The sequence below is a fragment of the Actinomadura sp. GTD37 genome (assembly GCF_041951365.1).
Lineage (GTDB): Bacteria > Actinomycetota > Actinomycetes > Streptosporangiales > Streptosporangiaceae > Spirillospora.
In genome coordinates this window covers 226,569-341,911 of record NZ_JBGNUS010000005.1, presented here as the reverse complement: position 1 = coordinate 341,911, position 115,343 = coordinate 226,569, and the positions used below count along the sequence as shown (strand labels likewise).

At 73.0% G+C, this 115,343-nt stretch carries 100 protein-coding genes and 2 pseudogenes (2 of these 102 cut by a window edge); 68 read left to right on the top strand and 34 right to left on the bottom strand.

The features are described from left to right. Together ACA511_RS26130 and ACA511_RS26125 are read right to left on the bottom strand one after the other, a co-directional pair. A protein-coding gene (locus ACA511_RS26130) for a BtrH N-terminal domain-containing protein (RefSeq protein WP_375027244.1) crosses the window boundary here: on the bottom strand, nt 1–461 show its start. It extends 571 nt beyond the left edge of the window; only the first 461 of its 1,032 coding nucleotides appear in the window; its start codon is at nt 459–461; its stop codon lies off the left edge, out of view. Then, nucleotides 458–1,096, bottom strand: coding sequence for a hypothetical protein (locus ACA511_RS26125; protein WP_375027243.1), 639 nt, complete (start codon nt 1,094–1,096; stop codon nt 458–460). The genes ACA511_RS26130 and ACA511_RS26125 overlap by 4 nt, the downstream gene beginning before the upstream one ends. Before the next feature lie 151 nt (nt 1,097–1,247). Here ACA511_RS26125 and ACA511_RS26120 point away from each other — a divergent pair, with 151 nt between their 5' ends. The 10 genes from ACA511_RS26120 to ACA511_RS26075 all read left to right on the top strand — a co-directional run bounded on the left by ACA511_RS26120 (nt 1,248) and on the right by ACA511_RS26075 (nt 15,963). After that, complete coding sequence (locus tag ACA511_RS26120) at nt 1,248–2,153, top strand: thioesterase domain-containing protein (RefSeq protein ID WP_375027242.1); 906 nt, start codon at nt 1,248–1,250, stop codon at nt 2,151–2,153. Further along, nucleotides 2,146–2,514: an acyl carrier protein gene (locus ACA511_RS26115; RefSeq protein WP_375027241.1), complete on the top strand. Its 369-nt coding sequence runs from the start codon at nt 2,146–2,148 to the stop codon at nt 2,512–2,514. Before ACA511_RS26120 ends, ACA511_RS26115 begins: the two co-directional genes overlap by 8 nt. A 25-nt stretch (nt 2,515–2,539) precedes the next feature. Beyond that, on the top strand, nt 2,540–3,337 hold the full coding sequence (locus ACA511_RS26110) for a sulfotransferase family protein (RefSeq protein ID WP_375027240.1): 798 nt from the start codon (nt 2,540–2,542) through the stop codon (nt 3,335–3,337). A gap of 137 nt (nt 3,338–3,474) precedes the next feature. Further along, nucleotides 3,475–6,918, top strand: a complete 3,444-nt coding sequence (locus ACA511_RS26105; RefSeq protein ID WP_375027239.1) for an amino acid adenylation domain-containing protein — start codon at nt 3,475–3,477, stop codon at nt 6,916–6,918. After that, nucleotides 6,905–8,059, top strand: a complete 1,155-nt coding sequence (locus ACA511_RS26100; protein ID WP_375027238.1) for an acyl-CoA dehydrogenase family protein — start codon at nt 6,905–6,907, stop codon at nt 8,057–8,059. Before ACA511_RS26105 ends, ACA511_RS26100 begins: the two co-directional genes overlap by 14 nt. A gap of 10 nt (nt 8,060–8,069) precedes the next feature. Then, entirely contained in the window at nt 8,070–9,125 is a 1,056-nt protein-coding gene (locus tag ACA511_RS26095; protein WP_375027237.1) for an acyl-CoA dehydrogenase family protein, read from the top strand. A 26-nt stretch (nt 9,126–9,151) separates the two neighbouring features. Next, nucleotides 9,152–12,241 (top strand): amino acid adenylation domain-containing protein, encoded by a 3,090-nt coding sequence (locus ACA511_RS26090; protein WP_375027236.1) that lies wholly within the window; start codon nt 9,152–9,154, stop codon nt 12,239–12,241. 47 nt (nt 12,242–12,288) lie between these two features. Beyond that, entirely contained in the window at nt 12,289–13,272 is a 984-nt protein-coding gene (locus ACA511_RS26085) for an aldo/keto reductase (protein ID WP_375027235.1), read from the top strand. A gap of 55 nt (nt 13,273–13,327) precedes the next feature. Continuing rightward, nucleotides 13,328–14,575, top strand: a complete 1,248-nt coding sequence (locus tag ACA511_RS26080) for a cytochrome P450 (protein ID WP_375027234.1) — start codon at nt 13,328–13,330, stop codon at nt 14,573–14,575. Between the two features lie 347 nt (nt 14,576–14,922). Next, entirely contained in the window at nt 14,923–15,963 is a 1,041-nt protein-coding gene (locus tag ACA511_RS26075; protein WP_375027233.1) for a zinc-dependent alcohol dehydrogenase family protein, read from the top strand. Nucleotides 15,964–16,501: 538 nt separating this feature from the next. Here ACA511_RS26075 and ACA511_RS26070 read toward each other — a convergent pair. After that, nucleotides 16,502–17,023, bottom strand: a complete 522-nt coding sequence (locus tag ACA511_RS26070; protein ID WP_375027232.1) for an HPP family protein — start codon at nt 17,021–17,023, stop codon at nt 16,502–16,504. A gap of 433 nt (nt 17,024–17,456) precedes the next feature. Here ACA511_RS26070 and ACA511_RS26065 point away from each other — a divergent pair, with 433 nt between their 5' ends. The 3 genes and pseudogenes from ACA511_RS26065 to ACA511_RS26055 all read left to right on the top strand — a co-directional run. Next, a complete protein-coding gene (locus ACA511_RS26065) occupies nt 17,457–17,933 on the top strand; it encodes a hypothetical protein (protein ID WP_375027231.1) in 477 nt (158 codons plus the stop codon). A 62-nt stretch (nt 17,934–17,995) separates the two neighbouring features. Beyond that, nucleotides 17,996–19,714, top strand: a complete 1,719-nt coding sequence (locus ACA511_RS26060; protein WP_375027230.1) for a GAF domain-containing sensor histidine kinase — start codon at nt 17,996–17,998, stop codon at nt 19,712–19,714. Between the two features lie 249 nt (nt 19,715–19,963). Next, nucleotides 19,964–20,242, top strand: a pseudogene (locus tag ACA511_RS26055) (hypothetical protein); the annotation flags it as partial. Between the two features lie 212 nt (nt 20,243–20,454). Here the strand turns inward: ACA511_RS26055 and ACA511_RS26050 are convergent. Next, nucleotides 20,455–21,900 (bottom strand): AAA family ATPase, encoded by a 1,446-nt coding sequence (locus ACA511_RS26050; protein WP_375027229.1) that lies wholly within the window; start codon nt 21,898–21,900, stop codon nt 20,455–20,457. A 131-nt stretch (nt 21,901–22,031) separates the two neighbouring features. Next, nucleotides 22,032–22,472, bottom strand: coding sequence for a universal stress protein (locus tag ACA511_RS26045; RefSeq protein ID WP_375027228.1), 441 nt, complete (start codon nt 22,470–22,472; stop codon nt 22,032–22,034). A gap of 233 nt (nt 22,473–22,705) precedes the next feature. Between ACA511_RS26045 and ACA511_RS26040 the strand changes: the two genes are divergently transcribed. From ACA511_RS26040 to ACA511_RS26000, 9 genes are all read left to right on the top strand, one after another. After that, the gene (locus ACA511_RS26040) at nt 22,706–22,873 is read left to right on the top strand and encodes a universal stress protein (RefSeq protein WP_375027227.1); all 168 of its coding nucleotides are present in this window, start codon (nt 22,706–22,708) and stop codon (nt 22,871–22,873) included. A gap of 105 nt (nt 22,874–22,978) precedes the next feature. Further along, nucleotides 22,979–23,989 carry a polyphosphate kinase 2 gene (gene ppk2, locus ACA511_RS26035; RefSeq protein ID WP_375027226.1) on the top strand — a complete coding sequence of 337 codons (1,011 nt, stop codon included), beginning with the start codon at nt 22,979–22,981 and terminating at the stop codon, nt 23,987–23,989. Between the two features lie 1,144 nt (nt 23,990–25,133). Further along, the gene (locus ACA511_RS26030; protein WP_375027225.1) at nt 25,134–27,446 is read left to right on the top strand and encodes a hypothetical protein; all 2,313 of its coding nucleotides are present in this window, start codon (nt 25,134–25,136) and stop codon (nt 27,444–27,446) included. Next, nucleotides 27,431–36,841 (top strand): DUF6603 domain-containing protein, encoded by a 9,411-nt coding sequence (locus ACA511_RS26025; RefSeq protein WP_375027224.1) that lies wholly within the window; start codon nt 27,431–27,433, stop codon nt 36,839–36,841. The genes ACA511_RS26030 and ACA511_RS26025 overlap by 16 nt, the downstream gene beginning before the upstream one ends. Then, nucleotides 36,838–38,055 (top strand): hypothetical protein, encoded by a 1,218-nt coding sequence (locus ACA511_RS26020; RefSeq protein WP_375027223.1) that lies wholly within the window; start codon nt 36,838–36,840, stop codon nt 38,053–38,055. Before ACA511_RS26025 ends, ACA511_RS26020 begins: the two co-directional genes overlap by 4 nt. Next, nucleotides 38,052–38,816: a hypothetical protein gene (locus tag ACA511_RS26015; RefSeq protein ID WP_375027222.1), complete on the top strand. Its 765-nt coding sequence runs from the start codon at nt 38,052–38,054 to the stop codon at nt 38,814–38,816. The genes ACA511_RS26020 and ACA511_RS26015 overlap by 4 nt, the downstream gene beginning before the upstream one ends. Continuing rightward, nucleotides 38,813–44,089 (top strand): RICIN domain-containing protein, encoded by a 5,277-nt coding sequence (locus ACA511_RS26010; RefSeq protein ID WP_375027221.1) that lies wholly within the window; start codon nt 38,813–38,815, stop codon nt 44,087–44,089. Before ACA511_RS26015 ends, ACA511_RS26010 begins: the two co-directional genes overlap by 4 nt. Further along, nucleotides 44,086–44,736, top strand: coding sequence for a hypothetical protein (locus ACA511_RS26005; RefSeq protein WP_375027220.1), 651 nt, complete (start codon nt 44,086–44,088; stop codon nt 44,734–44,736). The genes ACA511_RS26010 and ACA511_RS26005 overlap by 4 nt, the downstream gene beginning before the upstream one ends. Continuing rightward, the gene (locus ACA511_RS26000) at nt 44,733–45,620 is read left to right on the top strand and encodes a RimK family alpha-L-glutamate ligase (protein ID WP_375027219.1); all 888 of its coding nucleotides are present in this window, start codon (nt 44,733–44,735) and stop codon (nt 45,618–45,620) included. Before ACA511_RS26005 ends, ACA511_RS26000 begins: the two co-directional genes overlap by 4 nt. Before the next feature lie 281 nt (nt 45,621–45,901). On the opposite strand, the gene ACA511_RS25995 is transcribed toward ACA511_RS26000, so the two are convergent. The 3 genes from ACA511_RS25995 to ACA511_RS25985 form a co-directional block, all read right to left on the bottom strand. Further along, nucleotides 45,902–46,684 carry a CbtA family protein gene (locus tag ACA511_RS25995; RefSeq protein WP_375027218.1) on the bottom strand — a complete coding sequence of 261 codons (783 nt, stop codon included), beginning with the start codon at nt 46,682–46,684 and terminating at the stop codon, nt 45,902–45,904. Nucleotides 46,685–46,705: 21 nt separating this feature from the next. Next, a complete protein-coding gene (locus ACA511_RS25990; RefSeq protein WP_375027217.1) occupies nt 46,706–46,924 on the bottom strand; it encodes a CbtB domain-containing protein in 219 nt (72 codons plus the stop codon). A 375-nt stretch (nt 46,925–47,299) separates the two neighbouring features. Beyond that, nucleotides 47,300–47,488, bottom strand: coding sequence for a hypothetical protein (locus tag ACA511_RS25985; RefSeq protein ID WP_375027216.1), 189 nt, complete (start codon nt 47,486–47,488; stop codon nt 47,300–47,302). Between the two features lie 395 nt (nt 47,489–47,883). On the opposite strand from ACA511_RS25985, the gene ACA511_RS25980 reads away from it, so the two are divergent. The 8 genes from ACA511_RS25980 (at nt 47,884) to ACA511_RS25945 (ending at nt 52,894) form a co-directional block, all read left to right on the top strand. Continuing rightward, nucleotides 47,884–49,044: a YcaO-like family protein gene (locus ACA511_RS25980; RefSeq protein WP_375027215.1), complete on the top strand. Its 1,161-nt coding sequence runs from the start codon at nt 47,884–47,886 to the stop codon at nt 49,042–49,044. Between the two features lie 71 nt (nt 49,045–49,115). Beyond that, nucleotides 49,116–49,706 carry a TfuA-like protein gene (locus ACA511_RS25975; RefSeq protein WP_375027214.1) on the top strand — a complete coding sequence of 197 codons (591 nt, stop codon included), beginning with the start codon at nt 49,116–49,118 and terminating at the stop codon, nt 49,704–49,706. A 434-nt stretch (nt 49,707–50,140) separates the two neighbouring features. Next, nucleotides 50,141–50,530, top strand: a complete 390-nt coding sequence (locus ACA511_RS25970; protein ID WP_375027213.1) for a hypothetical protein — start codon at nt 50,141–50,143, stop codon at nt 50,528–50,530. Between the two features lie 143 nt (nt 50,531–50,673). After that, a complete protein-coding gene (locus ACA511_RS25965) occupies nt 50,674–50,988 on the top strand; it encodes a hypothetical protein (RefSeq protein WP_375027212.1) in 315 nt (104 codons plus the stop codon). A gap of 148 nt (nt 50,989–51,136) precedes the next feature. Beyond that, nucleotides 51,137–51,556 carry a hypothetical protein gene (locus ACA511_RS25960; RefSeq protein ID WP_375027211.1) on the top strand — a complete coding sequence of 140 codons (420 nt, stop codon included), beginning with the start codon at nt 51,137–51,139 and terminating at the stop codon, nt 51,554–51,556. Continuing rightward, nucleotides 51,556–51,864 carry an SH3-like domain-containing protein gene (locus tag ACA511_RS25955; protein WP_375027210.1) on the top strand — a complete coding sequence of 103 codons (309 nt, stop codon included), beginning with the start codon at nt 51,556–51,558 and terminating at the stop codon, nt 51,862–51,864. The genes ACA511_RS25960 and ACA511_RS25955 overlap by 1 nt, the downstream gene beginning before the upstream one ends. Continuing rightward, nucleotides 51,861–52,559, top strand: coding sequence for a thiocyanate hydrolase subunit gamma (gene scnC / locus ACA511_RS25950; protein ID WP_375027209.1), 699 nt, complete (start codon nt 51,861–51,863; stop codon nt 52,557–52,559). Before ACA511_RS25955 ends, scnC begins: the two co-directional genes overlap by 4 nt. After that, nucleotides 52,556–52,894, top strand: a complete 339-nt coding sequence (locus ACA511_RS25945; RefSeq protein WP_375027208.1) for a ScnB — start codon at nt 52,556–52,558, stop codon at nt 52,892–52,894. The genes scnC and ACA511_RS25945 overlap by 4 nt, the downstream gene beginning before the upstream one ends. A gap of 106 nt (nt 52,895–53,000) precedes the next feature. Here the strand turns inward: ACA511_RS25945 and ACA511_RS25940 are convergent, their stop codons facing one another. Next, nucleotides 53,001–53,891 carry a YoaK family protein gene (locus tag ACA511_RS25940; RefSeq protein WP_375027207.1) on the bottom strand — a complete coding sequence of 297 codons (891 nt, stop codon included), beginning with the start codon at nt 53,889–53,891 and terminating at the stop codon, nt 53,001–53,003. A gap of 654 nt (nt 53,892–54,545) precedes the next feature. Here ACA511_RS25940 and ACA511_RS25935 point away from each other — a divergent pair. The 4 genes and pseudogenes from ACA511_RS25935 (at nt 54,546) to ACA511_RS25920 (ending at nt 59,768) form a co-directional block, all read left to right on the top strand. Further along, nucleotides 54,546–56,687 (top strand): ATPase, encoded by a 2,142-nt coding sequence (locus ACA511_RS25935; protein WP_375027206.1) that lies wholly within the window; start codon nt 54,546–54,548, stop codon nt 56,685–56,687. 44 nt (nt 56,688–56,731) lie between these two features. Further along, nucleotides 56,732–58,090, top strand: coding sequence for an FAD-dependent oxidoreductase (locus ACA511_RS25930; RefSeq protein WP_375027205.1), 1,359 nt, complete (start codon nt 56,732–56,734; stop codon nt 58,088–58,090). Nucleotides 58,091–58,199: 109 nt separating this feature from the next. Further along, a pseudogene (locus ACA511_RS25925) lies at nt 58,200–59,015 on the top strand (helix-turn-helix domain-containing protein); the annotation flags it as partial. Between the two features lie 51 nt (nt 59,016–59,066). Beyond that, on the top strand, nt 59,067–59,768 hold the full coding sequence (locus tag ACA511_RS25920) for a PP2C family protein-serine/threonine phosphatase (RefSeq protein ID WP_375027494.1): 702 nt from the start codon (nt 59,067–59,069) through the stop codon (nt 59,766–59,768). An 8-nt stretch (nt 59,769–59,776) separates the two neighbouring features. On the opposite strand, the gene ACA511_RS25915 is transcribed toward ACA511_RS25920, so the two are convergent. Then, nucleotides 59,777–60,568: an SAM-dependent methyltransferase gene (locus tag ACA511_RS25915; protein WP_375027204.1), complete on the bottom strand. Its 792-nt coding sequence runs from the start codon at nt 60,566–60,568 to the stop codon at nt 59,777–59,779. Nucleotides 60,569–60,890: 322 nt separating this feature from the next. Here ACA511_RS25915 and ACA511_RS25910 point away from each other — a divergent pair, with 322 nt between their 5' ends. After that, complete coding sequence (locus ACA511_RS25910; RefSeq protein ID WP_375027203.1) at nt 60,891–61,724, top strand: tyrosine-protein phosphatase; 834 nt, start codon at nt 60,891–60,893, stop codon at nt 61,722–61,724. Between the two features lie 176 nt (nt 61,725–61,900). Further along, complete coding sequence (locus ACA511_RS25905; RefSeq protein WP_375027202.1) at nt 61,901–63,220, top strand: serine/threonine-protein kinase; 1,320 nt, start codon at nt 61,901–61,903, stop codon at nt 63,218–63,220. A 62-nt stretch (nt 63,221–63,282) separates the two neighbouring features. On the opposite strand, the gene ACA511_RS25900 is transcribed toward ACA511_RS25905, so the two are convergent. Next, a complete protein-coding gene (locus tag ACA511_RS25900) occupies nt 63,283–64,731 on the bottom strand; it encodes an aldehyde dehydrogenase (protein WP_375027201.1) in 1,449 nt (482 codons plus the stop codon). A 172-nt stretch (nt 64,732–64,903) separates the two neighbouring features. Between ACA511_RS25900 and ACA511_RS25895 the strand changes: the two genes are divergently transcribed. The 6 genes from ACA511_RS25895 (at nt 64,904) to ACA511_RS25870 (ending at nt 71,126) form a co-directional block, all read left to right on the top strand. Continuing rightward, complete coding sequence (locus tag ACA511_RS25895; RefSeq protein WP_375027200.1) at nt 64,904–66,193, top strand: aromatic ring-hydroxylating dioxygenase subunit alpha; 1,290 nt, start codon at nt 64,904–64,906, stop codon at nt 66,191–66,193. Further along, the gene (locus tag ACA511_RS25890) at nt 66,190–66,525 is read left to right on the top strand and encodes a hypothetical protein (RefSeq protein ID WP_375027199.1); all 336 of its coding nucleotides are present in this window, start codon (nt 66,190–66,192) and stop codon (nt 66,523–66,525) included. The genes ACA511_RS25895 and ACA511_RS25890 overlap by 4 nt, the downstream gene beginning before the upstream one ends. Beyond that, a complete protein-coding gene (locus ACA511_RS25885) occupies nt 66,522–67,367 on the top strand; it encodes a TauD/TfdA dioxygenase family protein (protein WP_375027198.1) in 846 nt (281 codons plus the stop codon). The genes ACA511_RS25890 and ACA511_RS25885 overlap by 4 nt, the downstream gene beginning before the upstream one ends. A gap of 81 nt (nt 67,368–67,448) precedes the next feature. Next, on the top strand, nt 67,449–68,618 hold the full coding sequence (locus ACA511_RS25880; RefSeq protein ID WP_375027197.1) for a spirocyclase AveC family protein: 1,170 nt from the start codon (nt 67,449–67,451) through the stop codon (nt 68,616–68,618). A 1-nt stretch (nt 68,619) separates the two neighbouring features. Next, on the top strand, nt 68,620–69,441 hold the full coding sequence (locus ACA511_RS25875; RefSeq protein ID WP_375027196.1) for a CbbQ/NirQ/NorQ/GpvN family protein: 822 nt from the start codon (nt 68,620–68,622) through the stop codon (nt 69,439–69,441). After that, nucleotides 69,438–71,126: a nitric oxide reductase activation protein NorD gene (locus ACA511_RS25870; RefSeq protein WP_375027195.1), complete on the top strand. Its 1,689-nt coding sequence runs from the start codon at nt 69,438–69,440 to the stop codon at nt 71,124–71,126. Before ACA511_RS25875 ends, ACA511_RS25870 begins: the two co-directional genes overlap by 4 nt. Nucleotides 71,127–71,150: 24 nt before the next feature. Here ACA511_RS25870 and ACA511_RS25865 read toward each other — a convergent pair whose 3' ends face one another. Further along, nucleotides 71,151–71,798 (bottom strand): TetR/AcrR family transcriptional regulator, encoded by a 648-nt coding sequence (locus ACA511_RS25865; protein WP_375027194.1) that lies wholly within the window; start codon nt 71,796–71,798, stop codon nt 71,151–71,153. Between the two features lie 290 nt (nt 71,799–72,088). Between ACA511_RS25865 and ACA511_RS25860 the strand changes: the two genes are divergently transcribed. From ACA511_RS25860 to ACA511_RS25835, 6 genes are read left to right on the top strand one after another with little or no spacing between them, the layout of a single operon-like run. Then, nucleotides 72,089–72,823, top strand: a complete 735-nt coding sequence (locus tag ACA511_RS25860) for an SDR family NAD(P)-dependent oxidoreductase (RefSeq protein WP_375027193.1) — start codon at nt 72,089–72,091, stop codon at nt 72,821–72,823. 20 nt (nt 72,824–72,843) lie between these two features. Further along, nucleotides 72,844–73,440 carry a carboxymuconolactone decarboxylase family protein gene (locus tag ACA511_RS25855; RefSeq protein ID WP_375027192.1) on the top strand — a complete coding sequence of 199 codons (597 nt, stop codon included), beginning with the start codon at nt 72,844–72,846 and terminating at the stop codon, nt 73,438–73,440. A 24-nt stretch (nt 73,441–73,464) separates the two neighbouring features. Continuing rightward, nucleotides 73,465–74,724, top strand: coding sequence for an aromatic ring-hydroxylating dioxygenase subunit alpha (locus ACA511_RS25850; protein WP_375027191.1), 1,260 nt, complete (start codon nt 73,465–73,467; stop codon nt 74,722–74,724). Next, nucleotides 74,721–75,053 (top strand): hypothetical protein, encoded by a 333-nt coding sequence (locus ACA511_RS25845; RefSeq protein WP_375027190.1) that lies wholly within the window; start codon nt 74,721–74,723, stop codon nt 75,051–75,053. The genes ACA511_RS25850 and ACA511_RS25845 overlap by 4 nt, the downstream gene beginning before the upstream one ends. Beyond that, nucleotides 75,050–76,363 (top strand): amidohydrolase family protein, encoded by a 1,314-nt coding sequence (locus ACA511_RS25840; RefSeq protein WP_375027189.1) that lies wholly within the window; start codon nt 75,050–75,052, stop codon nt 76,361–76,363. The genes ACA511_RS25845 and ACA511_RS25840 overlap by 4 nt, the downstream gene beginning before the upstream one ends. A gap of 15 nt (nt 76,364–76,378) precedes the next feature. Then, on the top strand, nt 76,379–76,708 hold the full coding sequence (locus ACA511_RS25835) for a hypothetical protein (protein WP_375027188.1): 330 nt from the start codon (nt 76,379–76,381) through the stop codon (nt 76,706–76,708). 51 nt (nt 76,709–76,759) lie between these two features. Here the strand turns inward: ACA511_RS25835 and ACA511_RS25830 are convergent, their stop codons facing one another. The 4 genes from ACA511_RS25830 to ACA511_RS25815 form a co-directional block, all read right to left on the bottom strand. Further along, entirely contained in the window at nt 76,760–77,650 is an 891-nt protein-coding gene (locus ACA511_RS25830) for a hypothetical protein (protein ID WP_375027187.1), read from the bottom strand. 312 nt (nt 77,651–77,962) lie between these two features. Further along, nucleotides 77,963–78,583: a dihydrofolate reductase family protein gene (locus tag ACA511_RS25825; protein ID WP_375027186.1), complete on the bottom strand. Its 621-nt coding sequence runs from the start codon at nt 78,581–78,583 to the stop codon at nt 77,963–77,965. A gap of 6 nt (nt 78,584–78,589) precedes the next feature. Continuing rightward, nucleotides 78,590–79,090: an SRPBCC family protein gene (locus ACA511_RS25820; RefSeq protein ID WP_375027185.1), complete on the bottom strand. Its 501-nt coding sequence runs from the start codon at nt 79,088–79,090 to the stop codon at nt 78,590–78,592. A gap of 3 nt (nt 79,091–79,093) precedes the next feature. Next, nucleotides 79,094–79,435 (bottom strand): ArsR/SmtB family transcription factor, encoded by a 342-nt coding sequence (locus ACA511_RS25815; RefSeq protein WP_375027184.1) that lies wholly within the window; start codon nt 79,433–79,435, stop codon nt 79,094–79,096. Nucleotides 79,436–79,522: 87 nt separating this feature from the next. On the opposite strand from ACA511_RS25815, the gene ACA511_RS25810 reads away from it, so the two are divergent. The 3 genes from ACA511_RS25810 to ACA511_RS25800 are packed head-to-tail and all read left to right on the top strand — an operon-like array spanning nt 79,523 to nt 81,382. Continuing rightward, nucleotides 79,523–79,831, top strand: a complete 309-nt coding sequence (locus ACA511_RS25810) for an ArsR/SmtB family transcription factor (RefSeq protein WP_375027183.1) — start codon at nt 79,523–79,525, stop codon at nt 79,829–79,831. Then, nucleotides 79,828–80,967 (top strand): ACR3 family arsenite efflux transporter, encoded by a 1,140-nt coding sequence (gene arsB, locus ACA511_RS25805; protein WP_375027182.1) that lies wholly within the window; start codon nt 79,828–79,830, stop codon nt 80,965–80,967. The genes ACA511_RS25810 and arsB overlap by 4 nt, the downstream gene beginning before the upstream one ends. Continuing rightward, a complete protein-coding gene (locus ACA511_RS25800; RefSeq protein ID WP_375027181.1) occupies nt 80,960–81,382 on the top strand; it encodes an arsenate reductase ArsC in 423 nt (140 codons plus the stop codon). The genes arsB and ACA511_RS25800 overlap by 8 nt, the downstream gene beginning before the upstream one ends. Before the next feature lie 156 nt (nt 81,383–81,538). Here ACA511_RS25800 and ACA511_RS25795 read toward each other — a convergent pair whose 3' ends face one another. From ACA511_RS25795 to ACA511_RS25780, 4 genes are all read right to left on the bottom strand, one after another. Continuing rightward, the gene (locus tag ACA511_RS25795) at nt 81,539–81,958 is read right to left on the bottom strand and encodes a hypothetical protein (protein ID WP_375027503.1); all 420 of its coding nucleotides are present in this window, start codon (nt 81,956–81,958) and stop codon (nt 81,539–81,541) included. Further along, nucleotides 81,856–82,425, bottom strand: coding sequence for an amidase family protein (locus ACA511_RS25790; RefSeq protein ID WP_375027180.1), 570 nt, complete (start codon nt 82,423–82,425; stop codon nt 81,856–81,858). Before ACA511_RS25790 ends, ACA511_RS25795 begins: the two co-directional genes overlap by 103 nt. A 336-nt stretch (nt 82,426–82,761) precedes the next feature. Continuing rightward, a complete protein-coding gene (locus tag ACA511_RS25785; protein ID WP_375027179.1) occupies nt 82,762–83,223 on the bottom strand; it encodes a DUF6069 family protein in 462 nt (153 codons plus the stop codon). Then, nucleotides 83,220–84,224 carry an RNA polymerase subunit sigma-70 gene (locus ACA511_RS25780; RefSeq protein ID WP_375027178.1) on the bottom strand — a complete coding sequence of 335 codons (1,005 nt, stop codon included), beginning with the start codon at nt 84,222–84,224 and terminating at the stop codon, nt 83,220–83,222. The genes ACA511_RS25785 and ACA511_RS25780 overlap by 4 nt, the downstream gene beginning before the upstream one ends. A gap of 51 nt (nt 84,225–84,275) precedes the next feature. Here ACA511_RS25780 and ACA511_RS25775 point away from each other — a divergent pair, with 51 nt between their 5' ends. After that, nucleotides 84,276–84,443 (top strand): hypothetical protein, encoded by a 168-nt coding sequence (locus ACA511_RS25775; protein WP_375027177.1) that lies wholly within the window; start codon nt 84,276–84,278, stop codon nt 84,441–84,443. Here the strand turns inward: ACA511_RS25775 and ACA511_RS25770 are convergent. Further along, nucleotides 84,428–84,853 (bottom strand): hypothetical protein, encoded by a 426-nt coding sequence (locus ACA511_RS25770; RefSeq protein ID WP_375027176.1) that lies wholly within the window; start codon nt 84,851–84,853, stop codon nt 84,428–84,430. The two genes, ACA511_RS25775 and ACA511_RS25770, sit on opposite strands and share 16 nt — an antisense overlap. A 524-nt stretch (nt 84,854–85,377) precedes the next feature. On the opposite strand from ACA511_RS25770, the gene ACA511_RS25765 reads away from it, so the two are divergent. The 5 genes from ACA511_RS25765 (at nt 85,378) to ACA511_RS25745 (ending at nt 91,625) form a co-directional block, all read left to right on the top strand. Then, nucleotides 85,378–86,223: a hypothetical protein gene (locus ACA511_RS25765; protein ID WP_375027175.1), complete on the top strand. Its 846-nt coding sequence runs from the start codon at nt 85,378–85,380 to the stop codon at nt 86,221–86,223. 112 nt (nt 86,224–86,335) lie between these two features. Further along, on the top strand, nt 86,336–87,328 hold the full coding sequence (locus ACA511_RS25760) for a glycoside hydrolase family 43 protein (RefSeq protein WP_375027174.1): 993 nt from the start codon (nt 86,336–86,338) through the stop codon (nt 87,326–87,328). 72 nt (nt 87,329–87,400) lie between these two features. Beyond that, the gene (gene msrA, locus ACA511_RS25755; protein ID WP_375027173.1) at nt 87,401–87,910 is read left to right on the top strand and encodes a peptide-methionine (S)-S-oxide reductase MsrA; all 510 of its coding nucleotides are present in this window, start codon (nt 87,401–87,403) and stop codon (nt 87,908–87,910) included. 87 nt (nt 87,911–87,997) lie between these two features. Continuing rightward, nucleotides 87,998–90,427, top strand: a complete 2,430-nt coding sequence (locus ACA511_RS25750; protein ID WP_375027172.1) for an Imm49 family immunity protein — start codon at nt 87,998–88,000, stop codon at nt 90,425–90,427. Nucleotides 90,428–90,575: 148 nt separating this feature from the next. Further along, complete coding sequence (locus ACA511_RS25745) at nt 90,576–91,625, top strand: LLM class flavin-dependent oxidoreductase (RefSeq protein WP_375027171.1); 1,050 nt, start codon at nt 90,576–90,578, stop codon at nt 91,623–91,625. Nucleotides 91,626–91,712: 87 nt separating this feature from the next. Here ACA511_RS25745 and ACA511_RS25740 read toward each other — a convergent pair whose 3' ends face one another. Next, the gene (locus ACA511_RS25740) at nt 91,713–92,513 is read right to left on the bottom strand and encodes an SAM-dependent methyltransferase (RefSeq protein ID WP_375027170.1); all 801 of its coding nucleotides are present in this window, start codon (nt 92,511–92,513) and stop codon (nt 91,713–91,715) included. Nucleotides 92,514–92,643: 130 nt separating this feature from the next. Here ACA511_RS25740 and ACA511_RS25735 point away from each other — a divergent pair, with 130 nt between their 5' ends. Next, nucleotides 92,644–95,175, top strand: a complete 2,532-nt coding sequence (locus tag ACA511_RS25735; RefSeq protein WP_375027169.1) for a molybdopterin-dependent oxidoreductase — start codon at nt 92,644–92,646, stop codon at nt 95,173–95,175. Beyond that, on the top strand, nt 95,172–96,101 hold the full coding sequence (locus ACA511_RS25730) for an FAD binding domain-containing protein (protein ID WP_375027168.1): 930 nt from the start codon (nt 95,172–95,174) through the stop codon (nt 96,099–96,101). The genes ACA511_RS25735 and ACA511_RS25730 overlap by 4 nt, the downstream gene beginning before the upstream one ends. 8 nt (nt 96,102–96,109) lie before the next feature. On the opposite strand, the gene ACA511_RS25725 is transcribed toward ACA511_RS25730, so the two are convergent. Both ACA511_RS25725 and ACA511_RS25720 read right to left on the bottom strand, forming a co-directional pair. Continuing rightward, entirely contained in the window at nt 96,110–96,862 is a 753-nt protein-coding gene (locus ACA511_RS25725; RefSeq protein ID WP_375027167.1) for a DUF4386 domain-containing protein, read from the bottom strand. Nucleotides 96,863–96,960: 98 nt separating this feature from the next. After that, nucleotides 96,961–97,164, bottom strand: coding sequence for a hypothetical protein (locus ACA511_RS25720; protein WP_375027166.1), 204 nt, complete (start codon nt 97,162–97,164; stop codon nt 96,961–96,963). A 111-nt stretch (nt 97,165–97,275) separates the two neighbouring features. Here ACA511_RS25720 and ACA511_RS25715 point away from each other — a divergent pair, with 111 nt between their 5' ends. Continuing rightward, on the top strand, nt 97,276–97,464 hold the full coding sequence (locus ACA511_RS25715; protein ID WP_375027165.1) for a hypothetical protein: 189 nt from the start codon (nt 97,276–97,278) through the stop codon (nt 97,462–97,464). Nucleotides 97,465–97,524: 60 nt separating this feature from the next. On the opposite strand, the gene ACA511_RS25710 is transcribed toward ACA511_RS25715, so the two are convergent. Next, on the bottom strand, nt 97,525–98,280 hold the full coding sequence (locus ACA511_RS25710; protein ID WP_375027164.1) for an SDR family NAD(P)-dependent oxidoreductase: 756 nt from the start codon (nt 98,278–98,280) through the stop codon (nt 97,525–97,527). Between the two features lie 343 nt (nt 98,281–98,623). Between ACA511_RS25710 and ACA511_RS25705 the strand changes: the two genes are divergently transcribed. After that, nucleotides 98,624–99,196 carry a glycoside hydrolase family 25 protein gene (locus ACA511_RS25705; RefSeq protein ID WP_375027163.1) on the top strand — a complete coding sequence of 191 codons (573 nt, stop codon included), beginning with the start codon at nt 98,624–98,626 and terminating at the stop codon, nt 99,194–99,196. 350 nt (nt 99,197–99,546) lie between these two features. Here ACA511_RS25705 and ACA511_RS25700 read toward each other — a convergent pair whose 3' ends face one another. Then, nucleotides 99,547–100,530, bottom strand: a complete 984-nt coding sequence (locus ACA511_RS25700; protein WP_375027162.1) for an ArsR/SmtB family transcription factor — start codon at nt 100,528–100,530, stop codon at nt 99,547–99,549. A gap of 198 nt (nt 100,531–100,728) precedes the next feature. On the opposite strand from ACA511_RS25700, the gene ACA511_RS25695 reads away from it, so the two are divergent. Continuing rightward, entirely contained in the window at nt 100,729–101,715 is a 987-nt protein-coding gene (locus ACA511_RS25695; protein ID WP_375027161.1) for an alpha/beta hydrolase, read from the top strand. A gap of 46 nt (nt 101,716–101,761) precedes the next feature. On the opposite strand, the gene ACA511_RS25690 is transcribed toward ACA511_RS25695, so the two are convergent. Then, the gene (locus ACA511_RS25690) at nt 101,762–102,628 is read right to left on the bottom strand and encodes an SDR family NAD(P)-dependent oxidoreductase (protein WP_375027160.1); all 867 of its coding nucleotides are present in this window, start codon (nt 102,626–102,628) and stop codon (nt 101,762–101,764) included. A gap of 97 nt (nt 102,629–102,725) precedes the next feature. After that, nucleotides 102,726–103,397: a PaaI family thioesterase gene (locus ACA511_RS25685; RefSeq protein ID WP_375027159.1), complete on the bottom strand. Its 672-nt coding sequence runs from the start codon at nt 103,395–103,397 to the stop codon at nt 102,726–102,728. Nucleotides 103,398–103,510: 113 nt separating this feature from the next. Here ACA511_RS25685 and ACA511_RS25680 point away from each other — a divergent pair, with 113 nt between their 5' ends. Then, complete coding sequence (locus ACA511_RS25680; protein WP_375027158.1) at nt 103,511–104,200, top strand: hypothetical protein; 690 nt, start codon at nt 103,511–103,513, stop codon at nt 104,198–104,200. A gap of 22 nt (nt 104,201–104,222) precedes the next feature. On the opposite strand, the gene ACA511_RS25675 is transcribed toward ACA511_RS25680, so the two are convergent. The 6 genes from ACA511_RS25675 to ACA511_RS25650 all read right to left on the bottom strand — a co-directional run bounded on the left by ACA511_RS25675 (nt 104,223) and on the right by ACA511_RS25650 (nt 108,944). After that, nucleotides 104,223–104,492, bottom strand: coding sequence for a metal-sensitive transcriptional regulator (locus ACA511_RS25675; RefSeq protein ID WP_375027157.1), 270 nt, complete (start codon nt 104,490–104,492; stop codon nt 104,223–104,225). Between the two features lie 84 nt (nt 104,493–104,576). Further along, complete coding sequence (locus ACA511_RS25670; protein ID WP_375027156.1) at nt 104,577–104,915, bottom strand: hypothetical protein; 339 nt, start codon at nt 104,913–104,915, stop codon at nt 104,577–104,579. A 40-nt stretch (nt 104,916–104,955) separates the two neighbouring features. Further along, on the bottom strand, nt 104,956–105,771 hold the full coding sequence (locus tag ACA511_RS25665; RefSeq protein WP_375027155.1) for an SAM-dependent methyltransferase: 816 nt from the start codon (nt 105,769–105,771) through the stop codon (nt 104,956–104,958). Nucleotides 105,772–106,099: 328 nt separating this feature from the next. Then, on the bottom strand, nt 106,100–106,891 hold the full coding sequence (locus ACA511_RS25660; protein ID WP_375027154.1) for a citryl-CoA lyase: 792 nt from the start codon (nt 106,889–106,891) through the stop codon (nt 106,100–106,102). A 22-nt stretch (nt 106,892–106,913) separates the two neighbouring features. After that, entirely contained in the window at nt 106,914–108,110 is a 1,197-nt protein-coding gene (locus ACA511_RS25655) for a CaiB/BaiF CoA transferase family protein (protein ID WP_375027153.1), read from the bottom strand. 30 nt (nt 108,111–108,140) lie between these two features. Beyond that, complete coding sequence (locus ACA511_RS25650) at nt 108,141–108,944, bottom strand: IclR family transcriptional regulator (protein WP_375027152.1); 804 nt, start codon at nt 108,942–108,944, stop codon at nt 108,141–108,143. Nucleotides 108,945–109,331: 387 nt separating this feature from the next. Here ACA511_RS25650 and ACA511_RS25645 point away from each other — a divergent pair, with 387 nt between their 5' ends. The 5 genes from ACA511_RS25645 to ACA511_RS25625 form a co-directional block, all read left to right on the top strand. Continuing rightward, a complete protein-coding gene (locus ACA511_RS25645; RefSeq protein WP_375027151.1) occupies nt 109,332–110,813 on the top strand; it encodes an aldehyde dehydrogenase family protein in 1,482 nt (493 codons plus the stop codon). Continuing rightward, a complete protein-coding gene (locus ACA511_RS25640) occupies nt 110,810–111,811 on the top strand; it encodes a zinc-binding dehydrogenase (RefSeq protein WP_375027150.1) in 1,002 nt (333 codons plus the stop codon). Before ACA511_RS25645 ends, ACA511_RS25640 begins: the two co-directional genes overlap by 4 nt. Next, nucleotides 111,808–113,631, top strand: a complete 1,824-nt coding sequence (locus ACA511_RS25635) for a thiamine pyrophosphate-binding protein (protein ID WP_375027149.1) — start codon at nt 111,808–111,810, stop codon at nt 113,629–113,631. Before ACA511_RS25640 ends, ACA511_RS25635 begins: the two co-directional genes overlap by 4 nt. Before the next feature lie 66 nt (nt 113,632–113,697). After that, nucleotides 113,698–114,855, top strand: coding sequence for an ABC transporter substrate-binding protein (locus tag ACA511_RS25630; RefSeq protein WP_375027148.1), 1,158 nt, complete (start codon nt 113,698–113,700; stop codon nt 114,853–114,855). Nucleotides 114,856–114,961: 106 nt separating this feature from the next. Further along, nucleotides 114,962–115,343, top strand: the start of a protein-coding gene (locus tag ACA511_RS25625; RefSeq protein WP_375027147.1) for a branched-chain amino acid ABC transporter permease. The gene runs 488 nt beyond the window's last position; 382 of the gene's 870 nt are visible here — the first part of the coding sequence; its start codon is at nt 114,962–114,964; the stop codon falls past the right edge of the window.

Genomic DNA, 115,343 nt, shown 5'->3' with positions numbered 1-115,343 from the left:
CGGCGCAGCGCGCCGATGCTCAGCGGGCCGCTGAACTCGGGGGGCTGGGCGTCGGAGACGGTGACGGTCCCGGCGGCGCGGTCGATGCGGTGCACGACCAGCAGGTGCTCGGAATGGACGTCGTTGTAGGCGGGCCGGAAGGGGAGGTGGAAGTTGTCGACGGCGATGAGGGGCGGCCGCCCGGCGGCCAGTTCCTCCTCCAGGCCGGTGAAGGGGTCGGGACCGGTCGCGGTGTGCCAGGCGGAGCGGGCGGGATGGTGGGGCATGACGCTGCGGACGACGTCGCCGGGATATCGGCAGGGCCAGTAGAACTCCTCCGGCCGGAAGTCGCCCGGGACGTGGAGGAACTCCCAGCTCAGCCCCAGGCAGGCGAGCGGGTCCTCGCCCTGGCGAAGCAGCAGGGCGGCGAGGGTGCTCTGGAGGCAGCTGAGCGTGTCGCGGTACCAGGGCGGAGCGGTCACGGGCGCTCACCGGCGTCCCGCCGGTCCAGCGTGGCGGCGAAGATGTGCACGGCGGTGTTGACGGGAAGCCGCGCGGCGGTCAGCTCGCCCCGGCCGATGACGGGTACCCGCTGGCACCAGATCTTCGCCGACACGTCCTTCTGGACGTGGTACGGGTAATGCATGGTGGCGGTGGCGAACGCCTCGTACTCGCCGAAGACCGCCGGCGCGTGCCAGAAGTCCGAGACGCGCAGCGGCGCGAACTCCACGGCCCCGCAGGTGAAGTGCAGGGCGATCTCGTCCTCGACCCGCCGCTCGGCGGCGGCCAGCAGGTACAGCCAGTCGTAGCGGCCCGGCGGGACGGCGACGAACTGGCCCGCGCAGCGGACGTTGTCGGGGCGTCCCGCGGCGACGGGCGGAAAGTCGAACGGAACGCCCGCCACGGCCACGGACCGTCCGGCGGGCAGTTCCCCGGCGGGCAGCGAGTTCCGCCAGATGTTGAACGCGCCGCTCTCGGTATCGGCGGGATGCGTGATCCCGATGTTGTCGCGATGCCCGCTGAGGTCGAGTGGTCGGAACCGCGGCGCCCAGGGATGTCCCGCCGTCTCCGCGGCCCCGTCCGCCTCGCCGTTCAGCAGACCGGCTTCGGTAGTCATGGGCCGAGTCTCACGGAGGCGATCGCCCTTTTTGGCGTCGGGTCTTACCCTGACGCCCTCCGGAGGGCCCGCTGCCAGGGCGCTGTGGCGGATCTGTAGGGGAAAGTACGATCTGTTGGCGGCGGTGGCGCGCGCTGTTGTCTCTGTTGCGATGAACGAGAAGCGTTTGCAGGCGCTGCCGGAGAACAAACGGGTGCTTTTCGAGGCCCTGCGGGCCCGGCGGGAACAGGCCGCGGACGGCCGCCGTGCGGCGGACGCCGGGGTGGAACTGCTGCGCGGCGGCGAGGGCCCCGCGATGGCGCTCGTGCATCCCGTCGGCGGTGAGCTGTTCTGCTACGGGGAGCTGACCCGCAGGCTGCCCCCGGGGTACCCGGTGTACGGGCTGGGCGCCGACGAGATGCTGCGCGGCGCCGACCCGCCGGAACTGGTGGCGCTGGCGCGGCACTACCTGGACCGGCTGGAGCGGGCCTCGGTCCGTCCGGCGCTGGTCGCGGGCTGGTCGTTCGGCGGGATCGTCGCCTACGAGATGGCGCGGTCGCTGGCGGCGGACGGGCGGCCGTGCCCGGTCGCGGTGATCGACGCGATGCCGTCGCTGGCCGACCGGCTCGTGCCGGACGGGCGGTTCGGCACGGGCGCGCTGCGGCCGTTCGTGGCCGACCTGCTGCGCTCGGCCGGCGTGCCGGACCGGCTGGACCTCGCCGACGAGGTGTGGGATCTGCCGGCGCCGGACGCGACGCGGGTGCTGCATGAGCGCCTGGCCGCCGTGAACGGGACCGCCGGGATGTCCCTGGACGATCTGCGGGCGCGCCTGCGCGTGCACGCCAACGCCTCGGTGGCGCTGCGGCGGCACCATCCGGCGCGGCACGGGCCGCGGCTGCGGCTGGTGTGGGCGAGCGAGACGGCCGCGGACCTGTCGGCGTGGTGGCGGGACGTGGCGCCGCCCGTGCGGGGGACGCGGATCGCGGGCGATCACTACAGCCTGCTGCGGCCACCGGCCGTCGAGGAGATCGCGCGCTTCTTGCACGAGGCTTTCCAGGAGGGCGGGACGGGTGATTGACGACACCGGCACGGACGCGGGCGCAGACGCGGCCGAAGACGAGGGCGCGGGCACGGCCGAGGGGCATGGCGGAAGCGCGGCGGAGGCGCGAGAGCCGGCGCGGCCGCCGGACGGCCATGAGGAGAAGGTGATCGCGGAGGTGTGGTCGGAGTTCCTGGGGATCCCCGATCCGCCCGCCAACGTGAGCTTCTTCGAGCTGGGCGGCTACTCGCTGACCCTGATGCGGGTGGGCGGGCGGCTCCAGCACAGGTTCGGGCTGGTCATCCCGATGCCGGAGCTGTTCGAGAGCACCACGATCGCCGCGCAGGCGGCGCTGGTCGAGGGGCTCTACGACGACGCGCTCACCGAACTCACCGATTAGACCGGACGACCGGAGGGGCACGCCGATGGCGACGACCGACCTGTCCGGCGGACCGACCGACCTGTCCGGCGGACCGCGCATCCTGGCGTTGTGGAGCGCGCCGCGGTCGAGATCGACCGCGTTCCTGCGGATGATGGACGAGCGCGGCGACCGCGCGGTGCTGCACGAGCCCTTCTCCCAGCTCGCCGACTTCGGGGTGTCCCGGGTCGGGGCGGTGGGCGGGGCGGGCGTCGTGGAGGTGCGCTCGGAGTCCGCGCTGATCACCGCGATCCGCTCGGCGGCCGACGCGCGGCCGGTGTTCTTCAAGGACACCACCGACTTCCGCTACCCGGGCCTGCTCGCGGACGAGGCGTTCCTGCGGGACGCGGCCCACACGTTCCTGATCAGGAGCCCCGGCGAGGTCATCGCCTCGCACTACGCGCTGAACCGGGACCTGCGGCGCGACGACGTCGGGATCGCGCGGCTGAGCGAGATCCATGACGCGGTCGCCGCGGCGGGCGGCCGGCCCCCGGTCGTGGTCGACTCCGATGACCTGGTCGCCGATCCGGAGGCGACCGTCCGCGCCTACTGCGCGGCGGTGGGGATCCGGTTCATCGCCGAGGCGCTGTCGTGGCGCGCCAAGACCCTGCCGGAGTGGGGGACCACGCTGCGCTGGCACGAGAAGACGGCCCGCACCACGGGATTCGCCGCGCCGCCGCCGCGCCCCGGCGCGCTCGACGAAATCGCGGCCAGCCCGCTGCTGACCGGCTATCTGGAGTTTCACCGCCCCTACTACGAGAAGCTGCGCCGGAACAGAGTCAGGGTCGGTCCGGGATTGCCCTGACATTCCTTTCTTTCGCCCCATGGATATTCTGCGGACAACGGTAGGCAGAAAGGCGTTCGAAGGCGCCAGAAATTAAAGCCGACTCGGGACGGGTTGAAATTCGTCCCGGGCTGGAATTGGTGAAGGGACCCGCAGGGATGAGCGAGCTGGCACGGCGGCTCCGCCGCCTTCCATTGGAAAGGCGCGCGAAATTCCTCGAACTGCTCAGGAGCCGGGACGGGGGAGCGCCGGACCGGCCGGCGCCGCGCCCGCGCGACCAGGCGCCTCCCCTGTCGTACGCGCAGAACACGCTGTGGTTCCTGGACCGGCTGTCGCCCGGTGTCCGCGCCTACAACCTGGTCATCGCGTTCTGGCTGGAGGGCGACCTGGACGTGCCCGCGCTGGAGCGGGCGCTCGGGGCGGTCGTCGCGCGGCACGAGTCGCTGCGGACCTCGCTGCGCGACACGCCGGACGGCCCCCGCCAGATCATCGACCCGGACGTGCCGGTGGAGCTGCCGGTCACGCCGGTGCCGGGCGCCGGTCCGGGCGAGCGCCACGACCGGGCCCGCGAGCTGGCCGAGGCGGCGGTGCGGACGCCGTTCGACCTCGGCGACGGGCCGCTGTGGAGGATCGGGCTCTACCAGACCGAACCCGGCGCCTACCTGTTCGCGTTCGTCGTCCACCACGTCGTGTTCGACGGGACGTCCGCGGAGGTGTTCACCGGGGAGCTGCTGGAGGCGTACCTGGCGATGGTGGAAGGGCGGCCCGCCGCGCTTCCCGAGCTGCCGCTCCAGTACGCCGACTTCGCGATCTGGCAGCAGGAGACCGTGCGCGGGCGGCGGCTGGAGGAGCTGGAGCGGTTCTGGCGCGAGCGGCTGCGGGACGCGCCGGTGCTGGAGCTGCCCCCGGATCTTCCCCGTCCCGCCGAGTTCACCTACCGCGGCACCGAGGCGTCCGGCCCGATCCCCGGCGACACGATCGCACGGGTGCACGCGTTCGCGCGGGAGATGGGCGTCACGCCCTACCCGGTGTACCTGGCGGTGTTCGCCGAAGTGGTGCGCCGCTACACCGGGCAGGACGACCTGGTCGTCGGCTGCTCGACGAGCATCCGCGACCGCCTCGAACTCCAGGGCCTGGTCGGGTTCTTCGTCAACATGCTCGCGCTGCGCGTGGACACCGGCGGTGCGCCGAGCTTCCGCGAGCTGGTGCGGCGTGCCGACGCGGTGCTGCGGGACTCGCTCGCCCACATCGACATGCCGTTCGAGCGGGTGGTCCAGACGGTCGCGCCGGTCCGGGACCCGGCACGGTCGCCGCTGGTGCAGATCGCGTTCCTGATGCCGCAGGAGCCCTGGGAGGTGACGGTGCCGGGCCTGTCGATCGACCTGGAGGAGCCCGCGCCGGGCACGTCCAAGTTCGACATGACCTGGCAGATCCGGGAGTCGGGTGACGACTCGGCGCTGGCGGTGGAGTACTGCACCGACCTGTACGAGCCCGCCACCGTCGATGCGCTGATCGGACACTACCGGCGGCTGCTGCCGGCCCTGCTCGACGAGCCCGACCGGGCCGCGTGCGACCTGGACATGCTGTCGCCGGAGGAACGCGCGGAGCTGCTGCTCCTGGGCAGCGGTCCGGCGCGGCCGTCCTCGTCCGCGACGGTGCACGGCCGGTTCGCCGAACGCGCGGCCCGCACGCCGGATGCGGTCGCGGTGGTGTCGGGCGGCGACACCGTCCGGTACGGGGAGCTGGACGCCGCCGCGAACCGGCTGGCGTGGGCGCTGCGGGAGCGCGGCGCCGGCGCCGGGACGCCCGTGGTGCTGAGCCTGCCCCGGGGCGCCGGGAACGTGACGGCGGTGCTCGCCGTCCTGAAGGCCGGGGCGTGCTTCGTCCCGCTCGATCCGGGATCGCCGCCGGACCGCGTCGCCGGGCTGCTGGCGGACGCCGCGCCGAGCGTGGTCGTGGCGCACTCCTCGACCGCGGGGAACCTGCCGCCGGATGCCCCGGTGGTCCTGCTGGACGAGATCGGCGACGAGCTCGCCGCCCGGCCCGCGCATCCCCCGGACGCGGCGGCGGGGCCGGACGACCTGGCGTACATCCTCTACACCTCCGGGAGCACCGGGACGCCCAAGGGCGTGCTGATCGAGCACCACAGCGTGATCGGCTTCGCCGACACGGTCGGCGAGCTGTTCGGGATGACCGGGGACGACCGGGTGCTGGGGTACGCGGCGCACACCTTCGACGTGTCGATCTTCGAGATGTTCGGGGCGCTGCTGCACGGGGCCCGGCTGCACATCGCCTCCGACGCCGACCGGCTCGACGTCGACCGGCTCCAGGCGCTGCTGGAGACGGCGCGGATCAGCGTGATGGACATGCCGCCGGCGGTGATGGCGCTGCTGGACCCGTCCCGGCTGGAGACGCTGCGGATCGCGTTCGTCGGCGGAGAGGCGTTCCCCGGCGACCTGGTCAACCGGTGGAACAAGGTGTGCCGGTTCTACAACGGATACGGGCCGACCGAGTGCACGGTCACCATGGTGGTGCACCGGTGCGAGGGCACATGGGACGCGTCGCCGCCGATCGGCCTGCCGATCGCCGGGCACGTCGCGCACGTCCTGGACGGGAGCCTGCGGCCGGTGCCCTGCGGGGTGCCGGGCGAGCTGGTCATCGGCGGCACGGGCCTGGCCCGCGGCTACCTCGGCGACCCGGTCCTGACCCGGGAGAAGTTCGTCCCGGACCCCTTCGGGACCGCGCCCGGCGGGCGGCTGTACCGGACCGGGGACCTGGTGAGGCGGCGCCGCGACGGCGCGCTCGTGTTCCTGGGACGGCTGGACCGGCAGGTCAAGGTCCGCGGAGTACGGATCGAGCCCGGCGAGATCGAGGCCGTCCTGGCCGCGCACCCGCTGGTGCGGCAGGTGCAGGTGGAGGCGTGGACGGATCCGCACGGCCAGGACCACCTGGTCGCCTACGTCGCCGCCGGCGCCGCGGCCGGCACGGGCGCGGACGCGGACCTGGATCCGGCGTCCCGGGTCGGCGCGCAGGAGTTGCGGAACCTGGTGGCGGCGAAGATGCCCGCGACGATGGTCCCGCAGCACGTGGTGGTGGTGCCGGAGTTCCCGCTGACCTCCAGCGGCAAGATCGACACCGCGGCGCTCCGGGAGCAGGGCGTCTCGCGGAGGCCCGACCCGGAGGCGATGACGCCGCCCCGCACGGAGGTGGAGCGGATCCTTGCGGAGGAGCTGTTCATGCCGATCCTGCGGGCCGAGGCCGTGGACGTGACCGGGAACTTCTTCGGGATCGGCGGCAGCAGCCTCCAGGCCGCGCAGGTCATCTCGGGGATCCGGCGGCGCTTCACCATCGAGATCTCCACCGCGGACTTCTTCCGCGACCCGACCATCGAGGGCCTGGCCGTCCTGGTCGAGCGGCGCCGCGCGGCGGCGCTCGACGACACCGGCCTGCTCGACCTGATCGAGGGGCTGTCCGACGAGGACGTCGCCCGCATCACCGGAGACGAGCAGGCCGCGCGGCCTGTCGACCACAACGGTCATGCCGATCATCTCGGTCATGGCCTGGAGAGTGCGAAGGGGAGGCCGGCCGATGGACTTCGGTGAGGCCGGCCGCGAGGCGGAACTGCGGGCCGAGGTCCGCGCCGCACTGGCCGAGCCCGAGGTGCGCGGAGAGCTGGAGCGGCTGCGGGAGAGCGGCGAGCGCGAACCCGACGTTCGCCCCCTGTACCGGATGCTGGGGCGCCGGGGGCTGCTGGCGGTGAGCTGGCCGCGGGAGTTCGGCGGTCGCGGCGCCGCGCACACCGAGGCGGCGGCGGTGATCGAGGAACTGGTCCACGGCGGCGTCCCCGACATGATGCACGTCCTCAGCATCCAGATCGTCGGCCTCTTCCTGCTCCAGGCGGGCTCGGCGGAGCAGAAGGCCGCCCATCTCCCGGCGCTCGCCGCGGGGGAGCGGTTCGCGACCGTCCTGTACACCGAGCCCGAGGTCGGCTCCGACCTGGCCGCGCTGCGCACCGCCGCCGTCTCCGACGGCGACGGCCACCTGCTGTCGGGCACCAAGACCTACGGCCTCAAAAGCGCGATGAGCGACCTGGCACTGTGCGCGGCCCGAACCGGCGCGGGCGCCTCCAAGTACGACGGGATCAGCCTGTTCCTCATCGACCTGTCCGCCGAAGGCGTCACCCGCTCCCACATCGACGGGATCGCCGACGACCGGTTCGACCGGGTGGTCCTGGACGGGGCGCGGGCCGGCGCCGGCGCGCTGCTGGGGGCGGAAGGGGAGGGCTGGGCGCTGCTGACCCGGTGCCTGGCCAACGAGCGGACCGGCCTGGACTACTCGCTGAAGGCGGCCCGCTGGTACGAGGCGGCCATCGGCGGTCTCGGCGCCGCGGACACCGGCGGGGAGCTGCTGGAGGAGGTCGGGCGCCTGGGCGCGGCCGTCGACGCCGGGCGGCTCATGGCGTGGGAGGTCATCAGCCGCCTGGACCGCGGGGAGGCCGACCCGATCGCCGCCGCGATGGCCAAGTACCACACCAGCGAGACCGCACAGGAGGTCGCGGTCTGGGCGGCGGCGGTCCACGGCCTCGGCTACGGCGCCGGTCGGGACGCGCTGCCGCCCGGACGGGCGGACCTGCTGGAGGCGGCCTACCGGGAGGCGCCCGGCCTCACCCTGTCCGCGGGGACGTCCCAGATCATGCTCGAACTGGTCGCCGGCTCGGCGTTCGAGCCGGCCGCGGAAAGCTGAGGAACCGGCGATGCGACTGATCCCCGACCCCCTGGTGGGCAGGCTCCGCCGGATGGCGCGCGACCGCCTCGGCCCCCTGGCGCGCACCGGCGCCGTCACGGACGGCGCGCTGATCGGCGCGCTGCGGGCGATGGACGCGTTCTCGTTCGAGGCCCCGGTCGAGGCGGACGGTCTCGACCTCGGCGTGACCGCCGGGATCGTCGTCGGCGCCGAACTCGGCCGGCTCGCCCTGCAGGACGTGTACGGCCCGGCCGCCCTGGTCGGCGACGTCCTTCGCGCGGAGGGCCGTCCGGCGGGCGCGGCCGGGCCGTTCGTGCTCGGCGGCATGGACCATGCCGCGCGGGCGGTGCGGCGGCACGGCGCGGCGTGGGAGATGACGGGCCGCGTCGTCCTGCCCCGGGACGGCGACGAGTCGGCGCGCTGCTGCCTCGCGGCCGACACCGGCGGCGGGACGTCCCTGGTCCTGCTGTCCCCCGACGCGTGGCGCAAGCGCGCCACCCCCTTGCCCGGCGGGTGCCAGAGCCTGGACCTGCACGGCCTCGTCATCGGAGCCGAGGAGGTCCTCGGCGGGCTGGACGACGGCGTGCTCGCCCGCGCTCGCGTCCGGCAGGCCGCGTACCTGCTCGGCCTCGCCGGCGGGGCCTGCGAGCATGCCGCCGCGTATGCGCGCGAGCGGCGGCAGTTCGGCCGCACGCTCATGGAGTTCCAATCGATCGCCTTCACGCTCGCGCAGGCCGAGATAGCCCTGCACGCGGTCCGGCTGTCGCTGGACCGCGCGGCGTGGCTGGCCGACTCCGGCGGTGCCGAAGGCACGGCGGGGGAGCCGGCGACGGCGGCGGTGGGAACGCTCGCGCAGGCGGCCGAGACCGCGCTGCGCGTCGTCCGGCAGGCCGTCCAGATCCACGGCGCCCGCGGGATGACACGGGAGGCCCCCGTGCACAGGTTCTACGAGCTCGCCCGGACGGAGGCGACCCGGTTCGGGTCACCGTCCCCCCTGTGGCGGGAGGCGGGCGCACGCCGCCTGCGCGCCCGGCCGACGACCGGTCCGGCGGCCCTCCGCGGCTGAGTCCGACGATTGCGAGAGTGAGTGTCTTGGCTGAACGGCTGCGCGGAACCCCGCCCGGCGACGTCCTCGGCGGGCCGGTGCCCTATCCGGACGACATGACGATCCTCGGCCTGTTCGAGGCGCGCGCGGCCGAACGACCGGACGCCCCGGCGCTGGTGTTCGGCGACCGGGTCCTCACCTACGGGGTCCTCGACCGCCGTGCCAACGCGCTGGCCGCGCGGCTGGCGGACGCGGGGATCGGGCGGGGCGACTTCTCCTGCCTGGCGGTGGACGGCGGGCTGGAGCTCCCGCTGGGCATGATCGCCGCGATGAAGGTCGCGGCGCCCTTCGTCCCGATCGACCACACCGGGCCAGGCGAGCGCACCGAGCGGATGCTGGACGCCCTGGACGCCAAGCTCGTGCTGCGGTCGCCGGGCGGTGTCCCGCTGCCGGGCGGACGTCCCGAGATGACGGTGGACGCGACCGCGGCGGAGGAGCGGGAGGCCCCGCCGTCCTCGCCCCCGGCGGGCCTGGAGGACCTGGCGTACGGGTTCTACACCTCCGGTTCCACCGGGATCCCCAAGTGCGCCCTCAACGTCCACCGGGGACTGCTGAACCGGTTCCTGTACATGAGCCGCCGGTTCGACGACGGGTCGGGGAAGGTGGTGCTCCAGAACAGCCACCACCTGTTCGACTCCTCCCTGTGGCAGCTCCTGTGGCCGCTGACGGCGGGGAACGTCGTCGTGATCCCGGACCGGTCCGGGGTACTGGACCTCACCGCGACGATCGAGGTCATCCACCGGCACGGCGTCACGATGACCGACTTCGTCCCGTCGATCTTCAACACGCTGGTGGAGATGCTGCGCGCCCGGCCCGACCTGGTGCCCCGCCTCGCGTCGCTGCGGCGGCTGCTGATCGGCGGCGAGGAGATGACGCCCGGGACGGTGCACGCCTTCCGGGCCCTGCTGCCGCGCGTCGCGGTCGTCAACACGTTCGGGCCGACGGAGGCGTCGATCGGATCGGTGTTCCACGAGGTGACGGCCGCGGACGGCGACGACATCCCCATCGGCCTGCCCATCGACAACACCTACGCCGTCATCGTCGACGAGGAGATGCGGCCGGTCGAGCCGGGAGGGACGGGCGAGATCTGCATCGGCGGCGACTGCGTCGGCCTCGGCTACGTCGACGACCCCGCCAAGACCGCCGCCGCGTTCGTCCGGAACCCGTTCCCCCAGATCCCCGGCGACCGGCTCTACCGGACCGGGGACCGCGGCCACCGCCGGGCCGACGGCCTGCTGATGTTCGCGGGCCGCCTCGACCACCAGGTGAAGATCGCCGGGGTGCGGATCGAGCTGCCGGAGGTGGAGGCCGCGCTGCTGCGCCATCCCGACGTCCGCGACGCCAAGGCCATCGTCCACCAGGCGTCCGGCGCCCGGCTGCTGGTGGCGTTCGTGGTCCGCAGGTCCGGCGAGACCGGCGCCGGAGACCTCGGCGAGCACGCCCGCGCGGCGCTCCCCGCGGCGATGGTGCCGCGGCGGATCATCGTCCTGCCCGACCTGCCGCTGACGCCCAACGGGAAGGCGGACCGCAGGCAACTCGCCCGCATCGCCGCCGCGCAGGCCGGCGCCGCCGACGGGGACCCGCCGGTCGCCGGGGCCGCCGCGTCGGCCGCGCCCGCCGCGGACGACGACGTCCCGGCCGCCGTCGCCGCGATCTGGCGCGACCTGCTGCCGTTCGGCGCGGCCGGCGCCGCCGGCGACTTCTTCGACCTCGGCGGGGACTCCCTCATCGCGCACCGGCTGACCGCCGCGTTCGCGGACCGGTTCGGCGTCGACGTCCCGGTCCGGGACGTGTTCGCCTACCCGGCGTTCGACCAGCACGTCGCGCTCGTCCAGGGGGACGGCCCCGCCGAGCACGACGCGGCCGACCCCGGGCTCGTCATGGCCGACACGGTCCTGCCCGCCGACATCACCGCGAGCGGCGCCGCCCCGCCCGCCGCCCCGCCCGCCGCGATGGACGACGTGCTGCTGACCGGCGCCACCGGGTTCGTCGGCGCGCAGCTTCTGCGCGACCTGCTCACCCGCACCTCGGCGACCGTGCACTGCCTGGTCCGCGGCGACGACGGACGCTCCGCCCGCGACCGGATCATCGCCAACCTCCGCTACTACCGGCTCTGGGACGACGCGTTCGCCGGCCGCGTCCGCGTCCTCGCCGGCGATCTCCGCCGTCCCCGCTTCGGCCTCGGCGACGCGGGCTTCGCGAGGCTGGCCGCGCGCGTCGACACCATCCTGCACAACGCCGCCATGATCAACCTCGCCCGGGACTACCGCGCCCATCGCGACGCCAACGTGTCCGGGACCGTGGAGGTGCTGCGGCTCGCCACCACCACGCGCCTCAAGCACGTCCACTTCATGTCCACGATCGGGGTCCTGCCCGCCGGAGTCGACGACGAGGGCGCCGCCGCGCTCGAAACCCCCGTCGACCCGGCCGGCCCCCGCCCCGGCGACGGGTACGGCCTGTCCAAATGGGTGGGCGAGCGGCTCCTGGAACAGGCCGCCGACCGCGGCGTCCCCACCACCGTCTACCGGCTGGGCGAGGTCCTGCCGCATTCCGGCACCGGAGTGCCGAGCCGCCGCGGCCTGTCCGACCTCATCATCAAGGCGTGCCTGCACACCGGGTCCTGGTTCCGCAGCCCCGTCGCGATGGACTGCACCCCCGTCGACTACGTCGGCGCGTTCGTGGTCGAGGCGGCGGCCGGCGGCGGAGGCGGATGCTTCCACGTCGTCCAGCCCGCCGCCCAGTGCCTGGACGACCTCCTGGCCGCCTTCACCGCGCGGTTCGGCCTCGCCGAGGTCGCCTACCCGGAGTTCTGGGAGGCGGTGAGCCGGGCGGCGGAGAATCGGCCCGACGACCGCGACCTCGCCGGCGTCCTCGCGCTGCTCCCGCGCCCGGACGGCGACGGCGACCGCATCAGCGCGTCGCTCACCGCCCTGTTCTGGGGCGAGGCCACCGCGGTGTCCCGCACCCGCGCCGAACGCCTGATCACCGAGGCGGGCCTGCCGTGGACCCCCATCGCGCCCGCCCTGTTCGACCGGTACGCGACCTACTACCACTCGGTGGACGAGGCGGTCGGCTGACCCCGCCTGGTCTTCCCGAACCCGGCCAACACCACGATGGGACGGACATGAAATATCGGCGTTTCGGACGACTCGGCTGGTCCGTCAGCGAGGTCGGCTACGGAATGTGGGGCATCGCCGGCGGCGAAGGCGGCTGGACGGGCGCCGACGACGACACCGGCGCCCCGGCCCTCGACGAGGCCGCCCGCCTCGGCTGCAACTTCTTCGACACCGCCTGGATCTACGGCCGCGGCCACAGCGAGGAGATGCTCGCCCGCCTGCTGGCGGACCGTCCCGGCGACCGCCTCTACACCGCCACGAAGATCCCGCCGAAGGACCGCGCGTTCCCCTCCACCCGCGCGTCGCGGCTGGAGGACGTGTTCCCTCCCGACCACATCTACGACTACACCCGCAAGAGCCTCGACGGCCTCGGCGTCGACACCATCGACCTCCTCCAGTTCCACGTCTGGGAGGACTCCTGGGCGCAGGACCGCCGCTGGCAGGACTCCGTCCGCCGGCTCAAGGAGGAGGGCCTGATCACCGGCGTCGGCATCAGCGTCAACCGCTGGGAACCCTGGAACGTGCTCAAGACCCTCGACACCGGCCTCATCGACGCCGTCCAGGTCATCTACAACATCTTCGACCAGGCCCCCGAGGACGAGCTGTTCGGCGCGTGCCAGGACCGCGACATCGCCGTGATCGCCCGCGTCCCCTTCGACGAGGGAACCCTCACCGGCGCCCTCGCCCACGACACCCGCTGGCCCTGCGGCGACTGGCGCAACTCCTACTTCGTCCCGGAGAACCTGCACGCCAGCGTCGAACGCGCCGAACGCCTCAAGACCGTCGTCCCCGAGGGCATGACCCTGCCCGAACTCGCGCTCCGCTTCATCCTGCGCCACCCCGCCGTCAGCACCGTCATCCCCGGCATGCGCCGCCTCCACCACGTCCGCGCCAACCTCGGCGTCAGCGACGGCAGGCCCCTGCGCGAAGGGATCATGAACGAGCTCCGGCTCCACCGATGGGACCGCGAGCCGACCTCGTGGTCGCAGTGACCCGGTCCACCGTCCCGCCCCGGACCAGGGGCCCGGCCCAGAGAAGCTCCGTGCCATGCAGATGACCGTCCCCGCGGCGTCCGCCGTCCCGCTCGCCGACGTCGACCTCTACCCCGCCAGCTTCTACCGGCTCGGCGACCCCCACGCCGCGTGGCGGACCCTGCGCGCCCAGGCCCCGACCTGGCGGCAGCACGCCCCGGACGGCACCGAGTTCTGGTCCGTCACCCGCTACCACGACGTGGTCGCCGTCCTCAAGGACACCCGCAGGTTCAGCTCCGAGTACAGCACCATGCTCAGCGCCCTGGCCGGCGACACCGCCAAGGGCAAGGCCATCCACCTCACCGACCCGCCCCGCCACGGCGTCCTGCGCACCGCCACCGTCCAGGCCCTGTCGACCCGCGTGATGCGCGACCGCGAACCCCGCGTCCGCGCCCGTATCGCCGCCATGGTCGACGCCGCCATCGGCGAGTCGGCGGGGGAGGGCGCCACGGACTTCGCCGCGCTCGCCATGGCCGTGCCCATGGCCGCGACCGGCGAGGTCCTCGGCGTCCCGCCCGAATGCTGGGCCGACGTCGCCCGCTGGACCATGGCGTCCATGGCCCCCGAGGACCCCGCCTACCGCGGCGACGACCCCCAGGCGACCCTCATGGACGCCCACATCTCCCTGTTCGCCCTGTTCGCCGACCTCATCCAGCAGCGCCGCGACCGCCCGACCGGCGACGTCGTCTCCCTGCTCGCCGCGCTGGAACTCGACGGCCGCGCCGCGACCGACGAGGAGGTCCTGGTCAACTGCTACGCGTTCATCATGGGCGCGATCCCCACCGTCCCGCAGGTCGCCTCCCACCTCGCCCTCGCCGCAGCGCACGACCCGGACCTGTGGCGCCGCCTGGCCACCGACCCGCAGGTCAGGAGCACCGCCCTGGAGGAGGCCCTCCGCTGGTCCAGCCCCATCAACCACCTCCTGCGCCGCACCACCGAACCGGTCCTCCTCGGCGGCGAGACCGTCCCCGAGGGCGCCCTCGTCGCCGCCTGGATCGGTTCGGCCAACCACGACGAGGACGTGTTCCCCAGTCCCCACACCTTCATCGCCGATCGCCGTCCGAACCCCCACATCGCCTTCGGCGCCGGCCCCCACCGCTGTATCGGCAACCCGCCCGCCCGCGCCGGCCTGTCGATCCTCCTGGACGAGCTCACCCGCAAGGTCGCCGCCATCGAACCCGTCGGCGACGCCGCCCACCTGGAGTCCAACTTCCTCAACGGCATCACCCGCCTCCCCCTCCGGCTCCACCCGCGAGCCGGGTGACCCGAGCAGGACGTGTCCAGTTGAACCGGACAGTCCGGTACTTCTCGCGCAGGGCCTCACTCGTCGCCGGAGACGACCGGGCTGGGACGTCCCCGGTCTGGTCGGGCTACCGGTGCTCATCGCCGCCGTCGCGCTGCTGTTCGCCGCGCGTTACCCGTGCGGCATCTTCGACTTCGTCATGGGCATGAACCGCTGAGTGCTGCGGGTGGCCGGCGACGTCTTCCTGATGACCGACCGGTATCCGCAGTTCCGGCTCGACAGGGGCGGCGCGGAGCCGGCGTCCGAGCCGGTCGGCACCGGGGCGGCCGGGCAGGGACCACAGCCGAAGCGATGGAAGGGGGCGCGTCATGCGAGCGGTGGTGTACCACGGTCCGGGAAACAAGGCGTGGGAAGAGGTGCCCAAGCCACAGGTCGTCGAGGACGGCGACGCGGTGGTGCGGGTCGACGCGGTGACGATCTGCGGGACGGATCTGCACATCCTCAAGGGCGACGTCCCGGCCGTGACCGACGGGCGGATCCTCGGGCACGAGGCGGTCGGAACGGTGGAGGCCGTCGGCCCGGCCGTGCGGACGGTCGAGCCCGGCGACAAGGTGCTGGTCTCGTGCATCACCGCGTGCGGGACGTGCCGGTTCTGCCGCGAGGCCCGCTACGGGCAGTGCCTGGGCGGTGGCGGGTGGATCCTCGGCCACAAGATCGACGGGACGCAGGCCGAGTACGTGCGGGTGCCGTTCGCCGACACGTCCGTGTACCCGGTGCCCGACGGGGTGGCGGCGGAGGACGTGCTGATGCTGGCCGACATCCTGCCGACCGGCTACGAGGTCGGCGTGCTCAACGGCGCCGTCCGTCCGGGCGACACGGTCGCGGTGGTGGGCGCCGGCCCGATCGGGCTGTCGGCGATCATGGGCGCGCGGCTGTTCAGCCCCAGCCGGATCATCGCGATCGACCTCGCGGACGGCCGCCTGGAGGCGGCGAAGAGGTTCGGTGCCGACACCGTCGTCAACAACTCCCGGCAGGACCCGCTCGCGGCCGTCCGCGACCTCACCGGCGGACTCGGGGCGGACGCGACCATCGAGGCCGTCGGCGTCCCCGAAACCTTCGAGGCGGCGGTCGCGCTCGCCCGGCCGGGCGGCCACATCTCCAACGTCGGCGTGCACGGCACTCCCGCCGCCCTGCACCTGGAAGAGCAGTGGATCCGCGACATCACCATCACCACGGGCCTGGTCGACACCTTCTCCACGCCGACTCTGCTCCGCCTGGTCGCCGGCGGTCAGCTCGACGCCGGCCGCTTCATCACCCACCACTTCCCGATGGGGGAATTCCTCCGGGCCTATGACGTCTTCGCCGATGCCGCCGAGACCGGTGCGCTGAAGGTCGTCCTGACTCGCTGACTCCTCCCGACCGCGAGGCCGCAGTCCGTCCCGAGGGAGGGCTGCGGCCTTCGCCGTCCGCACAGGTGCCCCCGAACCGGCCAGTACGCGGATCCGGGAGTGCGGGCCGGTGACCGCCGTCCCTCGCACTGCGGGACCTTCGGCCGCTGAAGAGGGGTGGTGTCGCGTTCGGGCCCCGTATCCGACGGACGCGCCGGGGAAGATCGTGATCGGTGTCGAGGGCCTGGACGACGAGCGGACATTCCTCGAATGGGCGTTCAGGAGGCCGCCTCGCGGGGCGCCGGGGTCCTCGCCTCGCACGCGGTGACTGAGCACCTCTTGGCTGCGTGAGACGACCGTGGAAGAGGAGCGGTCGTAGGGCGGGGCGGGATCCACCGGTCCATGGTGTCTCCTCACGCTGAGGTCCAGATCCCCCCTGCGCGGTGTTTGCGATGCGCCGAACCTCTGCACCATGCCCCGTGCGCGGTGGCGATCGTCCCGCAGCACCGGCCCGCCGGCTGACAGCGCGGTCTGCGCCCCCGGCTGCGGCGGTGTCCGCTCAGTCGGGCTCGATGCCGCCGGCGCCCGGGTGGGCCGGCGGGGTGCTCGGAAGCACTGGTTCGATCCGGTAGAGGGACGGCATGCCTCCGCCGGCCGGAGCGATGTCGCGCTCCGCACCGGCGAGTGCGCCGATCAGGTCCCGTGCGGTGATCAGGCCGACCAGGGCGCCATGGTCGTTGGTCACCGGTACGAAGTCCTCGCCGGATTCGACCATGGCGCGTGCCGCCTCGCGGACGGTGGCCGACGGCCGGACCGTCACGGGCGGCCGGGACGGCAGGAGGGTCGTCACGGGCCGGCGGGCATGCTGCGGGACGGCGGCGTTCCACATCGAGGTCAGGGTCTGCGCGTCGACGACGCCCAGGAAGCCGCCCTCGTCATCGGTCACGGGCAGATGGTGCACTTCGGCCTTGCACATCAGCTCCCAGGCCATCAGCACGGACTCGCTCGCGGCGACGGTGAGCAGGTCCCGGGTCATCAGCTCGGCGGCGGGGCGCTGTTCCAGCGGCGGTTGCTCGGTCATGTTCCCCTCCTGGTTCGCTTTCGTCGGGGCCTGCACGTCCGGTGTCCGTGCCTGGGAATGTTCACGGCCGCGCCTCCTTCTACTGCAAGCCTGCGCTTCCCGTCCGAGCGCACCCAGGGCCGAAGGTCCTGCTCATCGGTGGACCCATGCCTCTGAAAAAGGCGTCCCCAACCGTCAAGGGTCGGAACCAGGGAGGTGAGCTCGATGGACGGACGGGCCGTTCCGGTGGGGTTGGACGCCCCCTCCGGCCGCCGGACGGGCGCTGCGCCGGGCGGCTGCCGAGGCGTCCTTGCGCGGGGTGCATCTGGCGGCCTCCACGGTCCTGCGTGTTCCCGCGCACGCAGATCGTCCCCCAGATCCCTGCTCGGCGCGCGAGGTGCCGGGGCCCGGTCGCGGTCGTGTATGGGCGCGACCCGAACATCAAGGAGTGGTCATGATCCGAGTGCTGGTGGCGTACGCCTCCGAGCGCGGAGGAACCGCCGAGATCGCCGACTGGGTGGGCGCCGCGCTGCGCCTGGCGGGTGTGGAGGCCGAGCAGACGGTGACGCCGTCGCCGTCGGGGAGCCGGACGTCCAGTACCGCCACGTCGGGGCGGGCGGCGGGGATGCGTGCAGGTCTGGGCTATTGCAGACCTTCGTCCATGCAGGTCACCCGGTTTTCCGCGCAGAGCGCGCAGGATAGAGGGACGGCCCTGGCCGGGTCGGCGTCGCTGCTGGTCTCCGGCGTTGACGCGCCCGCCGATTGGCTGTGTGCAGGGCAGGCGCTGGAAGTGCCCGAGCTGCGGACGTTCATCGAGGCCCGCTTTTGCAGCGGCGCTCACCCGCAAACGCTGTTGCGCCCGGGCGTCCCCGAAGGGGCGGAGCTGGGGACGGTCCGCCGCCCGGCCGCGGAGGTGGTCGAGGAGAGGTGACCGGTGGGCGGGGGCATCGTCCGAGGTATGACATTACGGGTGTTGCCGGGAATACTGCTTGCATGGCAGACGACCCCCGGGCCGGTGAGGATCGGGCGAGGCTCGTTCTCCCGCAGTTGCAACTCGACGACCTGCTGTCGGAGCTCCAGGCGCGGTTGGAGGCGGCGCGGGCGACCCGTGACCGGGTGCACGCGCTGCTGGAGGCCGTGGTCTCGATCGGCAGCGAGCTGGATCTGGAATCGGTGCTGCGGCGGATCATCGAGGCGGCGACCACTCTGGTCGACGCCCGGTACGGCGCTCTGGGCGTGATCGCGGAGGAGGGCGAGCGGCTCGTCCAGTTCATCACCGTGGGGGTCGGCGACGACGAGATCGAGGCGATCGGGCACTGGCCGCACGGGCACGGCGTCCTGGGCCTGCTGATCCGCGAACCGCGCGGGATCCGGATCGCGGAGCTGGGCGGGCATCCGGCCTCGTCCGGCTTCCCGGCGGACCATCCGCCGATGCGGACGTTCCTGGGGGTGCCGATCCGGGTCCGGAACGAGGTGTTCGGCAACCTCTACCTGACCGAGAAGGCCGGCGGCGGAGAGTTCGAGGACGATGACGAGGTCGTCGTGACCGCGCTGGCGACGGCGGCGGGCGTGGCGATCGAGAACGCCCGGCTGTACGAGGAGACGCGGCGCCGGGAGCGGTGGCTGGAGGCGTCCACGGAGATCTCCACGGCGCTGCTGTCGGGCACCGATCCGCACGAGGTGACCGAGCTGGTCGCGCAGCGCGCGCGGGAGATCACTGACGCCGGGCTGGCGACGGTGGCGCTGCTGGACGAGGGCGGCGCGGAGTTCGTGGTGGCGGCCGCGCACGGGGACGGCGCCGAACTGCTTGCCGGGCTGGGCGTGCCCCGCGACCATCCGGTGGCCGGGAAGGTGTTCCACGAGGGGGTCGCGCAGCGGCTGGCGGACGGGAGCGAGGCCGCCCGCCAGGCCGAGGTGCCGCCCCGGGTGCCGGTCGGGCCGCTGCTGGTGGTGCCGCTGGGGCTCGGCTCCTCGGCGCAGGGCGTGCTGTCGGTGATCAATGCGCCGGGCGGGCCGGTCTTCTCGGAGGCGTCGCAGCGGCTGCTGGAGGCGTTCGCGGGGCAGGCGGCGGTCGCGTTGGAGCTGGCCCGCCGGCGCCGCGACACCGAGCGGCTGGCGCTGCTGGAGGACCGCGACCGGATCGCCAAGGACCTGCACGACACCGTCATCCAGCGGCTGTTCGCCACGGCGATGACGCTGATGGCCGCGATCAAGATCACCCAGAAGCGGGAGGTCGCGGTCCGGATCCAGCGGGCGGTGGACGACCTGGACGACACCATGCGCCAGATCCGGTCGACGATCTTCGCGTTGCAGGCGTCGGTGGACGCCGAATCGCTGCGCAGCCGGGTGCACGCCCTGGTGGACGCCGCCGCCGAGCACCTGGGATTCGCCCCGTCGGTGCGGCTGGACGGGCTGCTGGACACCGCGGTCGACGACGACACCGGCGAACACCTGCAGGCCGTGGTCCGCGAGGCCCTGTCCAACGTGGCCCGCCACGCCCGCGCGTCCCAGGTCACCGTGGCCATCGACGTCGGCGACGAACTGCTCCTGCGGGTCGAGGACGACGGCGTCGGCATCCCTGAGGACGGCCGCCGCAGCGGTCTGCGCAACATGGGCGAACGGGCCGAGGGACTGGGCGGCTCGTTCACCACCCGACCTCGTCCAGAGGGCGGCACGATCCTCACCTGGCAGGTCCCGCTCAAGGAGGTCTGAGCAGCGCCACGCATCCGGGCAGCCTCTTGTTCCATCCGGCTAGATCCACACCACGGTGACACGGGCCCGCCAGCTACGACGCCGACGGTGACACCTGCAGAGGCCGGCGCCCGCGCCTTCAGGCCCCCAATACCGCCGAACGCAGGGACCTTGGTCCCGTTGATCGTGCGCCGAACGGATCTAAAGCACCGGCCGCAGGCGGCGTTGAATCAGAGATGAAGCAACCGGCGACGCGATGGAAGGTGAGAGGCGATGGCCGACTGGCTGTTCATGATCGGCCTCGCGGGGATCGGCGCCGCCCTCATCCTCGGCATCGGCATGCGGATCGCCGCCGTCGCCGGCACCGCGCTGCTGGTACTGATGTGGACGGCCGTCCTTCCCCCGGAGAACAACGTCTTCATGGACGACCACCTCGTCTACGCGATCCTGATCGTCGGGCTGGCCCTGGTCAGCGCCGGCGACACCCTGGGCCTCGGCCGCTGGTGGACGAACACCGCCCTGGCCAAGCGCTTCCCCATCCTCAAGTAGCCAACGGCAATCGCCAAGGACGCCCGCCCTGCGGCGGGCGTCCTTCTGCGCGTCAGCGGTTGTGTCAACGCGCCGGCACAAGGCCGAGCATTTGCGACATCGCGCGCTGAGAGTCCCCTACGCGCCGAGCGGCCAACGTCAGGCGCGGCGGTATCCGGGTGTCCAGCCCTCGCTCGGCCGGGAAGAGGAGCGGGGGCCGGTCCCCGCGGCGGTCAGCCGTGCGGCTGGACGATGCGCAGTGCCTGCTCGACGGCGTGGTCGAGTGTGCTGCCCGTGTCGACCGGGGCCGATTCGGGCCAGGGTGCGGCGTGTGCGTGCATGGCGTCGGCGATGGCGGCGTCGGCGTCGGAGGCGCCCCGTGTACGGAGGCGGATCCGCTCGGCGGCGACGGCCTGGGGGACCTCGCAGCGCAGGGACGACAGGGCCGCGTGTTCGCGCTCGGCGACCAGGGCCGGGAGGTCCCGCTGCTCCTTGGAGGTCCACGAGGCGTCCAGGATGACCGTCTCGCCGAGCCGGAGCAGTATGGCGGCGCGATCGGCGAGCTCCTGGTAGGTGCGGTGGTTCCATTCGGGGCCGTACAGGCCGGTGCCGTAGGGGGCGGCGGCGGAGTCGAGGGGGGCGAGCCCGGCGAGTTCCTTGCGGACCCGGTCGCTGCCGAGCACCGAGCAGCCGAGCCGGTCGGCCAGGGCGCCGGCCAGCGAGGACTTGCCGGTGCCGGGCAGGCCGCCCACCAGGATCAGCCCGACCCGTCCGGTGCGCAGACGGCGCAGGGCGACGTCTGCGTAGGCGCGTGCTTCGGCGGCGGCGTCCGGGTCGCCTTGGGCGTGGCGCAGGCAGGCGACCTTGGCGCGGACGAACGCCCGGTAGGCGATGTAGTGGTGCCGCAACGAGGACGGCGCCGGGTCGCCGGCGAACGCGGCGTACTCGTTGAGGAGGTATTCGCCCAGTTCGGGGGCGCCGAGGCGTTCGAGGTCCATGGCCAGGAACGAGGCGTCGTCGAATCCGTCCAGGCTGCGCAGTGCCCGGTCGAACTCCAGGCAGTCCAGGACGCGGGGGCCGTCGTCCAGGCAGAAGATGTCGCCGGCCAGCAGGTCGCCGTGGCCGTCGAGGACCCGGCCGTCGGCGATGCGCGCGTCGAACAGCGCCTGGCGGCCGTCGAGGAACTCGTCGGCGAGGGCCTCGATCTCGGCCGCGGCCGCGGCGTCGAGCACCTCGCCGTGAAACGGGCGCACCTGGTCGAAGCTGTCGTGCCAGCGGGCCTGGACGGCATCGCGGGTGCCGTGGGCGCTGATCTCGGGGCCCCGTGGGGCTCTGGCGTGCCAGGCGGCCAGGATCCGCGCGGTGTCGCGCAGCGCTTCCTTGACCGGCGCGCCCGCCTTGACCAGGGCGGCAAGGCGCCGGTCGGCGGGCATCCGGCGCATGACGACCAGGTGATCGCAGACGTCGCCGTCCGGGCCGTGCACGTCGGCGACGCCGAGGTAGACGTCGGGGGCGAACCGCCGGTTGAGGCGGACCTCCTCGTGGCAGGCGTGCTCGCGCAGTTCCCGGGTGCTGAAGTCGAGGAACCCCAGGCTCACCGGCTTCTTGATCTTGTAGGCGCGGTCTCCGGCGAAGAAGACGACACCGATGTGGGTCTCGCTGACTGCGGCGTTGTCCATGGCCCTCACGCTCTCGGATACGGGGCGTGGCGCGTGTCGTCGTGGTCGTACCCGAGGGTGCGGACGACATCCACGACGCCTCCGTGGACGGTCCGGCGCTTCATGGTGTCCCCCTAAGGGGGTTGCCGGGTTCAGGAAGCCTCGGACGCGGCGGTGTGGTCGGCGCAGATCACGATCTGGCAGCGGGCGCGCTCGCGCACGATCGGGACGGTGTCCCCGCCGAGCGGGTTGCCGTGCTCGGAGTGCGCCCGGGCGCCGATGACCAGCAGCTCGGCGTGCTCGGCGGCACGGGCGAGTGATTCGCCGGGAGCACCGCGCAGGACGCGGAGCCGGGTGTTGAGGTGCTGGGGGCGCGGGATCGCGTGCGCGACCAGGCGACGTAGCCGCAGCCACTCGCGCGCGGTCCTGAAGGGGCGGGACGCCGTGCCGCCGTCAGCGTCCAGGACGCGGACGACGTCGAGCCGCGCATGGCGGTCGAGGGCCTCCCGGGCGGCGCGGCGCAGCGCGGCCAGGGAGTTGGGCGAACCGTCCACTCCCACGACGACGGAGCGGTGCTCGGGCATGACCCACATTGGCGGCCTCCTTGGCTCACTTCCACTGTCGTCCGAGGGACGCCCGCAGGTCAGAGCCGACCGTCCCCGCAGGCTCGGGACCTTCGTCCCCCTCCGCGTCCTGCCGGTGCGGAGCCGCAGTGGTCGAGTCCCCGGCCGGATGCGATGGCGGAGGTCCCCGGTGACGCGGGCCGTTCGGCCCTGTGAAGGCGATATGCCCGGCGATGGCATGGAGTCGACACGAGGAGGACGCCATGAGCCATGTGGTCGTCGGCGTGGACGGCTCGGCGGGCGCGGACGCGGCGCTGGCCTTCGGGTTCGAGGAGGCTGCGCCGCGCGGCTGGCGGCTGCGCGCGGTGTACGGATGCCGGAAACCGGGCGCGGCCCCCGACGGGGACGCCGGTGATGCACGAGCCGGATAGTGAAACCATGGGCAAGAGGTCGAGACGCTGTGCGACCGCGTCACCCTCACCCGCGCGGGGCCGGACTGCAGAGTCCGGGACGTTCGCCGAGCTGCGTCACGGCCGGTGTCCTGGACGGTACTCATCCTGTCGGCTCTGCTCGGCCCGATGTTCGGCCCGAGTCTGAACCTGCCGGACGTGGTGCTGAACCTCCCGCCGTCCACCCACGCGCCCAAGATGCCGTTGGAGGGTCTCCTCCCGGCTCGACTGCCGCGGGAGCACCGATGGGCATCGGTCAGACTGGAGTACGCGTGTCCGGTCTTTGGAGGCGGTATGGGTGGTCCACGGCGTTTGCCCCGGCAGATCTACGAGCGCGAACTGCTCCGCCTGCAAGAGCAGTTGATGGTGCTGCAGGAGTGGGTGCGCGCGGAGGGCGCCCGCGTCGCCGTCGTGTTCGAGGGACGGGACGCCGCCGGCAAGGGCAGCACCATCAAGCGCGTCACCGAGTACCTCAACCCTCGCGTCGCGCGGATCGTGGCGCTTCCGGCGCCGACCGACCGGGAGCGGACCCAGTGGTACTTCCAGCGGTACGTCGAACACCTGCCCGCGGCCGGTGAGATCGTCCTGTTCGACCGGTCGTGGTACAACCGCGCGGGGGTCGAGCGGGTCATGGGGTTCTGCACCGGTCAGGAGTACAGGCGCTTCCTGCACCAGTGCCCCATCTTCGAGCGGATGCTGGTCGAGGACGGCATCTTGCTGAACAAGTACTGGTTCTCGGTCAGCGACGCCGAGCAGGAACGCCGCTTCCGCAGCCGGCTCGACGATCCGATGCGGCGATGGAAACTGTCCGCCATGGATTTGGAGTCGATTTCGCGTTGGGAGGAGTACTCGCGCGCCAAGGACGAGATGTTCGTCCACACCGACATTCCCGAGGCGCCCTGGTATGTGGTCGACAGCGATGACAAGCGCCGCGCCCGCATCAACATGATCTCGCACCTGCTGTCGAGCATTCCCTACCGGGAAATGGAACGCCCGCCGCTCCAGCTACCGCACCGGCCCCCTCCCAAGGGTTACGAGCGCCCTCCGCGAGACGAGCAGACCTACGTCCCGGACCGCGCCGCGACCTTGCAGAGGTGAGGAGCGGCGCGCGGACCCCGGCGCCGGCTCGTGTGGACTCGGGACCAACGGCCAGCAGCCAGTGCCCGGATGACGCCCCAGATCCGGGCGGCCGCCAGGTCGTGGACCGATCCGCGCAGCGGGCCCGACACCACAGCAGGCTGCCGTCCGGGGCGGCGATGACTCGCAGGTTCATCCCGTGGCGGCGATGCTTGGCGACGAGACCACCTTTGCACGCTTAATCGCACGTGGCTCTGCACGCGGATATGTACGCCGACAATTGGCTTCCATCGGCGTTGGTCTATCAAATCTGCGCTGCCCGGAACGGCGGCTCCATCTCCGGATTGGGAGCCAGAGCACCGCGATTCTCAATGAACAACTCGCACCGGGGTGTCGCGTAGCACCGTCGATGGTTGTTTGATTCGCCGCTATCGAGGCGCGGGTAGGTGCACAGGGTTCCCGCATCTCGCCTACCGCGTCCATGGTGGGTCGGTCGCCGTTAGAAATTGGCCCCTCTATCACTAGTGCTCTGCGCCTGAAATGCGTTGTGTAAATCTATGGCGGGTCGATGGTGAGGACGTCGCGGCCGAAGGCGCCGTTTTCAGTGACTCGGGCGGCGACCTCTACGCAGGCGTATGGGTTGTGGTTCCGGATCGTGCCGGTCTGCGTGCGGCCGGGTGCGTTCCACGTACCCCCTCTCGCTTTGAATGAACGACCGCCGGAGAATTATTGTTCCTAGGACATTCTCCGAGGTAGGAATGGTCTGGCAAGGGCGGAAGGTAAAACCCGTCTTGCCGACCTGCGGAGGGACGCAGACGGGGCCGGTAGGCGTCCCGGACCAGGTGTCCCGGACGTTCTGGGGCCGGTGTCCCGAGTGTCCCGGGCCAATTGCCGGGGACGGGACAGGATTGGCCGTACCTGGCCGAAGAATGACGTGTCAATGCGGGTCCCGGCCGCTCCGATGGCGGTCCCGGGATGTCCCTGAATCGGGGACATGTAAGGGCTGGTTGTACAAAGCGGAAAGCTGTGTTTTGATCAATCCGCTCGGCCCGCCGATGGGATCACGGGGGCCTTCGGTCAGCCATGTGGGGGAAACAATGATCGGACATGCTCTGCGTCAGCCTGCCCGGAATCGTTCCGTGCGCACCTTCGCCCGGGAGGCGGCGTGACTGCCGCGGCCGCCGCGAAACCGGCCCTGAGCAGCGTGAAGAAGGCCGTGGCGGCCAAGCCGCCGGCCCCGCCCGCGCCGCCGCCTCCGCCCAGCGCGGTGGAGTCCAACGTGACGCTGTGGGGCTTCACCCAGCCCAACGGCGCGAAGCTCGCCCAGGCCGCGTGGCCCGCGGTGGTCGACGGCACGCTGGCGGCGACCACGGGAGATCCGGCGGCGGAGGCCGCCGGGCCCCGCCGGCTGTCGGCCTTCCTCGGCCTGGGCGCCAACCTGCGCGGGCTCGCGGCGGCGATCGAGCCGATCGTCAACAAGGGCGCGCTGGACCCCAAGGACGCGCCCGGGGGCGCCACCGACCTCAAGCTCACCCAGAACGAGCTGGAGAAGGCCCTGGCGGTCTATCTCGGCATGAACATCCCCCCGCTCCGTCCGACCGAGTGGAAGGTCGGCCGCCGGGTGATCCTGCCGATCGAGGTGGAGATCGTCCCGCCCGCGGCCCCGACCTGGAAGGTCGGGCGCGCGCAGATGCGCGAATGGGCCCGGCTGAGCAGGCCCGAGGAGGAGGCGGGGCTCCAGCTGACGGTGCGGCTGCCCGTCGAGCCGCTGCCGGTGACGACCGAGGCCGGCCACCGCCCGCTGGAGCTGAAGGCGCAGGTGGCGACGCGGCTGGGCGCGCTGACCAAGCCGGTCGCCAAGCCCGATGAGGTCGCCGCGCTCGGCGCCGAGGTCCGTGCGGGGGTGCTGGTCAACCCGTTCGAGGGGATCTTCTACCAGATCGAGCTGATGCGGCAGCTCCGCCGCGACCGGCCCGAGCTCGAACTGCCCGTCACGCTGGCCGTCCTGTCCGGCTTCTCCGAGCACCAGGCCGCGGTCACCGGCTGGACGATGGGCGGCAACGCGCTGTTCCGCCGGCTCTGGGACGTGCTGCGCCGCAAGGGCGACGGTGTTCCGGCCGCCGACAAGCCCGCGGTGGCCGGCGCGCGCGCCCTGCTCGCCGGAGCGCTCGGCCTGGCCGCCAACGGGACGGCCGCCTGGTACTCGCCGACCGAGCGCGGCCCGTCGGTGCCCCCGGTGGACCTGTTCCTGGCGCCCGCCCAGCTCCAGCGCAAGAGCCCGAACGGCAAGGCCGTCTACCTCACCGTGGTCTACGGCAGGCTCATGGCGGCCGGCGTCCGCGACAACACCGGGAAGTACTACGGCCCGGCGGCGCTGGGCGGCATGGACCTGGTCGACTTCGTCGGGGACGATCCCACGTTCCTCGGCCCGGCCCCCGACTCCACGCTGCTGCAGTGCTGGGACCTGGTCAAGAAGATCGCCCCCAACGAGGGGAAGCTGGACGGCCTGCGGCTGGCCGACGGGGGCATCGTGTCGATCGGCATCCAGCAGTGGACGATCGCCGCCGACGACGAGCTGACCGTCGTGCTGTACCAGTTCATGCGGATGGCGCCGGACCACTTCGACCTGTTCTTCGGCATCCGCGGGATGCAGCTGCGGGTGTGGGGCCTCGCCGACACCACCGAGCCGACACCCGACAAGATCGACGAGGCCAACCCCTACCTGCGCCCGCGGTCCCGGTCCGACACCCCCGAGACCTGGCGCAGCGCGTACGCATCGAGGCCGGCCGGCGACTGGGGCGACGCGGGCACCGGGCCCGCCGACGACGGCGTCCCGAGCCGGGTCAAGCTGGTGTGGCTCAAGTACAGCGCCCCCGGCGGCCCGGCCGAGACGCCCCAGCCGATCAGGTCGGGCGCCGCGCACCGCTGGGCGCTGTTCGGCGGCGTGGAGAACACGGCCAAGCAGGTGATCTTCGACCCGCTGTGGGGCGGCATCTCCCGCCTGGCCGCGCAGACCTCGCGGGAGCTGTGCACCGCGCAGCTCCAGACCGCCGTGTTCCGGTTCCAGCGCCTGTGGAACCAGGTGAACGGCATGTATCCGACCACCGGCGCCCCCGGCGGCAAGCAGTACCCGTTCCGCCGGCTCGTCTCCTCGCAGTTCTTCGCGGCCACCGTGATCGACGCGCACATCAACGTCCCCGGGCTGGTGGCCGACGACCTCGACACGGCGTTCCGCAACACCTACGCCCGCAAGCCGTACACGCTGGTCGGCACCGAGGCCGACGACCACTTCCTGATGCGGATGGCGGTCAACTTCGTGCTCGCCCGGCGCGTGTACAAGAAGAACAAGGACTCCCGGGACCACAACATCGTCGCCCTTCACGACAAACCCGTGATCCCGGCGACCAGCGACAAACCGGCCAGGGATCCCGGCCTGAACGCCACTCCCGGAAGCTTCACGGGGTGGCCCGCGCCGTGATCCCCGACACCTTGACGGCCGAGGCGGGCGCCCTCGGCCGGGCCATCGGCCTGTTCGACGGCCCCTCCGACGACCTGTCCCTCAACACCGCGTTCTTCGCCTCGCCCGCCGAGCACGTCGCGCGGGTGCTGGCCGACCCCGACCAGCGCGACGCCGCGCTGGAGGCCCTCGACCTGCTGCTGCCGCACGCGGCGCTGGAGGAGGAGACCCGGCTGCACCCGCTGGTGGAGCCCACCGGCATCGGCGGCCTCTACCTCGGCGTGACCCGCACCGGCGCAGGCGCCGCCACGCAGATCCTGCTGGACCTGCGGGCCGTCGCCCAGCCCGGCCCCGCCGCGCCCCGCGTCACCGCGACCGTGCCGCTGGTGGCCGTCCGCGGCGGCGCGCTCGCGGTCGTGACCGGCGAGGCCGCCCACCCGGTCGAGCTGGCCGCCGCCGTGCGGCTGCCCGGCGACGGCGCCCGGCTGACCGCGTCGCTGTCGATGGCCGGGACCGGTCCCGGCGGCGCCGCGGCGCGGTTCCGGGTCCGGTTCCGTCCGGGGCCGGCCTCGACGCTGCCGCCGCTGGACCTGGACCCGATCGCCGTTCCCGCGGGCCTGGCGCAGCTCGCCGCCGCCCTGGTCGACGCGCTGCTGTCGGCGGCCGACCAGCCGGCGCAGGTGCGCGCCCTGGCCGGCCATCTGACCGGGCTGCTCGGCCTGTCCGACGGGCTGCCGGCGCTGCCGCTGGCCGACCTGGTCCACGACCCGGCCGCGATGCGCGGCTGGCTGGCCGGGCTGGCCGGCTCGACCCTGGCCGACGGCCGGTCGGCGCTGGTGGCCTGGCTGCGGCACATCGCCGGGCTGCTGGGCGACCTGCCGATGTCCGCGCCCGCCGCGGGCGCTCCCACCGAGGAGCAGCCCGCGGTGCTGCGGCTGACCGCGCCGGGCCCCGGCCCGGCGGTGTCGGCCCGGGTGTGGCTGCGTCCCGCGCCCGACAGCGGCACCCCGGTGCTGGTCGTGGCGCTGTCCGCCGAGTTCGCCGTCGCGGCGGCCGACGCGGTCGTCTCCGGCGAGGGCGTCCTGCTGGCGCTGCCGCTGCACGGCACCGGCTCCGCCGTGCTCGCCGAGCGCGCCGAGGTGACCGTGCGCCGGGCGGCGGCGTCCGGTCCGCTCGTCCCCGCCGGCCCCGCGACCCACGGGTTCGGGGTGGGCTCGCTGCGGGCCGGGCTGCGCTACGACGCCTCCGGGCTCGGCCCGGTGCTGGAGTTGCGCGACGTCGTCACCCCCGACCACGTGTTCCCCCGCCTGGACCTGACCGACGCGTCCTCGCTCGGCAGCGCCGCGGCCGCCGCGCTGGAGGACGCGCTGGAGGACGGCCTCGGCGCCGCCGGGCCGTTCGCCGGCGCGGTCCGGACGCTGCTGGGCCTGGCCACGACCCCCGGCACCGACATCGGCGGACTGGCCACCGCGCCGACCCGCGCGCTGGCCGCCTACTACCGGGAGTTGCGGCAGACCGCCGACGGCTGGCGCCGCCTGCTCGCCGCGATCGGCGGGCTGCTCGGCTCGGGCCGCCCCGGCGACCTGGCGCCGGTGACCGGCGCGGGCTCCGCCGCCGATCCGTGGGTCCTGCCGCTCGGCTGGTGGCCCGGCGGCACCGCCGCGACCGGCGGCTTCGCCCTCGCCCTGTGGGACGAGGGGACCGCCGGCGCGCCCCGCCCGCACCTCGGGCTGCGGCTGCGCGTCGCGTCCGCCGCGCAGGCCGCCACCGCATGGGCGGTGTCGGCGCAGGCCGCGCTGCTGGCCGCCGACCTGGCGCCCGAGGGCGGCGGCGTCCGCTGGCTGGGCGGCGTCCGCGCCGACCTGGCCGTCACCCCGCCCGGCGAGGAGCTGGACGGCGACCTCGGCCTGGCCACCGGCGACCTGCGCGCCTTCGCCGCGTGGACGCCCGGCACGCCCCTCACCGCGCAGGCGACCCTGGAGGACGTGCGGCTGACCGTCGCGGGCGAGCAGCTCGACCTGGGCACGCTGCGGCTGCCGGCCGGCGCCGACGCCTCCAGCGGCACATTCGGCCTGGCCGTCAGCCCCGCCCAGGCGATGGACGTGCTGCGCGCCGTCGTCGCCCGCGCGGCCGCCTCCTGGGGCGGCCCCGGCGCCGGGCTGCTGCCGTCGATCCTGGGCATGGGCCGCTCGGCGCGGCTGCCCGAGGGCGCCCCGGCGATCGAGCCGCCCGACCCCGGCGACGCCGGCTCCCTGCTGGAGCGGCCGCTGGAGGCGCTGCGCTCCTGGGCCGCCGCCCTGGTCTCCGCGCAGGCGGGCGTCACCGCCGCGGGCCTGCCCTACCTGTCCGAGGCCCGGTGGCCGCTGCAGGCGTTCCTCACCGACCGGGTGGGCCTGTTCGAGGACGTCGGCGCGGCGGGCCCCGCCCCGGCGGGCCACGGCACAGCCGCCGACCCCTGGACCGTGCCGCTCCAGCCGCACGACCGGCCCGCCGCCGAACTGCTCACCTGGACGCTGCCCGGCGGACCGCCCCCGGAATGGGCCGAGGCGGTGACCGCGCGCCTGGAGAGCGAGGCGCTCGACAAGAGCGACATGGACTATGTGACCGACCTCGCCGCCGACCTCGGGGCGTTCGTCGGCGAGGGCACCGCCGCGCTCGCCTCCGGTGCCGAGGCGGACGCGTCGCTGCGGCTGCTGCGCGAGCTGTTCAGCGTGGGCGACGGTGTCGTCCCGGCGGACGCGGCCGGGCAGGCGTGGCCCGTCCGCGCGGCGCACCACATGCTGCCCCGGTCCCGCGACGCGATCGGCGGCGTGCTCGGCACGGTGCGCTCGCTGACCGCGGGTCTGGGGACCGTGCCGTGGTCGATCGTGCTGGTCGCCCCCTCGTTCGCCGGGGACGACTGCTGGTCCGACCTGGTCGCCGCGGCCACCGGGCCCGGCGGTCCGCTGCCCGCGTCCGCCGCGGTCGCGACCGTCGACCTGCGCGGCGTCCCCGACCCGCTGCACGCCGACCTGAGCACCATCGGCGCGGCGCCGGTGTACATCGTGCGGCTGGGGGAGAAGGACGAGCACGACGCCGTCCACCAGGCCGCGCAGCTCCGCCGCGTCCTGGACCGGATCGCGGTCGCGCGGCCCGGCGGACGCACGGTGCTGGTCGCCCACTCGGTCGCGGGCGTCGCGGCCCGCAGGCTCGTCGCCGACCTGGCCGCCCAGCCCGCCACCCCGGTGCTCGGGCTGGTCACGCTCGGCACCCCCGTCAGGCCGGTGGACGTCACGGCGCTGACCGGTCCCGACGTCCGCAACGCCGCCCGGCTCGTCCGCGGAGCCGTGCCGTACGGCCTGGGCGCCCCGGCCGCGGACGACATGCTCGCGTTCCTGGCCCCCACGCAGGAAGACCTGAACCCGTACGGGAGGGAGCTGCCCGCCGCGACCGTCGCGGTGGAGGGGCCCGGGCTGTTGCCCGCCGCCCGGTTCGCCGCCGTCCCGGCGACACCGCCCGACGTCGGCGCCACGCACCTGCTGGCCATCACCGGCGGGCTGCCCGGCGACACCTTGGCGACGATACTCGCCGGTGAGGTCGCCCTGGCCGCGTCAGCGACCGGCGGTGAGGTCACCCACCTGGCCCACGGGGTGCGGATCGGGCTGCCCAAGCCCACCGGGCCGGCCGGCGCGGTCTCCGTCGAGACCGACGTGCGGCTGGACCTCGGCCGGGTCCAGGTCGTGGTCGGCGCGCAAGAGCCGCCGGCGCCGCGGGCCGGCCTGGTCGCCCGGGTCCGGCTGGCCCGCGCAGGCGGGCCGCTGCTGGACACCGAGACCGGCGCCGTCCCCGAGACGGGGGCGCGGATCGGGACGCTGGAGGCCACCGTCACGGTGCCCGGCGACTCGGGCGCGCCGGTGCTGGACGTCGTGCTCCGCGACGCCGCCCTCGGCGGCCGCTGGTCGCACGCCGCGGGCCTGGACGACCCGCGCACCGCGCCGCTGCTGGCCCGCCTCATCGACGCGCTCGGCCGGGAGGACCCGGCCGGCGGCGAGCTGGCCGCGTTCCTGAACCTGCTCGCCGACCTCGGCCTGACCGGCGCCGGCGGGACGGGCAAGGTGCTGATCGCCGACGCGTTCGCCGCGCTGGCCGCCGACCCCGGCGCCTACCTGGGGCCCCGGCTGGTCCCGCTGCTGGACCGCGGCGCCGGCCTGTACGGCCTGGTCCGCGACGCCGGCGCGGCGGCCGGGGCAGGGCCGTGGCGCTGGCGCTCCCCGGACCTGCCGGTCGAGCTGGTCGTCACCCCCGACCCGTGGCGGGTCGCGGTCCGCACCACCGGCGCCGGGCTGGCCACCGCGGCCGGCGGCCGGTTCCGCGGCGACGGCGAGGTCGAGCTCGGCGGCGCGGCGACCGCGGACTGCGCCCTGTCCCTGGCCGGCCTCGGGCTGGACCGGGGGCCGACGGGCGCGCCCCGCCTGCGCGCGCCGTGGCTGGACGAGCCGCTGCCGCTGGACGCCGGGCCCGCCGAGCTGCGCGCCGCGCTGGCCTCGCTGGTGCCGCGCCTGATCGCCGACGTCTGCCTGACCGGCCTGCTCGAACGGGTCATCGGCGGGTTCGGCCCGGCCGCCGCGCTGTCGCGGCTGCTGCACGACCCGGCGGGCTGGCTGCTGGACAACCTGCTGGGCGGCGGCGCGTCGGGAACGCCCGACCCGGCGGCGCTGAACGGGGTCCTGGCCGACCTCGCCGACGCCGCCGGCCTGGCCCGCGACGCGGCCCGGCCGCTGATGCTGCCCGGCGGCCTGACCGTGCGGGCCGACGCGGCTCCGGCCGGCGGGACCAGGGTCTCCCTGGCCACCGGCTCGCCCGTCGCGATCGGCGGGACCACCCTGGCGCTGTCGGCGGCGGTCACCGTCGCCGGCCGGCACGCCGCCGTCGACGGCGCCCTGGAGGTGGACCTGCCGCTGCCGGGCAGCTGGGGGAGCGTCCGCGTCACCGCCGGGCACGGCCCCGACGGCCCGGTGCTGGCCTTCACCCTCTCCGGGGCGGAGACCACCGTCCACCTGCTGCCCGCCGTCGAGGGGGTCGCCGAGCTCGTCGCGGCGCAGGCCGCGCGCCTGCTGCCCGAGGTGCTGGACGGCCTGACCGCCGCGGCGGCGTCGCCCGCGCCCTCCCCGCTGCTGTCGGACGCCCTCGCCGTCGCCGCGGCGCTGGGCGTCTACGACCCCGCCGCGGGCCCCGGGCACGGCTTCGCCGCCCGGGGCGACCGGCTCGCCCGGCTGGTCCGGGCGGCGCCGGGTTCCCCGGACGGCGTCACCGCCGCCGGGGTGAGCGCCACCGCCACCCTGCTGGGACGGCTGCTCGGCGACGTCGTCTCCTCGCCCGCGCCAGGCGCGCTGCGGCTGTCCACCCCCGTCCTGGGCGGGAACCTCGTCCTCGACGCCGTCGCCGTCCCCGGCTCGGCCCAGCCCGCCCTGCTGCTCGGGCTGACCGGACTGAACCTCCAGACGCCGGCCGGCGGGCAGGTCGGCGCCGGGGTCACCGCCGACGTGACGGTCGGCCGCTCCGGCACGGCCTGCACCGCCGCCGCCCGGCTCGCGACCCGCCTGGACACCGGCGCCGGGATCGTGCTGACGCCCCGGCTGGACCTGTCGGCGGGCTCGGACGGAGGGCTGCGCGTCACCCTGCGCCCGCTCGGCGACGACCGGGTCGTCGTCGCGCTCGCCCCCGTCCCGGCGGCGATCACCGCCGCCGACGCGGCCCGGCTCGCCCAGGCGTGGGTCGTCCCGCTGGCGGCCCGGCTGATGATGCGGGCGGCAGACACCTGGCTGTCGCGCCCCCTGTGGGACGGTCCCACCGGCAAGAACACCCGGGACCTGCTGCGCGCGGCCAAGGTCGTGGACGACCAGGACCGGCTGCTGCCGCTGCCCGGCCCGGCGGCCGCGCTGCGGGACCTGCTCGGCGTGCTGGACGGCGTCGCCGTCCCGCTGCCGGGCGGCCTGGGGCTCGGCCTGGCCCGCTCCGGCGCCCTGCTGGGGCTGCGCCTCACCGGCCGGACCGAGATCACCGCCGGGGAGTACCGGGTCGAGCTGCACGCGGGCCTGCCCGCCGGAACGGGCATCGCCTGGCCGGCGGCGGAGAACGGCGTGACGCTGATGCTGCTGGACACCGCCGGGACGGCGCCGGGCCTGGCCCCCGCGCTGCGGTTCGGCGGGGTCGGCGCGACCGTGCGGCGCCGCGACGGCGCCGCCGTCATCGACGCGGGCGGCGTCCGCCTCGGCCACGCGTCCGGCTTCGTCCGCGCCGAGGTCGGGCTGCCGGTCGGCGGGACCCCGCGCCGCTCCACCACCGCGGGCTCGCTGGGGGCGGCGGCCGTGCTCGGCGGGCTGGGCCTGCCGCTGCTGACGGCCCCGGGCCCCGCGAACGACCCGGTGTCGGGCGGGATCCTGGCGCCCGGGACCGGCGACGGCACCCCGGCCAACCCGCCGATCGACGTGGTGGTCGCCTCCGGCCCGACCGGGCCGCAGGTCGTGCTGAACGGCACCGACGCCGCCGAGCCGCGCTGGCTCCCGGTGCAGAAGTCGTTCGGCCCGCTGCACCTGGACCAGCTCGGCCTGGCCCACCGCAAGCTCACCGGCCCCGAGCACGCCGGCCATCCCGACGCCGTCGCGCTGTTCTTCGACGGCAGCCTCGCCCTGGCCGGCATGTCGATCAAACCGGACGGGCTGCGGCTGCTGGTCCCGCTGGACGACCTGGCCGAGCCCGGCGAGTGGGAGATCGGCCTGGACGGCCTGGCGGTCTCGCTGGACCTGCCCTCGGTGCGGGTCGCCGGCGGGCTCACCCGGACGGTGGCCGACGGCGTCGCCGAGTACACCGGGGAACTGTCGGTCGACGTGGCGGGCCGCGGGTTCACCGCGATCGGCGGCTACTCCAGGGCCGCCGACGGCGTCACCTCGCTGTTCGTGTTCGTCGCGCTGCCGTTCGCGCTGGGCGGCCCGCCCTACCTGTTCGTCGAGGGCCTGGCGGGCGGCGTCGGCTACAACCGGGCGCTGGTGGTCCCCACCGACCCGATCGCCGCCGCGTCCTTCCCGCTGGTGCAGGCGGTCCAGGAGGGCGGCGTCGGGCAGCCCCGCGACCCCGACTCGCAGCTCGCCGCGCTGCGCAAGGTCGCCCCGGCCCGCCGGGGCAGCCACTGGGTCGCGGCGGGCGTGCGGTTCTCCAGCTTCGAGCTGGTGCACACCAGCGCGGTCGCCTACGCCGCCCTCGACCGCGGCTTCCAGGTCGGCCTGCTCGGCGTCTCGCGCATGGTGCTGCCGATGGCCGGGCCGGCCATCGCCAACGTCGAGCTCGCGATCAACGCCCGGTTCGACTCCACCGAGAGCCTGCTGTCCATCCGCGCCCAGCTCACCGACAACTCCTGGCTGCTGTCGCGCGACTGCCAGCTGACCGGCGGCTTCGCGTTCGTCATCTGGTTCCGCGAACGCCGGTTCGTGCTGACCATCGGCGGCTACTCGCCGTGGTTCGACCCCGAGGGCTTCCCGGTGGTGCCGCGCGTCGGCATCCGCTGGGCGGTCTCCAAGCAGGTCTCGGTCAAGGGCGAGGCGTACTTCGCCGTCGTGCCCGGGTTCATGATGTTCGGCGGCCGGATCGAGGCCGCCTACAACACCGACATCGTCCGGCTGTGGTTCACCGCGTGGCTGGACGTCCTCCTCGGCTGGGACCCGTTCTACTACCGCGTCGACATGGGCGTGGAGGTCGGCGCGACGTTCCGGCTGCGGGTGTGCTTCATCGCCTGCGTGACGATCCGGGTCAGCGTCAGCCTGGGCGTGTCGCTCCAGATCGAGGGGCCGCCGCTGCACGGCCGCGCCCGGGTCGACGTGGCGGTCGCCTCCGTGACGGTGCACATCGGCGACCCGGCGCCGCCCCCGCCGGCGTACCTGACCTGGCTGGCGTTCAGCCGCCGCTACCTGGCCGGGCCCACCGGCCCGGCGGTGGTGGCGGTCTCGGCGGGCGCCGCGGCCGACACCGGCCCGGCCGCGACCGGCGCGAACCCGCCCGACGGGTCGCAGGCCGCGCCGTGGCCGATCCAGGCGGCGGCGCGGCTGCGCACCGAGAGCCGCATCCCGGCGACGCGCGCCAAGGCGGGCGAGACCGCGGTCCCGCTCACCGGCGTCACCGTCGGCGGGCCCGCCCCGCTGCACCCGACGCCGTGCGGGAACAAGGTCCTGCCGTACTTCCGCGTCACCCACCAGGTCGCGGTCACCGGATCGGACGGCGCCGCGCCGAACTCGATGGTGGTGACGCCGCGGCAGGGCGGCTTCCAGGCGGCGCTGTGGCAGCCCGCCCCCGCCCCCGGCGACCAGCCGCAGGACGTGGACGGCCTGCCCGCGCTCGGCGGCGTCGACCTGGACTTCATCACCACCGCCACCGGCGCCCCGGTGACGGTCCGGCCGGAGATCACCGCCGTCAGCACCCCGCTGCCGTTCGGGGCGCCCGCCGGAGGCGGCCGGGCGGCCGCGGCCCTCGCCGCCGAACCGGCGCCGCCCCGGACCCGCCGCGCGCCGGACGCTCCGGGGCCGAGGCTGATCGGAGTGGTGCACCGCGGCGGTCGCCGGGTGACCAGGCCCGCACCGGCCCCCTCGGCCGCGCTCGCCGCGACCGGCGACGCCGTCACGCTCGCCCCCGGGGCGGGGTACCTGTGGCGCGTCTCCGCCGGGGAGCGCGCGGGGCTGGCCGTCGAGGGCGGCCGGGCGCGGATGGTGTGCGTGTCCGGGTCCGGGCACGTGCTGGCGGACCGCGTCGTGGACGCCGCGGCCGAGGCGTTCACCCCGCCGGAGGGCACCTCGCACGTCATGGTCGGCGACGTGGCGGGCCTGCCCGCCGGGGCCCCGGGCTGGCACGTCGGGACGCCCGTCGTCCAGGTGCTGCCGGGTGTGGCGCTGGCCGGGCGGGCGACGCTGCTGCCGGACGGCCCGGTGCCGATGCCCGCCGCGCCCGACCAGGTCGTCCTGCTCAGCGCCGGGGACCTGCTGCGGAACCGGGGCGGCTGCCGGACGCTGCTGCCGCCGGCCACCACGGTCGTGCAGGTCCTGGTGGAGCGCGCCGACGGCGCCGCCGGGGACGCCGCCGACCTGGCCGGGGCCGTCGCCGTCGACGGCCGCACCGTCCGCGGCGAGGCGCTGCGCACCGCCTCGGGGATGGGCCTGCTCGTCCAGGTGCCGCCCCGCGACGACGGCGCGGACCTGCCGGTGCGGGTGGATCTGGAACTGCCCGGCGGCTGGTCCGCGGTCGCGGTGCACGCGGTCGCGCAGCGCGAAGACGAGGACGAGGCGGCCGAGGCGGCCGAGGCGGCCGACGAAGGGGCCGGCCGAGCGCTCGCCGCGGCCGGGACGCGGCCCGCCGTGGTGCGCTGGGCCGCCGACAACGACGGGGGACGGAAATGACCGAACTGGAACCGGGACGGATCGACTTCTACGACGGAGTCGCCCCCGGACTGCGCGACGACACCTACCGGGTCCGGGTGACCACCACCGTCGAGCACAGCGCCACCGCCGACCACGCGGGCGCGCAGCCGCTGGAGGTGTTCACCGAGGACCGGTGGGTCAAGGTGGCCGGGGGGAGGTACCGGCTCGACCCGAGTGAGATCCTGTCGGTGTACCCGCCGCCCGACTCGGCAGGGGCCTACACCGCCACGCTGGGGCACGTGGTGCTGCGCCGCCGCACCCTGCCCTGGGAGAAGACGGTGGCGCCGTCCACCGGCACCCCGTGGCTGGCGCTGCTGCTCCTGGACGTGAACGAGGCCGTCGTCGACCGCAACGCGGCCGCGCCGGACGGCACCCGCTGCACCGCGGTGTCGATGAGCGCGGACGTGGCCCGGGCCGCGCTGCCCCTGCGGGCCGAGGTGCCGCTGCTGTGCCACGCCCGCCACGTCGCCCCCGGCGGCCCGGACACCGCCCGCGACGACGACGGATGGGTCGCGGTGGTGATGACCGGCCGCCTCCCGGTCGCCGGGCGCGCCTACAACATGTGCCTGGTCTCGCTGGCCGACCACGGCGCCGTCCTGGACCGGGGCAGCGTCCCGGCGACCGTCACCCTGCCGGTGCTGCACGACTGGACCTTCAAGTCCGGCGGCTCGGGCACCTTCCAGAAGGTCGCGGCGGGCGTCGCCCAGAACGCGGCCGCGTTCGGCCTGTCCGCCGGGCGCCCCGCCCGCCTCGACCACACCCGCCGGGACGGGACGCCGGGCGTCGCCCTGTACCGGGGCCCGATCGCGGGCGTCGCCGACGCGCCGGCCGCGGCCGCCGAGGGCGAGACGGACGTCAGCCTGCCGACCGCCCGCACGCTCGGCCGGCTGCTGGCCGCCGCCGACCGGTCCCTGGTCCGCGAGCTGAGCGAGTGGCGCCGCCGCGACCTGATGTCGGGCCTCGGCCCGCCCGCGTTCGCGGCCGGATCCACCCCGGGCGACGTCGCGGCCGAGACGGTGGCGCGCCTGTCGGGTGCGACCGCCGACCCGTGGGGCGTCCCCGACCGCGTCCGCCGCCTGCACGCCCTGCGCGCCGGCGCGCCCGCCCCGGCGGAGCCGCCCGGCGCGGACGGCGGCCCGCCCGACGGCGCGATCCCGCAGGACGCCGGAACCGCGGCGGAGGGACGGTCATGAGCGAGGCAGGGCGCGCGGCGCTCCGGCGGGGCATGGCGGCGGCCGAGGCGCTGAGCGCCAGCGAGCCGCCGCCGGCCGTCACCGAGGCCATCGACCGGTACCACCGGCTGATGGGCATCCCGTTCGACCACATCGTCCCCGACCCGGCCCTGCTGCCCGAGGAGTCGGTCCGCTTCTTCATCGTGGACGGCGAGTGGCTGGAGGCGCTGACCGAGGGCGTGCTGAGCGTCGGCGGGACGGGCAGCCGGGCGAGCGCGCTCGCCGCCCGGCACACCGAGCTGTACCGGAGCAGGATGCGGACCGCCGCCGCCTCGGGGCCGGTCGCGGGGATGCTGCTGCGCTCCACCCTGGTGGCGCAGTGGCCGACGGCGCAGGTCCTGGCGTTCGCCGATCCGGTGCCGCCGCGCGACGCCAAGCCCGCCGGGCTCCACCCGATCGTGCCGCTGCGGTTCGAGGCGCTGGCGCCGACGCTGCTGCTGGTGCTGTGGCCGCGGGTGCCGTCCGCGGTCTGGATCGAGGAACCGCACCGCGAACTGGGCCACGGCTTCCACGTCGATCCGCAGAGCGGGGGGCTGGTCGTCCCGCCGGCGCCGAACACGTCCGGGGCGAACGTCCCGGTCCGGATGCGCGCGCCCCAGACCGTCGACATCGTCAGGCTGGCCGCCGATGTCGCCGGGCAGCCGGGCCGGGGCGGCAGGGCCGGCTCGGGACCGCTCGCCGCCGCGCTGCTGAGCCGTCCGTACCGGCAGGTCTTCGAATGAGCGGCAACGCAGGACGCCACACCCCGGGGGAGAACGTGTACGAATCACAGCCGGTGCTCACCACGGCAGCCGCGCCCGACGCCGCCTCATGGCTGCTGGTCCCGGTCGCACTGGACGTGCTGGCCCTGCGCGCCGGCGACGGCGCGGCGCAGTGGGCCGACACCGCCATGCGCGAGCCCGTCCCCGGCGGCGACGCGGTCCAGATGCTCCAGGCGGGCCCGTTCACCGACCGGGCGGCGCCCCGCGCCACCGGCGCCTACCTGCACTGGGCGGTCCCCGACGCGCTCACCCACGCCGAGCAGGCGCCGCCCACCGGCGGCGAACCGGGGCCGGTGTCCTTCCCCGCCCTGCCCGAGCGGTGGCTGGTGGCCAGGCTGTCGGCCAAGGCGGGCCCCAGGCCCCGCGCCGTCCGCGCCTGGATCCTGGACGCCGCCGGAGCCGCGCCCGGCACCCCGCCCACGGTGACCCCGCTGGAGCAGTGGACCGCGCCCGCGCCCGGCGCGGTGCCCGCCAAGCCCCTCACCGCGCTCGGCCACGGCGACTTCGGCTGGGCGGCGTACTACGACAACGTCGAGGGCAGGCTCGGTTTCCACGACCCCCTCACCGACGCCGAGGGGCCCGTCGCCTACCTGGTCTGCGGCTGGTACGCCCACCCCGAGCTCGACCCCCTCCGCCGCGCCGGCCCCGCGGGCTGGAAGGCGTTCACCGACCACCTCGCCGACCAGCGCTGGCGGCTGCCGGGGGACCAGTACAACGGCCTGGCGCCCACGCCCACCGGCCTCATCATGCACGGCGCCGCCGTGTCGATCGGCTGGCCCGGCACCGGCTGGAACGGCGACCTGGGCGGCGTCCTGTCCGCGGAGACCGACTACCGGCCCGACCCGGAGGCGATCCGGCTGGCGCTCGCCGAGTCGCTGGTGGACGCCCTGGCCGCGCTGTCGGCCGGGGACGGCGGCGAGACCGACCGGCTGACCGCCGTCCGCGCGTTCCTCGCCCAGGCCGACGGCGAGGCCGCCGGCGCCACCGGCGGCGGCGCCGGCCCCGACGGGGAGTCCCGGCTGACCGCCGCGCTGCACGCGATGCGGTTCGGCGCCGCCCCGGACGTCCCGCACCAGGAGACCATCTGGCAGGCCGCCGACCCCCGGCCGGCCGCCGAACCCGCCGCGTCGGCGGCCGCGGGCGCCACCGTGGCCGGGCAGTTCGTCGGCGTCGAGCGGGCCCGGCCCCGGCTGTTCGAGGCCGCCGACCCGGTGCTGGTCGTGCAGGGCGGCGGCCGCAGCTTCAAGCACGGCGGCGACGGCCGGTTCGAGGGCGACGCCCGCCTCACCGTCCGGCTCGGCGGGCAGACGGTCGCCAGCCTCGGCGCCGCCGCAGACGGCGGCGGCGGCGCGCCCGCCGGGCGGCTGGACGGGAGCGTCCTGCGTACCGGCGTCCCTGCGCTGTGCCAGGACCTGCTGGTCGAGCTGGCCGCGCTGGACCCCGGCTCGGCCCCGCCGCCGGTCGGCGCCGAGCGGCCCCCCGCCCTGGCCCGCACCGACTGGTGGGCGACCTGGGACCCCTCGGTGCCCCCGGCGGCGGGCGGCGGCGCGCTGCCCTCACCGGTCGCGGTCACCCCGCCCGCGCGTCCGTGGAACCCGCTGCACGCCGACTGGGAGCTGCGCTACGAGCCGCTCGCCGCGACCGGCTGGCGGCTCGGCGACACCGACCTGGAAGGGGCGCCGCCGCCCGCGGTGGCCGAACCCGCCAGGACGTTCCGGGGCCGCGCGCCGCTGGCCGCCGGCCCCGCGTCCGTGCTGGCCGGCGCGACCCTGCGCGCCCAGCGCAGGGCCGCCGCCACCGGACTCGCCGGCCCCGCCGCCGCGCCCGCCGACGTCGAGCTGCTCGACCTGCTCGGCGGCCGCCTGGACGGCCTGATGAGCATGCTGCGCGGCGAGCGGCAGGGCGACCTGGTCGGCGGCGACACCCGCCCGCCGCTGCTCACCCCCGCCCCGCCGCTGCGCGCGGGCCGCACGAAGCTGACCCGGCTGCGGCTGGTGGACACCTACGGCCAGGTCGTCGAGACGGCCTCGGGCGCCCGCTCCACCGGGCCGGCGGCGCTCGTGCCGCCGTCCGCGGCCGCCGCCGACGACCCGGGCACCCTCGTCCTGGCGCCCCGCTTCACCGCACCGGCCCGGGTGACCCTGCGCTACGTCGCCGCCGACGGCCGCACCGGCGCCGGCGGCGCCACCGTCGAGGCCGACGACGCCATCAGCCCCGTCGCCGGGTTCCTCATGCCCGACTTCGTGGACGGCTCGGCGGAGTTCTTCGACCCCGCCGGAGGCGGCCTGGGCCGGCTGCGCGCCGACGGCACCGGCGCGACCGTCTGGGAGGACGACCCCGCCCGGCCCGGCCGCCCCGGCCGGCTGGGCGCCGACCCGGCCGACGCGATCGGGCACCCGGCGCTGGCCGGGCTCGCCTCCGGCGTCGTCGACGCCGACCGGCGCGGCGGCCCCTACGACCCGACGGCGCTGTCGTCGCTGCTCAAGGTCATCGACACGACCTGGTGGACGATCGACTTCACCGGCGAGGCCGGCGAGGAGCACCTCGCCATGCTGCTCGGTCACCCCGTCGCGGTGCTGCGCGCCGAGCTGCTGGTCGAGGTCGACGACCCGGCCGCCGACCCCGCCCTCGGCGGCGTCCCGGTCGAGGTGGCGCTGGGCGCCCTGGACCGGTTCGAGGACGGCCTGGTCGGCTACCTGGCCGGCGGCGACCCCGGCACCCTGCGGGTCATCGACCCGGCCGTGCTGGAGGCCGCCCGCGAGTCCGGCGACCCGCTGGCCGAACGGTACGTCACCGGCGACCCGCTGATCGTGCGGCCCGGCGTCCCGGTGCCGCTGACGCTGCTGGTGGCGCCCAACTGCCAGGTCCACGTGCGGACCGGGCTGCTGCCCGCCAAGGCCGTCGGCATGCGCCGCTCCTGGGTGGCCGAGCCGCTGGCGAAGATGACGCCGACGTTCCGGCACGGCCCGGTCCTGGCCGACGCCGAGCACCGCCGGCTGCCGCTGCCCGCCGACGTGCACGGCACCTGGACGTGGCTGCACCGCGCCGACCCCTACACGTGGGCCGCCGACGAGGTGACGGTGCTGCCGCCCGGCGGCGCCGGCGCCGCCGAGGGCAGCCCGCCGGTCCGGGCGCCCCGCGTCGAGGAGGGCTGGCTGCGGCTGGGCCTGGTCGACGCGAGCTGGGAGCAGTACGCCGTCCGCGTGGACGTCGAGGCGGTCAGCCAGGTGCCGCGGACCGTGCCGGGCAGCGCGATCAAGCGCATCGGCGGCTCCAACGGCGGCCGGTCCTGGTCGCTGAGCGCCCAGAACACCATGGAGCTGATCCGCAGCGGCCGGTTCGACTTCTGGATGCAGCCCCGCGTCAACGGCCACCCGGCCGGGATGCCGCAGGGCGACGCCCGTCAGATCCGCGTCGTCACCGACGCCGAGGGCCGCCCCGCCCTGACCACCACCACCGCGGGCGACCTCGGCGACCCGCTGCTGACCCTCCCCGAGACGGGCATCCCGGAGATCAGGATCTTCGACCCGGCCAACCCCGCCACCTACGAGCCGAAGGACGGGTACCGCCGCTACACCCTGGCCGCCCGGCACAACGGCCAGTACGCCGACGTCAGCGGCGGCGCCCACGTCGTCGACCCCTACGCCCCGATCATCACCTGGCCGCTGCACGGCGGCGCCAACCAGCAGTGGGCGTTCCGGTGGCACGACCACGCGCACTTCACGATCGCCGCCTGGAACAGCGGGCTGCTGATGACCGCGGGCCCCCTGGAGAGGCCCGACCTGTCCGCGGTGTTCCAGGCCCCGCCGCCGCAGCCGGGCGCGCCCGCCGCCACCCAGCTCTGGCAGCCGGTCTCCACCGGCGACGGCCACGTGGTCGTCTACCTCAAGGGCACCACCCGGTGCCTGACCGTCGACGGCGGGCCCGAATGGGCGGAGAACGGCCCGAGGACGGTGGCCACCGAGTACCAGGGGCTGCCCAACCAGCAGTGGAAGGTCCGCCCGGTCGACATCGACACCCCGCTCTTCGACGCCACCGCGACCTCGGTCACCGTGCCGCAGACCATGTACACCTCCCAGGTGGAGACCCTGACGGTGCGGTACCGCAACACCGGCAACAGCGCGTGGCGGCCCGAGGCCGGGCACGCCCTGCTGCCCGCGGGCGGGTTCGTCCAGCTCGTCTACATCAAGGCGAACTCCAGCACCGAGCGCCTGACGGCCATCCCCGTGCCCTCGGTGGTGCAGCCAGGCCAGGAGGTGACGATCACCTTCCCGGCGGCCGCGGGGACCAGCCCCGCCACGCTCACCGGCTCGTTCCGGATGGGCAAGGCGACCATGGTCGGCGGCGTCCCCGGCGGCGTCACCGAGACCTGGGGCCAGCCGACCCCGGACCGGACGATCACCGTCGCGCAGGTCACCGGCACCCAGCTGTCGGCCACGGTCGCGCTGTCCATGCCGCCCGGCACGATCGTCGCCGGGGACAGCCCGTACGTGTGGTTCACCCTCCAGAACACCGGTACCGCCCCCTGGTACTGGGAGATGAACCACCGGATGATCAATTTGCACGGCGCGTCGGGCGACCCGCTGCGCCCGACCGACATGTCCCTGAGCACGAACCCCGTGCGGCCGGGGCAGACCGCCAGCGCCGGGGCGCAGCTCCACCCCGACGCCCCGGGCACCTACCAGCTGCGGATGCAGATGGCGCAGGCCACGCCCTTCGGCGCCATGTCGCCGTCCTACTCGGTGGTCATCGCGGGCATGGTCGACGCGACGCAGGGCGACGGCGCGGCCCTGCCGGCCACCTGGGTCCAGGGGTACGCGGCGTCCATCCGGGCCGTGCTGAACGTCGCGGCGCCGCGCGCGGTGCCGGTCACCGTCCGGCTGGGGGACGGCACCGTGTGGGGCACGACCTCCGTGCCCAAGGGCTCCACCGTCTCGCCGGGCGTCGCGCTGAACCTCCCGGTCGGCCGGCACACGGTCATCGTGCTCTGCGCGACACAGGTGATCACCAAGGAGGTCCTCGTGCTGGCCCCCAAGGAGACCGAGAAGCCCGACATCGAGAAGATCGACCCGGACAAGGTCGCCTTCAAGGAGAAGGACCGCGAGTTCCCGCTGACCGAGGACGCCGGATCCGGCGCCCCCGCCGACGGGTCCGGCGCCACCCCGTGGATCTCCGCGGACGACCGTCCCGACGTCGGCGGCCACCTCTACGACGACGGGACCGAGAGCGGTTGATCGTCGTCGTCTCCGGGAGCGGCCACCGCCCGGCCCGGCCCCTGCTGCGGGGGCTGGGCCGGGCGCGGCTCGTGACCCCCCGCGCCCTCGCCGGCCCCGGCACCCGCTGCGACCCGGCCGACCTGCCCGCCGCCACCCTCGGCACCCGCCGGGGAACGCTGGCCGCCCGCGACGTCACCGCCGTGCTGGCGTGCCTGCCCGCGGTCACCCCGTGGGACCTGCCGCACATCGCCGGACCCGAACGGAGCTTCGTCGCGGCCGAGCTCACGGCGCTGCTCGCGCTCTGGCTCCAGGCCCCGGGGCTCGTCGTCAACCGCCCGGTGCCCGGTTCGCTGTGCGGACGCGGCCTGGACCCGGGCGACGTTCGCTGGGCCGCGGCGGCGGCGGGCCTGCCCGTCGCGGCCCGCGCCAGGGCCGACACCCGCCTCACCCTGGTCGGCGACCGGATCCTGCCCCGCGCCGACCCGGCCGCCGCGGAACTGGTTCGCGCCCTCGCCAAGGCCCTGGACGCCACGGTCCTGTGCGTGCGCCTGGCCCGCGGACCCGACCGCGGCTGGTGCGTCCACGGCGTGGAGCCCTGGTGGCAGGCCGCGGACGGCGAGGTCACCGCCGCCCTCGCCGCCCTGATCGCGGAAGGGGCGCGATGATCCTGCTCTGGGGGCACCCGGAAGAACGCCCCTTCGCCCGGGTCCTGGGGGCCCTGCGCGCACGCGGCGCCGACCCGCTCGTCCTGGATCAGCGCCGGCCGATGGCCGTGGCGTCCGGCACCGTGCGCACCGCGGGCGCCTCGTGGGACCTCGCCCGCGTGACGGCGGCGTACCTGCGCCCCTACGACGCGGCACGGCTGCCCGCCGTCACCAGGTCCCCGGCGCGTACGGCCCTGACCCGGCACGCCCGCCGCGCCGCTCCCGCCCTGTGCGCCTGGGCCGACCACGCGCCCGCCCTGGTGGTCAACCGCCCGTCGGCGTCGGCGACCAACGCCGCCAAGGCATGCCAGGGCCTGCTGATCGAGGCGGCCGGTTTCGCGGTGCCGCCCAGCCTGGTCACCGACGACGCCGAGGCCCTCGCCGAGTTCGCCGGCGAGCACGGGGCGGTCGTGGTGAAGCCCGGCAGCGGCATCCGCGCCCGCGTCGCGCTCGCCGACGTCCACGACGCCGACAGGATGGCGCGCCTGGCCGCCTGCCCCACGTTCTTCCAGCGCCACATCCCGGGCGAGGACGTACGCGTCCACGTCGTCGGCGACCGGACCTTCGCGGTCCGGCTCGCCTCCGACGCCGTCGACTACCGAGTCCGCGGCGCGGCCCTGACGCAGAGCGCGGCCGAGTTGCCCGGCGACCTCCCCGAACGCTGCGTGGCCCTCGCCCGGGCCCTCGGACTGGTCGTCGCCGGCATCGACCTGCGCATGACGCCGGAGGGCGACTGGTTCTGCTTCGAGGCCAATCCGGCCCCCGCCTTCACCTTCTTCGCAGGAGCCGACCAGGTGGCCGAAGCCATAGCCGACCTGCTCCACGCCCACCACCCGAGTCCGTAGATCGAGTGAGTGCTCCGGGAGTACACGCTCCCAGCTGTAGGGGTCTCGCGGACGAGGATGTCCCGAGCGATAGAACGGCACCATCCCGACGTCGACGTCCACTACGAAGACCATGGAAGCGGCCGGCCGGTGGTGTCGCCCCACGGCTGTCCGCTCGACCTGAACTCCTGGGAACGGCAGGCGAGGGACCTGCTCGCCAGCGGAAGACCTCCCGGTGTCGGTGGAGTCGGTGAGACTCCACCGCGCCAGGAGGTCCTCTTGCTGATCGACACCGAGTTCGGCTACCTCGCCTCGCTCGTGGCCATCGCGGAATGTGCGCCGCTCGTGCCGATGACCCGGGCCGCGAGCGCGCCGAATACCAGCCCGAGGACGGTCCAGATGATGGCGGTCGTGGCGAGAGAGGCCAGCCGGAACCGCCAGAGCACGGTGGCGGGGTAGTCGGCCGGCACCTCGTGGAAACCGGGTAGCGCGACAGAGGCGATGGCCACCAGCAGCAGGAACACGCCGCCGCCGGCGAGGGTGGCGTTCCACGACCCGAGACGGGCGGTCAGGCGGCGTGCCGTCTGGGTCGCGATGACCACCGCGATGATGCTGACGGTGATCAGGGCCAGGTAGGAGACCGTCCGGCTTCCGATGGTGTCCTCGTGACCGACTGCGGGCGGGTTCGCCGGATACTTCATGAACGGCACCAGCCCCACGAGGACGAATCCCGCACCCGCGAGCAGTGCCGAGATGGGACGAGCCGTCAGCCTGCCCGCGCGTCCGTGGAGTCCGGCGAAGACCAGGGCGAAGATGCCGCCGATCGCGATGCCGAAGAGCGCGAGCGCGACGGACAGCCCGAGGGTCTCCTGCACACCGCGGGACACGGCCGATTCGGCGGCCTCGTGTACATGCGGGCTTGCTCCGGCGACGTGCGAGTGCGCGGCGCCGGCCTGGTCATGGCCGTCCTCGTAGCTGATGGCGTCGCGGATCGCCGGTTCGCCGACGAACCAGGCGAACACGGTGGCCACCATGCCCGCGATGAGCCCGGCCAGCATGCCTCGGATGAGAAGTGCTCTGATCACTGCGCCCTCCTGGGCGGGCCATCAGTGGCAGGGGGATCCGACGAGGTGGCGACCGTCGTGCATGAACTCGTGAATGGCCGATCCGTTGAACAGCGCGGTGGCGCCCTGCTCCGCTCCTACGAAGTAGAGGAGGGTGAGGCCGAGGATGATCGCGAACAGCGCCCACGGGACGATCTCTCGCAGCGGTAGCCGAATGGGAGCGGGTCGGGTAGAGGTCGCGGGGGGCACCAGATTGGCCATGCATTCTCTCCTTCTCGATCCTGCCATCCGCACTGGAAATGATCTTCCGGATGCCGGCGAACTTCATGCTTATTCGGACTCTAACACGGCTTCGCTTGGGCGGTCACGACCCCAGTGAAGATCTTTGAATGCGGCACTCGGGCTTCCGTGACATCGACTGCATTGAGTCGCCGGGAATGAGAGTTGCATTTATCAACTCTCGGCCTTGTGGCGAAGTCGCGGCCGTGCGGGGCCGAATCAAGGTAGTCCTGGATGGCGCCGGTTCGGTCGCAGGTCTTCCTCGATCCGGCCCTGCACGGCATCGCCGATGCGGTCGAGCGCCGAAGTGGTCGGTCGGCGCGGCCCACGGTGCGGGGATCGGTGTTGGGGCGAGCGCTATGGGAGCTGCGCGACGCCCGGTTCGCTCACGGTGGAGTGGTCGTGGGCGGCCGCGGGGGCGACGAGCCCCTCGGCGAGCCTGGCGTTCAGATACGAGGCGGCGGCCTCGCTCAGTGGGATGCCCGTGCCGCTTTCGCGGCCGCCGTCCGCCGGGCGGTCGAGCCGGGCTTCCGCAGCGCTGTTCATGGCGCACTCCTGTTCATCGCAGTGAGCCGCGTCCGCAGTACCTGTGCCGGTCCGCTCTGGAGAGACGCGACCGATTGGTGCCTCAAAAGGCTAACACGCCCACTTGCGGCGGAACAGCCTCGCAAACATGCTGGAGTGCCATCACTATTACCTTGTAGTAAGGGCGGAGTGTGTGATCTCCTTGAGCGCGTGATCCGATGGCGTACGCGGCATTGCCGTCGCGTTTCGGATTTCGGTAACGACGCTCATGTCAATTCTGCCCGCCCGAATTATGATCACTCGGTGCAGTAGGACAGGGGTTTCCGGATCTGTTCATGACGGGATGCATGGTGCCGGCTCTCAGCAGCAGTCTTCGCGCAGTCCCAGCGGCAGAGACCGCGAGACGTGCGTGGCACGTGGCCCGCCGGCTCGGCGTGACGCGCTGTGCCGACACGACCTGGCTCGACCGGGTGGGCATTCCGGTCTACTCGGCGACCAGGCCGGACGCGGCGGCCGTCATCGTCACCGCGGGCAAGGGCGGGACATCGGACGAGGCGCGGGCCGGCGCTCTGATGGAGGCCGTCGAACTCGCGGTGGCGGAACGGTCGGCGGCGGAAGCGGACCGGCGGGGCGACATCCTGCGGCTCACCGCGCGTCAGGCGGTGGACCAGGGCGCCCCCAGCGTCGGAAGCCTGTGCCCGGCCCTGGGCGAGGAACTCGACCCCGACCGGGAATTCGCCTGGGTTCGGACGACCGAAGCGATTTCGAGTGGCGAGCTTCTCGTCCCGGCGGAACTGGTCTTCCATCCCTGCCCGCCTCAGCTGGCGGCCGGCGTCTGGGGGTCCACGACCACCGGGCTGGCGTCCGGCAACAGTCCCGACGAGGCGGTCCTGCACGGGCTGTGCGAAGTCATCGAGCGCGACACCTTGTCATTCGAAACGATTCGGTCGCATTCACTTCTAGTGAGCTCCGCCCGGCTGCCCGCTGTGCCGGCGATGATGAGGGACCGAATTCAGAAGGCCGGCCTCAAGGTATGGCTTCGCCTCGTTCCCAACCCCTTCGGCCCCTGCTTCTCCTGCCTGATCGCGGACGACGACCTGGCCTCACCGCTCGCGTGCAACGGGGGTTACGGCTTCCATCCGGTGGCGTCGATAGCCGCGGCCCGTGCGCTCTGTGAGGCCGCCCAGTCCCGGCTGACATATATCCAGGGCGCACGTGACGACCTGGAGGCGACGGCCGAGTTCATCGACTCCTTCACCGCGGAAAAACAGCGCGCCTACCGCGCCGAACTGGTGGCCGGCTTTGCCCGTGATGATCGTACGATAGATTTCGCAGACATTCCCACCGCCCAGGCGACATCGATTGCGGAACTCCTTGCGGAGTTGCTTGGGCGCTGCCGGGAGCATGGATTCGATCAAGTGGGGGTCTATCGATACCCGCCATTGGCGCGTCCGTTCTCGGTGGTCCGAGTGACCGTGCCCTTCGCGGAGCACTTCACGCAGGCCACACGGCGGGTCGGGGTGCGACTCGCGGAGATGGCCGACATGGTCCTGGACGAGAGCACACGCCGATCATGAGTTCCACCAGCTATACGTTCCTCGGACCGACTGCTTACGGGTTGGATCGCGATCGGTTCGAGGGGCCGGGAATGGTCGTCCTGCCCCCGGTGCGGCGCGGTGACGTCGCCGCGCTCATCGAGGGAACGAACGCGGAGCCCGGTGATCTCGTCATTGTGGACGGTCGCTTCGGTGACGTACTCGCGGTGGGCCACCGCGAGATCCTCGCCGCGCTGGACGCCGGCTGGCGGGTCTGGGGCCTGGCGTCCATGGGCGCGATACGCGCGGCGGAACTCTCCAGTCACGGGATGCGGGGGTTCGGGGTCGTGTACCGGCGCTTCGCCGACCAGATGATCCCGGACGACGAGGTCGCGGTCCTGCACGGGCCGGCGCCGGATTACCGGCCGCTCAGCGAAGCCATGATCGACCTCAGATCGTTCCTCGGCCATCTGGCCGGCAGGGGGATTCTCCAGCCGCAGCAGGCGGACGAGGTGGCGGCCTTGCTGGCGAGCCGGTGGTTCGGGGAGCGCACCACGGCCGTCCTCGTGGAACTGTGCGGCCAGGTGGCCGGCCCCCACGTCATGCCCGGCGTCCGGGAAGCACTCCAGTCGTTGGCGCGCCATCGCGTGAAAAGTGCCGACCTGCTGGGATTCTTCCATGCGGAGTCGTGGCGGTGGAGCTGACCGCGAGAGCCCCCGCACGGCCGCGCGCCACCGGCCTGGCCGCGATGCCCGGACGGTGAACACGGCCTCCCGTCCGCACCCTCGGCTCTTCTCGGGGTTAAAGCGAAACTCACGAGTTCAACAAGGCTCAATGGGGACCTTTACCGTCTTCTGGAGTCAGGTGACGGACTCTTGTGTCAAAAGACGTCATGCAGCGCTCGGTGGCGGGTAGCAGCCCGACATCGAACTTCGCGGTCCTTCCTGCCTCCAGCTCACGGGTGACCGGAAGTTGTCCACAAGTCTTGTCTCGGGGAGAGTTGTTTGCCGATCTGGGGTCAGGCACGAGTCGGGTGGTGCCCCGACGAGCGTGTCAACGACAGGAACATGGTGCGCGGTCTTCCGGTCCCGGAGAAAAGCGGGCCCCGCGTGCCACTGCGAAGCCGCTTGGCGGCGGGATGACCGCCGAGGTGGTGGCGGAGCCGGGTGCGCCGCCGCCGAGATGCACCATCACCGTGTGCCGGGGCTGCTGCTGCGGTACTGATCGGAGAAATCCGGGAGTCGACCACGACCGGCTGGAGCGACGCCTCCGCCTCCAATTGGCGCGCGATGTCCGGCTTCGGTACACCGACTGCCTCGGGCCGTGCACTCAGGCGAACGTCATCGTCGTCAACCCGTCCGCGAAGGGCCGGGCGGCCGGCGGCCGGGCGGCGTGGCTCGGGCGCATCCTCGACGTGGACGCGGTCGACGACATCACGACCTGGGCCAACGCGGGCGGCCCGGGAGTGGCGAATCCTCCGGCGACACTGGACCTGTATTCATTCAAGCCGGCCAAGCACGGCCATTGAGACGTATGTCGATGGCTGAGGCGACCGGCTCCAGCGCGGCAGCGTACGGCAAAATCTCTCTGGTGGTTATCGACGACTCGGGAAGGGCATGAGGAGATCACTTCAAGAGGGAAGTCGAATCAACGCGAAAAGGGAGTGAGTTGATGTCGGGCTTCGAGAAAAGACTGGCCTGCGTTATCGGTGCCGATGGCGGAGTCGTCCGCGGTTACCTGGTGGAGGGCTGCGCCTTCGACGGCGTCAACGAATACGTCATCGACTGGGGGGTGCCGCTGTCCGGCGGGGACGCCAAGACCAACTTCGCCGCGACGATCGGCAGCGCCGAGGGCGAGGCGGTGGAGCCGGGTCTGATCACCGTCGGCCTGGGCGAGGGGCAGAATCAGTTGAGGGTGCGCACTTACACCCCGGACGGGACCGCCGCTCCCCGCTCCTTCCATATCGCCTGCTTCAGGGACCAGTGAGTCCGGTTGAACTGGCCGGCCCGTACCCTGTCGCCTCTTCCGGGCAAGTCAAATTTCGTTTGCAGTGACATTTGACTTCCCCGCGGTTGAAGACCATCGTCCCCGGAGAATGAAGCCGGTGACGAACTCGCTTTAGAAGGGAGATCGCATGTCGAGGATGCAGTATGACACGCTCCTGGACAAGGTCCGGCATCTGAATCCGGAGAACCGAGAGGTCCTGGACTCGCCGTACACCATCTCGAACGTGGATTACCACACGCTGACGTCGGTCGTTCACGACGTCGGCGGCGAAACGGACTGGCCCCAGCCGTACATGCCGAAGGGCGAGACGGAATGGGAGATGAACATCTACCTCACCTGCGAATGCCTGGGGTGGCGCGGGGCCTGGAACTCGGAGATGCGGCGGCGGGCCGAGAACGACCTCGGCAAGACGCAGTACTACGGGCTGCCGTACTACGGCCGCTGGATCACGGTGGCCGCCAAGACGCTCGTCAACAAGGGTCTGCTCACGACCGACGAACTCGGCAAGAAGATCGATGAGGTCCGTGAACGTCTGGAGAGCAAGTGATGGCCACTCCCAAGTTCAAGATCGGTGATCGGGTTCGGATCCGCAACCAGACCACCCTCTTCCACACCCGCACGCAGAAGTACACCCGAGGCCGCACCGGTGTCGTGGCCGAGCACCGTCCCGAGTGGGTGATCCCCGAGGACGAGGCGTGGGACCGAATGGAGAACGGCCGGCACGAACCGTTCTACGTCGTCCAGTTCAAGCAGACGGAACTGTGGCCGGACTACTCCGGCTACGCCGTCGACACGCTCACGTCCGAGTTCTCGGAGCGCTGGCTCGAGGCCGTCGACGGCAAGGAGGAAGCATGAGCGATAGCCACCACGACGGGCACAACACATTCCCGGTGGCGGACAAGGTCAGCGAGTTCGAGGTGCTCGAACTGGCGGTTCGAGAGCTGTGCATCGAAAAGGGCATCTTCTCCGCCGAGGACCACCGCACCTTCGCCGAGTGGGCGGACGGGGTCGGCCCGCACGGCGGGTCGAAGCTGGTCGCCAAGGCGTGGGCGGACCCGGCGTTCAAGGAGCGCCTGCTCCAGAACGGCACCGGGGCGTGCAAGGAGGTCGGGATCGACTGGCTGCACCCCACGGGCACCGGCACCCCGAGCGACTACACGTTCTTCTACGTGCTGGAGAACACGCCGCGCGTGCACAACGTGATCGTGTGCACGCTGTGCTCCTGCTACCCGCGTCCGGTCCTCGGCATGTCGCCGGACTGGTACCGCACCCCGAGCTACCGGCGCCGGATGGTCCGCCGGCCCCGCGAGGTCCTCGGCGAGTTCGGCCTCCACCTGCCGCCGGACGTCGAGGTGCGGGTGCACGACTCGAACCAGAAGTCGCGGTTCATGGTCATGCCCATGCGGCCTGAGGGGACCGACGGATGGAGCGAGGAGCAGCTGGCCCAGATCGTGACGCGCGACACGATGATCGGCGTGGCGCTGCCGAAGGCCGGCCGTACCGAGGACAGCGGTTCGCTGGCCGCGCAGAAGGTGGGGATCAAGGGATGAGCGACTCGTCCCGCACCTACGACGTTCTGATGCGGACGCTGGACGACATCGGGGAGCGGACGGACACCTCGCTGCGCTGCATCGAGCATGAGCCGGAGGTCTGGGAGAACCGGATGCAGGCCACCTGCGAGGCGCTGTCCAAGAACGGTGCGCTGGACAACCTGGAGCGCCGGCAGCTCGAGGACCGGATGGGGGAGTCGCTCTACGTGCGGTTCCCGGTCCAGACGAGGTCGGCGCTCACGGTGGCGCACACCCTCATGGACCGCAACGTGTTCACCGAGGAGGAACTGCGGGCCAGGATGGAGGGCGTGCGCGTCAAGCTCGAAGAAGTTTGACGGATCCGCAGCCGTGATCGCCGTGGGCGCGCCAGGGCGCCGTCCCACGGCGATCACACGATCCGGCAGCCTGGAGTCGCGAACAGCGCACTTCGGCAGGGCTTTGTCAGCCCCACTTCTCGGCGTCGTCCCGCGCCGAGGTGATAAAGGCTATGGCCGCGACCACGATCAGCACCACGGCCGCACACCACAGGGGAGCGGCCACCGCGACCTTACGGATGAGCAGAGCGCCGATCGCGGCGCCCAGTAGCAGCGCGGCGAGGGAGGACAGCCTTCGTGCGATGCGCTCTTTCGCCTCGGTGCGATCGGCGACGAGGGCGGTGAGCGTGGTGGTGACGACAATGGTCCGGAAGTCGGGTACCTCTAGCCGGCGCACGATCGCGTACTGCCATCCCATTGACACGGCGAGAACGGTGATCGCCGCGTAGCGCCCGAGCTCGTGGGCGTGGCCGAGGCTCGTCACGATCAGCGCGGCGGCGACGAGGGCCCATGCCTGCGTGGCGGTGGCCGCACCGAGCAATCGGCCTCGATGCGCGATCCGGTTGAAGGCCAGATGCCCGCCGACTGCGGCTCCGACGCAGAAGCAGCCGGTCGACACCGTGGTCGCCAGGATCTCGACTCCCTTGCTGCCGCCCAACCCCAGGCCAAGAAAGATGATATTGCCCGTCATATTGGCGACGAAGACATTGCCGAGTTCAAGGTAGCTGACGGAATCCACGAATCCGGTCATGACCGTGAGGAGGACGAGCAGCGGCGGCAGCGGTCCGTGGTCTCGCGTTTCGGGCACTCGCGCATTCTTGCAGGCCGCAGGCAGGGCTCTTGCGGCCATCTCCCGGCGTGTTGCCGTCGCGAATGCGGTGGTCATCGCCGAGCGCGCGGAATACCTGCGACAAAGCAGCACATTCGTGAACTGTTCCAGCTTTATCCGGCCTGAGGAGATCGTGGTCGGTCGCTTCTCGCCGCGCGCGCTTCCCGAGAAGTAGCGGACGCCTGCCATGCACGCCCCCGCCCGTCGTCCGAACCTGCCGGAGTGCAGCCACGCGCCTTATCGGATCGATATCGTTCCGCCCCGCCGGCCGTCCCTCCGCGGAAGGACGCGTGTGATCGGCCGACCTCGCCGGGTTGCGCAATTGCGGACTTAGCGGAGCGCCTTCCGCGCGGCTATTTCGCGGGGGCGCGGTCATCTCACTCCGCTCCGAACACAGGGCGTCACGGCAGAATCCCCCGGTGTCGTTTCGAGAATCGGGCCGTGTAACCACGGGGCGCTTCGCACATCGCGGTTCGGAGGCCGTACGGGCAGGGCAGCGTGCAGCACACCAGCGGCGCGCTGCCGGCACTGCGCTGACGGGGCATCCTCACACGCCGGGCCCCGAGGAGTGCCGTGCAGGCCGGAACCGGCCGCGCCGCCTGCGGACGACATGACCATCACCGGGCGGCGCCCTCCATTACGGAGCGCCCTCTTATACACCGATCACGGTCCCGGACGCCGTACCAGCCGCCCGCCGCCGCTCGAACTCCATCTCGCACGGCCTCAAACATCTGAGCTGTTCCGATTTTCATCGGCTGCCGATTTCCGAAGAGGCCCAATTGGCGCAGGCCGTATGGGTAAGGTGGTGCGTCATCCTGACGGCGCGTGGGGAATGAGGCGAACGTGGCTGCGGCTGATGTGCTGCGGAGAGGCAATCTCGTCCCGCAAAGCGCCGCTCTCGTCGGACGGCGTGCCGAACTGGCGGAGCTCGGGCGGCTGTTCGGCGCCGGACGCATGGTGACGGTGACCGGTGTCGGCGGCGTCGGCAAGACGCGGGTCGCGCTGGAGGCCGCGCGCGGCCTGGAGGACGGGTTCCACGACGGCGCGTGGCTGGTGCCCCTGTCCGGTCTGCGGGACGGCTCGCTCGTGGGCCACGCGATCGCCCGCGCTCTGCGGGTCGTCGACCAGACGGCGCGTCCGCAGCTCGACGTCCTGGCCGATCACCTGGCCGGGAAGCGGCTGCTGCTGGTGCTGGACACGTGCGAGCACCTCAGGGACGCCTGCGCGGGTGTGGCCGAGGTCCTGCTGAGCGCCGCGCCCGGACTGCGCCTGCTGGCCACGAGCCGCCAGGCCCTCGGCGTCGGCGGCGAGCGGGTGCTGAGACTCGCGCCGCTGGAGACGGCGGATCCGGAGGCGGCGCCGGCGGGCGCGGCACGGCCCCCGGCGGTCGCCCTGTTCGAGGAGCGCGCCGCGTCGGCCACGGGCGGCTTCGCCGTCGGCGACGACAACTGGCGCGCCGTCGCCCGGCTGTGCCATCGCCTGGAGGGGCTTCCGCTGGCCCTGGAACTCGCCGCCGGCCAGCTGCGGCGGCTCTCCCTGGAGCAGCTGTCCGACCGGCTGGACGACCGGTTCGAGATGCTCGTGGACGGAACCGCCGACCTGTCCGAGGACGTGTCGCGGCACGACGCGCTGCGGACGACGGTCGGCTGGAGCCATGAGCTGTGCACGCGCGAGGAGCGGCTGCTGTGGGCCCGGCTGTCGGTCTTCGCCGGGGACTTCGACCAGCGCGCGGCCGAGCACGTGTGCGGCGACGGCGTGCTGCCCGCGGACCGCGTCGCGGCGACGCTGGCGGGTCTGGTCGACAAGTCGGTCCTCTCGCGGGCCGGGGACGGCGCGGGCGTCCGGTACCGGCTGCTGGACACGTTGCGCGAGTACGGCTCGACATGGCTCGACGAGCTGGGCGAGCGGCAGAGGTTCCGCGGGCGGCACCGCGACTGGTACCTGCGGTTGGTTCAGCGGTGCGAGCGGGAGTGGTTCGGCGCCGGCCAGAAGGAGATCTTCAAGCGTCTGCTCGGTGAGCACGCGAACGTGAGCGCCGCCCTGGACCACTGCCTCACCACCCCCGGCCAGGCGCAGACCGGCCTGGGGATGGCCGGGGCGCTGTGCTTCTACTGGGTGGGCTGCGGCTTCCTCGCCGAAGGCCGGTACTGGCTGGACCGGGCACTCGCCCTCGACACCGACCCGACCCGGGTGCGGGCCAAGGCCCTCTGGGTGAACGGCTACATCGCCATCAAGCAGGGCGACACCGACGGCGCGACCGCGCTGCTGGAGGCCGGCCGGGCCGAGGCCCTGCGGGCCGGCGACCCGATCGCGTCGGCCAACGCCGTCCATCGGCTGGGCTGCGTCGCGCTGGTGACCGACGACCACGCGCAAGCGGCCACTCTGTTCAAGGACGCGCTCGCCGCCTACGACTCCCTCGGCGAGCTGGACACCAGCGTGATCATGGCGCGCGCCGAGTACGCCATGACGGTCGCGTTCCAGGGGGACCTCCCCTTCGCCGTCGAGTTGTGCGAAGAGGTTCGCGCGATCTGTGAGGAGCACGGCGAGCAATGGGTCAGGGCCTACGCGCTCTACGTCCTGGCCTTCGCGGCCTGGACCGAGGGCCGGGCCGACGACGCGACCGCCCTCGCCCAGAAGTGCGTGAACATCAGCCGCACCTTCAACGATCTGGTGTGCGCGGTGCTGGGCGTGGAACTGCTCGCCCTGTTCCACGCGGCGCGAGGCCGTCCCCGGGACGCCGCCGCGCTGCAGGGGGCGGCCAAGCGGATCTGGCGGACGGTAGGGCTCCCGCTGTTCGGTTCCGCGTATTTCAACGCTCCCCACAACGAAGGGGAGGCGCTTGCTCGGCGAGCTCTGGGCGACGAGGCGTACGGGCATTTCCACGAGCAGGGGACGGGCCTCGATCTCGACCAAGCCGTCGCCTTCGCGATGGGCGAGCGCCCAGACTCCCTCCCGCTCACCGAAGCCTCTGATCGCCGCCGCTGACGTCCCCGCAGATACGCCTGTCCCGCACCCGCGAGGAGAAGACCATGACGCAGCCCCGTGAGCATGCGGTCGTCGTCGGCGGCAGCCTGACGGGGCTGCTGGCGGCCAGGATCCTCGCCGACCACTTCTCCCGGGTCACCGTGATCGAGCGCGACCGTTTCGCGGACACCGTCGCGTCCCGTCCCGGCCTGGGGCAGGCCCGCCATCTCCACGTGCTCTGGAGCCGGGGGCTGGAGATCGCCGAGCAGCTGTTCCCCGGGCTGGAGGACGAGCTGCGCGCCGCGGGCGTGCCCGAGGTCCGGGTGCCCGCCGACATGCTGTGGCTGACCTCCGCCGGATGGCGGCGCCGGTTCGAATCGACCCGCCTGCTGACGTTCAGCCGGGATCTCCTCGACTGGACCGTGCGCGCGCGGCTGGCCAAGGTCCAGGACCTTCGGGTGCTCGCCGGCCGCGAGGTGACCGGGCTGCTGGCCGACGCCGGGGCCGTCACCGGAGTCGAGGTGCGGGAGCGCGGGACGACCGGACCGGGCGAGCCGCTCACCGCGGACCTGGTCGTCGACGCCGCCGGACGCTCCTCGAAGACCCCCGCGTGGCTGGAGCGGCTCGGCTACCCGGCCGTCCGGCAGACCCTGATCAACCCCAAGCTGGGATACGCCAGCCGCACCTACGCCATTCCCTCGGGTTTCGACCCCGGATGGAAGGCGCTCTACCTTCAGGCCGACCCCCCGCAGGGCACGCGCACCGGCGCGCTGTTCCCGCAGGAGGGCGGACGGTGGATCGTCAGCCTTTTCGGCGTCGGGGAGGACTATCCGCCCACCGACGACGACGGCTTCCTGGAGTTCGCCAAGAGCCTGCGCAGCCCGTTGCTCTACGAGGCGATCCGCGACGCCGAGCCGCTCACCCCCGTCGTCAGCTACCGGCGCACCGCCAATCTCCGCCGTCACTACGAGCGGATGCCGGCATGGCCGAGGCGATTCCTGGTCGCCGGGGACGCGCTGTGCGCCTTCAACCCGCTCTACGGCCAGGGAATGACCGTCGCGGCGAAGTCCGCGCTCACGCTGGACGCCTGCCTGCGGGCGGACGGGGACCTCGACAGGCTCGCGCGGCGCTTCCACCGCAAGGTGATCAAGAACGCCACCGGCCCGTGGCTCGTGGCCACGGGGGAGGACCTCCGGTACAGCACGACCGAAGGCGCCGTGGCCGGGGTCCGGACCAGGGTCCTCAACCGCTATGTGGACCGGGTCCAGTCCCTCGCCAATGTCGACCCGCGGGTATGCGACCGATTCATCGACGTGCTGGCGCTCACCGCCCGGCCCCAGTCCCTGTTCCTGCCAGAGGTGCTCTGGCGCGCCGCCACCACGCGCACGCGCCCGCCCGCCGGTCCCGACGACCTCGTCCCTTGAGCGGGACGCGATCCAACGCGCGAGGAGCACGCGATGCCGCTGCACATGCCTTCGGAGGTGGGAGGTGACCGCTGAGCGCCCAGGTTCGAGCCCGACGGTGCTTCGCATCATCCTCGGCGCACAGTTGCGCCGCCTGCGGGAGGCGTCCGGGCTGAGCCGCCAGGAGGCCGGTGACCGCATCCGGAGCTCGGAGTCGAAGATCAGCCGATTGGAACTCGGCCGGGTGAGCTTCAAGGAACGGGACGTGGCCGATCTGCTCACCCTTTACGGAGTCGGCGACGAGGTCGAGCGGGACACCATCCTGGACAAGGCGCGCGAGGCCAACACGCCGGGATGGTGGCACCGGTACCACGACGTCCTGCCCACCTGGTTCCAGACCTATGTGGGGCTCGAAGAATCGACGTCGCTCATCCGGACGTATGAGATCCAATTCATCCCCGGCCTGTTGCAGACCCCCGATTATGCCCGCGCGGTCATCCGCCTCGGAAACCCGGACGCGTCCTCGACCGAGATAGAGCACCGGGTCGAATTGCGCCTGCGCCGCCAGAAACGGCTCTCCGGGCCCGACGCGCCCCGGCTGTGGGCCGTCATCGATGAGACGGCGCTGCGCCGGCCACTCGGAGGACCCGAGACGATGCGGGGCCAACTCGAGCACCTCGTCGCCATGTGCGCCCGGCCGAACATCACGATCCAGATCATGCCGTTCCGTTTCGGGGGCCATGTCGCGGAGGGCGGCGCGTTCGCCATCCTGCGCTTCCCCGAGCCCGAGGTGCCGGACGTCGTCTATCTGGAGAACCTCACCGGGGCCCTGTATCTGGACAAGCCCGAGGAGACCGAAAGCTACCTCGGCACGATAGAGCGGCTGTGCGTGGACAGCGCCACACCGGAGGGCACCCCCGAGATCCTCTCGGACCTCCTTCGGAAGGACTACCGGACGCCGACGGCGACCAAGACCTTTGCGCAGCACGGCGGAACAGTGCGCACGCAGAGTTGCCGGCTTCCGGCGGCGCCCCAGACCAACGGCGATTTCCACACCGTCCTGCCCACGCCTTTCGGCACCCGGATCCTGATCGGGGACGTGCTGGGCTCCGGCGATTCGGCGCAGGAGACGGCGGCCGCCGCACTCGGCAACTTCCGGCAACTGGCCGCCAACGAGTCGACCCTGCCGGGGTTGGCCGAGCGGATGCACTCGGTCCTCGCCCCGATCGTCGACGACGACGAGTTCGTCACCGCTCTGCTGCTCACCCTCCGCGAGGACACCGCCGAAATAGTGTGCTGCGGGAGCCCGCCGCCCCTGCTGATAAGAGAGGGCGGGGTACTTCCCCTCGAAGCCCTGCCCTGCTATCCGCCGCTTACCCTGCTCGACCTCGGCGGCCAGTGGTGCGAGACGACGACCGTGCCGCTCCGCCACGGTGATCGGCTGCTGCTGCACACCCAGGGCCTGACGCAGGCACGCGACGAACTGGGCCACGCTCGTCCACATGCGGAACGGGCCGCCGTGATGTGCGCGGACGATCCGGCAGTGACGCTGGAGAGCATCCGGGCCGACCTGCTCGATGGCGCGGTGGACGGTCTCGGCCTGCCGATGACGCTCCTGCTGACGCACCTCGAACGGCATGACCGGCAACCCGGCGCCGCCCCGGCGGCGGCGCAGTGGACGGTGCGGCCGAACGGCTGACCCAGCGGTCAGGGTTTGCGCAGGACGCCGCCGTATTCGCACATGTCCCGCCCCATCTTGGAGGCCCCGACGAACTGGGCCAATTCGTCGGGGACGGGCGCCAGGGGCGGCTGGCCGGGGTCGGGCCGCCAGTGCAGCAGGTTCACCAGACCCGGCTCGACCGGCTCCAGGCCGTCCAGCAGGAGGGCGTCCACCTCCTCGCGGCTGCGGTTCCGCCAGGGGATGCCGGCCGCGTTCATCCGGCTGTCCAGTTCGGCGGCGCGCGCGGGATCGGTGCAGACGACCTGCGAGAACGCCAGGTGGCTGCCGGACGCCGCCCGGTCCAGCAGGGTGCGCAGGATGCCGCGCGGGTCGTCGGCGTCGGTCAGGTGGTGCCCGACCGACAGGAAGAGGACCGCCAGCGGCTCGTCGAAATCGATGAGCCGCGCCACCTCGGAATGGTTCAGGACGGCGTCCAGGTCGCGGAAGTCGGCGTTGATGACGACGGTGGAGCCGTCCCCGGCGAGCAGTGCGCGGCCGTAGGCCAGCACGATCGGGTCGATGTCGACGTAGACGACGCGGGCGTCGGGCGCGAACTGCTGGGCGACTTGGTGGACGTTGTCATCGGTGGGCAGCCCGCATCCCATGTCGAGGAACTGGCGGATTCCGGCCTCGGCCGCCATGTACCGCACCGCCCGGTACAGGAACAGCCGGTTCTGCCGGCTGATGTCGATCGACTCGGGGAAGGCGGGCGCGGTCTTCAACGCGAAGTCGCGGTCGACCTGGTAATTGTCCTTGCTGCCGAGCGCCCATCCGTACACCCGGGCCGACGCCGGTATGTCATCACGAATCCCGATCGTCGATTCACGCTCTTCGGCGGCCACCATGTGCTCCCGATCCGTAGGGCAATTGTCCGACCAGGCAACGGTAGCCGCGGCCACCGCCCGCGACTCGATCTTCATCCGCCCCGTCCGACCCTGGCCACCGCGATGGCGCGGGACGGCCGGGACGCGGCCGTTGTCGCCCCGCACAATGATCGCCGGGAAGATTTGAGGGCCTGCCAGTTCATCCCCGTCCGCCCGGACAGCATCATGACGGGCGTCACGTCCGTTCCCCCGCCGGGGCCGTCCGACAAGGATCCTCATGCGCACCCCCCGTACGTCCGCAGTCCTGCTCGGCGCGTCCCTGCTGGCCGGCGCGCTGACCGCACCGCCCGCCCTCGCCGACGCCCCGGACCGGGCGCCGGCCGCGGCGTCCCCGGCCGCCGCGCCCCGGCTGGCCACGGCCGCCAACTTCCGCGACCTCGGCGGCTACGCGACCGCCGACGGCCACCACGTCCGCACCGGCGTCGTCTACCGCTCCAACTCCCTGGCCCACCTGTCGGCCGCCGACCAGCAGACGCTGCTCGGCCTCGGAATCACCCTGGACGTGGACCTGCGCAATTACCAGGAGCGCTCGGACGACCCCGACCTGCTGCCCGCCGGGATCGCCTACAAGGTCGCCGACGTCGAGGACCTCACGCACGGCATCTCCTTCGCCAACCCGGCGCTGGGCAGCCTGCTGTACGGGTTCCTGATGGGGCTGGTGACGGGGTCGTCCAACCTCGGCCAGTCCATCGCCTACCCGTTCATGGTGGACTTCAGCGGCGCGAGCCGCGCCTACCGCGACCTGCTCACCTCCATCGCCGCCAACCCCGGCGCGACGGTGTTCCACTGCACCGCGGGTAAGGACCGGACCGGCTGGGGCGCGGCGGTGCTGCTGACGATCCTGGGCGTCCCGAAGGCGACGGTGTACCAGGATTACATGGCCAGCAACACCTACCTCGGCCGTCCCGACGCCGTGGAGTCCGCTTGGCTGGACGAGGCGTTCCACGAGGTCGACCAGGCGTACGGGAGCTTCGACGACTACGTCCGCAACGGCTTGAAGCTGAGCGACGCCACCGTCGCGGCGCTGCGTGCCCGGCTGCTGACCTCCTGACCCGCCCGCAGCCGACGGGCCCGCAGCTCCGGTTCCATCAAGGCTTCACCGCCCAACGCGGATCCCCTCCCACGGCGGCGCGAGTGCACCACCGCAGCCTCTTCAGCACGCGGCCGATGATCTGGCAGTGTCTCCGGAAGGACTGAACACGCCGGCGGACGCGCAGCGAGGTGCGGATGAGGACGGGGCAGGAGTTGGCGGGCCGGTATCGGCTTGAGCAGCGGCTGGGCCGCGGCGGGATGGGCGAGGTGTGGCGGGCTCTGGACCTGCGGCTCGATCGTCGGGTCGCGCTGAAGGTGCTGCTGGTCGACTGGACCGGTGAACAGATGGACCAGGCGCTGGCACGGTTCCGCCGCGAGGGCAGGGCCGCCGCCCGCCTCAACCACCCTCGGATCGCCACCGTCCACGACACCGGTGCGAGCGACGGCCGGCCGTTCCTGGTGCTGGAACTGCTCGCGGGCCCGGACCTGGCGACACTGCTGGACGACCATCCGGGCGGGCTGCCGATCGGGACGGTGCTGGATCACGGCGCGAAGGCCGCCGAGGGCCTCGCGGCCGCACACGAGGCCGGGGTGATCCACCGCGACGTCAAACCGTCCAACCTGATGCTCGACGGCGACGGGACCCTGAAGATCTGCGACTTCGGGATCGCCCGGCTGTCGGGCGCCACCGCCGGCCTGTCGGCGACCGGCATCGGCTTCGGCACCGTGGCCTACATGCCGCCCGAGCAGCTGCTCGGCGAGCCCGTCACCGGCGCCGCGGACGTCTACGCCCTGGGCGCCACCCTGTTCCACCTGCTCACCGGCCGCCTGCTGTTTCCCGCGGAGGACCTGCGCGCGGTGATGGGCCAGGTCGTCCACAAAGCCCCTCCGCGGCCCAGCAGCCTACGGCCCGCCGTCCCCGAGGCGCTCGACGACTACCTGCTCACGCTCCTCGCAAAGGACCCGCTCGCCAGGCCGCCCGCCGCCGCGATCCCCGCCGCGCTCCGCGCGCTGGCCCTCCGCCTGGGCACAGGGCACCCCGAACCCGCCCAGTACGACGACGAACGGGTCCACTTCATCGTCGAGTTGAGCACCGCGAGCAGCAGCGCCATCGAGTTCCTCATCGAACATGAAGTACCCGACCATGCCCGCGACCTGTTCGACCGCATCGACCACTACGGCCCGCCGGCGTGGAGCCGGGTCGCGTTCGTGCTCGTCGAGTACATCGTCGCCGCCGGAAGGCTCGGAACCGGTGTCCGCAGGGCCGAGGACTACCTGGGGGGCCTGTCCAAGACCGCTCTGGAGGACCGCCAGCGGGAGATGCACCTGCTGATCGCCGCATGGATCCAGGACGGCCGGGACGGAGTCGCCGACGCTCTGGCTCTCATGGAGCCCGGCGCCGTCGTGGAGGCGGCCCAGCGCCTGTTCTGCGTGGCGGCCGAAGGCTCCGGGTTCCCGCGAACCCGAATCGACGCACTCCTGGACTCGTTGGAGAGCGGCGACCGGTACTCGTGACGGGCCAGGGGCGAGCGTCTCCCGGTGAGGTCATCGCGCCTGCTCGGCGCCGTGATGGAGCGTCAGGTGACCGCGACTGAGATCGACTTGGTCTCGACGTAGGCGTCGAGTCCCTCGCGGCCGAGTTCGCGGCCGTGGCCGCTGGCCTTGACGCCGCCGAAGGGCGCCGCCGGGTCCATCGTGTAACCCTGGTTGACGCCGAAGGTTCCGGTGCGGACGCGGGCGGCCACGTCGAGCCCGCGCCCGGTGTCGGCGGTGAACACCGCGCCCGCGAGGCCGTACTCGGTGTCGTTCGCGATCCGGACGGCCTCCTCCTCGTCGCGGTAGGGGACGACCGCGACCACGGGCCCGAAGATCTCCTCGCGGGCGATCGTCATCGCGGGGTCGACGCCACTGAACACGGTGGGCCGCACGTACCAGCCGCGATCGAGGCCCTCGGGCGCGCCGGCGCCGCCGGTGACGAGCCGGGCGCCCTCGCGGACGCCGATGTCGATGTACCGCCGGACCCGGAGCCGCTGGCGCTCGGTGACGAGCGGTCCCATCTCGGTCTCAGGGTCGGCCGGGTCTCCGACCCTGATGGCCGAGAGCGTCCCGGCGAGCGCGTCGGCGTGCTCGCCGAGGCGGTGCGCCGGGACGAGCACGCGGGTGAGGGCGTTGCAGATCTGCCCGGCCATGCCCATGCCGGAGTGGCGGACGGCCGTCGCGACGGCCGCCGGGTCGGCGTCGTCCAGCGCGATGGCCGCCGACTTCCCGCCGAGTTCGAGGCCGACCCTGGTGAGGTTGGCGGCGCACGCCGCCGCCACCTGCCGGCCGGCCGCGGTCGAGCCGGTGAAGGAGACCTTGTCGACGCCGGGGTGGGCGACGAGGTGCGCGCTCTCGCCGCGGCCGGCGGGGACGACGCTCACGACGCCGGGCGGCAGCCCGGCCCGCTCGATCAGCTCGGCGAGGAGCAGGGCGTCCAGCGGCGCCTCCGGGGCCGGTTTGAGCACGACCGCGCAGCCGGCGAGCAGCGCCGGGACGAGTTTGGCCACCGTCAGGAACTGCGGCATGTTCCAGGGGATCACCGCGGCGACGACGCCCACGGGCTCCCTCCGCAGGATGATGTCCGGCCCGTACACGCCGGGCCGGTTCTCCTGCCACGGGTAGTCGCCGGCGACGCCGGCGAGCGCGTTGATCATCGACCAGGGCAGGGCGACCTGCGCCCGCCGGGCGAAGGAGATCGGGGCGCCCAGTTCGGCGCTGATGAGCCCGGCCATCTCGTCGCGGTGCTCGCCGTAGAGCCCGGCGAGCCGGCGGACCGCCCCGATCCGCTCGGCCGGGTCCAGCCGCGGCCACGGCCCTTCGTCGAACGCCCGCCGTGCCGCGGCGACGGCGCGGTCGATGTCCGCGGCGCCCGCCGCGGGCGCGCCGCCGACCGGCTCCTCGTCGTGCGGAGAGATCACGTCGAGGCGCCGGCCGGTGCTCGGGGCGACCCATGCACCGCCGATGAACAGGTCCTTCCACTCCTTCATGGACGCTCCCTTGCCGAAGGAACCCGGCCGCGAGACCGGCGTGCGCCGCGCCCTCCGGGGGCCGCGAGGCCTTGCCGTGACCGCCGCCGCGTGTTATCCAAGTCATGTTAGTCAGTCGATGAACATCTCGGCCAGGACTCATCGGACGGGATATCAACCGGGAGGGTGCGCCATGGCGCGTTCGGGCCAAGCGCCGGCGGAGAGCTGGACCGTGCGGCAGGCGGAACTGGGCACCGGGCTGGTGTCGTACGAGGACTCGATCTCGCCGGAGTTCTACGAGCTCGAACGCGAGGCGATCTTCCGGCGGGCGTGGCTGAACGTCGGCCGGATCGAGCAGCTGCCCCGGAAGGGGAGCTTCTACACCAAGGACCTCCCCGTCGCCAAGACGTCGCTCATCATCACGCGGGGCCTGGACGACCGGGTCCGCGCGTTCCACAACGTGTGCCGCCACCGCGGCAACAAGCTGCTGTGGGGGGAGACGCCCAGGGACGAGACGCGCGGCTCGTGCCGCGAGTTCATGTGCAAGTACCACGGCTGGCGGTACGGCCTGGACGGCTCGCTGAAGTTCGTCCTCCAGGAGGAGGAGTACTTCGACTTCGACAAGGCCGACTTCCCGCTCGTGTCGGTGCACTGCGAGGTCTGGGAGGGGTTCGTCTTCGTCAACCTGTCCGACGAGCCCGCCCAGTCGCTGCTGGAGTTCCTCGGGCCGATGGTGCGGGGGCTGGAGGGCTATCCGTTCCACCTCGTCACCGAGCGGTACGCGTTCAAGGCCGACCTCCTCAGCAACTGGAAGATCTTCCTGGACGCGTTCCAGGAGTACTACCACGCGCCGATCCTGCACTCGCAGCAGCAGGTGCCGGCGCTGCGGAACCTCCAGACGGGGTTCAAGGTCCCGCACTTCCAGATGGACGGGCCGCACCGGCTGATGAGCACCGGCGGCTGGAAGGGCGTGCCCCGGCACATGACGCCGGTCGAGCAGATGTACCCGATCGAGCACGTCACCGAAGCCGGGCTCATGGGCCCGTGGGAGCGTCCGGACATCCCCGAGCTGGACCCGGCCGCCCTGCCCGCCGGGCTCAACCCGGGCGGGCTCGACCCGTGGTCGATCTCGAACTTCCAGATCTTCCCCAACTTCGTGATCCTGGTCTACGAGCGGGGCTGGTACCTCACCTACCAGTACTGGCCGACGTCCCACGGCACGCACACGTGGGAGATGTCGTTCTACTTCCCGCCGGCGCGGAACGCGAGCGAGCGGATCCGGCACGAGGTCACCGCCGTGGTCTCCAAGGAGGCCGGACTCCAGGACGCGGGCACCCTCGACGGGACCCAGATGGGCCTGGAATCGCGCGTGATCGACGCCTACCCCCTGTGCGACCAGGAGGTCACGGTCCGCCATCTGCACAAGGTCGTCGACGACTGGGTGCGGTCCTACCTGCGCGACGGGAAGGAGGTCCCCGCGTGAGCGCCGCGATGCTCCCCGAGGACTTCGCCGACTGCGAGCCGTTCGCGGCCAAATGGTGCATCCCCACCGAAGCGGCCCGGTACGCCGAGCGGCTGGACAGCACCATCGCGGAGATGCAGCTGTTCTACGACGCGATGTACCCCCGCGTCCGCGACGCCATGGCGCACCTGGACGAGTTCCCGCTGCGCGATCTGCCCGAGCGGGAGCTGAACCTGCTCTACCTCGTCTACTCGCTGATCATGGTGTCGCTGCCGGTCGAAGTCTGGCACCAGCCCAAGGTCATCGACTCGGGCACCGCCTACTTCGACCGCTACCTGGAGCCCGCGCCGTGACGACGAGGATCACCTGCGCACCCCTGACGGCCACCGTCGGCGCGGAGATCGGCGGTCTCAGCGCCGAGCGGCTCGCGCGGGACGACGCCGCGGCCGGGGCCATCCTGGACGCGCTGGAGCGGTACGGCGTCCTGGTCCTGCGCGGCCTCCACCTCGGCCCGGAGGACCAGGTCGCCTTCGCCCGGCGGCTCGGCGACATCGACTACGAGCCCGGGCACCACGACGTCCCCGGGATCTACCGCGTGACCCTCGACAAGTCGAAGAACTCGTCGGCCGACTACCTGAAGGCCACCTTCGAGTGGCACATGGACGGCTGCACGCCGCTGCACGGGGAGCCGCCGCAGAGGGCCACCGTCCTCAGCGCCAAGCAGGTGGCCGCCAGCGGCGGCGAGACGGAGTTCGCCAGCACCTACGCCGCCTACGAGATGCTCGGCGGCGAGGAGAGGGAGCGGTTCGGCGCCCTGCGCGTCGTGCACTCGCTGGAGGCGTCCCAGCGCAGCGTCACCCCCGACCCGGGCCCCGAACTGCTCCGGCGGTGGCGGAAGCGCCCGACGTCCACCCACCCGCTGGTGTGGACGCGCCGCACCGGCCGCAGATCCCTGGTCGTCGGCGTCCACGCCGACCACATCGTCGGGATGGACGCGGACGAAGGGCGGGCGCTGCTGCGCGACCTGCTCGGCCGGACGACCGCGCCCGACCGCGTCTACCGCCACCGGTGGTCCGTCGGGGACACCGTCATCTGGGACAACACCGGAGTCGTCCACCGCGCCGCACCGTACCCGTCCGACTCGCCGCGCGAGCTGCTCCGCACGACGGTCTTCGGAGACGAGCCGATCCGGTAAGGGCCCCGGACGCCCGGAACCGACGCCCCCGATGTTCACCCCTGCCCTCGTCCAGCCGACCATCCCCAAGGAGACAGTGTCGTGAGCGGACAGCCGGACAAAACGAACGCCCCCGTGGTCACCGAGCCCCTCGGGGCGACGGCTTCACTCGGCTCCGAGAGCCGGCCCGACGCCAGGCCCGTCCGCGTCTGGGCGGTCGTCGGCGGCGCGGTCCTCGTCCTCCAGCTCTACGTGTGGATCCGGTGGGTCACCGGGCCGTACTTCGAGCGGGTGCCCACCGGGCCGAGTGATCCGCCGACGTACATGAAGGTCCTGCTGACCGCCAACGCGGTCCTCATGTGGGTGCTGGTGCCGTTCTGCCTGTGGTTCTTCATCATCAAGCCGTGGGTGCGCGAGCGGCGCATCACCCTGGACGGCATGCTCGCGGCGTCCATGGGCCTGATGTTCTTCCAGGATCCGCTGCTGAACTACGTCAACACGTGGTGCACCTACAACGCGTGGCTGTACAACCGCGGCTCGTGGACCTCGCACATTCCCGGCTGGGTGTCGCCCGAGGAGCCGGGCCACCAGGTGCCGGAACCCCTCCTGACGAACGTGCCGGGTTACGCGTTCGGCGTGCTCCTGCTCACGATCGGCGGCTGCTGGGCCATGCGCAGGATCAAGGCGCGCCGGCCGGGCATCAGCAACTTCCGGCTGATCGTGGCCACCTACCTGATGGCCGTCGTCTTCGACTTCATCATGGAGGCCTGCGTCATCCTGCCGGCCGGGATGTACGCCTACCCCGGCGCCATCCAAGCGCTGTCGGTCAACGCAGGCCACTACTACCAGTGGCCCGTCTACGAAGGGCTCATGTGGGGAGGCGTCCAGGCGGCCCTGTGCTGCCTGCGCTACTTCACCGACGACCGCGGCCGGACCGTCGTCGAGCGCGGCCTGGACAGCGTCCGCGGCGGCGCGAGGCAGCAGTTCACCCGCTTCCTGGCGGTCTTCGCCGCGGTCAGCGCGTCCTTCTTCCTCCTCTACAACGTCCCCGCGCAGTGGATCGCCCTGCACGCCGACTCCTGGCCCGCCGACGTCCAGAAGCGCTCCTACTTCAGCGGGCCCGTCTGCGGCGAGGGATCGGACCGGCCCTGCCCCGACCCGTCGCTGCCGATCCCCACCAAACGCTCCGGCTACGTCGACACCAACGGCGAGTACATTCATCCGCCGGGCAAGGACCTGCCGAAGACCGTGCCCTTCGAGCGGGGGAAGTGAGTTGCTCGCCGACGACCGCGCCACCGCGGTCCGGTCCGCGCCGGAGGCGCCGTTCTACAAGGCGGTCGGCGCCGAGGCGGAGGTCTTCCGCGCCGCCGCCCGCGGCGGCCTGCCGGTGCTGCTGAAGGGGCCCACGGGATGCGGGAAGACCCGCTTCGTGCAGGCCATGGCCCACGAGCTCGGCCGCGAGCTGATCACCGTCGCGGGCCACGAGGACATGACGTCGGCGGATCTGGTGGGCCGGTTCCTGCTGAAGGGCGGCGAGACGGTCTGGGTGGACGGCCCCTTGACCCGGGCCGTGCGCGAGGGCGCCCTCTGCTACCTGGACGAGGTGGTCGAGGCGCGGCAGGACACGGTCGTGGTCATCCATCCGCTCACCGACCACCGCCGCGAGCTCGCCCTCGACCGGCTCGGCACGACGCTGCCGGCGGCGCCCGGATTCCAGCTGGTGATCTCCTACAATCCCGGCTACCAGAGCGTCCTGAAGAACATCAAGGAGTCGACCCGCCAGCGGTTCGTCGCCATCGAGCTCGGCTTCCCGCCCCCCGGGATCGAGACGGAGATCGTCTCCCACGAGGCCGGGATCGACCTCGAGACCGCGGGCGCCCTGGTCAGGCTCGGCAACGCCATCCGGAAGCTGGACGGCTCACCGCTGGGCGAGGTGTCGTCCACCCGGATGCTGACCCTGGCCGGCACGCTCGTCGCCCATGGACTGAGCCTGCGCGGCGCCGTCCAGGCCGCCGTCGTCCAGGTCCTCTCGGACGATCCGGACGTCGTCCGCGCGCTGGGCGAACTCGCCGACGCCGTCCTGCCGCGGACGTGACCGCCTCCGATCCGGACGGCCCCGGCCGGTTCCGGCTCCTCGCCGCCTTCGTCGCCGGCAGGCCGGTGGAGGTCGCGCGGGCCGGGGCCGGCGAGGCCGCCCACACCGACGGCCGGGTCGTCTTCGTCTCGGCGGCCGGTTCCGCCGACCGGCAGCGCCGCGAGGTGCTGGTCCAGAGCGCGCTTCTCGGCGCGGGGAGCCTGGACCGGCGATGGGTGCGGGCGCTGCGGGGGCGTCCCTCGGTCGCGCGCCGCTACCTGGCCCTCGAAGGCCGCCGGGCGCTCGCCGGACTCGCGGTGCACAGTCCGCTCGCGGCCGAGCTCAGGCCCGGCGGGGAACCGGGCACCGCGTCCGCCGCCGAATCACTCGAACTGGCCGGAGGCCGGACGAAGGTGGCCGGGCCACCGGAATGGTTCGGCGCCATCAGACCCTCCCGGCTGCTGTCCGGCTCCGCGGGGCCGGGCACGCGCGCCACCGACGAGCAGCTGCGGTTCGAATTCGATCCCATCGACCTGCCCGAAACCGACGACGACCAGGAGCAGACCGGGGAGAGCAGGATCCTCAAGCTGTTCGAGACCCCGCTGCTCGCCTCGCAGGCCCTGTCGGACTACTTCCGGAAGCTGCTCGGCGGGTCCCGGACGTCCGGGGACGGCGCCGCCGGCGCGGAGGCGCAGGTCCGCTCCGTCCGGCGTGGCCGCGGGCCCGGACGGCATGCCCGGCCCGTCCCCACGCGCATCCGGTTCACCGATGACGGCAGGCCCGGCGCGGCGATGGGCGCCGGCGGCGCCCTCCATCCGGAGTGGGACGTGGACAACGACCGGTACCGGCCGGACTGGTGCCGCGTCATCGGCTTCCCGCTGACCGTCGCCGCCGACACCGCCGACGCCGCCGTCCCGCGCGACGACGTGCTGCGGCGGCGGCTGTCCCGCGTGGGACTCGGCCCCAAGACGCTGCGCCGCCGTCCCGACGGCGACGACCTGGACGTCGAGGCGCTCATCGACCTGTTCGCGGACGTGCGCTCCGGCCACTCGCCACCCGGGCACGTCTACCTGGAGCGCCGCAAGCTCGCCCGCGACCTCGGCGTCCTCGTCCTGCTCGACGCCTCCGGGTCCGCCGGGGACGCCGATCCGGACGGCCTCACCGTGCACGACCACCAGCGCCGGGCGGCCGCGACACTGGCCGCCACCCTTGAGGACCTCGGCGACCGGGTCGCCGTCCACGCCTTCCGGTCGCAGGGCAGGCACGCCGTCCACCTGCCCGCCGTGAAGACGTTCGGCCAGCGCTTCGACGCCCTCAGGCGGGCGCGCCTGAACCGGCTCCAGCCGTCCGGTTACACGCGGCTCGGGGCGGGCATCCGCGGCGCGGCCGAGATCCTCAGGGCCGAGGCCGGCACACCGCACCGGCTGCTGGTCGTCCTGTCGGACGGTTTCCCCTATGACGACGGCTACGAGGGCCGGTACGCGGAGGCCGACGTCCGCAAGGCCCTCGACGAGCTCCACGCCGACGGGGTCGCCTGCCTCTGCCTCTCCCTCGGCACCACCGCGTCCGCCGATGCGCTCGAACGCGTCTTCGGCTCCGTCGGCCACGCCGCCGCCCCGGCCCTGGCCGACTTGAGCCCGCGCATGGACGAACTGTTCCTGTCGGCGCTGCGGCGGCTTGCCGAGCCGAGGCCGCGACCGGGTTGACCGCGCCTCAGCCGGCGCGCGCGATCACACCGCCCGGCGGCCGGTACCGGGGCCCGGCCCGGCGGCGGCGCCGTCGCCGGGGTCGTCGGGCCGCCGGTCGCCTTCGAGGGCGCGGATCTCGCGCTCGACGACCGCGACGGTCTCGGCGTGGCCGATGTCGAGGTCGAACCCCTCCTCGATGTGCAGGAACCGGGAGATCCCGGCCATCAGCAGGATGAGGGAGGCGGGCGGCCACCGCCGCGAGTCGACGCCGTAGCCCTCCAGCACGCCCGAGAGCGTCTCGAGCTGGAGCGTCCGGAACTTCCGCGAATACGCGGCGATCTCGGCGCGGATGGCCTTGCGGTGGTTGGCCAGCGCGATGAACTCCATGGTGAGCGCGTTGCCGGAGAAGTCGTGGGTCAGCTCCCAGAGCGCCCACAGCGGCTGCGGCGACCGCAGCGCCCGCCGGAGCCGCTCCAGGCTCCGCTCGGCGCCGCGGCGGAAGAGCTCGACGAACAGGTTGTCCATCGTGCCGAAGTAGTAGAAGACCAGCGCGTTGTTGAGCCCGGCCTTCGCCGCGAGGCGGCGGGTGGTGACGGCGGCGTAGCCCTCTTCGAGCATGAGCTCCGCGGTGGCGTCGAGCAGGACGGTGCGCGTGGCCGATTCGTCGACGGGGCTCCGCCGTGCCGGCATGCGCGTCCCCTCCCCTTCGTCCGCGACTCTCGTTCCCAGTATGGCGGCACCGGCGGCGGCCGCCGACCCTTGCCCCGGCGCGCGTCCCGTGTTAGTCATATGACCAAGGATGTTAGTCGCTTGACTAACGCGGCGGGCCGGGAGACGGCCCGGCGTGCGCGGGCGAGATCGGCTCGGCGGGAAGGGCGGCCTCGAACCTGCCGGGCGGTGCCGGTGGCCTCCGTCGCCGGACCCGTCCACGAACGAGGAAGGACGCAGCGATGTCGCGTATCGGGAGACCCCGGCCTCGGGTGGCCGTGGTCACGGGCGGAGCGTCGGGCATCGGCGAGGCGGCCTGCCGCCACCTGGCCGGCCGGGGGCACCGCGTCGCCGTGCTCGACCTCGACGGCGACGGCGCGGACCGGGTCGCCAAGGCCCTGCGGGCGGACGGCGCGGAGGCGCTCGGCCTCGCCGCCGACGTCACCGACCGTCCCGCCCTGGACGCGGCGTTCGCCGCGATCCGGTCGGCGCTCGGGCCGACGGAGATCCTCGTGACCAGCGCCGGGCTCGTCGCCTTCGACCACTTCGAGCAGATCACGCCCGAGCGGTGGAACCGCCTCATCGACGTCAACCTCACCGGCACCTTCAACTGCTGCCAGGCGGCCGTGCCCGACATGGTCGCGGCGAACTGGGGCCGCATCATCACCATCGCCTCGTCCAGCGCCCAGCGGGGCTCGCCGGAAATGGCGCACTACGCGGCGGCGAAGGGCGGCGTCATCGTGCTGACCAAGTCCCTGGCCCGCGCCTACGCCCCGCACGGCGTCACCGCCAACAGCATCCCGCCGTCGGGGATCGAGACGCCGATGCAGCACCGGTCCCAGGCCGAGGGCCACCTGCCCTCCAACGACAGGATGGCCGCGGCCATCCCGCTCGGCCACCTCGGCACCCCCGACGACATCGCCGCGGCGGCCGCCTTCCTCGCCTCCGAGGAGGCCGGCTTCATCACCGGGCAGGTCCTCGGGGTCAACGGCGGGGCCGTCCTGTGACGCCGTCCGCGCGGCGCAGGATGGAGCCCCTGCCGGTCGCCGAGTGGGCCGACGAGCAGCGCGACCTGTTCCGCGGCGCCATCGCCCGCGCCGACCGCTACCTCACCGGCGCCGCCGACGCGCCCCCGCCGCCGCCGATCCTCGGGCTGCTCGCGCGGCATCCCCGGGTGGGCGCGACCTGGCTGGCGTTCAGCGGCACGCTCCTCGACGAAGGGACCCTCGACCCCCGCGACCGCGAACTGCTGATCCTGCGCGTCGGGTGGCGGACGCGCTGCCGGTACCTGTGGGCCCAGCACGTCGGCATGGGGGAGGCCGCGGGCCTGATGCCCGAGCAGCTCGCCGCCGTCCCCGCGGGCGCCGCCGCCGTGGTCTGGACGGAGCCCGACCGGGACCTCCTGCTCGCCGCCGACCAGCTCGTGGACGGCCACACGGTCGACGACGCCGTGTGGCGGCGCCTGTCGGCCCGCTTCGACGAGCGCGGGCTCCTCGAACTGCTCTTCGTCGCGGGCGGCTACGTCTGCCTCGCCATGATCCTGAACAGCGTCGGGCTGGAGCCCGCGGACGGGCCCGACCTGGACGCCGCCGCCCGCGGCGCCGCCGGAACGCCCACCCAGTGACCGCACCACCGAAGGAGGAGGGCCATGCCGCGATTCCCCAAACCGCCTGAAGGAAGCTGGACCCAGCACCATCCCGAGCTCGGCACGGGGCCGGTGTCCTACGAGGACTCGATCACCCCCGAGTTCTACGAGCGCGAGAAGAAGGCGATCTTCAGGCGCGCCTGGCTCAACGTCGGCCGGGTGGAGCAGCTCCCGCGCAAGGGCAGCCACTTCACCAAGAGCGTCGACGCCGCGGGCGCGTCGATCATCGTCCTGCGCGACCGGGAGGGGCAGGTCCGCGCCTTCCACAACATCTGCCGCCACCGCGGCAACAAGCTCGTCTGGACCGACGACCCCAAGCAGGACACCGCGGGCTTCTGCCGGCAGTTCACCTGCAAGTACCACGGCTGGCGCTACGACCTCGACGGCTCGCTGACGTTCATCCAGCAGGAGGGCGAGTTCTTCGACGTCGACAAGAGCCGGTACGGACTGGCGCCGGTGCACTGCGACGTCTGGGCCGGGTTCGTCTTCGTGAACTTCGCCCCGGAACCGGAGCAGACGCTGCGCGAGTTCCTCGGCCCGATGGTGACGGCGCTGGAGGGCTACCCGTTCGAGCGGCAGACGTCGCGCTTCGGGTACAGCACCACGATCCACGCCAACTGGAAGCTGTACATGGACGCGTTCGCGGAGTTCTACCACGCGCCCGTCCTGCACGCGAAGCAGTCGCCGGAGAAGTACTCCACGGCCGCCCAGCAGGCCGGTTTCGAGGCGCCGCACTACCAGATCGAGGACCCGCACCGGATGGTGAGCACGTCCGGCGTCCGCTTCTGGGAGATGGACAGCGAACTGGTCAAGCCGATGGAGATCCTGACCCGCAGCGGGCTGTTCGGCCCCTGGGACGACTACGACCTCGGCGAGATGCCGCACGGCGTCAACCCGGGCAAGTGCGACCCGTGGGGCCTGGACTCCTTCCAGCTGTTCCCCAACTTCGTGATCCTCATCTGGAGCCAGGGCTGGTACCTCACCTACCACTACTGGCCGACGTCCTACAACACGCACGTGTTCGAGGGGAACGTCTACTTCCTGCCGGCCGCCAACGTCCGCGAGCGCATCGCCCAGGAGATGGCCGCGGTGACGTTCAAGGAGTTCGCGCTCCAGGACTCCAACACCCTCGAAGCCACCCAGATGATGCTCGAGACCCGGTACATCGACCGCTTCCTGCTGAACGACCAGGAGATCCTCTGCCGGCACCTCCACAAGGTCGTCGGCGACTGGGTCGACGACTACGAGGGGGCGCGCGAATGAGCCCGCTGCTGCCGAGCCGGTTCGCGGACCTGGAGCCGTTCGCCGGGAGATGGTGCCTTCCCACCGAGCGCGAGCGGTACGACGCCCGGATGGCCAGTACGACGGAGGAGATGCAGGCGTTCTACGACGCGGTCGTGCCCCGCGCCGAGGAGGCGATGGCCTACCTCGAAGGGCTCGCGTTCGACGCGCTGCCCGACGACGCGCTGAACCTCCTGCACCTGCTGTACTCGATGATCCAGGTGTCGTTCCCCGTGGAGGTGTGGCGCCAGCCGCGCGTCCCCGACAGCGGCTCGTCGACCTTCGACTGCATCGTCGAGCCCGTGCCGTGACCGACCCGGCCGCGTCGTCCGCGGGGGGACGGCCCCTCCCGCCCCCGGGGGAGCCTCCGGCGGCGCCGATCGTGCTGCGGGCCGCCCGCTGGGCGGACGTCGACGCGGGCGTGGTCCGGTCGCCGGCGGTGCTCGTGGTGGCGGGGGACCGCATCGTCCAGGTCGGTCCCGGCGCGGCCCCCGCCGGCGCGACCGAGATCGACCTGGGCGACATGACGCTGCTCCCCGGGCTGATGGACATGGAGCTCAACCTCCTGATCGGCGGCCCGGAGACCCCGACGGGCCTGCCGCTGCCGATGCACGGCGTCCAGGACGACCCCGCGTACCGCACGATCCGGGCGACCCTCAACGCGCGCACCACGCTGCTGGCCGGCTTCACGACCGTCCGCAACCTCGGCCTGATGGTCAAGACGGGCGGCTACCTCCTGGACGTCGCGGTGCGGCGCGCCGTCGACCAGGGCTGGGTGGACGGCCCCCGCATCGTCCCGGCGGGCCACGCGGTCACCCCGTACGGCGGCCACCTCGACCCGACCGTGTTCCAGCGCCTGGCCCCCGGGATCATGCCCCTGAGCATCGGCGAGGGCATCGCCAACGGCGTGGGGGAGGTGCGCGCCTGCGTCCGCTACCAGCTCCGCCACGGCGCCAAGGTGATCAAGGTGTCGGCGTCGGGCGGCGTCATGTCGCACAGCACCGGCCCCGGGTCCCAGCAGTACTCCGACGAGGAGCTGGCGGCCATCGCGGACGAGGCGCACCGCGCGGGCGTCCGCGTGGCCGCGCACGCGATCGGAGACCAGGCGGTGCGGGCGTGCGTCCGGGCCGGCATCGACTGCATCGAGCACGGGTTCCTGGCCGGTGAGGAGACCCTCCGCATGATGGCGGAGCACGGCACCTTCCTGGTGTCGACGACGTACCTCACCGACGCCATGGACATCGAACGCGCCGCACCGGAACTCCGCAAGAAGGCGGCCGAGGTGTTCCCCCGCGCGAAGACGATGCTCCCCAAGGCCCTCGCCGCGGGCGTGAAGATCGCCTGCGGCACCGATGCCCCGGCCGTCCCGCACGGCGACAACGCCAAGGAACTGGCCGCGCTCGTCTCGCGCGGGATGACCCCGGCGCAGGCGCTGCGGGCGGCGACCGTCACCGGCGCGGAGCTGGTCGGGCTGGACGACGAGCTGGGCCGGCTCCGCGAAGGCTGCCTCGCCGACGTCATCGCCGTCCCCGGCGACCCCTTCCACGACATCACCGTCACCCAGGACGTCCGCTTCGTCATGAAGAACGGCCGCGTCTACAAGAGCCCTCCGACCCGCTGACCGTGAGGAACCGCCATGCCCCGAGGCGTGCTGATCGTCGAATCGCGTCCCGCTTCCCCCGCGGAGCTCTCCGCCTACCACGACTGGTACGACAACAAGCACATCCCCGAAGTCCTGCGGCTGGAGGGCTTCGTCGCCGCCCGGCGATTGGAGTCCCTCGACGGCGAGACCTTCACCGTGATCTACGAGATCGACGGCGACGTCCAGGCGGCCCGCGCGGCGCTGAACCGGGCGCAGGCGTCCGGAGCGATGTCGCGGCCGGAAGGCGTGCAACTCGACCCGCCCCCGGCGGTCCGCTTCCTCCGCGAGACCAGCGTCCGCCCCACCCCGCGACATGCTCCGTGAGTTCGAGACCTCAGACGTGCACCGGCCAACGGGGCCGCTTCGCCTGGTCGCTCAGCTCGCCGTCCTGTAGACGAAGCCCTCGATCGATGTCACCGTCTCGGCGCGGTTGTCGCGGTGTCGCATGCAGTACCGCGTGGGGTACCAGCCCGAGCGCTCATACGCCCGCGGCAGCTTCATCGGAACGCAGCGGTCGTCGATGGCGCCGCTGCGCAGCCCGTTGTACTGAGTGAGGTTCACCATCGGCTCGTAGAAGGTGACCCTGCCGTTCCAGGTACCGTAGATGAACGAGGACGTGAATTTCGCCCCATGGAATTCGGGGGCGGTTGTGTCGACCAGGTGGTTGCCCATTCCCGGCTCGACGGCGTCCGTGTCCTTGTAGTCGGGGTGCAGGTACTTCGCGGCCGGGAGGACCTTGCCCTTGCGGTAGTCGTCGCAGTTGGTGAGCTGCGGGCACGGCCCGGGGCGGATCGCCAGACGCTCCGCTTCGGGATTCATGTAGAAATGGACGTCGAAGTGCGCCACGTCCCATACGTGGGGAGGCATGTGCCCCATCGGATTCCAGTTGGCCAGGACGTAGGTGAACGGCGAGTCGACCCTCTCCCTGAACTCCGGGTTCAACCGGAGGGACCTCTCATGCCCGCCCGTGCATTCACGGTGCTGGTCGACGGCGCCGTCGCCGTCCTTGTCGTAGCACCAGATCCCGCTCGTGGGCGGTTCGTACGGAAGACCGTCGTAGGTACTGTCCTTGGCGAGGAGCCCGATGACCAGCGGGGTCTTCCCCTTCGTCTGCGAGAACGCGGTGAGCCTCCCGTTCCCGAGGGACGCGCTCTGCCCGTACTGGGCACAGGGCCCGGGGTAGGACGGCGAACGGGCGAGCAGCCCGCCGACGACCCGCTCCGGCACCTCCACGGTCTTCTCGACACGCGGGTTGCTCTGCGGCACCGCGCAGACCGTGACACGCGAGTCGGCGGCCCCCATAGCGGGATTCGCACCGAATGCGACCGGCAATCCCGTGAGCAACAGAAGCCCGGTTGCTCTACGGCTCCGCAAGACCGTCCGCCGACCCAAGAAAGCCATACCCGCTCCCGGTAGTCACCCTAAGAAATCACCAGCCGAAGCCAAGAATTCAAAGGGCCCGCTTCCTCTGTCAAGCGCACTGGCGGGGGCCAGGCCGTGTCAATGAAAGACTTTTACCCGAGGCGGCGGCAGGGCCGCGCCGGTTCGCCGCGGCCCTGCCGGTCTTCCGCCGTCCGCCTACCGCGCCCGGACGGTGTAGGTCAGGTGCGCCACCCTCGGGGAGGGCTCCGCGCGGACCTGCTCCAGGGCCACGCGGCCCGCGTCCACGCCCTCGAACAGGCGGACTCCGGAGCCGAACAGCACGGGCGACAGCGCGATCGTGAACTCGTCGATCAGGCCGGCGTTCACGTACTCCAGGATCGTCGCGCCGCCGCCGGCGATGCGGACGTCCCGGTCGCCGGCGGCCTCGCGGGCCTGGTCGAGCGCCGCCTCGATGCCGTCGTTGACGAAGTGGAAGGTTGTCCCGCCCGGCCGCTCCCAGGGGTCGCGCTTCTCGTGCGTCACGACGAAGACCGGCGTGTGGAACGGCGCCTCCTCCGGCCACATCCGCTCGCCGGCGTCGAACATGCGCTTGCCCATCACGCTCGCGCCGGTGCGCTCGAACGTCTCCCGCACGATGTCGTTGTCGCGCCCCTCCTCACCGCCCTCCCCGAGCTTCAGGTTCTCCCGGAAGAACCGCTGCGGGAACACCCACCGCTGCAGTTCCATCCATTGCCGCCCCATCAGCTCCTCGCTGGTCTCGGGCGCGATGAACCCGTCCAGCGACATCGACACGCTGAAGAACACCTTTCCGGCCATCAGTTCTCAGCCCCCCTTCCGGACGATCTCGGTGACGTAGGCGGCCAGGTTGCCCAGGGTCTGCCGGCCGGCCTCGACCGCGTGGTACTTCTCGACCGCCTCGTCGCGCAGCTCCCTGGTGGGGAACACCGTGCGCATCTCGATCCGCGTCGCCGCACCGTCGGGCTCGAACGTCAGGACCGACTCGAAGGCGTTCGGGTCGTCGCGGGACTCGCCGTGGAGCAGGGCGATCCGCTCCGACGGGGCGATCTCGGTCCAGGAGATCCACTCGGAGTAGTCCGTCCCGTCCGGTCCGTGCATCACGAAGTCCCACTCGCCGCCGACGCGGAACTCGAACGCCTGTGTCGTGGTGCTGAACCCCTCCGGGCCCCACCACTGCGACAGGTGCCGCACCTCGGTGAACGCCTCGAAGACCAGCTCCCGCGGGGCGTCGATGACCCGGGAGATGACGATCTCGCGGTCGGCCGCCGCGGACTGCGCCGGCGCTCCTCGTCCTGTCGTGCTCATCGGCTATTCCTCCTGCCTTGCCTGCTTCAGGTCCTGCACGTACGCGTCCAGCCGGTCGAAGCTCTCGTTCCAGAACCGCTCGAACCCGCCGGCCCACTCGTGGACGGGCCGCAGCCCGCGGGCGTCGAGGCCGTACAGGCGCTGCTTGCCCGCCCTGCGGTCGCGCACCAGCCCGACCTCGCGGAGCACCCGCAGGTGCTTGGACGCTCCCGGCTGGGTCATTCCCAGCTCCCGGGCCAACTCGGTCACCGGGCGCTCGCCCGCCCGCAGCAGCACCAGGATCTCCCGGCGCTGCGGCTCGGCGATCGCGTTGAAGACGTCCGACGTCGTCGCTGCTCGTGCCATGCTCCCAATCATATGCCCATATCGGCATGTGTCAATCCGGGAGGGTCGGGCGCGTCCTGCCCGGACGCCATGTATCATCCACGGGTGATGTCAGTTGAGACTGATGTGTTGAGGCTGCTGGCCGACCCGCTGCGTGCGCGGATCGTGTCGCTGCTGGCGGTGGAGGCGTTGTGCAACTGCCACCTCGTGGAGGAGACCGGCGCCAGGCAGACCAACATCTCCAACCACCTGCGGGTACTGCGTGAAGCCGGGCTCGTGGACACCGAGCCCTGCGGGCGGTTCACCTACTACCGGCTGCGTCCGGAGGCGCTGGAGCACCTGGCCTCCGAACTGGGCGCGTTGGCGGCCGCCGCCCGCGAGGCCCGGTCCCTCCGGCGGAAGAGGCCCTGCACGTGACCGGCACGCAGGAGGCGGGCGCCGCCACGCGTCCGGGGGAAGCGGGGGTGGTCGCCGGGCTGTCGACCCTCGACCGGTTCCTGCCGGTGTGGATCGTCGCGGCGATGGCGCTGGGACTCGGGCTCGGACGCGCCGTCCCCGGACTGGACGACGCGCTGGCCGAGGTCGAGGCCGGCGGGATCTCGCTGCCGATCGCCCTCGGCCTGCTGGTGATGATGTACCCGGTGCTGGCCAAGGTCCGCTACGACCGGCTGGACACCGTCACCGGCGACCGCCGTCTCATGCTCGCCTCGCTGCTGCTGAACTGGGTGGTCGGGCCCGCGCTGATGTTCGCGCTGGCCTGGCTCCTGCTGCCGGACCTGCCCGAGTACCGCACCGGTCTGATCATCGTCGGGCTGGCCCGCTGCATCGCCATGGTCGTCATCTGGAACGACCTGGTCTGCGGCGACCGGGAGGCCGCCGCCGTCCTGGTCGCCCTCAACTCGGTCTTCCAGGTCGTCGCGTTCGGCGTGCTCGGCTGGTTCTACCTGCGGGTCCTGCCCGGGTGGCTGGGCCTGGCGACCGACGAGGCGGACTTCTCCGTCGGCAAGATCGTGGTCAACGTGCTGGTGTTCCTGGGCGTCCCGCTGGCCGCCGGCTACCTCACCCGCCGCTTGGGTGAACGCGCCCGCGGCCGCGCGTGGTACGAGGAGCGGTTCCTGCCCCGGATCGGCCCCGTCGCGCTGTACGGGCTGCTGTTCACCATCGTCATCCTGTTCGCCCTCCAGGGCGACACCATCACCGGCCGGCCCGCCGACGTCGCCCGCATCGCCCTGCCGCTGCTGGCCTACTTCGCGCTCATGTGGGGCGGGTCCTTCGCTCTCGGACGCGCCGTCGGGCTGCCCTACCCGCGCACCGCGACGCTCGCCTTCACCGCCGCCGGGAACAACTTCGAGCTGGCCATCGCCGTCGCCATCGGCACCTTCGGCGTCGCCTCCGGGCAGGCCCTGTCGGGCGTGGTCGGGCCGCTGATCGAGGTTCCGGTCCTGGTCGGTCTGGTGTACGTGTCGCTGTGGCTGCGCCGCCGGTTCCAGCCCGACCCGCCCACCGCCGCCGACCGGCCCGGCCCCGGACAGCGAAGGAACGCCGATGACTGATCAGGCCCGCTCCGCCAAGCCCAGCGTCCTGTTCGTCTGCGTGCACAACGCCGGACGCTCCCAGATGGCCGCCGCCTACCTCACCCACCTGGCCGGAGACCGGATCGACGTCCGCTCCGCCGGGTCCGCGCCCGCCGACCGGGTCAACGCGGCGGTGGTCGAGGCGTTGGCGGAGGAGGGCATCGACATCTCCGCCGAGACGCCCAAGGTCCTCACCGTCGACGCCGTCCAAGCCTCGGACGTGGTCATCACCATGGGCTGCGGCGACACCTGCCCGGTCTTCCCCGGCAAACGCTATCTGGACTGGACCCTCGACGACCCCGCCGGACAGGGCCTCGACGCCGTCCGCCCGATCCGCGACGAAATCCGCAGGCGCATCGAAAGCCTGGTCGGCGAACTGCTGCCGGAGAGCTGAAGACAACGGGGCATGGCCAAGCGCGGGGCGTGTGCTCCTGCTCGGTCTGGCCGGGCCAGAACCGGCCCGTCACGGACGCGCGGTGGCGCGCCCCGGCCGCCTGACTCGGCGGCCAGGGCGGCTTCGGCCGCCTGACTCGGCGGCTATCCGCACATGTCAGCGCCTCCTGACGGAGATCCGGGGGGTCCGGTGGTCCCAGGGCATCGCCTGCTCCAGCCGGTCCGCGATCCTGAACAGCAGGTCTTCCCGCCCGTAGGGCGCGATGATCTGCACGCCGACCGGCGGCCCGCCGTCGCCTCCGCCCAGCGGCAGGCTGATCGCCGGCTGACCCCTGAAGAACGCGCCCACCGACCGGGTCACGCGGTTCTGCGCGCCGAACGCGGCCATCATGTCCAGCGCGCTGTGCTCCTTCGCGACTCGCAGGAGCTGCCTGGAAACCGCTTCCAGCCTGGCCGGGTCGGGGCGGCTGGGGCTCAGGAGCAGAGCCGAAGCGCACGCCACCGCCGTCGCCGTCGTGCATTGCATGACGGCTTCCCAGTCGATGACCGGCCGCGCCTCCGTGACGGCGTGCCCCATCTGCTCCAACGTCCGGCCGACTCGGACCGTCGCCCACGCCCCGCTCCAGATCCCATGGATTTCGCGTCGGCCCGTATCTGACCGATTCGGTGGAGAAGCTGAGCGTCATCTCCGGCACGGTGGTGAGTGCCCAGGGTGACCAGTCCGGCGGCCCGGAACCGGGCCATCAGACCGCTGTCGTGCCGGGCGGTCGCGCCTTGCAGGGCCCGGCTTCCGAGGGAGAACGGAATCCCCTTCGCCACCGGCCCGTGGTCCTTGATGAGGAACGGGACCCCGGCGAAGGGCCCGTCCGCGGCATGGTCGAGCGCCGGGCTGAACAGCGGCAGCGCCAGGCCGTTCACCTCGGCGTCCGCCGCGGCCAGCGCCTCGCGCGCCACGGCCTCCACCTCGTCGGCGGTGACCTCTCCCGCCTTGATCAGTTCGCGGAGCCCGATCGCGTCACAGCGCGCGTACTCGTGGAGTTGCATGAGAAGTCCTTCTGGGACGTCATGGACGTCCGTATCGATCACAGAAGGATTCGGTGTCGCCCGAATCCCGTCGCTCATTCGGGTCGGCGTCGCTCGGTGAACCGAGTCGCCGTTCCGGCAAACGGCATCGACAAGGGGACGGTCTCGACCGGGCCTTCGGCTCCGGGACCGTCCCCTTTCAGGGATCGAGGTACTTCTACGCTCGCAACATTGGTCTCAGCCTCACAGAGGCCGTTCGCCGCCGTCAACCGAAATATCAGGGACTTTCTGTAGTCGGGCACTGCGAGTTCAACCCGGTGGCGCTCTTGCGCCGCGCGTTGTGCTTTTGCGGGCGCGTCAATCGGTCCGGGTGCGGAGGCTCCGCGCCAGGGCGGGGATCATCACCGTCGCGGCGACGAGGTGGAGCCCGAGGAGGGCGGTGACGGTGGCGGTGCTCGCCCCGGAGAGGAAGGGCGGGACCAGCGAGACCACTGTCAGTGGCACCGCCGTCCCCACGAATCGCTCGGCGGGGCGAGCGCTCCAGCGAAGAAGGGCGACGGCGATGCCGATGCCCACGACCGAGAAGAAGCCGGTCACCACGGCGATCCCGGACAACGGGATCGACTCGCCGCCCTCGGGGGCCTCGAAGTCGACGCCGGCGGCCTGGGCGAGCGCGGCGGCGAGGGTGGTGGCCGCCATCGCCGCGAGCGCGGCGATGAAGCCGGCGCCGGCGAGCCCGCGGAGTCGACGGGGGCGGCCCGATTGAGGGCCTGCGACGATCCCGGTTTCGTTCATGCCGTCCATGTCGTCCTCGGTCATTCGGGCGTAGGGGTGTCGGCCGGGAGGCGCTCCGGCAGCCCGAGGCGCAGGAACTGGTCGTCGTGGAACGTGACGATCTCGGTGATCGCCCCGCCGGTGACGCGCAGCACGTCGACGGTCAGCGGCAGGTACGCGCCCTCCCGCTGCCGCCAGAGGTAGAAGGCGACGGCGGGCTGCCGGTTCACCGCGGTCTGGACGGCGCGCAGGCCCTCCATGCCCTCGAAGCCGTCCTCGACCCAGTCGTTCACCACCGCGTCGCGGCCGACCCGCAGGCCCGGCGTGGGCGGCATCGAGCACCGGACGTCGTCCCGCAGCAGTGCGGCGAGCGCCCCGACGTCCGTGGCCACGCTGGCGTCGGTGAAGCGGCGCACGACCTCGCGCGTCCCGGCGTCCTCCTCGCCGCCGGCCCAGTCCTGCCGCTCGGCGGGCAGGTGCTCCCGCATGCCGGCGCGGGCCCGCTGCAGCGCGCTGTTCACGGAGTTGACGGAGTCCCCGAGGAGCCCCGCGACGTCCTTCGCCGGCCAGCCGAGGACGTCCCGCAGGATCAGCACCGCCCGCGGGCGCGGCGCGAGGTGCTGGACCGCGACCAGGTACGCGAGCTCGATCGTCTCCCGCGCGACGGCGACGGCCTCCGGCTCGTCGGCGTCGCCCGCGGGCAGCTCGTCGAGCAGCCGGTCCGGGTAGGGCTGCAACCACGGCACCTCGCCGCCGGTCGCGGGCTCCGGACGGCGCTTGGCGAGCAGGTCGAGGCAGGCGTTGGTGGCGATCCGGTACAGCCAGGCCCGGAACGTCGAGCGCCCCTCGAAGGTCTCCCGCCGCCGCCAGGCGCGCAGGAACGTCTCCTGCACGGTGTCCTCGGCGTCCTCGAACGACCCGAGCATCCGGTAGCAGTGCACGTGCAGCTCCCGCCGGTGCCGCTCCGCCAGACCCGAGAACGCCGGCTCGCCGACCTCGCCCAGACCGCTCACGCCCAGCTCCTCCAACCGCGTGTCCGCACTCATCGCGTCATCCTCTCGTCCCGTCGTATCCCGTCGTAGGTATGACGGCCGCGGGTGCGACAACTCATCACCGAGCCGTCCGGCATGGCGCATCCCGTGGCGGAGCACGGCGCGCGGTACGGCGAGGAGGACGCGCCCGGGGGAGCGGGCGCGCCCTTGACCGCGCGGGCGGTCAAGGGCGCGGATCCCGGACGCGGGCTCTGCCGTCAGCCGCTGCCGTAGACGCCGAAGTCGGTCAGGTGACCGGCGCCCTCGCAGTTGCCGCCGAACTTCCAGTACCCCGGGCCCTGCTTCGGGCCGTACCGCGTGCTGCCGTCGCTGCACGTGGTGTAGGCGCCGTACTGGCCCGAGTCGATGCGGACGTTGGCGCCCCAGGCCATGTCGTTGCTCCAGACGCCGTCGTAGGCATAGCCCTTGAGAGCGACGCGCCCGGCGGCGGTCTGGCCCTTCAGGGACTTCATGCCGGGCAGGGTCTGGCGGTCCTTGAGGACCTTCGCCGCGCCCTGGGTGGCGGTGGGCTCGGGCTTGGCGGCCGCCGAGGCGGTGGCGCCGGCGGTGGCCCCCATGACCAGCAGGCCGGCGGCGGCGGTGGTGGCCAGCCCGCGGCCGACCACTTTCGCGTTGAGGTGCATGACGTTCTCCCATCCGTCCCGCTGCTTCGGGCAGCGAGACCCTTGTGTCCGGCGGCCCGAACGGGCCGACGCGTCGGGCGGGCCCGCTCACGGCCGGGGTTCGTCGCCCCGGCGGCGGAGACCGGCCGGCGCCCTGGGAAGAGGAAAGCCCGGTCGTGAAGGTGTCCAACAGGGCGCTGGACGGGCTCGTCCGCCCTCGTCCGGGCCGCGGCCGGGAGCGGACGGAGGACGGCCACGACTGGACACGGATAGTCACCGCTCGGACACTGTCGGACAGGATTAGGGGATAATCAGCATCGGGACAGCGGATAACACGAGCGCAGAGGTCTGGCGTGACGATCAGCGATGATCCAGAAGCATCCCGGGGCGTAGGCCGGTCCGAGCTGGACTCGGTGGCGTGCACCGAGGAACTCGCGAGGCTGCTGGCCGAGCAGTACGCGCGGGCCGATGTGTCGCTGCGGGAGTTGGAGCTGCGGGCGAACAGGGCGGGCGGGACGCGGCTGCCGCGGGCGACGTGTTCGGACATGCTCGCCGGCCGCAGGTTCCCCAAGAAGGCGGTGATGGTGGCCTTCCTGCGGGCGTGTCACGTGCCCGAGGAGCAACTCCCCGACTGGCAGCGGGCATGGGAACGGGTGAAGATCTCCCAGGTCTCCGCTGCGCAGGTCTCCGCTGCGCAGGTCTCCATGGCGCAACCCTCCGGAGCGGAACAGGACGGACCCGCCCCCCGGGACTCTTCCGATGAGCCCGAGGCCGGCTGCGCTACGGCGAGCCGAGACGGTCGGCCGGTCATGGGCAAGCCCGTCCGAGACCGGAAACGGGCCCGGCGCCGCATCGGACTGCCGATCGGGCTGGCCGCCGCCACGGCCCTGGCCACCGCCATCGGCCTCCTGGTGCTCCACGACGGGGGCCCGCCTGTCCGGCGCCTGACCGACGACGGCCGTGCGTTCAGCAGAGGTGGGTCGAGCCGGTTCGTCGTGACGGTCGATCCGGCCCATACCGAGATACGGCTGACCCGCCGTCTTGACGCCATCATCGCGGGGCAGACCGCCACCGTCACCGTGGACGGGGCCCTGGCCGCGGTGTGGCAACCCCTGCACGGGGGACCCCGGATCTGGAAGGACCAGAGCGTCGTCCTCCCGTCCGCGCTGACCGCGGGCCGCCGTCGGCTCGCCATCACCAACACGTTCGTGTCCTCGGAGCTGGACTTCAACGAGTTCACCTACTTCGTCGACCAGAAGGTCAACGGCGTCTGGTCCCGGGCCGACACCGTCGACGTCGGCACAGACCACCCCGGCAGCGAAGCCGGACATCACTACCGCATCACCAATCAGACCTGGGTCGGAACGCGCCGCCTCAGCTACCGGGAATGAGGTACGCCCGCACCCGCGGCGCACACCGCCCGAGGCTCCCGCCCGGCGCGCGTACGGCATGGCGGGCCAGCCCTCGAGACTCGACCGTCCCTGAATCCAGTAGGAGAGCGTGATGCGATCGTCCGGCCGTACCGTGCTGCTGGTCACCGTCCTCATGGCGGCCATGGCGGCCATGGCGCACGTCGGCCCGGTTCTGGCGGCGGACACGGTGCGTCCGAGGGCGGTCATCGCCGCCGACTTCCCGGACCCGGACGTGATCCAGGCCGGGTCCACCGTCTATGCCTACTCCACGAGCAGTCCGGCGGGCACGGTTCCGGTCGCCGGCGCGCCGTCCGCCTCCGGACCGTGGACCATGCGCGGGGACGCCTTGGCCGCCCGGCCGTCCTGGGCGACGGAAGACGGCGGTTTCTGGGCACCGGACGTCTCCCGGCGCGCGGACGGCCGGTACCTCATGTACTTCACCGCCCCGAGCGCTGCGACCACTCCCACGCGCATGTGCATCGGCGCGGCCCTCTCGGCCGGGCCGCTCGGCCCGTTCCGGCCCGTCGGCGACGGTCCCCTCGTCTGCGACGCGAGCGAGGGCGGCGACATCGACCCGGCGAGCTTCGTCGACACCGGCGGAAAGAGGTATCTGCTCTACAAGAACGACGGGAACGCGCTGAACAACGGCACCCCGTCGATCATCTGGCTGCAGGAGGTGCACGCCGACGGGATCACCGTCACCGGCCCCCGCAGGGAATTGATCCGCAACGACCGCGCTGACGAGAACGGCGTGATCGAGGCACCGGTACTGATCAAACGTCCTACCGGATACGTGCTGCTTTACTCGGGCGGCTCATATTGCGGCGACGGATACTTCACGGGCTACGCTGCTTCCCCCTCGCTCACGGGGCCTTTCCGTAAGGCGTACCGGCCGCTGATGACGACCGGAACCTTCGGCGGTGCTGTGCGGGGCCCCGGCGGCGCCGACGTGCTCGGCGACCGCATCTTCTTTCACGGCTGGGTGGGGGACTGCCCCGGAAAGGGAGCGCGCTGGACGTACACGGCCGGCCTGGGCTGGGCGGACGACCACCCCGTCGTGCGGGGGGAGCCGGGGGCGCCATGAGGTCGAGGCCGACGGAATAACGCTGGTGCGATGCCTGCTGTAGCGACCGACGAAGCACACGAGGGAGAGAACATGGCAACCGAGAGGGCACTGCTCGCAGGTGGCTGTTTCTGGGGGATGGAAGAGCTGTTCCGCCGGCAGCCCGGCGTGGTCTCCACGCGGGTCGGCTACAGCGGCGGCGACGTGCCGAACGCCACCTACCGCGACCACGGCTCCCACGCCGAGACCATCGAGGTCGTCTACGACCCCGACCAGACCGACTTCCGGGCGCTGCTGGAGTTCTTCTTCCAGATCCACGACCCGACGACCGTGAACCGGCAGGGCAACGACATCGGCATGAGCTACCGCTCCGCGATCTTCTACACCTCGGACGAGCAGCGGACGGTCGCCGAGGACACCATCGCCGACGTCGACGCCTCCGGCCTGTGGCCGGGCAAGGTCGTCACCGAGGTGACCGCCGCGGGCGACTTCTGGGAGGCCGAGCCGGAGCACCAGGACTACCTGCAGAAGTACCCGAACGGCTACACGTGCCACTTCCCCCGCCCCGGCTGGAGGCTGCCCAAGCGGGCCGCCCGAGCCTGACGCGGCGGGACGGGCGCGCCCGCGGCGCCGTGGGTCCTGGTGGGAAAAGGGCTCCGGGTACGCGTGCCGTGGGCGATGATCGCTCCCATGTACGAGATCACGTCCCATCAGGTCGAGCGGACGCGTGTCGACCGGGCGCTCACCGACATCGGGCGCCGGATCTTCAGCCGCTGGCACGCGATGCGGTGGGGTGACGACGTCTCCCCCGAGGCGTTCGCCGGGGTCTGCGATGAACTGCTGGACCACGTCGCCGCCTGTTCCCTGGGCGACCCGGCGCTGGCGAGCGCGGAGGCGCGCAAGGCCCTGCGGACCGCGGCGGAATGCGCGGCGGCCGTTCTGGACCGCAGGCTCTGGCCGAACGGCGACTTCGACGTCGACTTCCCCGTCGTCACCCTGTCCGACGGCCCCGCGAGGCTCACCAGCCCCGACACGTCCTACTCGATGGCCCGGCCGCAGACGCCGCCTGTCGCCGAGTGGGTCAGGTCGTTCGCGCTGTGCCTGATCAGCAGCGCGTTCGAGGTGCCGTGGCGGCGCGGCATCGTCCTCAAACTCGACATCGCGCCCGTGATCGACGCCGCGCTCGCCGATTCCGCGGCGGCGCTGGCCATGATGGACGCGCTGGCCGGCTACCTCGTCGACGGCGACGTCCCGCCGCTGGTCGTCAAACCCGATCCGCGGGCCCGCGCGCGGGCCGCGCTCCGGCTGGACGAAGCCGGCCCGCTCACCGGCGACGAGCGCCTGCTGCGCGTGCTGCTGGAGGACGACCGGCGCGCCTTCGAGGAGGCCCTGGCCGCCCGGCTGGCCGAGTACCGCGACGGCGTCGGCGACGACCCCGAGCCCAGGTCGCTGCTTCCCCTCACCGCCCTCGCCCTGGCGAATCTGGCCGTCTTCGCGCACGGCTGGCCGCTGGACGTCCGGTCCGGCTATCTGCCCGAGGGCCTCCTGCTGGAGCCGCCCGCCGATGAGGCGCCGGCCGGGACGCGGCCGGTGCCCGTTCCGTCCCGGCACAGCCTGCCCGATCTCGACGTCCGGCTGCGCGACGCCGACGTGCTGGAACCGGCGGAGGGCCTGCGGCTGCTGGAGCGGCTGCTGGAGGCGCGCACCGGAGCCCCGGACCCCCGCCTGACCGCCCCGCCCGGCGACGCCGCCCGGCTGGTGGCGATGTGCGGCGGATCCCCGGACGCGATCGAGGTGATCGCCGCGCTGCTGGCCGTCCATCCCGGTCTTCCTCTCGCGGACGCCCGGACGCGGCTTGCGGAGGCCGGCGGGTCCGGCCCGGTCGAGACGGTCGTCCGGTACGCCTACGGCCGCCTCGGCGATGTCCAGCAGCGGGTGCTGCGGCTGATGACCCTCGATCCCGGCCCCGCGATCTCTACTTCCGCCCTCGCCGCTCTCACCGCGCTGCCGGAATCCCGGGCCCTCGCCGCCGTGGAGGCGCTGGCTCAGGCGCGCCTGGTGGAGGCGGGGGAGCCGTACGGGCGGTGGCGGCCGCACGCCCTCGTCCGCGCGCACGTCTCCGCCCTCCCCGCCGCGGACGGGGACGACGGCGCGCTCGCCCGGCTGCTGGAGCACTACCGGGCCACCGCCGTCGCCGCCGACCGCCGGCTCCGCACCGGCGTGGCCGACCGCAGGCGGAGGTTCCCCGGCCGGGACGACGCGCTGGTCTGGCTGGACACCGAACTGCCCAACCTGATCGCCGCCGCCCGCACCGCCGTCGACACCGGCCACCCACGCGTCACCCGTGACATCGCGCTGGCCCTGAGCGAGTACCTGAGCCTGCGGCGCCGCTTCACCGACCGGCTGGACGTGTCCGCCCTCGCCCTGGAGGCGGCCCGCGGGGCCGCGGACCAGCCCGCCCTGGCCGCCGGACTGAACGCGCACGGGATCGCCCTGCGCGATCTGCGCCGGTTCGAGGAGGCGATCGCCGCCCACACCGAGGCCGCCGAGATCTCCGGCCGGACCGGCGACCGGCTCGGCGAGGCCGTGGCGCTGAACAACCGCGGCAGCGCCCTGCGCTGCACGGGGCGGTCCGAGGAGGCGATCGCCGCGCACACCGGCGCCGCCGGCATCTACCGCGAGATCGGAGACCGGAGCCGTGAGGGCCTGGCGCTCAACAACCTCGGGATCGCCCTGCGCGATGTCCAGCGGTTCGAGGAGGCGGTCACCGTCCTCACCGAGGCCGCCGAGATCTTCGGCCGGACCGGCGACCGGCGGCGGGAGGGCCTGGCCGTGAACAACCTCGGCGGCGCCCTGCAGAAGGTGCGGCGGCTGGACGAGGCGATCGCGGCGCACACCGGCGCCACCGGGCTCTTTCGCCAAGCCGGCGACCGGCACGGCGAGGCCACGGCGTGGCACGGGCTGGGCTTGGCGCTGCACGCGGCGGGACGACCGGAGGACGCCGCCTCGGCGACGGGGAAGGCGGCCGCGGCCTACCGCGACGCCGGCGACGACCACGGGCACCAGCGAACCCTGGCCCTGCTGGAGCGGATCCGAGCCCATCAGGGCGACGGAGGGTGACCGCATACGCGGGGCTCAGGTGGACGACTTGACTTAAATCGGGAAATGTAGCGGAAAGTCACTCCTTGGCCACGGTACAGCACCTAGGGTCGTGCGCATCCCCGAGAGAACGTGCGCGAGGGTGCGCACGGCAAGGAGACGTTTCCCTGTGAAGTTCAGCTACGCCATGCTCCCCGACTATCCGCTTTCGGAGTCGATGGCCTCGATCGAGCTCGCCGACGAGCTCGGGTTCCACGCGGTGTACGCGGCCGACGAGCCGTGGCACAAGGACCTGTGGCTGCTGTTCGCCGCGGCCGCGGCGAACACCTCGCGGATCCGGCTCGGCCCGTCGGTGTCGGCGGTGACGCTGCGCGAGCCGTCGCTGATCGCCCAGGCCGCCGCGACGCTGGACGAGCTGACCGGCGGCCGCGCCGAGGTCGTGCTGGGCAGCGGCAACTTCGGCGTGCTCGCCCAGTACAAGATCGACTGGACGAAGACCAAGCCGCTCAGCCGCGTCAAGGAGGCCGTCGCGGTCGTCCGGACCCTGCTGGACGAGGGCTCCATCACCCGCGACGGCGAGTTCTTCTCCTACGACGGCCTGTTCACCTTCGCCCGTCCCGTCCAGGAGCGGCTGCCGGTCAAGATCGGCGCGATGCGCGGGCCGAAGTCGTTCGAGGCGGCCGGGGAGCTGTCCGACGGCGTCCACCACGCGCTCAGCTACTCCCGCGCCGCCTACGAGTACGCGGTCGAGCACGTCAAGGCGGGCGCCGAGCGCGCGGGCAAGGACTGGCGGACGCTCGACATCGGCGCCTGGGTCGTGTTCGCGGTCGGCCCGGACTCGGCGGCGGCCAAGGAGGCGGCCCGCAGCATGGTCGGCCTGTACGCCTCGGCGATGCCGCCCGAGCAGCTGGTGCGCAACGGCGTCGACCCGGCGGACATGGCCCCGATCATCGAGGCCATCGGCGCGGGCGACCTGGCCAAGGGCATCGAGATGACCAGCCCGGAGATCACCGAGAAGCTGTCGCTGGCCGGCACCCCGGACGAGGTCCGCGCCAAGATCGCCTCCGAGATCGCGCCGACCGGTGTCAACCACATGATCTGCGCCATCACCGACCCCGGCCTGGTGAAGTCCTTCACCGGCCGCGACCTGACGGGCGTCCCCGACGTCAACGGGCAGCTCCGCCTGATCCACGACCACCTGATGCCCGCGTTCGAGTAACCCCGGCCGCGCTCGTGGAAGCGGGGCTGTGCGGACCGTTGCCCGCACGGCCCCGCGACACGTCCATCGCGATGGACGGTCGTGCGGTCACTTGACGGCGACGCCGCCGTAGACCCAGGCGCCGCCGCTCGCCGCGGCCTCGGCGGCGTCGGCGTGCCACCGGTTGACCTTGACCAGGCCAGGTTCGACGAGGGCGAGGCCGTTGAACAGGCGCAGGATCCGGTCGTGGTCGCGGAAGACCATGGGCGCCGAGGCGTTCTCGTAGGCGGACTCGATGATCTCGACGAGGTCGGCGGGGCGGTCGTCGAGGGTGCTGTGGGACAGGACGAGGTGGCTGCCGGGCGCCATGCGGTCGGTGAAGGCGGCGACGATGCCCGCGGGGTCCTCGGCCTCGGTGACGAAGTGCAGCATGGCGTTGAAGATGACGCCGACCGGGCGGTCGAAGTCGATGAGGCGGGTCACCGCGTCGGAGGTGAAGACGGTCTCGGGGGCGCGCATGTCCGCCTGGAGCGCGGCGGTGCGGTCGTCGGCGGCCAGCAGGGCGCGGGCGTGCACGATGACGATCGGGTCGATGTCGACGTAGACGACGTGGGCGTGCGGGTGGACGCGCTGGGCGATCTCGTGGACGTTGCCCTGGTTCGGCAGTCCCGCGCCGAGGTCGATGAACTGGTCGATGCCCTGCTCGGCGACGTGGGCCACGGCGCGGCCGAGGAAGCGGCGGTTCGCGCGCAGGGCCTCGACGCCGTCCGGGATGGAGGCGATGAGGTGGCCGGCGAGCTCGCGGTCGGCGGCGTAGTTGTCCTTGCCGCCGAGCACGTAGTCGTACATGCGGGCCACGTTGGGGGTGGTGGGATCGATCCCCTGCGGCACGCCTGGCTCTTGCGTCACCGGTGGTTCCCGTCTGCCGTGGTGGTGGGTCGTCATTAACGATCATAGATGGTGAGATCTTGTGTAAGTGGTGATTTGCCGAGGTCGTTGTGCCACGATGGCGCTGATCCGGCCCTCGCATGGAGCGCGAATGGAATTCAGCCTTAACGGCAAGCTCGTCGACGTCGGCGCCGAGCCCGAGGAGACCGTGGCGCAGGTGCTGCGGGAGCGGGCGGGGCTGACCGGGACCAAGGTCGCGTGCGGCACGGGCGTGTGCGGCGCCTGCACCGTCCTGGTGGACGGGCGCACGGCGGCGAGCTGCCTCATGCCGGCCGGCGCGGCGGCGGACCGCGAGGTCACGACCGTGGAGGGCCTCGGCGGCGACCATCCGGTGCAGCGGGCCTTCGCCGCGCACGACGCGCTGCAGTGCGGCTACTGCACGCCGGGCTTCGTGGTGGAGGCGGCGGCGTTCATGGACCGGTGGCGGGCCGAGCACGGCACGGCCGAGCCGTCCCGGGAGCAGATCGCCGCGGCGCTGGCCGGTCACCTGTGCCGCTGCGGAGCGTACGCCGGCGTCTACGCGGCGGTCGCGGCGGCGTGCGCGGGCGAGCACGACGACGGCGGCGAGGGCGCGGCGGCGCCGGTGCGCGTGGAGGCCCTCAGCAAGATCACGGGCGCGGCGCGGTACACGGCGGACGTCGTCCTGGAGGGGCAGCTCGAAGGTGTGATCGTGCGGTCGCCGCACCCGCACGCGAAGGTGGGGGAGATCCGGTACGACGGCCCGCTGACCGAGCTGCTGCCGCCGGACCGCGTCGTCCGGTACGCGGGCCAGCCCGTGGCCGCGGTCGCCGCGCCCACCAGGGCCGAGGCGCTGGCGGCGGCGGCGCGGGTCGAGGTGGACTACGCGGTGCTGCCCGCCGTGCTCTCGGCGGAGGACGAGACCGTCGTCTACCCGACCGGGGAGTCGCGCAAGGGCGCGCCGCGCGCGAACGAAGGCCCGCTCGCGTCCGCCAAGTGGAACGGCAACGTGCGCGGACCCGCCTCCATGAGCTGGCGCGGCGGCACGGCCGTGAAGCGCATCGGGAAGGCCCGGGACGACGGCGGCCGAACCCTGGTGGAGGCCACCTTCACGACCGGCGTGCAGGCCCACACCTGCATGGAGCCGCACGGCTGCGTGGCCCGCTGGGACGGCGGCGATCTGCATCTCCACGTGTCCACCCAGGCCGTGACCCGCGTCGCCGAACAGGCGGCCAAGCGCTGGAAGCTCCGCCCGGAGCGGGTCCACATCGTGGCCGAGCACGTGGGCGGCGGCTTCGGCTCCAAGGTCAACGTCACCTCGGACGTGGTCGCGGCCGTGGAGCTGTCCCGCCTGCACGGCGCGCCGGTCCGGGTCGTCCTCACCAGGGCGGAGGAGCTCGTCGACGGCGGCACCCGCCCCGGGGTGCGCATCGAGCTGGCCCTCCTCGCCGACGCGGGCGGCGGGCTGTCCGCGTTCACCATGGACGCCCACGGCGACTCCGGCGTCTCCATCGGGTCCAACGCCGCCTGGCACTCGCGGTTCTTCTACGGCAACGCGCCCCGCCGGATCCGCGACTACGACCACGTCACCAACCGCGCGCCCGGCATCCCGTTCCGCGGCCCCGGCCTCCCGCCGATGCTGTGGGCGCTGGAGCAGGGCGTGGACGAGATGGCGCTGCGCCGCGGCGAGGACCCCATCGCGCTGCGCCGCCGCTGGGACGGCAACGCCAAGCGCCACGCGCTCTACGACAGGGCCTCGGACCTGCCCATGTGGCGCGACCGCGCGGATCCCGGCGACGGACGTCTCCGCCGGGGCGTGGGCGTCGCGGCCGCCAACTACATGTACTTCCTCGACCCCGGCACCAAGGTCGCGCTGACGGTCGAGCAGGGCGCAGTGGTCGCCCGCATCGCCGTCCAGGACATCGGGACCGGCAGCCGGACGGTGATCGCCGAGGTCGTGCGGTCCGCGCTCGGCCTGCGGCGCGGCCAGGTGCGCGTCGAGCTCGGCCGCAACGAGCACGCGTACGGGCCGACGTCGGCCAGCAGCTGCACCACCCCCTCCGTCGCCCCGGCGGCCGAGGACGCGGCGCGCCGGCTCCGCAAGGCCCTCGGCGCCCGCTCGCTGGAGGAGGCCGAGGGGCTCCGGGTCGTCGGCAGGCGGCCCCGGGACCGCCGCGGATACGTCACGCCCTTCCCCCTGGACCACTTCGCCATCGGCCGGGGCTTCTCGGGAGCCGTCGTCGTGACGGAGGTCGAGGTGGACACGCTGCTCGGCCGCGTCCGGCCGACCCGCGTCTGGTGCGGGGTGGCCGCCGGCCGCGTCTACGTCCCCCGGCTGGCCCGCAACCAGTGCGAGGGCGGGGTCGTCCAGGGCATCGGCTACGCCCTGTTCGAGCAGCGCCAGGAGGACCCGGCGACCGGCACCGTCCTGACCGCGAACCTGGAGGACTACCGCATCCCCGGCATCGCCGACACTCCAGAGATCGACGTGTACTTCCATACCGAGGGCTGGGACCACGTCCCCGGACGGGGCGTCGGGCTAGGCGAGATCTGCACCGTGGCCGTCGCCGCGTCGATCGGCAACGCCGTCCGGCACGCCACGGGCTGGCGCCCGCACGACCTGCCCGTCCGGCCCGACCGGCTCCTGGAGGGGATCGGCACGTGACCACCATCGAGGCCGCCGCCGAGGCCGTCCGCGCCACCGGCGGCGAGTTGCGCGCCGGCGGCACCGACGTCATGACCCGGGCGGACCGCCCGCCGGTCGACCTGCTCGGCGTCCCCGGCCTGGGCGGCGCCGAATGGCGACCGGACGGCTCCGCCCGCATCGGCGCCCTCACGACGATCGCGGGCCTGCTCGCCGACGACCGCGTGACCGCCGCCTATCCGGCGCTCGCCGCCACGGCCGCCGCCGTCGCCACCCCGCAGATCCGCAACGTGGCGACCGTCGGCGGCAACCTCCTCCAGCGCAACCGGTGCTGGTACCTGCGCAGCCCCGCCCTCACGTGCCACCAGACGGGCGGCGACACCTGCCCCGCCCGCGAGGGCGCCCACCTCTACTCGGCCGTCATCGACCAGGGCCCGTGCGTCGCCCCCCACCCGTCCTCGCTCGCCGTGGCCCTCCTCACCTACGCCGCCACGGTCGAAGTGCACGGACGTCCCGCGCTGGGCATCGCCGAACTGTACGGCGACGGCGGCGACCCGACACGCGACCATCGGCTGGAGCGCGATGAGATCCTCCAGGCCGTCCTCATGCCCGTGCCGACACCGGGCGAGCGCGCCGCGTACCGCCGCGCCACGGCCCGTGAGATGGCGGAATGGCCCCTGGCCGAAGCCGCCGCGCGCCTCACCCTCGACGGCGGCACCGTCACCAGCGCGGCGATAGCGGTGGGCGGAGTGGCCCGCACACCCCTTCTCCTTCCCGAAGTGGCCGAAGCCCTGATCGGCAAGCCCGCCACCGAGGAGACCTTGGCGGCCGCCGCGGACCTGGCGACCGCACGTTGCCGTCCCCTGCCCCGGAACGCCTACAAGGTCGCCCTCATGCGGGCCATCCTGCTCGACGTCCTCACCGCCTGCTCGGCACCGCCGAGGTAAGGCATCGCTCACGCCGCGTCGGGCCCTCGTGAGGTCTCGGGGGCTGTTTCTGTGATGAGTGGGACGGAGCGGAAGCCTTTGGTGACGAGCCAAATGCCGAGGGACGCTTCCCAGACGATTTCCGGCGCGGTGAACAGGAAGTTCACCGGGGACTGCTGGTCGTAGGCGCCGAACAGGACCGCGGTCGCGGTGGCGCAGGCGAGAGGCCCTCCGATGAGGCCGATCAGCGCCATGGGGCGCGGCACGAGGCCCGACCGGTACATCAGGTGGCCCAGCAGCAGCCCGTTGCCGAATCCCGCGCAGAAGGCGGGGCCGAGCAGGAATGTCTGGTCCTTCAACGCCACCAGCGATTGGCCGATCAGAACGGCGTCGGCGCCGTCCCCGCCCGCAATGTCCTGCCGCAATGTCACGACGGCGAGCACGCTGACGATCCCCATCACGATGACGGTCGATTCGAGGATCCGCGTGCCGAAGTAGCCGAGGGCGATGCTCTCGCTCTGCCGTTTCAGGATCGGGAACAGCACGACCGCGGTGGCGATGTTCGCGATGGCGGTGAGGATCTCCAGGAGGGCTCCGATCCGCACCTGCGCGTCCTCGCCCGCTCCCAGGATGTAGTTCGCGTCATTGAGGACCGGGTCGTACAGCAGCACCGCCGGGATCGAGAAGACGAAGGTGAGGATGAACCAGGCGCCGGCGATCCTGGCGGTCCGTTGAACGGCGTCCGCCGAGTTCTCCGGCATGCGGGATCTGGTCGTGTTCACGTGACTCCCCAGGGCTGTGGATCGTCCCCGCCCGAGTGCCGGGGTAGTGGTAGGGAACCACGTTGCGGGGGCGCTGTCCCCGTCCTCCAGTGGCCGGTTCAAGCCGCAGGCGGAGAGCCTTTCTGGAAGAGTGCGGCGCCTTCTCGGTCCAGCCAGGCGTCGAAGTCCATCAGACCGGGGTGGAGTTCGCGCAATGCGGCGATGTCGGCCTGCCGGCCGCCCTGGTGCTGGGCGAAGTCGTAGCCCGCACGCGCGTCGGGATCGGCGCCGCCCTGCACACCGGTCGCCCCGGTCACCAGCACGTCCGGAAAGGTCGGCGCGCTTACCTCCATTGGTCTCGGGCGTCGGAGAACTGGCGGCCCGCCCCATGGCCGGGCCCGCACGAGAGCAAGTGGGGAGTAGCCCGGGACATCGTGCGCGACGCCGCCGACCTCCTGCTCACCCGTGCTCAGCAGGCCGGCGCGGTCCGTCCCGACGTCACCGCGATCCAGCTGCTCAAGCTCGCCAACGGCATCGCGTTCAGCGCCGAACGCGAACCCGACGGCGACGAGCAGGCCGAGCGACTGCTCTCCCTGGCCCTGACCGGCCTGCGCCCCGCCTGACCGCGCCGCCCCCGGCCGCTGACGCGGCGGGGGAGGTGCGGCGCCCGCGCGGACGCGGACTCAGCGCAGTTTGATCGCGCCGCCGTCGGCCATGACGGTCTGCCCGGTCATGTACTGGGCGTCGTCGCTCGCGAGGAACGCGACGATGGGGGCGACGTCCTCGCCGGGGTCGCCGAAGCGGCCCAGGGGCACCTTGGCCGCGGACTGCGCGTACTGCTCGGGGCGGGCCTCGGCCCACTGGGCCACCCCCGCGGTGAGGGCCATCGGGCAGACCACGTTGACGCGGATGTTCAGCGGCGCCCACTCGTTGGCCACCACACGGCTCAGCCCCCGGATGGCCTCCTTCGCCGCCGCGTAGGAGGCCTGGTTGGGCTGGCCGTCCAGCCCGGCCCCGGAACCGAAGTTGACGACCGCGGCGTTGCCGGTCTTCCTCAGCTCCGGCAGGGCGGCGAGCATGAAGTTGCGGGTGGCGTACAGGCCGGTGTCCATGGCGAGGTTCCAGTCGTCGTCCGTCTGGTCCTCGAACGGCTTCTGCCGCGACGCGCTGGCGTTGTTCACCAGGACGTCGAGTCTCCCGAACCGTTCGACGGCGGCCGCGACGGCCGCGCGGGCGACGGCGGGGTCGGAGACGTCACCGTGCAGAAAGGCCACGGCATCGCCCAGTTCCCGGACGAGCTCCTCTCCGGCGTCCTGCTGCAGGTCGACGGCGACGACTCGGGCGCCGCGCGCGACGAACAGCTTCGTGACGGCCACTCCGATGCCGGAGGCGCCGCCGGTGACGATGGCCGATTTCCCCTGCAGGCTGCGATCTGCCACAGCGTTCCTTCCTTTCGCGTGCGCCTGCGGCGCAGGCCGTGCCCCAGAACGGACAAAGCTCTGGGGGTCCCAGGGCCGAGGCGGAGCCGGTACCCGTCCGGGACGAGGGCGCCCCGCCCCGCTCGCCGCCCAAGATCGGGCGGAGGATCCAGGTCAGTTGTATCCGGTCTCCCCCTGCGGCCCGGGTGGCGGGGGTGCGCGCGGGCGAGCGACTACCGGCAGGTCGGGCGCTCCTGCGGCCCGGCCGGAACAAACGGGTTTGTTGCCTGCCGGTGTGTAGGCGGGGTCGGCGGCGGGGGTATCCGTGAGGCGAGGGGTCGGCGCGAGACCCGAAAGGGATGTCATGCTGCACGGCGTCGATGTGTCCTCCTACAACCCCTCCTACGACGCGGACGGGCTGGACTTCGTGATCGTCAAGGCGACCGAGGGCCGCTCCTACACCAATCCCGAGCGTGCCAAGCAGGCCGCGCGAGCCCGCGACGCCGGCTGCGTGGTGGGCTTCTACCACTTCCTGCACGGCGGCCGGGGTCTGCGGCTCGCCCGGATCTCGGCCCAGGCCCGGTACTTCGTCGAGCACTGCGGCGCCGAGGACGGCGACTTCCTGGCCCTGGACTGGGAGACCGATCCGCGCGGACGGCGCGCCACCAGCGCCCAGAAGGACAAGTTCCTGCGCAAGGTGAAGAAACTCCGTCCCGGCCACCGCGTGATCCTCTACTGCAACCGCGACCTGTGGACCAGGAAGGACACCGGCGACTACAACGCCGACGGACTCTGGATCGCCGACTACCGCAAGGCGGGCCACCCGCTCATCGATGACGAGTGGCTGTTCCACCAGTACACCTCCAAGCCGCTGGACAAGAACGTCGCCAAGTTCAAGAGCCGGGCCGCACTGAAGGAATGGGCGTCCGGGGCCTGACGCGCACCGCTCGGACACTCGGCTCCGTACTGGCGGCAGGGTTTCGCCGCCCGATCGGACGCCGGCCGAGAGCTTGATCCCCCGCCGCTGACCCGCCGCCCCCAGGTCACCGACGCCGCCATCGGCACGCCGAGAACGGTCGCGCGCCGCCGAGGTGCTCGACGCGCCGGGCCGGGGAGCCCGACGTACGCGCTGGCGCAGTGGCGGGGCGGCCCGGTCGGGGAGGCGTTGGCCGATCACGTGCGGGCGGTGCCGGACGTCGAGGCCGCGGTGGCGGAGTGGGCCGGGGACACGGAGGAGGACGAGGGGCCGCGGTGTTCGCGTCCCGCTGAGTCCGACGGGCATGGCGCTCACGGGGGTCTCAGGAGGTGCCGGCCCCGGCCGGTCAGGCGGTGCACGACGTGGGCGCCGTCCCGCTCGCTGTGCACCAGGCCCGCGTCCCGGAGCACCTTCAGGTGACCGCTCACCGTGGACGCGGGCATGCCGAGGCGGACGGCGACCGACCCCGTCGTGAACTTGACGGTCAGGGCGCTGAGCACCCGGGCCCGGCCGGTGCCCAGCAGGGTGGCGAGCGCGTCCGCGTGGCGGGTCCCGGGCTCCCGCGGCTCGCCGCGGACCGGGTAGACGACGACCGGCGGCAGGCTCGGGTCGGCGATCGCGATCGGCGCGGTGTGGCAGAAGAAGGACGGGACCAGCCGGACGCCGCGTCCGACCAGCCGCAGGTCGGCGTTCACCGGGTACGGCGCGGTGAGGACGGGGTCCCGCCACGTGAACGGGGCGAGGGTACCCAGCATCGCCACGGGTCCGCCCTCCAGCGTCTCCATCCGCCTCTCCCAGTCGGCGGCGACGGTGGCCTCGACCTCGCTCCAGTCCGGCGCGATCAGCCGGGTGTGGAAGTGCAGGACGGCGTCCGCGACCTGGTCGAGCAGGGCGCGGTCGCCCGAGGCGAGCCGCCGGGTCCAGCCGGGGAGCGTCCGGTACCGGGCCGCCTCGCGCAGTTCGCGGGCCAGCCGGGCGCCGGGCGTGGCGCGCAGCGTCTGCAGGGCGGCCGCCATCCCCTCCGCCGACTCGGCGGGGGTCAGGAAGTCGGGGAAGTAGGCGGCGTCGGCGGGCGCCAGGTCCCGGAGGAGCCGGGACGCCGCGCGCAGGTCGTCGTCCCGCAGCCGCTGCACGGCCCGGCGCCGCCACGGGTGCAGCCGCCGGGGCAGCCGGGCGAGGGACGTGGTGAGGACGTGGAGACCGAGGAACGCCTCCCAGACGGGATCGGCGGACCTCGCGAGCCGCACGTGCCGGAAATCGCGGTCGCTGAAGTGAACGCGCAGGACGCCGCCCATCGCCCAAGGCTAATCAGCGGCGGTCACGAGGGGATTTCGACTGTGCCCGAATACCTCCGCCGCGTTCCGTCCGCCGGGCTCTTACCATCCGCCGCATGCCGCATCGTCCCCCGCGTCTTCGAGCCGCGGCTTCGGGCGTCCCCTCCCGTCGCACTTCTTCCGGGCCGATGCAAGGAAGTCCCCCATCAGGAGGTTCGGGTGAGCCAGTCGAAAATCTCCCGCCGGCAGGTGCTGAAGACCGCCGGCGGCGTGACCGCCGCGGCCGCGCTCGGCGGCGCGGGCGTCATCGGATCCGCCACCGCGGCCCGCGCGGCCGGTGACGGGTTCGGCCTGCGGATCGTCGACCGCAACGAGAGCGATCCGCGCATGAAGTACTACCGTTTCGCCACCGACGCGATCGGATGGGACCCCGGGGTCAACGTCCTCCTCCCCGGCGACTACGCGAGCGGGCGGCGCTACCCCGTCCTGTACCTGTTCCACGGCGGCGGCCTCGACCAGGACTTCATCACCTTCGACCGGTGGGGCATCCGCTCCATCAGCGCCGGCAAGCCCGTCATCATCGTCATGCCCGACGGGGGCCACGCCGGCTGGTACAGCAACCCCGTCTCCTCGAACGCGGGCCCCCGGAACTGGGAGACGTTCCACATCGCCCAGCTCCTGCCCTGGGTCGACGCGAACTTCCGCACCTACGCCGAGTACGACGGACGCGCGGTCTCCGGGTTCTCCATGGGCGGCTTCGGCGCGCTGAAGTACGCGGCGAAGTACTACGGCCACTTCGCCTCCGTCAGCGCCCACTCCGGCCCCGCGAGCCTGCGCCGCGACGCGGGACTCGTCGTGCACTGGGCGAACGTCAGCTCCGCGGTCGCCGACCTCGCGGGAGGCACCGTGTACGGGGCGCCGCTGTGGGACGAGGCCAGGGTCACCGCCGACAACCCCGTGGAGCGCGTTCCCAGCTACCGCGGCAAGCGGGTCTTCCTGGTCGCCGGGACCAGCCCCGACCCGGTGAACTGGGCCGACTATGTCAACGAGACCCAGGTGCTCGCCGGGCAGCGCGAGTTCCGCGCCCGCCTCGGCGACGCCGGGATCCCGCACGAATGGCACGAGGTGCCCGGCGGTCACGTCCTCCGCGAGGACCTGTTCCGCCGCGACCTCGACGGCGTCATCGGCCGGCTCCGCAAGGCGTGACCGAGCACGTCCCTGGAGGTCTGCGAGCCGGACGGCGGCGGGCCGGCTACCGGTCCGTCTCGATCAGCGCGGCGATCTCGTCGGGGGTCCACGGCGGGGAGGCGCCGTGGTCCCGCCAGGTGAGGTACTGCTCGACCGGACGCGGGAACTCGCCGATGTAGCCGCCCGCGCCGACGAACACCCGGCCCGTGACGGCGGCCGACTCGGTGCTCGCCAGGAAGAGGTAGAGCTGCGCGACGTACTCGGCGGGCGGCGGCGCCTGCGCTCCGGCGTACATGAGGTCGCCGAGGATGCCCCGCCGGTGCAGCCGTTCGATGCCGGCCTCGTAGTCCGGCCCGCTGGACAGGCGCGTCGCCGCGCCGGGGCAGACCGCGTTCACCCGGACGCCGTGCTCCCGGAGCTCGGCCGCGAGCGCGTAGGTCAGGCTGTTCACGCCGCCCTTGCCCGCCGGATAGCCGGTTCCCCCGAAGGTCCCGGTGAACGCGTGCGAGCTGGTGTTGACGATCCAGCCCCGTCCCGCCTCGGCCATGAGCGGGGCGAAGGCCCGGCACGTCAGGAAGGTCGCGTGGAGGTGGACGTCGATGAGGGAGCGCCAGTCGTCCACCGCGATGTCCAGGATGGAGGACGCGGCGGGCTCGGCGGCGCCCGCGCAGTTGACGAGGACGTCGGGCGTCCCGAGCTCCCGCGCCGCGTCGAGCAGCGAGCCGGCGACGGCGGGGTCGGCGGCGGAGCCGGGCACGCCGACGACCCGCGCCGACGCGCCCAGTGCGGCGACGGCCTCGTCGAGGACCGCCTGATCGCGTCCGTTGAGCACGACGGACGCTCCGGCGTTCGCCAGCGCGCGGGCGACCTCGAGACCGATGCCGCGGGACGACCCGGTGACGACGGCGACGCTGTCCGCGAGCGACCTCATGAGGCGTCGGCCCCGGACCTCGGTGAGAGGGGCATGGCGGGGACTCCCTTCGGGCGCGACCACGGCCGTCAAGGCATAGTGGCCTCTATGTGCTCGACTATTCGCGGGGGGCGTCGCCCATCCCCGCCGGCTGGATGAACACCCCGTCCGCCTCGACGGTCACCCCGTCGGCGTCGGAGATCGATCCGGCCACGAACACCTTGCGCCCCTCTTCGCGGACGATGCTCGCTTCGAGGCGGAGCGGGCCGAGGGGCGTGCCGCGCCGGTACCGCGTGGTGAGCGTTCCGGTGAAGGTCGTCCGGCGCATCGCGGACGCCGTCACCCCCATGATGTGGTCGAGGAGCATCGCGGAGACGCCGCCGTGCACCAATCCCGGAGGGCCCTCGTAGGCCGCGCCGAGGACCAGGTCGGCGTGGCATCCCGCCGGGGTCTGGACGACGCGGAGGGGCGGGGCGACCGCGTTCGCCGCGCCCACCACGGCATTGCCCCAGTTCCAGACCCGGACCTCGCCGTTGTACCTGACGCCCGCGGGGCCGGGCAGCTGGTCGGCGCGCAGCCGGGCGACGAGTGCGGCGACGTCCTCGCGGACGCGGTGGACCTCGTCGTCGTCGACCGTCGTGCGGATCGTGGCGTCGATCAGTTCGCGGACGGTTCCCGCCAGCGACTCCAGCACCGCTTCCCGGCGGTCGATCTCGTGGGTCGGCGTGTCGTCGCGGACGAAGCCGCCGACGCTCACCGCGGACGCTTCGGGGAAACGGCGGCTCGTCATACGCCCGACCGTATACCGGACGTACTGACCCCGCCAAACATTACATAGATGTATCTATGCCGAATGTGGCGACGTCGCCCTCCTCGCCGGGCCGCCCGATCTACAATCGCCCCGTGACCGAGCCCTCGTCCGACCAGGGCGCGCAGCCGGACGGCCCCGCGGGCCCCAGCGCCACCGGCACTCCGCTGAACGCGCGGGGCGCCCGGCTCAACCGGCGCGGCCTGGAGACACGCGCCCGGGTGATCAGGACGGCGATCGGCATGCTCGCCGACACCGAGCACGGCGGCGAGGTCAGCGCCAACCTCGTCGCGAAGAGGGCCGGTGTCACCTGGGGCACGGTGCAGCACCAGTTCGGCGACGTCGACGGGCTCTGGGCGGCGGTCCTCGCGGACCTGGGGAGCCGGGGCGACATGCTGCCGTGGAAGGAGACGGACGACGGGTCCGTCGCCGAGCGGATGGGCCGGATCGTCGACGCCCTCTGGTCGGGGCTCGACTCGCCCACCGGCCGGGCGGTGGCGACACTGCGGAACCTGCTGCCCCGCAACACGGCCGAGTTCACCGAGACGTACCCGCGGACGGCCGAGCAGCTCACCCGCTGGGACCGCCGCTGGCGGCGCGCGTACGCGCGGGCGTTCCGCGGGCTCGTCGTCGACGCCTACCGGCTGGAGCGCGTGCGCCACCTGCTGCCCGCCGCCGTCCACGGCCTCTATCTGGAACAGCGCCTGAGCACCTGGACCGACATCGACGAGGCCCGCGCCGTGCTCGCCGAATCGATCGCCGGCTACCTCGAACGCCGGGACTGACGGCGTCCGGGAGGCGTCCGTCTCAGGCGAGGCTCATGAAGAGCTTCTCCAGCTGGGCGCGGTCCAGTTCGGCCTGCTCGGGATCCGTGCCCTCCTGGACGCACTTCTCCAGCCCGGTCGCGATGATCTTGAATCCGGCGCGGTCCAGCGCCCGTGAGACCGCCGCCAGCTGGGCGATCACGTCCTTGCAGTCCCGCTCGTTCTCGATCATCTGGATGACGCCGCCGAGCTGCCCCTGCGCGCGCCGCAGGCGCACGACGACGTCGGCCAGCGAGTCCGCCTCGAATTTCACGTAGCCCTCCCTCGATACCCACCAGGGTATAGGCCGGCCGGCGTCGGCGGGAGCGGCCGGCCGCGCACGAACTCCCGGACCGGCTCAGGGACCGATGCGGGGGTTGTCGAAGCGCGCCCACTCGGCGTCCCACAGCCGGTGGCGGCGCCGGTCGCAGCCGCGCCGCACCAGCCGGTAGAGGCCCAGCAGCGGCAGGGCCACGGCCGGCGCGGCGCCCGCCCCCGCCGCAACGGTCCGGGCGACCGTCCGTGAACGGGTCTGCGGCGGGACGTTCGACACGGTGCCGGGACCGGCCCAGACCGTGAGGCGGTCCCCGGCGCCCGTTCCACGCCGGGCCGTGAACTCGCCGGTCCGCCGCGTCCCGTCCGGCTCGATCCAGGCGACGGTGACCCGGTGCCGGCCGCGCCGCTCCTCGCTCCGCACCACGGTGGCGTCGACCGGGTGCCAGGCGCTGGAGCTCCGGTCAGGGCTTTCGGGCCACGCCGCACCACATGGGCAGCTGCCGGGCGGGGGCGACCCCGGGGCCGGGCCGCCATGCGGGCAGTTGCACCACTCCGGGCTCCAGCATCTCCAGCCCGTCGAAGAAGCGCGACACCTCGGCGCGGGTGCGGGGCGTGGCCTGTTCCTGCCGGGGCGCCCGCTCGTTGTAGCGCCGCATCGACTCGGCCACCTGCTCCGCCCCGATGTCGCTGGCGGGGTGCGAGAGCACGAGGTGGCTGCCCGGCGGCAGGGCCGCCAGCAGGCGGGCGGCGATCCCGTACGGGTCGTCGGCGTCGGCGATGTACTGCAGGACCGCCACCAGCATCAGCGCGACCGGCCGCTTCAGGTCCAGGGTCGCCGCGGCCTGGCCGAGGATGCCCTCCACGTCGCGCAGGTCGGCGTCCAGGTAGCCGGTGGCGCCTTCCGGCGTGCTGGACAGGAGCGCGCGGGCGTGCGCGAGCACGACGGGATCGTTGTCGACATAGACGACGCGGGACGCCGGCGCGGCCCGCTGCGCCACCTCGTGGGTGTTGTCGCTCGCCGGAATGCCGGTGCCGATGTCGAGGAACTGGTCGATGCCCACCTCGGCCGCCAGGTGATGCACCGCCCGCCCGAGAAAGGCCCGGTTGGCCCGGACCGCGAGCAGGATGTCGGGGTTGGCGGCCACGGCCTGCTCGGCCGCCTCGCGGTCGGCGGCGTAGTTGTCCTTGCCGCCCAGCCACACGTCGTAGACCCGTGCCGGATGCGCCGCCGAGGTGTCGATGCCCGCCGGCGCGCCGTCCGCTCGGTCGTCAGCCATGGTGCGACCCCCTTTTCCTTGGGGCCACACCCTAACCGTGGACGATGTGATGATCCCCGAGGTTCGCGGAATCGGGGCGGCTGCGGTGGCATGGTGCGATTTCGCCGAGTTCTATCAGGAGATCGACCCGGAGTCCTTCCGGTCCCCCCGCCGCGACGGCCTGGAAGCCTGGCTTGAGGGCAGGCTTCTGACGAAGGACGAAGACAGGCTCGCCCGCGTGGCCGACCTCGGTGGAGACGCCATCGGCTTCGCCGCCGCGGTGTTCGTGGCGCCGGACGAGGACGCCGATCGCCAGCCGGTTCGGGAGCCGAGACGTGCCGGTCGCCGGTCAGGGGCGGAGGTGGGCGGGCAGGATCGTGCGCGGCATGGGGCCCTTGTTGCGCCGGCCCTGCTGGGTCTCCTCCCACGCGTGGGCGAGGATGCCGATGCTGCGGCTCAGGACGAACAGGCCGCGGGCCAGCGGCGCCGGGAAGCCGAGTTCGGCGTAGACGACGGCGGTGGCCCCGTCGATGTTCATCGGCACCGGTCTCGCCCGTCCCTCGGCGAGGTGGGCCTCGACGGCGAGCCCGGCGCGGAGGTGGTCGCCCGCGACGATCCCGTCCCGGACGGCGTCCTCGACCAGGGAGAGCAGCGGGTCGCGGCGGGGGTCCACGGGATGGAAGCGGTGCCCGAAGCCGGGGAGGTAGCGCGGCCATCCGGCGATGACCTGTGCCGCGGCGGTCTCCAGGGCGGCGCCGGCGCGCTCCCGTTCGATGATCTCGTCCATGAGGAGGACGCATTGCTCGCCGGCGCCGCCGTGGCTGTCGCCGAGGGTGTTCACGGCGCTGGCGACCGCGCCGTTGAGGCCGATGCCGCAGGTGGCCGCCATCCGCGCGACGGCGATCGAGGGCGCCTGCGGGCCGTGGTCGACCGCGGCGACCAGGGCCGCTTCGAGCAGCGCGGCCTCGCGGGGGCCGGGCAGGTCGCCGCGGAGCAGCAGCCAGATCATCGGGGCGAGGCCGGTGGTCCCGATCAGGTCCTGGACGGGGCGGCCGCGCAGTTCGATGACGCCCGGTTCCATCCGGGAGATGCCGGTGGCCCACCATTCCGCGACGGCGCCCGTGGGGTCGATGTCGCTCACATTTGCCTCCTTGGTGGCGCGTTCAGTGCCCGGCCGCGTCCTCGGCCCGGGAGCTCCAGCGCGCCATGAGGGCGTCGCGTTCGTCGTTCTGCTGGCCGAGGAGCGGGGGCGGCGCGCCGGGACGGAGCGGCTCGCCGTCGTGCAGGACGCCGCCGCCGGTGACGCGGAGCATCCGCTCGGACCCGTCGGGGAACGGCAGGTCGGTGAAGAAGCCGCGGTGCCGGAGCTGGTCGAGTTCCACCGCCTGGGGGACGGTCGCGACGCGGGCGGCGGGCACCCCGGCGGCGCCGAGGACCTCCTCCCATTCGCGGGCCGGGCGGCGGCGGAGCGCGGCGTCGAGCTCCGCGGTGAGTTCGTCGCGGTGCTGCTTGCGGCGTTCCCGGTCGGTGAACCGCGGGTCGCGGAGGAGGTCGTCGCGGTCGACGAGCCGGCAGAGGGTCTCGAACTGCCGCTGCCGGTTGGCGGCGATGTTCAGCGGGCCGTCGAGGGCCTGGAAGGTGCCGGACGGGGCCGCCGTCGCGTTCTGCGTCCCCATCGGCTCGGGGGCCACGCCGCTGACGAGGTAGTTCGAGACGGCCCAGCCCATGGCGGAGATCGCGGACTCCAGCATGGACACGTCCAGGAACGTGCCCTCGCCGGTCGTGGCGCGTCCGGCGAGCGCGGCGGCGATGTGCAGTGCGGCGGTGAGGCCGCCGAGCGTGTCGCAGACGGGGAAGCCGACGCGCAGCGGCGCCGTGTCCGGGGTGCCGGTGACGCTCATCATCCCGGAGAGGCCCTGGACGACCTGGTCGTAGGCGGGGGCCTGGCTCATCGGGCCGGTCTGGCCGAACCCGGAGATGGCGCAGTAGACGAGGCGGGGGTTGAGTTCGCGCAGGCGCGGCCAGCCGAAGCCGAGGCGGGCCAGGACACCGGCCCGGAAGTTCTCCAGCAGGACGTCCGCGCCGCGGACCATGTCCTCGAAGCAGTCCCGGCCGGCGGCGTCCTTGAGGTCGATCTCGATGGACTTCTTGCCCGCGTTCTGGGCGAGGAAGGAGGCGCCGAGGCCCCGGCGGTTGAGCTCGGGGTCGGGGCCGAGGCGCCGGGCCAGGTCGCCCTGGCCGGGCACCTCGATCTTCACGATCTCGGCTCCCAGCAGCATCAGCTGGTAGCTGCAGTACGGTCCGGCGAGCACGTTGGTCAGGTCGAGGACCCGGACGCCGCTGAGCGGTCGCTTCTGCATGCGGTTGCTCCTTCTGGGGCCGTGCTGCGGTCAGTGCCTCGGGCTGAGCGGGTGGTCGAAGCCGCGTTCGGACAGCTCCTCGCCGACGCCGCGCAGGTCGCCGGCGAACCGCTCGACCTTCTCGTCCGTGAAGCGGACGGTGGGGCCGCTGAGGGAGAGCGCGGCCGCGACCCTCCCGGACCGTCCGGCGATCGGGACGGCCACGGCGGACAGGCCCTCCTCGCGCTCGCCGTGGCTGACCGCCCAGCCGCGGTGCGCCGCCTCCTCGATCCATTCCCGCAGGCGTTTGACGTGTCCCTCGCCGTAGGGGGAGCTGAGGGCGATCCGCTTCAGCAGGCTCTCCGGCGCGTCGAGGAGCAGGACCTTGGCGGACGCGCCGGCCCACAGCGGGAGTTCGTCGCCGACGTGGACGACGTGGCGCAGCGGCTGCGGGCTCTCCTGCTGGGCCACGCACACCCGGTAGATGTCGCGGATCATGTAGAGGTTGACGGTCTCGCGCTGCCGGGCCCCCAGTTCGCGCATGAACTGCCTGGTCTCCGGGGGCAGTTCCCAGCTGCTGCGCGCGAGGTGCGCCCAGCGCCACAGCCCCGGGCCGGCCAGGTAGCCGTTGGGCGCGGCCCAGAGGAGGCCGTTCTGCTCCAGGGTCTGGACGAGCCTGATCACGGTCGTCTTCGCGAGCCCGGTCGCCTCGATGATGTCGCGGACCGTCACCACGGGGCGCTCTTCGCTCAGCAGCGACATGATCTCCACGGCGCGCTGCACACTGCGCACGCCCTGGCCCGCGGACTCGGCGTCGGACGCGGTGCCGCCGCCCGGCGTGTTCGGTTTGCTCACCAGTACTCGCTTTCCCCGATCTCGTGCGGTCGCGGTGCGCGGACCCGCCCCGGCGTGGCCGGGGGAGAACGGACCGTACGTTACACGTAGTCCATACAGCGGTCTAGTTGGACCGTCAGTCGGATCATTATCGGACACTGGGAATTTTCGCCGCGCTCTTCCCCTGGTGACCTGGGTCACCTATAACTAACTCACTGGTTCGAACATTAGCGAGCCTCCGCCGGCGCCCGGGCGCAGGTCCGGGCTCGGGCGAGGGGATTCGGTGGCCGTGGTCGACCGGAAAATTCCGCGGTGGCGGCCCTTGTCAGCGGCGGGGCACGGGCCGTACGTTGACTCGAAGTCCGTTCAGTGGCACTTGAAGTCCGCTGAATGGTCCGGGAGGAATTGATGTTGGAAGCGATGCTCGCGTCCGGAGCCCAGGCCACCGTGGTGCGGGCGGGAGCCTTCGTGGACGGCGCCTGGCGCACCGCAGGTCCGCAGAGCGAACGCATCGGACCATATTTGCGGCGCCCGGTCAGTACGGCGCCGGTCACCGGGCCCGGCCACGTCCGCGACGTCCGCCGCTGCGCGCGGGCCGCCGCCCGGTCGGTGGCGCGGCTGGCCCCGGCCCACCGCGCGGAGATCCTGGAGCGGGCCTCGGCCGCCGCCGCGGGCAGGCGCGACGAGCTGGCCCGGCTGCTGGCACTGGAGCTGGGCAAACCCGTCAAGGACGGACGCGGGGAGATCGACCGCGTCGCCGACACCCTGGCCGTGTGCGCGGCGGAGGCGCGGCAGATCGGCGGGGACACCCTGCCCGTCGCCGGCTGGGCCAGAGGCGTCGGGAACACCGCCTTCACCTACCGCGCCCCCGCCGGCGTCGCCCTGGCGATCACACCGTTCAACGCGCCGGCCAACCTCCTCGCGCACAAGCTCGGCGCCTCGTTCGCCGCCGGCAACACCACCATCGTCAAGGCCCCGCCGCAGGCTCCCGCCGCCACCGCCGCCGTCGTGGCGCTGCTGATCGAGGCCGGGATGCCGCCCGAGGCGGTGCAGCTCCTGCACGGGGACGGCCGGGTCGGCGCCGAGCTGTGCGCCGCCGACGAGGTGAGCGTCATCAGCTTCACCGGCGGCGCCGCGACCGGGAACGCCGTGGCCCGGGCCGCGGGGGCCAAGCGGCTCGTCCTCGAACTCGGCGGGAACGCCGCCACCATCGTGTGCGAGGACGCCGACATCGCCGAGGCCGCCCGGGTCTGCGCGCGCACCGGATACACCAACTCCGGGCAGAGCTGCGTCTCCGTCCAGCGGGTGTACGTCCAGCGGCCGCGGTTCGCGGAGTTCCTCGACCACTTCACCGAGGCGGTCGCGGGCCTGACGGTCGGCGACCCCCTGGACCCCGCCACCGACGTCGGCTCGATGGTCGACGAGGACGCGGCGGAACGGGTCGTGCGGTGGAGCGCCGAGGCCGCCGCGTCCGGGGCCCGCGTCGTCCTCGGCGGGAGGCGCGACGGCGCCACCGCCCTGCCGACCATCGTCGCCGACCCGCCGGACGACGCCTCGGTCATCGTCCACGAGGTCTTCGGGGCGCTGGTCGCCGTCCTGCCCTTCGACGACCTCGACGAGGTGGTCGAGCGCTGCAACCGGAGCCGGTACGGCCTCCAGGCCGGCCTGTTCACCCGCGACCTCGACCGCATCGTCACCGCATGGCGGGACCTGGAGGTCGGCGGGCTCGTCGTCAACGGCTCCTCGAACCTCCGGCTCGACCACGTCCCCTTCGGCGGCGTCAAGGACTCCGGCTTCGGGCGGGAGTCGCCGCGCTGCATGATCGAGGACTACACCGTCGTGAAGACGATGGTGCTGCGCGGCACCTCCCTGTGGGGCGGACGCCCGTGAAGGCCGTCGCGCTCGTCTCGGCCGGGACGGTGAAGGTCCTGGAGGACCGGCCCGAGCCGTCCTGCGGCCCCGGCGACGTCATCGTCGCGGTCCGGGGCGTCGGGCTGTGCGGCTCCGACCTCGCGGTGGTCGGCGGCCGCCGGCCGGTCCCCGCGTTCCCCTGGATCCTCGGCCACGAGGCGTTCGGCGTCGTCCTCGCCGCGGGCCGCGACGTCACGGACCGGCGCCCCGGCCAGCGGGTCGTCATCGAACCCAACTACCCCTGCCTGTCCTGCGGGCCGTGCCGGTCCGGCGCCACCGCCGGATGCCCGGACCGCCGCGCCGCGGGCATCACCGAGCCCGGCCTGCTCGCCGAGCGGGTCGCCGTCCCGGCCCCGTTCGCCTGGCCCGTCCCCGAGAGCTGGGACGAGGCGGACGTGATCTGCGTCGAGCCGCTCACCGTCGCCCTCAACGCCGTCCGGATGAGCGGGCTCGGACCCGGGGACGACTGCCTCGTCCTCGGCGCCGGCTCGCAGGGGCTGCTGGTGGTGCTCGCCGTCCTGCACGCCGGGGGGCGGCCCTTCGTGGCCGACCCGCACGGCGGGCGGCGCGACCTGGCGCTGCGGCTGGGCGCGCGGGACGCCGCGGACGCCGGGCCGGAGGCGTCCTTCCCCGTGGTCGTCGAGACCTCGGGCGTCCCCGAGGCGTTCGAGGAGGCGGTGCGGCGGACCGCGTCCGGCGGCGCGCTGATCGTCGTCGGGCAGAGCACCCGGCCCGCCCGCGTCCCGACGTTCACGCTGGTGCAGCGGCGGATGACCGTCCGCGGCTGCCTCATCTACGACCACCCCGCGGGCTTCGCCCGCACGATCGCGACGCTCGGCGTGCACGACCTGCGTCCGGGCCGGGTGCTCCGCGAGCGATTCGACCTGGCGCAGGCCCCGCAGGCGTTCGCGCGGGCGTCCGCCGTCGCCGGCAAGACGTGGATCGGCCTGCCCCGAACCGAGGAGATGAGCGCATGACCGTCGAGGCCCCGGCCGCAACCGTGTCCGCAGCCGAGTCGCTGGTCCGCCTGCTGGAGGACTACGGGGTGGAGTACGTCTTCGGCACCTGCGGGCACACCAACATCGCCCTGCTGGACGCGCTCGGCCGCAGTCCCGTCACCTTCGTCATCGCCCGCCACGAGCAGGCCGCCGCGCACGCCGCCGACGGCTACGCCCGCGCGTCCGGGCGGCCCGGCGTCCTGCTGCTGCACGTCGGGCCCGGGATGATGAACGCCGTCACGGGGGTCGCCACCGCCGCCATGGACTCGGTACCGCTGATCGCGATCTCCGGCGACGTGCCGTCCTACTACCGGGGCAGGCACCCGCACCAGGAGGTCAACCTCCACGCGGACGCGGACCAGACCGCGATCTACCGGCCGTTCGTCAAGCGCGCCTGGCACGTGCACCGCGCCGAGGACCTGGCGCGGTTCACCGAACGGGCCTTCTGGACCGCCACGTCCGGGCGTCCGGGCGCGGTGCTGCTCAACGTGCCGATGGACCTGTTCTCGCGGGAGGTGGCCGCCGCCGCGCGCCCGCTGCCGGAGCGCCCGGCCGCCCCCGGCCTGCCCGCGCCGGTGGCGCGGCGGATCGCCGCCCGGCTGGCCGGGGCCGAGCGCCCCCTGATCTACCTCGGCGGCGGGCTGCGCGGCGCGGCCGGGCGGGACGCGCTGCTCTCGCTCGCCGGGCACCTGGACATCCCGATCGCGCACTCGCTGATGGGGAAGGGCGCCGTCCCGGACGACCACCCCCTCCTCCTCGGCATGCCGGGCTTCTGGGGACTGGAGACCACCAACGACTACGCGCGCGAAGCCGACGTCGTCCTCGCCCTGGCCACCCGGTTCGCCGAGACCGACGCCAGCTCCTGGGAACCGGCCTACACCTGGAACCTCGGCGGCGGCCCCGGAACCGGCCGGCTGATCCAGGTCGACATCGACGCCGCCGAGATCGGGCGCAACTACCCGGTGGAGATCGGCGCCGTCGCCGACGCGACGCTCGCCGTCCAGGCGATCGACGAGGCGGTGCGCGAGCTCCGGCCGGACCCGGTCTCCCGGTCGGCGCTGCGCGAGCGGATCGGCCACGCCCGGTCCGCGCTGTTCGCCGGGAGCCGGGAGCGGGGCCGCTCCGACGACTTCCCGCTCCGGCCCGAGCGCATCCTCGCCGACCTGCGGGACGCGCTGCCGGACGACGCCGTGCTGGTCACCGACGTCGGCTGGAACAAGAACGGCGTCGCCCAGTGCTACGAGCTCCCCGCGCAGGGCCGCTTCATCACCCCGGGCGGGGCCTCCACGATGGGCTTCGGGCCCGCCGCGGCCGTCGGCGTCCAGATCGCGCGGCCGGACCGCGTCGTGGTCGCGCTGGTCGGCGACGGCGGGATGAGCGCGCAGCTTCCGGCCGTGCCGATGGCCGTCGAGCAGGGCCTCCCGGTGGTCTTCGTGGTGATGAACAACCGCGCCCACGGCACGATCGCGGACCTGCAGGCGGCGAACTTCGGCGCGAGCTACGGCTGCGAGTTCCGCGACCCCGGCGGCGAGCCCTACAGCCCGGACTTCGCGGCGCTCGCCCGGGCGTGCGGCGCCGACGGATACGAGATCTCCACGCCCGGCGACCTGGCCTCCGCGCTGCGGTCGGCGATCACCCGCCGGCGGCCCGCGGTCCTGGACGTCCCCATGGTCAACGAGCCGGTGCCGACACCCGGGCACTGGAACATCACCGACATCTACCAGGGTGTCCTCCCCGGCGACGGCGGCCACCGCCGCGAGGTCGCCCAGTCCGCCGATCGGAACCCGAACGGCGGCTAGCCGCACCGACCGGCGCCCCCGCGGCGCCGCCCACCCCCCGACGTCCCACCCATCGAGGTGACATCCATGCTCGAACGTTCACGACTCCGCTTCCGCGCTCTGGCCGCCGGAGTGCTCGCCCTGGGCCTCGCCGCGGCCTGCGCGGCGCCCGGAGAGTCCGACGACGCGGACTCCGCCGGCACCGGCCCGATCAAGATCGCCCTCGTCGACGCGCAGAGCGGGCAGCTCAGTTCGCTCGGGAAGTGGGAGCACAAGGGCGCCAAGCTGGCCGTCGACGAGTGGAACAAGGCCGGCGGGATCAACGGCCGCCAGGTCCGGCTCGACGTGTTCGACGACCAGGGCGACCCCACCGTCGGCACCAACATCGCCCGCAAGATCGCCAGCCAGGACTACCTCGCGATGCTGGGCACCGCGGAGAGCGCCGTCACGATCGCCATGGCGCCGACGCTGCGGACGGAGGAGATCCCCAACATCGCGTCCGGGCAGTCGCCGGGCATGATCGCGCTGAAGAGCCCCTTCCTCTTCCTGAACGGACCGACGAGCACCACCTACGACGAGACGCTCGCCAAGTACGTCGTGGACGACAAGAAGATGAAGAAGATCGCGATGATCAGCAACAACGGCGCCTACGGCAAGGGGGAGCACGACGCGTTCCTCAAGACGCTGGCCGACCGCGGCATCGAGCCGGTCGCCGACCAGGTCGTCACCGCCGACCAGAAGGACTTCAGCGCGCAGCTCACCAAGATCCGGCAGAAGGCGCCGGAGGTCGTCTTCCTCGGCGCCGAGGAGGTCGAGTCCGGGCTGATCGTCAAGCAGGCCCGCGACCTCGGCATCGACGTGCCGTTCGCCGGCGCCGCGCCGCAGGGCACCCCCGTCTACATCGAGACGGCCGGCGCGGAGAACGTCGAGGGCACGATCGTCAGCTCGCCCTACCTGAGCAACGACGGCTCGGCGGCGGCCGAGAAGTTCGCGGCCGCCTACAAGGCCGCCTACGGGGAGGAGGCCGAGATGCACGGCGCCAAGGCCTACGACGGCGCCCAGATCCTGCTCACCGCCTTGAAGAACAGCAACGTCGCCACCGGGAAGAAGCTCGCGGACGCGATCCGGGCCGTCAGGCACAAGGGCCTGCTGGGCGACTTCGCCTACGACGACACCGGAGTCGGCATCAAGGCCACCAAGATCGGGATCATCAAGGACGGCAAGCTCGTCCAGGCCGGCGGCTGACCGCCCCGACGACACGGACGAACGACGGCGGCCGGCCCCCGGTCCGGCCGCCCTGCCCCTCGTCCCCGTGCCGGCGCCCCAGCCGGCCCGCCTCAGAAAGAGAACCATGCAGGTCTTCCTACAGACACTGATAGGCGGACTGAGCCTCGGCGCGATCTACGCCCTCATCGCGATGGGGTTCTCCCTCGTCTACCGCACCATGGGGCTGGTCAACTTCGCGCACACCGACGTGCTCATGATCGGCGCCTACGCCGCGTCCACGTTCTACATGTCGGCCAGGCTGCCGTTCGCCGTCGCCATGGCCCTCGCCATCGCGGTGACCGGGCTGATCGGCCTGTTCATCGAGCGGGTGCTGCGCCCGCTGGAGAACAAGGACTTCACCCTGATGCTGATCGGCACGATCGGCTTCGGGATGGTCCTGCAGGCGGTCGCCGTCCTGATCTGGGGGGCGACCGGCCGCGCCGTCTCCTCCCCGGTCGGCGGGGCGC

Coding starts and splice junctions, on each gene's coding strand:
- ACA511_RS25635 (WP_375027149.1), top strand. CDS start 111,808: ATGACCGTCGAGGCCCCGGCCGCAACCGTGTCCGCAGCCGAGTCGCTG.
- ACA511_RS25905 (WP_375027202.1), top strand. CDS start 61,901: ATGAGGACGGGGCAGGAGTTGGCGGGCCGGTATCGGCTTGAGCAGCGG.
- ACA511_RS25630 (WP_375027148.1), top strand. CDS start 113,698: ATGCTCGAACGTTCACGACTCCGCTTCCGCGCTCTGGCCGCCGGAGTG.
- ACA511_RS26100 (WP_375027238.1), top strand. CDS start 6,905: ATGGACTTCGGTGAGGCCGGCCGCGAGGCGGAACTGCGGGCCGAGGTC.
- ACA511_RS25645 (WP_375027151.1), top strand. CDS start 109,332: ATGTTGGAAGCGATGCTCGCGTCCGGAGCCCAGGCCACCGTGGTGCGG.
- ACA511_RS26070 (WP_375027232.1), bottom strand. CDS start 17,023: ATGACCGAGCAACCGCCGCTGGAACAGCGCCCCGCCGCCGAGCTGATG.
- ACA511_RS26095 (WP_375027237.1), top strand. CDS start 8,070: ATGCGACTGATCCCCGACCCCCTGGTGGGCAGGCTCCGCCGGATGGCG.
- scnC (WP_375027209.1), top strand. CDS start 51,861: ATGAGCGATAGCCACCACGACGGGCACAACACATTCCCGGTGGCGGAC.
- ACA511_RS26040 (WP_375027227.1), top strand. CDS start 22,706: ATGAGCCATGTGGTCGTCGGCGTGGACGGCTCGGCGGGCGCGGACGCG.
- ACA511_RS26060 (WP_375027230.1), top strand. CDS start 17,996: ATGGCAGACGACCCCCGGGCCGGTGAGGATCGGGCGAGGCTCGTTCTC.
- ACA511_RS26105 (WP_375027239.1), top strand. CDS start 3,475: ATGAGCGAGCTGGCACGGCGGCTCCGCCGCCTTCCATTGGAAAGGCGC.
- ACA511_RS25780 (WP_375027178.1), bottom strand. CDS start 84,224: ATGAGTGCGGACACGCGGTTGGAGGAGCTGGGCGTGAGCGGTCTGGGC.
- ACA511_RS25965 (WP_375027212.1), top strand. CDS start 50,674: ATGTCGGGCTTCGAGAAAAGACTGGCCTGCGTTATCGGTGCCGATGGC.
- ACA511_RS25735 (WP_375027169.1), top strand. CDS start 92,644: ATGGAATTCAGCCTTAACGGCAAGCTCGTCGACGTCGGCGCCGAGCCC.
- ACA511_RS25910 (WP_375027203.1), top strand. CDS start 60,891: ATGCGCACCCCCCGTACGTCCGCAGTCCTGCTCGGCGCGTCCCTGCTG.
- ACA511_RS26010 (WP_375027221.1), top strand. CDS start 38,813: ATGAGCGGCAACGCAGGACGCCACACCCCGGGGGAGAACGTGTACGAA.
- ACA511_RS25825 (WP_375027186.1), bottom strand. CDS start 78,583: ATGGCCGGAAAGGTGTTCTTCAGCGTGTCGATGTCGCTGGACGGGTTC.
- ACA511_RS26050 (WP_375027229.1), bottom strand. CDS start 21,900: ATGGACAACGCCGCAGTCAGCGAGACCCACATCGGTGTCGTCTTCTTC.
- ACA511_RS26000 (WP_375027219.1), top strand. CDS start 44,733: ATGATCCTGCTCTGGGGGCACCCGGAAGAACGCCCCTTCGCCCGGGTC.
- ACA511_RS25855 (WP_375027192.1), top strand. CDS start 72,844: ATGGAGCCCCTGCCGGTCGCCGAGTGGGCCGACGAGCAGCGCGACCTG.
- ACA511_RS25750 (WP_375027172.1), top strand. CDS start 87,998: ATGTACGAGATCACGTCCCATCAGGTCGAGCGGACGCGTGTCGACCGG.
- ACA511_RS25665 (WP_375027155.1), bottom strand. CDS start 105,771: ATGGCTGACGACCGAGCGGACGGCGCGCCGGCGGGCATCGACACCTCG.
- ACA511_RS26125 (WP_375027243.1), bottom strand. CDS start 1,096: ATGACTACCGAAGCCGGTCTGCTGAACGGCGAGGCGGACGGGGCCGCG.
- ACA511_RS26120 (WP_375027242.1), top strand. CDS start 1,248: ATGAACGAGAAGCGTTTGCAGGCGCTGCCGGAGAACAAACGGGTGCTT.
- ACA511_RS25690 (WP_375027160.1), bottom strand. CDS start 102,628: ATGAGGTCGCTCGCGGACAGCGTCGCCGTCGTCACCGGGTCGTCCCGC.
- ACA511_RS25810 (WP_375027183.1), top strand. CDS start 79,523: ATGTCAGTTGAGACTGATGTGTTGAGGCTGCTGGCCGACCCGCTGCGT.
- ACA511_RS25990 (WP_375027217.1), bottom strand. CDS start 46,924: ATGGCCAATCTGGTGCCCCCCGCGACCTCTACCCGACCCGCTCCCATT.
- ACA511_RS26085 (WP_375027235.1), top strand. CDS start 12,289: ATGAAATATCGGCGTTTCGGACGACTCGGCTGGTCCGTCAGCGAGGTC.
- ACA511_RS25790 (WP_375027180.1), bottom strand. CDS start 82,425: ATGCAACTCCACGAGTACGCGCGCTGTGACGCGATCGGGCTCCGCGAA.
- ACA511_RS26015 (WP_375027222.1), top strand. CDS start 38,052: ATGAGCGAGGCAGGGCGCGCGGCGCTCCGGCGGGGCATGGCGGCGGCC.
- ACA511_RS25770 (WP_375027176.1), bottom strand. CDS start 84,853: ATGCACCTCAACGCGAAAGTGGTCGGCCGCGGGCTGGCCACCACCGCC.
- ACA511_RS25685 (WP_375027159.1), bottom strand. CDS start 103,397: ATGACGAGCCGCCGTTTCCCCGAAGCGTCCGCGGTGAGCGTCGGCGGC.
- ACA511_RS25700 (WP_375027162.1), bottom strand. CDS start 100,530: ATGGGCGGCGTCCTGCGCGTTCACTTCAGCGACCGCGATTTCCGGCAC.
- ACA511_RS25955 (WP_375027210.1), top strand. CDS start 51,556: ATGGCCACTCCCAAGTTCAAGATCGGTGATCGGGTTCGGATCCGCAAC.
- ACA511_RS25820 (WP_375027185.1), bottom strand. CDS start 79,090: ATGAGCACGACAGGACGAGGAGCGCCGGCGCAGTCCGCGGCGGCCGAC.
- ACA511_RS25795 (WP_375027503.1), bottom strand. CDS start 81,958: ATGGGGCACGCCGTCACGGAGGCGCGGCCGGTCATCGACTGGGAAGCC.
- ACA511_RS25975 (WP_375027214.1), top strand. CDS start 49,116: ATGGTCGTCCTGCCCCCGGTGCGGCGCGGTGACGTCGCCGCGCTCATC.
- ACA511_RS26080 (WP_375027234.1), top strand. CDS start 13,328: ATGCAGATGACCGTCCCCGCGGCGTCCGCCGTCCCGCTCGCCGACGTC.
- ACA511_RS25785 (WP_375027179.1), bottom strand. CDS start 83,223: ATGACCGAGGACGACATGGACGGCATGAACGAAACCGGGATCGTCGCA.
- ACA511_RS25960 (WP_375027211.1), top strand. CDS start 51,137: ATGTCGAGGATGCAGTATGACACGCTCCTGGACAAGGTCCGGCATCTG.
- ACA511_RS25930 (WP_375027205.1), top strand. CDS start 56,732: ATGACGCAGCCCCGTGAGCATGCGGTCGTCGTCGGCGGCAGCCTGACG.
- ACA511_RS25895 (WP_375027200.1), top strand. CDS start 64,904: ATGGCGCGTTCGGGCCAAGCGCCGGCGGAGAGCTGGACCGTGCGGCAG.
- ACA511_RS25900 (WP_375027201.1), bottom strand. CDS start 64,731: ATGAAGGAGTGGAAGGACCTGTTCATCGGCGGTGCATGGGTCGCCCCG.
- ACA511_RS26045 (WP_375027228.1), bottom strand. CDS start 22,472: ATGTGGGTCATGCCCGAGCACCGCTCCGTCGTCGTGGGAGTGGACGGT.
- ACA511_RS25705 (WP_375027163.1), top strand. CDS start 98,624: ATGCTGCACGGCGTCGATGTGTCCTCCTACAACCCCTCCTACGACGCG.
- ACA511_RS25815 (WP_375027184.1), bottom strand. CDS start 79,435: ATGGCACGAGCAGCGACGACGTCGGACGTCTTCAACGCGATCGCCGAG.
- ACA511_RS25970 (WP_375027213.1), top strand. CDS start 50,141: ATGACCGCCGAGGTGGTGGCGGAGCCGGGTGCGCCGCCGCCGAGATGC.
- ACA511_RS25835 (WP_375027188.1), top strand. CDS start 76,379: ATGCCCCGAGGCGTGCTGATCGTCGAATCGCGTCCCGCTTCCCCCGCG.
- ACA511_RS25985 (WP_375027216.1), bottom strand. CDS start 47,488: ATGAACAGCGCTGCGGAAGCCCGGCTCGACCGCCCGGCGGACGGCGGC.
- ACA511_RS26110 (WP_375027240.1), top strand. CDS start 2,540: ATGGCGACGACCGACCTGTCCGGCGGACCGACCGACCTGTCCGGCGGA.
- ACA511_RS25765 (WP_375027175.1), top strand. CDS start 85,378: ATGCTCGCCGGCCGCAGGTTCCCCAAGAAGGCGGTGATGGTGGCCTTC.
- ACA511_RS25655 (WP_375027153.1), bottom strand. CDS start 108,110: ATGCAGAAGCGACCGCTCAGCGGCGTCCGGGTCCTCGACCTGACCAAC.
- ACA511_RS25865 (WP_375027194.1), bottom strand. CDS start 71,798: ATGCCGGCACGGCGGAGCCCCGTCGACGAATCGGCCACGCGCACCGTC.
- ACA511_RS25800 (WP_375027181.1), top strand. CDS start 80,960: ATGACTGATCAGGCCCGCTCCGCCAAGCCCAGCGTCCTGTTCGTCTGC.
- ACA511_RS25850 (WP_375027191.1), top strand. CDS start 73,465: ATGCCGCGATTCCCCAAACCGCCTGAAGGAAGCTGGACCCAGCACCAT.
- ACA511_RS25940 (WP_375027207.1), bottom strand. CDS start 53,891: ATGGCAGGCGTCCGCTACTTCTCGGGAAGCGCGCGCGGCGAGAAGCGA.
- ACA511_RS25945 (WP_375027208.1), top strand. CDS start 52,556: ATGAGCGACTCGTCCCGCACCTACGACGTTCTGATGCGGACGCTGGAC.
- ACA511_RS26020 (WP_375027223.1), top strand. CDS start 36,838: ATGACCGAACTGGAACCGGGACGGATCGACTTCTACGACGGAGTCGCC.
- ACA511_RS26075 (WP_375027233.1), top strand. CDS start 14,923: ATGCGAGCGGTGGTGTACCACGGTCCGGGAAACAAGGCGTGGGAAGAG.
- ACA511_RS25845 (WP_375027190.1), top strand. CDS start 74,721: ATGAGCCCGCTGCTGCCGAGCCGGTTCGCGGACCTGGAGCCGTTCGCC.
- ACA511_RS25760 (WP_375027174.1), top strand. CDS start 86,336: ATGCGATCGTCCGGCCGTACCGTGCTGCTGGTCACCGTCCTCATGGCG.
- msrA (WP_375027173.1), top strand. CDS start 87,401: ATGGCAACCGAGAGGGCACTGCTCGCAGGTGGCTGTTTCTGGGGGATG.
- ACA511_RS26065 (WP_375027231.1), top strand. CDS start 17,457: ATGATCCGAGTGCTGGTGGCGTACGCCTCCGAGCGCGGAGGAACCGCC.